Source organism: Micromonospora sp. NPDC050784, from assembly GCF_044456765.1.
In the GTDB taxonomy this organism is placed as follows: Bacteria; Actinomycetota; Actinomycetes; order Mycobacteriales; family Micromonosporaceae; genus Micromonospora; species Micromonospora foliorum.
On sequence record NZ_JBITGG010000019.1, the window covers coordinates 57672 to 146805 of the forward strand.

General features: G+C 72.6%; 85 protein-coding genes, 2 pseudogenes and 1 riboswitch (1 of these 88 running past the window's edge). Of the genes and pseudogenes, 34 read left to right on the plus strand and 53 right to left on the minus strand.

What is annotated here, in order from left to right:
- The 3 genes in view from ACIBD9_RS24215 to ACIBD9_RS24225 are tightly spaced (at most 36 nt apart) and all read right to left on the minus strand, a layout consistent with a single transcriptional unit that may run on beyond the window.
- A protein-coding gene (locus ACIBD9_RS24215; protein ID WP_396721082.1) for a 2'-5' RNA ligase family protein crosses the window boundary here: on the minus strand, positions 1-386 show its 5' portion. 133 nt of this gene lie to the left of the window's left edge; 386 of the gene's 519 nt are visible here — the first part of the coding sequence; the start codon lies at positions 384-386; its stop codon lies off the left edge, out of view.
- 36 nt (positions 387-422) lie between these two features.
- Entirely contained in the window at positions 423-1028 is a 606-nt protein-coding gene (locus tag ACIBD9_RS24220; RefSeq protein ID WP_396721083.1) for a DNA-binding response regulator, read from the minus strand.
- Positions 1025-2179 carry a sensor histidine kinase gene (locus ACIBD9_RS24225; RefSeq protein WP_396721085.1) on the minus strand — a complete coding sequence of 385 codons (1155 nt, stop codon included), beginning with the start codon at positions 2177-2179 and terminating at the stop codon, positions 1025-1027. The genes ACIBD9_RS24220 and ACIBD9_RS24225 overlap by 4 nt, the downstream gene beginning before the upstream one ends.
- A gap of 132 nt (positions 2180-2311) precedes the next feature.
- Here ACIBD9_RS24225 and ACIBD9_RS24230 point away from each other — a divergent pair, with 132 nt between their 5' ends.
- Entirely contained in the window at positions 2312-3238 is a 927-nt protein-coding gene (locus ACIBD9_RS24230; RefSeq protein ID WP_396721086.1) for a hypothetical protein, read from the plus strand.
- 105 nt (positions 3239-3343) lie between these two features.
- Positions 3344-5077 (plus strand): DEAD/DEAH box helicase, encoded by a 1734-nt coding sequence (locus ACIBD9_RS24235; RefSeq protein ID WP_396721087.1) that lies wholly within the window; start codon positions 3344-3346, stop codon positions 5075-5077.
- A gap of 45 nt (positions 5078-5122) precedes the next feature.
- Here the strand turns inward: ACIBD9_RS24235 and ACIBD9_RS24240 are convergent, their stop codons facing one another.
- The 4 genes from ACIBD9_RS24240 to ACIBD9_RS24255 all read right to left on the minus strand — a co-directional run bounded on the left by ACIBD9_RS24240 (position 5123) and on the right by ACIBD9_RS24255 (position 9803).
- Complete coding sequence (locus ACIBD9_RS24240) at positions 5123-5527, minus strand: DoxX family protein (protein WP_396721088.1); 405 nt, start codon at positions 5525-5527, stop codon at positions 5123-5125.
- Positions 5528-5658: 131 nt separating this feature from the next.
- Positions 5659-7989 carry an endopeptidase La gene (lon, locus tag ACIBD9_RS24245; protein WP_396721090.1) on the minus strand — a complete coding sequence of 777 codons (2331 nt, stop codon included), beginning with the start codon at positions 7987-7989 and terminating at the stop codon, positions 5659-5661.
- Between the two features lie 141 nt (positions 7990-8130).
- Positions 8131-9000: a manganese catalase family protein gene (locus tag ACIBD9_RS24250; protein ID WP_396721091.1), complete on the minus strand. Its 870-nt coding sequence runs from the start codon at positions 8998-9000 to the stop codon at positions 8131-8133.
- Between the two features lie 83 nt (positions 9001-9083).
- Positions 9084-9803, minus strand: coding sequence for a sensor histidine kinase (locus ACIBD9_RS24255; RefSeq protein WP_396721092.1), 720 nt, complete (start codon positions 9801-9803; stop codon positions 9084-9086).
- A 98-nt stretch (positions 9804-9901) separates the two neighbouring features.
- Here ACIBD9_RS24255 and ACIBD9_RS24260 point away from each other — a divergent pair, with 98 nt between their 5' ends.
- Together ACIBD9_RS24260 and ACIBD9_RS24265 are read left to right on the plus strand one after the other, a co-directional pair.
- Positions 9902-10510 (plus strand): response regulator, encoded by a 609-nt coding sequence (locus ACIBD9_RS24260; protein WP_396721093.1) that lies wholly within the window; start codon positions 9902-9904, stop codon positions 10508-10510.
- A 144-nt stretch (positions 10511-10654) separates the two neighbouring features.
- Complete coding sequence (locus ACIBD9_RS24265) at positions 10655-11002, plus strand: Lsr2 family protein (RefSeq protein WP_091397759.1); 348 nt, start codon at positions 10655-10657, stop codon at positions 11000-11002.
- Positions 11003-11127: 125 nt separating this feature from the next.
- Here the strand turns inward: ACIBD9_RS24265 and ACIBD9_RS24270 are convergent, their stop codons facing one another.
- Both ACIBD9_RS24270 and ACIBD9_RS24275 read right to left on the minus strand, forming a co-directional pair.
- A complete protein-coding gene (locus tag ACIBD9_RS24270) occupies positions 11128-12387 on the minus strand; it encodes a hypothetical protein (protein ID WP_396721095.1) in 1260 nt (419 codons plus the stop codon).
- 296 nt (positions 12388-12683) lie between these two features.
- Positions 12684-13559 (minus strand): hypothetical protein, encoded by an 876-nt coding sequence (locus tag ACIBD9_RS24275; protein WP_396721097.1) that lies wholly within the window; start codon positions 13557-13559, stop codon positions 12684-12686.
- 163 nt (positions 13560-13722) lie between these two features.
- On the opposite strand from ACIBD9_RS24275, the gene ACIBD9_RS24280 reads away from it, so the two are divergent.
- Genes ACIBD9_RS24280 through ACIBD9_RS24300 form a run of 5 tightly spaced genes read left to right on the plus strand, consistent with a single transcriptional unit; the run spans position 13723 to position 16143 of the window.
- Positions 13723-13911 carry a hypothetical protein gene (locus ACIBD9_RS24280; RefSeq protein ID WP_396721099.1) on the plus strand — a complete coding sequence of 63 codons (189 nt, stop codon included), beginning with the start codon at positions 13723-13725 and terminating at the stop codon, positions 13909-13911.
- Positions 13912-13925: 14 nt separating this feature from the next.
- The gene (locus ACIBD9_RS24285) at positions 13926-14288 is read left to right on the plus strand and encodes an Asp23/Gls24 family envelope stress response protein (RefSeq protein WP_396721100.1); all 363 of its coding nucleotides are present in this window, start codon (positions 13926-13928) and stop codon (positions 14286-14288) included.
- Position 14289: 1 nt separating this feature from the next.
- Positions 14290-14811, plus strand: coding sequence for a DUF6286 domain-containing protein (locus tag ACIBD9_RS24290; protein ID WP_396721102.1), 522 nt, complete (start codon positions 14290-14292; stop codon positions 14809-14811).
- Positions 14808-15368: a hypothetical protein gene (locus ACIBD9_RS24295; RefSeq protein WP_396721104.1), complete on the plus strand. Its 561-nt coding sequence runs from the start codon at positions 14808-14810 to the stop codon at positions 15366-15368. Before ACIBD9_RS24290 ends, ACIBD9_RS24295 begins: the two co-directional genes overlap by 4 nt.
- Before the next feature lie 49 nt (positions 15369-15417).
- On the plus strand, positions 15418-16143 hold the full coding sequence (locus ACIBD9_RS24300; protein WP_396721203.1) for a helical backbone metal receptor: 726 nt from the start codon (positions 15418-15420) through the stop codon (positions 16141-16143).
- Between the two features lie 114 nt (positions 16144-16257).
- Here ACIBD9_RS24300 and ACIBD9_RS24305 read toward each other — a convergent pair whose 3' ends face one another.
- The gene (locus ACIBD9_RS24305; protein ID WP_396721106.1) at positions 16258-17214 is read right to left on the minus strand and encodes a TerC/Alx family metal homeostasis membrane protein; all 957 of its coding nucleotides are present in this window, start codon (positions 17212-17214) and stop codon (positions 16258-16260) included.
- Positions 17215-17486: 272 nt separating this feature from the next.
- Here ACIBD9_RS24305 and ACIBD9_RS24310 point away from each other — a divergent pair, with 272 nt between their 5' ends.
- Positions 17487-17879 (plus strand): FKBP-type peptidyl-prolyl cis-trans isomerase, encoded by a 393-nt coding sequence (locus ACIBD9_RS24310; protein WP_387169650.1) that lies wholly within the window; start codon positions 17487-17489, stop codon positions 17877-17879.
- An 84-nt stretch (positions 17880-17963) separates the two neighbouring features.
- On the opposite strand, the gene ACIBD9_RS24315 is transcribed toward ACIBD9_RS24310, so the two are convergent.
- Entirely contained in the window at positions 17964-18350 is a 387-nt protein-coding gene (locus ACIBD9_RS24315) for an STAS domain-containing protein (protein WP_396721107.1), read from the minus strand.
- A gap of 183 nt (positions 18351-18533) precedes the next feature.
- Between ACIBD9_RS24315 and ACIBD9_RS24320 the strand changes: the two genes are divergently transcribed.
- Complete coding sequence (locus tag ACIBD9_RS24320) at positions 18534-19550, plus strand: SMP-30/gluconolactonase/LRE family protein (RefSeq protein ID WP_396721108.1); 1017 nt, start codon at positions 18534-18536, stop codon at positions 19548-19550.
- Between the two features lie 266 nt (positions 19551-19816).
- Here the strand turns inward: ACIBD9_RS24320 and ACIBD9_RS24325 are convergent, their stop codons facing one another.
- The gene (locus tag ACIBD9_RS24325) at positions 19817-21085 is read right to left on the minus strand and encodes an Ig-like domain-containing protein (RefSeq protein WP_396721109.1); all 1269 of its coding nucleotides are present in this window, start codon (positions 21083-21085) and stop codon (positions 19817-19819) included.
- An 850-nt stretch (positions 21086-21935) separates the two neighbouring features.
- On the opposite strand from ACIBD9_RS24325, the gene ACIBD9_RS24330 reads away from it, so the two are divergent.
- Both ACIBD9_RS24330 and ACIBD9_RS24335 read left to right on the plus strand, forming a co-directional pair.
- Positions 21936-22901 (plus strand): sugar phosphate isomerase/epimerase family protein, encoded by a 966-nt coding sequence (locus ACIBD9_RS24330; RefSeq protein WP_396721110.1) that lies wholly within the window; start codon positions 21936-21938, stop codon positions 22899-22901.
- 22 nt (positions 22902-22923) lie between these two features.
- Positions 22924-25011 (plus strand): PQQ-dependent sugar dehydrogenase, encoded by a 2088-nt coding sequence (locus tag ACIBD9_RS24335; protein WP_396721112.1) that lies wholly within the window; start codon positions 22924-22926, stop codon positions 25009-25011.
- Between the two features lie 213 nt (positions 25012-25224).
- Here the strand turns inward: ACIBD9_RS24335 and ACIBD9_RS24340 are convergent, their stop codons facing one another.
- From ACIBD9_RS24340 to pdhA, 4 genes are all read right to left on the minus strand, one after another.
- A complete protein-coding gene (locus tag ACIBD9_RS24340) occupies positions 25225-26904 on the minus strand; it encodes a right-handed parallel beta-helix repeat-containing protein (RefSeq protein ID WP_396721205.1) in 1680 nt (559 codons plus the stop codon).
- Positions 26905-27144: 240 nt separating this feature from the next.
- Positions 27145-28497 (minus strand): dihydrolipoamide acetyltransferase family protein, encoded by a 1353-nt coding sequence (locus ACIBD9_RS24345; protein ID WP_396721114.1) that lies wholly within the window; start codon positions 28495-28497, stop codon positions 27145-27147.
- On the minus strand, positions 28494-29498 hold the full coding sequence (locus ACIBD9_RS24350; protein WP_396721206.1) for an alpha-ketoacid dehydrogenase subunit beta: 1005 nt from the start codon (positions 29496-29498) through the stop codon (positions 28494-28496). The genes ACIBD9_RS24345 and ACIBD9_RS24350 overlap by 4 nt, the downstream gene beginning before the upstream one ends.
- Positions 29495-30661 (minus strand): pyruvate dehydrogenase (acetyl-transferring) E1 component subunit alpha, encoded by a 1167-nt coding sequence (pdhA, locus tag ACIBD9_RS24355; RefSeq protein WP_396721115.1) that lies wholly within the window; start codon positions 30659-30661, stop codon positions 29495-29497. The genes ACIBD9_RS24350 and pdhA overlap by 4 nt, the downstream gene beginning before the upstream one ends.
- A 105-nt stretch (positions 30662-30766) precedes the next feature.
- Here pdhA and ACIBD9_RS24360 point away from each other — a divergent pair, with 105 nt between their 5' ends.
- Positions 30767-31273 (plus strand): Lrp/AsnC family transcriptional regulator, encoded by a 507-nt coding sequence (locus ACIBD9_RS24360; RefSeq protein WP_387169665.1) that lies wholly within the window; start codon positions 30767-30769, stop codon positions 31271-31273.
- Between the two features lie 31 nt (positions 31274-31304).
- Here the strand turns inward: ACIBD9_RS24360 and ACIBD9_RS24365 are convergent, their stop codons facing one another.
- On the minus strand, positions 31305-32276 hold the full coding sequence (locus tag ACIBD9_RS24365; protein WP_396721118.1) for a DNA polymerase domain-containing protein: 972 nt from the start codon (positions 32274-32276) through the stop codon (positions 31305-31307).
- Positions 32277-32385: 109 nt separating this feature from the next.
- Here ACIBD9_RS24365 and ACIBD9_RS24370 point away from each other — a divergent pair, with 109 nt between their 5' ends.
- The 3 genes from ACIBD9_RS24370 to ACIBD9_RS24380 all read left to right on the plus strand — a co-directional run bounded on the left by ACIBD9_RS24370 (position 32386) and on the right by ACIBD9_RS24380 (position 34550).
- On the plus strand, positions 32386-33117 hold the full coding sequence (locus ACIBD9_RS24370; RefSeq protein WP_396721119.1) for a histidine phosphatase family protein: 732 nt from the start codon (positions 32386-32388) through the stop codon (positions 33115-33117).
- Positions 33101-33970: an NAD(P)H-hydrate dehydratase gene (locus ACIBD9_RS24375; protein ID WP_396721121.1), complete on the plus strand. Its 870-nt coding sequence runs from the start codon at positions 33101-33103 to the stop codon at positions 33968-33970. The genes ACIBD9_RS24370 and ACIBD9_RS24375 overlap by 17 nt, the downstream gene beginning before the upstream one ends.
- A 79-nt stretch (positions 33971-34049) precedes the next feature.
- Positions 34050-34550, plus strand: a complete 501-nt coding sequence (locus tag ACIBD9_RS24380) for a hemerythrin domain-containing protein (RefSeq protein WP_396721123.1) — start codon at positions 34050-34052, stop codon at positions 34548-34550.
- A gap of 58 nt (positions 34551-34608) precedes the next feature.
- On the opposite strand, the gene ACIBD9_RS24385 is transcribed toward ACIBD9_RS24380, so the two are convergent.
- Entirely contained in the window at positions 34609-35415 is an 807-nt protein-coding gene (locus tag ACIBD9_RS24385; protein ID WP_396721125.1) for an SDR family NAD(P)-dependent oxidoreductase, read from the minus strand.
- Positions 35416-35564: 149 nt separating this feature from the next.
- Positions 35565-35654, plus strand: a riboswitch (ZMP/ZTP riboswitch).
- Between the two features lie 19 nt (positions 35655-35673).
- On the opposite strand from ACIBD9_RS24385, the gene ACIBD9_RS24390 reads away from it, so the two are divergent.
- The gene (locus ACIBD9_RS24390; protein ID WP_396721126.1) at positions 35674-37110 is read left to right on the plus strand and encodes a glycine hydroxymethyltransferase; all 1437 of its coding nucleotides are present in this window, start codon (positions 35674-35676) and stop codon (positions 37108-37110) included.
- 101 nt (positions 37111-37211) lie between these two features.
- Here the strand turns inward: ACIBD9_RS24390 and ACIBD9_RS24395 are convergent, their stop codons facing one another.
- The 6 genes and pseudogenes from ACIBD9_RS24395 to ACIBD9_RS24420 all read right to left on the minus strand — a co-directional run bounded on the left by ACIBD9_RS24395 (position 37212) and on the right by ACIBD9_RS24420 (position 43554).
- Entirely contained in the window at positions 37212-37472 is a 261-nt protein-coding gene (locus tag ACIBD9_RS24395; RefSeq protein WP_091397680.1) for a hypothetical protein, read from the minus strand.
- A 67-nt stretch (positions 37473-37539) separates the two neighbouring features.
- Positions 37540-38874: a PLP-dependent aminotransferase family protein gene (locus tag ACIBD9_RS24400; protein ID WP_396721128.1), complete on the minus strand. Its 1335-nt coding sequence runs from the start codon at positions 38872-38874 to the stop codon at positions 37540-37542.
- A gap of 3 nt (positions 38875-38877) precedes the next feature.
- Positions 38878-39981 (minus strand): alpha-hydroxy acid oxidase, encoded by a 1104-nt coding sequence (locus tag ACIBD9_RS24405; RefSeq protein ID WP_396721130.1) that lies wholly within the window; start codon positions 39979-39981, stop codon positions 38878-38880.
- 94 nt (positions 39982-40075) lie between these two features.
- A pseudogene (locus ACIBD9_RS24410) lies at positions 40076-40990 on the minus strand (alpha/beta hydrolase); the annotation flags it as partial.
- A 7-nt stretch (positions 40991-40997) separates the two neighbouring features.
- Entirely contained in the window at positions 40998-42209 is a 1212-nt protein-coding gene (locus ACIBD9_RS24415; protein WP_396721208.1) for a cytochrome P450, read from the minus strand.
- A gap of 67 nt (positions 42210-42276) precedes the next feature.
- A complete protein-coding gene (locus tag ACIBD9_RS24420) occupies positions 42277-43554 on the minus strand; it encodes an SGNH/GDSL hydrolase family protein (RefSeq protein ID WP_396721210.1) in 1278 nt (425 codons plus the stop codon).
- Positions 43555-43865: 311 nt separating this feature from the next.
- On the opposite strand from ACIBD9_RS24420, the gene ACIBD9_RS24425 reads away from it, so the two are divergent.
- Positions 43866-45425 carry an AMP-binding protein gene (locus tag ACIBD9_RS24425; RefSeq protein ID WP_396721132.1) on the plus strand — a complete coding sequence of 520 codons (1560 nt, stop codon included), beginning with the start codon at positions 43866-43868 and terminating at the stop codon, positions 45423-45425.
- Positions 45422-46645, plus strand: coding sequence for an MFS transporter (locus tag ACIBD9_RS24430; protein WP_396721134.1), 1224 nt, complete (start codon positions 45422-45424; stop codon positions 46643-46645). Before ACIBD9_RS24425 ends, ACIBD9_RS24430 begins: the two co-directional genes overlap by 4 nt.
- Before the next feature lie 180 nt (positions 46646-46825).
- Here ACIBD9_RS24430 and ACIBD9_RS24435 read toward each other — a convergent pair whose 3' ends face one another.
- Positions 46826-47401, minus strand: coding sequence for a hypothetical protein (locus tag ACIBD9_RS24435; RefSeq protein ID WP_396721136.1), 576 nt, complete (start codon positions 47399-47401; stop codon positions 46826-46828).
- A gap of 219 nt (positions 47402-47620) precedes the next feature.
- Here ACIBD9_RS24435 and ACIBD9_RS24440 point away from each other — a divergent pair, with 219 nt between their 5' ends.
- Both ACIBD9_RS24440 and ACIBD9_RS24445 read left to right on the plus strand, forming a co-directional pair.
- Positions 47621-48559 carry an exo-alpha-sialidase gene (locus ACIBD9_RS24440; protein ID WP_396721137.1) on the plus strand — a complete coding sequence of 313 codons (939 nt, stop codon included), beginning with the start codon at positions 47621-47623 and terminating at the stop codon, positions 48557-48559.
- A 39-nt stretch (positions 48560-48598) separates the two neighbouring features.
- The gene (locus tag ACIBD9_RS24445) at positions 48599-49315 is read left to right on the plus strand and encodes an SGNH/GDSL hydrolase family protein (RefSeq protein ID WP_396721139.1); all 717 of its coding nucleotides are present in this window, start codon (positions 48599-48601) and stop codon (positions 49313-49315) included.
- An 81-nt stretch (positions 49316-49396) separates the two neighbouring features.
- On the opposite strand, the gene ACIBD9_RS24450 is transcribed toward ACIBD9_RS24445, so the two are convergent.
- The 12 genes from ACIBD9_RS24450 to ACIBD9_RS24505 form a co-directional block, all read right to left on the minus strand.
- Positions 49397-50755: a hypothetical protein gene (locus tag ACIBD9_RS24450; protein WP_396721141.1), complete on the minus strand. Its 1359-nt coding sequence runs from the start codon at positions 50753-50755 to the stop codon at positions 49397-49399.
- A complete protein-coding gene (locus ACIBD9_RS24455; RefSeq protein WP_396721143.1) occupies positions 50752-51720 on the minus strand; it encodes an alpha-ketoacid dehydrogenase subunit beta in 969 nt (322 codons plus the stop codon). Before ACIBD9_RS24455 ends, ACIBD9_RS24450 begins: the two co-directional genes overlap by 4 nt.
- Positions 51721-51748: 28 nt before the next feature.
- Positions 51749-52720, minus strand: a complete 972-nt coding sequence (locus ACIBD9_RS24460) for a thiamine pyrophosphate-dependent dehydrogenase E1 component subunit alpha (RefSeq protein WP_396721145.1) — start codon at positions 52718-52720, stop codon at positions 51749-51751.
- Positions 52717-53508 (minus strand): DUF3050 domain-containing protein, encoded by a 792-nt coding sequence (locus ACIBD9_RS24465; protein ID WP_396721147.1) that lies wholly within the window; start codon positions 53506-53508, stop codon positions 52717-52719. The genes ACIBD9_RS24460 and ACIBD9_RS24465 overlap by 4 nt, the downstream gene beginning before the upstream one ends.
- A gap of 1 nt (position 53509) precedes the next feature.
- Positions 53510-54439, minus strand: a complete 930-nt coding sequence (locus tag ACIBD9_RS24470) for a phytanoyl-CoA dioxygenase family protein (RefSeq protein WP_396721149.1) — start codon at positions 54437-54439, stop codon at positions 53510-53512.
- Between the two features lie 55 nt (positions 54440-54494).
- Positions 54495-55586: a 4-hydroxyphenylpyruvate dioxygenase gene (gene hppD, locus ACIBD9_RS24475; protein ID WP_396721151.1), complete on the minus strand. Its 1092-nt coding sequence runs from the start codon at positions 55584-55586 to the stop codon at positions 54495-54497.
- A gap of 75 nt (positions 55587-55661) precedes the next feature.
- Positions 55662-56900, minus strand: a complete 1239-nt coding sequence (locus tag ACIBD9_RS24480; RefSeq protein WP_396721152.1) for a beta-ketoacyl-[acyl-carrier-protein] synthase family protein — start codon at positions 56898-56900, stop codon at positions 55662-55664.
- On the minus strand, positions 56897-58513 hold the full coding sequence (locus ACIBD9_RS24485) for a class I adenylate-forming enzyme family protein (RefSeq protein ID WP_396721154.1): 1617 nt from the start codon (positions 58511-58513) through the stop codon (positions 56897-56899). Before ACIBD9_RS24485 ends, ACIBD9_RS24480 begins: the two co-directional genes overlap by 4 nt.
- Complete coding sequence (locus ACIBD9_RS24490) at positions 58510-58947, minus strand: beta-ketoacyl synthase chain length factor (protein WP_396721155.1); 438 nt, start codon at positions 58945-58947, stop codon at positions 58510-58512. The genes ACIBD9_RS24485 and ACIBD9_RS24490 overlap by 4 nt, the downstream gene beginning before the upstream one ends.
- Positions 58948-59093: 146 nt before the next feature.
- Complete coding sequence (locus ACIBD9_RS24495; RefSeq protein ID WP_396721157.1) at positions 59094-60197, minus strand: beta-ketoacyl synthase N-terminal-like domain-containing protein; 1104 nt, start codon at positions 60195-60197, stop codon at positions 59094-59096.
- A complete protein-coding gene (locus ACIBD9_RS24500) occupies positions 60190-60435 on the minus strand; it encodes an acyl carrier protein (RefSeq protein WP_396721158.1) in 246 nt (81 codons plus the stop codon). Before ACIBD9_RS24500 ends, ACIBD9_RS24495 begins: the two co-directional genes overlap by 8 nt.
- Positions 60435-60701, minus strand: coding sequence for an acyl carrier protein (locus ACIBD9_RS24505; protein ID WP_196922961.1), 267 nt, complete (start codon positions 60699-60701; stop codon positions 60435-60437). Before ACIBD9_RS24505 ends, ACIBD9_RS24500 begins: the two co-directional genes overlap by 1 nt.
- A 15-nt stretch (positions 60702-60716) precedes the next feature.
- On the opposite strand from ACIBD9_RS24505, the gene ACIBD9_RS24510 reads away from it, so the two are divergent.
- Positions 60717-61403 (plus strand): 4'-phosphopantetheinyl transferase family protein, encoded by a 687-nt coding sequence (locus tag ACIBD9_RS24510; protein ID WP_396721160.1) that lies wholly within the window; start codon positions 60717-60719, stop codon positions 61401-61403.
- Here the strand turns inward: ACIBD9_RS24510 and ACIBD9_RS24515 are convergent.
- Entirely contained in the window at positions 61331-62680 is a 1350-nt protein-coding gene (locus ACIBD9_RS24515; RefSeq protein WP_396721161.1) for a class I adenylate-forming enzyme family protein, read from the minus strand. The genes ACIBD9_RS24510 and ACIBD9_RS24515 overlap by 73 nt on opposite strands.
- 413 nt (positions 62681-63093) lie before the next feature.
- Here ACIBD9_RS24515 and ACIBD9_RS24520 point away from each other — a divergent pair, with 413 nt between their 5' ends.
- Positions 63094-64164 carry a serine hydrolase domain-containing protein gene (locus tag ACIBD9_RS24520; protein WP_396721162.1) on the plus strand — a complete coding sequence of 357 codons (1071 nt, stop codon included), beginning with the start codon at positions 63094-63096 and terminating at the stop codon, positions 64162-64164.
- A gap of 61 nt (positions 64165-64225) precedes the next feature.
- On the opposite strand, the gene ACIBD9_RS24525 is transcribed toward ACIBD9_RS24520, so the two are convergent.
- The 10 genes from ACIBD9_RS24525 to ACIBD9_RS24570 all read right to left on the minus strand — a co-directional run bounded on the left by ACIBD9_RS24525 (position 64226) and on the right by ACIBD9_RS24570 (position 73600).
- A complete protein-coding gene (locus ACIBD9_RS24525; protein ID WP_396721164.1) occupies positions 64226-65053 on the minus strand; it encodes a M55 family metallopeptidase in 828 nt (275 codons plus the stop codon).
- Positions 65054-65333: 280 nt separating this feature from the next.
- Positions 65334-65651, minus strand: a complete 318-nt coding sequence (locus ACIBD9_RS24530; protein WP_238660317.1) for an antibiotic biosynthesis monooxygenase — start codon at positions 65649-65651, stop codon at positions 65334-65336.
- Complete coding sequence (locus ACIBD9_RS24535) at positions 65648-66904, minus strand: beta-ketoacyl synthase N-terminal-like domain-containing protein (protein WP_396721166.1); 1257 nt, start codon at positions 66902-66904, stop codon at positions 65648-65650. Before ACIBD9_RS24535 ends, ACIBD9_RS24530 begins: the two co-directional genes overlap by 4 nt.
- Positions 66905-67060: 156 nt before the next feature.
- Positions 67061-68335, minus strand: a complete 1275-nt coding sequence (locus tag ACIBD9_RS24540) for a beta-ketoacyl-[acyl-carrier-protein] synthase family protein (protein WP_396721168.1) — start codon at positions 68333-68335, stop codon at positions 67061-67063.
- 55 nt (positions 68336-68390) lie between these two features.
- Entirely contained in the window at positions 68391-68795 is a 405-nt protein-coding gene (locus ACIBD9_RS24545) for a cupin domain-containing protein (protein ID WP_030332975.1), read from the minus strand.
- The gene (locus ACIBD9_RS24550) at positions 68788-69543 is read right to left on the minus strand and encodes an SRPBCC family protein (protein ID WP_396721170.1); all 756 of its coding nucleotides are present in this window, start codon (positions 69541-69543) and stop codon (positions 68788-68790) included. Before ACIBD9_RS24550 ends, ACIBD9_RS24545 begins: the two co-directional genes overlap by 8 nt.
- Positions 69540-70970, minus strand: a complete 1431-nt coding sequence (locus tag ACIBD9_RS24555) for an acetyl/propionyl/methylcrotonyl-CoA carboxylase subunit alpha (RefSeq protein WP_396721172.1) — start codon at positions 70968-70970, stop codon at positions 69540-69542. Before ACIBD9_RS24555 ends, ACIBD9_RS24550 begins: the two co-directional genes overlap by 4 nt.
- A gap of 19 nt (positions 70971-70989) precedes the next feature.
- Positions 70990-71508: an acetyl-CoA carboxylase biotin carboxyl carrier protein gene (locus tag ACIBD9_RS24560; RefSeq protein ID WP_396721174.1), complete on the minus strand. Its 519-nt coding sequence runs from the start codon at positions 71506-71508 to the stop codon at positions 70990-70992.
- Positions 71505-73265, minus strand: coding sequence for an acetyl-CoA carboxylase carboxyltransferase subunit alpha (locus ACIBD9_RS24565; protein WP_396721176.1), 1761 nt, complete (start codon positions 73263-73265; stop codon positions 71505-71507). Before ACIBD9_RS24565 ends, ACIBD9_RS24560 begins: the two co-directional genes overlap by 4 nt.
- Positions 73262-73600 (minus strand): TcmI family type II polyketide cyclase, encoded by a 339-nt coding sequence (locus tag ACIBD9_RS24570; protein WP_387169729.1) that lies wholly within the window; start codon positions 73598-73600, stop codon positions 73262-73264. Before ACIBD9_RS24570 ends, ACIBD9_RS24565 begins: the two co-directional genes overlap by 4 nt.
- Before the next feature lie 424 nt (positions 73601-74024).
- Here ACIBD9_RS24570 and ACIBD9_RS24575 point away from each other — a divergent pair, with 424 nt between their 5' ends.
- From ACIBD9_RS24575 to ACIBD9_RS24590, 4 genes and pseudogenes are all read left to right on the plus strand, one after another.
- A complete protein-coding gene (locus ACIBD9_RS24575) occupies positions 74025-74822 on the plus strand; it encodes a BTAD domain-containing putative transcriptional regulator (protein WP_396721178.1) in 798 nt (265 codons plus the stop codon).
- 131 nt (positions 74823-74953) lie between these two features.
- Positions 74954-75298 (plus strand): annotated as a pseudogene (locus ACIBD9_RS24580) (TcmI family type II polyketide cyclase); the annotation flags it as partial.
- A gap of 157 nt (positions 75299-75455) precedes the next feature.
- On the plus strand, positions 75456-76805 hold the full coding sequence (locus tag ACIBD9_RS24585) for an FAD-dependent oxidoreductase (RefSeq protein WP_396721180.1): 1350 nt from the start codon (positions 75456-75458) through the stop codon (positions 76803-76805).
- A 351-nt stretch (positions 76806-77156) separates the two neighbouring features.
- Positions 77157-78248, plus strand: a complete 1092-nt coding sequence (locus ACIBD9_RS24590) for a hypothetical protein (protein WP_396721182.1) — start codon at positions 77157-77159, stop codon at positions 78246-78248.
- A 186-nt stretch (positions 78249-78434) separates the two neighbouring features.
- On the opposite strand, the gene ACIBD9_RS24595 is transcribed toward ACIBD9_RS24590, so the two are convergent.
- Entirely contained in the window at positions 78435-80219 is a 1785-nt protein-coding gene (locus ACIBD9_RS24595; protein WP_396721184.1) for a DJ-1/PfpI family protein, read from the minus strand.
- Between the two features lie 43 nt (positions 80220-80262).
- Here ACIBD9_RS24595 and ACIBD9_RS24600 point away from each other — a divergent pair, with 43 nt between their 5' ends.
- Both ACIBD9_RS24600 and ACIBD9_RS24605 read left to right on the plus strand, forming a co-directional pair.
- A complete protein-coding gene (locus tag ACIBD9_RS24600) occupies positions 80263-81327 on the plus strand; it encodes a sensor histidine kinase (protein ID WP_396721186.1) in 1065 nt (354 codons plus the stop codon).
- On the plus strand, positions 81324-81962 hold the full coding sequence (locus ACIBD9_RS24605) for a response regulator (protein WP_396721188.1): 639 nt from the start codon (positions 81324-81326) through the stop codon (positions 81960-81962). Before ACIBD9_RS24600 ends, ACIBD9_RS24605 begins: the two co-directional genes overlap by 4 nt.
- Before the next feature lie 160 nt (positions 81963-82122).
- Here the strand turns inward: ACIBD9_RS24605 and ACIBD9_RS24610 are convergent, their stop codons facing one another.
- Complete coding sequence (locus ACIBD9_RS24610) at positions 82123-82839, minus strand: isocitrate lyase/phosphoenolpyruvate mutase family protein (protein ID WP_396721189.1); 717 nt, start codon at positions 82837-82839, stop codon at positions 82123-82125.
- A gap of 38 nt (positions 82840-82877) precedes the next feature.
- A complete protein-coding gene (locus ACIBD9_RS24615) occupies positions 82878-83192 on the minus strand; it encodes an SDR family NAD(P)-dependent oxidoreductase (protein WP_396721212.1) in 315 nt (104 codons plus the stop codon).
- Positions 83193-83306: 114 nt separating this feature from the next.
- Here ACIBD9_RS24615 and ACIBD9_RS24620 point away from each other — a divergent pair, with 114 nt between their 5' ends.
- Positions 83307-83897 (plus strand): TetR/AcrR family transcriptional regulator, encoded by a 591-nt coding sequence (locus ACIBD9_RS24620; RefSeq protein ID WP_396721191.1) that lies wholly within the window; start codon positions 83307-83309, stop codon positions 83895-83897.
- Positions 83898-83921: 24 nt separating this feature from the next.
- On the opposite strand, the gene ACIBD9_RS24625 is transcribed toward ACIBD9_RS24620, so the two are convergent.
- The gene (locus ACIBD9_RS24625; protein ID WP_396721192.1) at positions 83922-84224 is read right to left on the minus strand and encodes a GNAT family N-acetyltransferase; all 303 of its coding nucleotides are present in this window, start codon (positions 84222-84224) and stop codon (positions 83922-83924) included.
- 155 nt (positions 84225-84379) lie between these two features.
- Here ACIBD9_RS24625 and ACIBD9_RS24630 point away from each other — a divergent pair, with 155 nt between their 5' ends.
- The 3 genes from ACIBD9_RS24630 to ACIBD9_RS24640 all read left to right on the plus strand — a co-directional run bounded on the left by ACIBD9_RS24630 (position 84380) and on the right by ACIBD9_RS24640 (position 88539).
- Entirely contained in the window at positions 84380-85075 is a 696-nt protein-coding gene (locus tag ACIBD9_RS24630) for a DUF1223 domain-containing protein (RefSeq protein ID WP_396721194.1), read from the plus strand.
- A 40-nt stretch (positions 85076-85115) separates the two neighbouring features.
- Complete coding sequence (locus tag ACIBD9_RS24635) at positions 85116-85514, plus strand: MmcQ/YjbR family DNA-binding protein (protein WP_396721196.1); 399 nt, start codon at positions 85116-85118, stop codon at positions 85512-85514.
- Between the two features lie 157 nt (positions 85515-85671).
- Positions 85672-88539 (plus strand): glycosyl hydrolase, encoded by a 2868-nt coding sequence (locus ACIBD9_RS24640; protein ID WP_396721198.1) that lies wholly within the window; start codon positions 85672-85674, stop codon positions 88537-88539.
- A 91-nt stretch (positions 88540-88630) separates the two neighbouring features.
- Here ACIBD9_RS24640 and ACIBD9_RS24645 read toward each other — a convergent pair.
- A partial coding sequence (locus ACIBD9_RS24645) for a cellulose binding domain-containing protein (RefSeq protein ID WP_396721200.1) occupies positions 88631-89134 on the minus strand: 504 nt, incomplete at its 5' end.

The following is an 89134-nucleotide window of genomic DNA, read 5'->3' on the forward strand; positions in this document are numbered from 1 at the left end:
AGGGCCAGGCTCAGGTGCGGCACCCACACGTCGGGCGCGTGCCACGGGCGGTGTCCGTCGGCTTCGGCGAGGACGTCCCAGACGGCGGCGTGCAGCGCGGTCAGCTCCGGGGTGGGTCGGACGAGCCAGACCAGCGGGGCACTGCCGTCGAGGACGACGACCCGGTCGAGCGTCACCGGCACCGGCAGCGCGGCGTCGAACAACCCGGCCAGGCGGTGCTCGACCCCCGGTGGGAACTCGTCGACGGCGGCGAGGGTGAGGTGCGGCCGGTTGGTCGGATGGATGTTGCGAGCCAGGCTCGGCAGACCGGCGGCCGCCAGCCGGCCCCAGACCGCCCGGACCGCGACCTCCAGGTCGGGCGAGCAGACCAGTTCCACCGTACGCATTCAGCCACGCTACCGGGGTAGCCGCTGGTGACGACGTCAGAGCCAGCCGTTGTCCCGGGCGGTGCGGACGGCCTCGGCCCGGTCGGCGGCGCCGAGCTTCTGCACGGCGGCGGAGAGGTGGTTGCGCACGGTGCCGGTGGACAGGTGCACCCGACGGGCAATCACGGCGACCGGGGCACCGACCTCGGCCAGCCGCAGCGTCTCCAGTTCCCGAGGGGTCAGCGGGCACGGAGGCAGAGTCAACGCGTCGGCGGCCAGCGACGGGTCGACGTAGCGGCCTCCGGCGTGCACCCGACGGATCACGTCGGCGAGCGCCCAACCCGGCGAGCCCTTGGGCAGGAACCCTCGGGCGCCGGCGGTCAACGCCTGGCGCAGGTGCCCGGGTCGACCGTGCCCGGTCAGTACGACCACCGCGCAGTCGGGTCGGACCCGGGTCAGTTCTGCGGCTACCGCGATGCCGTCCAGGCCGGGCATCTCCAGGTCCACCACTGCCACGTCCGGACGGTGCGCCAGCGCAGCGGTAACGGCTGCCTTCCCATCGGCGGCGTGTGCCACCACCTCGATGTCCGGTTCCAGGCCGAGCAGCGCGGCGACGGCGACCCGGATCAGGTCCTCGTCGTCGGCGAGCAGGACGCGGATCACGATGGCGCCGGAACGGTGGCTTCGAGGGTGAAGATCGTGTCCTCCCGGCGTACCCGCAACTCGCCCCCGGCAGCGGCGAGCCGGTCGGCCAGCCCACGCAGGCCGTGGCTGTGCGCGTCCGGGCCACGGTCGTCGGCGCCGTCGTTGGCCACCGTCATCCTGGCCACGTCATCCTCCCGGTCGATGCGGATCCGGCACCAGTCGGCCCGGCTGTGCCGCAGGACGTTGGTGCTCGCCTCGCGCAGCACCGCCGCCAGCTCGATCGCGGCGGGCTGCGGAAGGTCCGCCGGCAGTGGCAGAACCTCGCACCGCACCCCGCAGGAGCGCAGCACCCCCACCACCGCGGTGAGCTGTTCGTCGAGGTCGACGGCCCGGTAGCCGTGCACGGTCTCGCGTACCTCGGTGAGCGCGGAGGCGGCCAGGCGTTGCACCTCGGCGGCTTCCCTCCCGGCCCGTTCCGGGTCGACCGGGGCGAGCCGGGCGGCGAGTTCGGCCTTCAACGCGATCACCGTGAGGCGGTGCCCCAGCACGTCGTGCACATCGCGGGCGAAGCGCAGCCGCTCCTCGGCGGCGGCCAGCCGCGCCTGGGCGGCCTGGCCCTGCCGGGCCTCCACGAGCAGGTCCCAGAACCAGACCTGGAACCCGTTGACGGCGGCCACGGCCACGCCGATCCCGCCGGTCACCGCGAGGTGGCGCGGAACGGAACCGCCGGTCCACCAGGCCACCGCGACCGCCACCGCCAGGACGCCGACCGCCACCGCCAGCGCGGCCCGCCAGCGCACCAGCAGCGGCGTCATGCCGATCAGCGCCGCACCGAGCCAGGCCCACGTCGGCCACCTGCCGGCCGCCACCGGACCCACCAGCGGAACCGTCAGCACCGCCACGCCGACCAGGCTCAGCTCGGCGCGACGCCGCCAGCGCGGGTCGAGCCACGGCGTCACGGCCGCGTACAGGACGACGGTCTGGGCGATCACGAAGGCGAGGATGCCGACCGCGCCGAGCGCCACGCGGCCCCGGTCGGGCTCGCGGGTCAGGCCGACCGCCGGAAGCAGGACGCTCGCCCAGACACCGGTGGCCAGCGACACCAGCGTCGCCCGCCGGGCGCGGCGCAACCGGCGGTCCGCCCGGGGAGTCACCGCCTCGCTCGCCACGCACTGATCCTAGGACCGCCCCGCGCACGGTCCACCCCTGCGAACCGTCACGGTCGGACCGTGCGGTCCGCACGCTTTTCCCGTGACGAACGGGTCTGCCGGCCACCCCGGGGACACCGGCAGGGTCGAGGCATGGAAAACAACCAGATGTACGCGGACAGCCTCACCGCCGTACCGTCGCCCGCGCCCCTGCCCACCGACGAGCCGGCACCCTCGACCCCGACACCGACCACCGCGGCACCGGCCGCCTCGGCAACGGCCAAGAGCAAACGGCGGCTGCTGTGGCACCTGGGCGAGATGGCCCTGGCGATGGTCGCCGGGATGCTGCTGCTGGGGCCGTTGTGGGAGCTGGCCGGCACCGCGCTGGGCGTCGGCGAGGCGCTGGCCCGGCCGGAGGTCGCCGCACTGGTGATGGCCACGAACATGACCGTCGGGATGACGGTGGGGATGCGCTACCGGGCGCACAGCTGGCCCGCGGTCGGCGAGATGGCCGCCGCGATGTACGTGCCGTTCCTGCTGCTGCTCGTGCCGTTTTGGGCCGGCCTGATCGACGCCGACGCGCTGCTGCTCGGCGGGCACCTGCTGATGATCCCCGCGATGGTGCTGGTGGCGGTTCGGCACCGACACGAGGCGCCGGCGCCGGTACGCCGACACCGGGTCGTGGTGGCGCTCGCCCACCGCTGGCCGGCCGGGTTGGCGCTGCTGATGACCGTGGACATGTGGGTCGACCCGAGCGTGCTCAGCCCGTGGACGATGCTGGTGCTGCCCGGCGGCTACCTGGTGATCGGCATGGTCCGCCGCACGCTGGGCGGGCGGGGGGTGCTCGCCACCCAACTCGCCGGTCTGGCCGTCTGGGTCGCCCTGACGCTCGTCGCGGTCGTGGCCGGCGGGCGGACCGCCGCCTGGCTGGTGGCGTTCGGGTGGTTGGCGCACGCCGGTTGGGACCTGGCGCACCACAACGGCCGGGTGGTGCCGCGCAGCTACGCCGAGTTCTGCGTGGTGCTCGACGTGGCCCTCGCCGCGGTGATGGTGCTGGCCATCCTGACCACCGACGCCTGACCGAGGCCGCCGCCGAGATGGTGGAACAGCCGCAGCACGGGCTCGGGGAGCGCTCTTGTGGCGGTCGCCGCAACGGCCCGGACGGCGTGATGAAAGGCTTGGCGCATGAGTTCCGCACCTGCACAGCACGACGCACCGATTGACGCCACCCCCGACGGCACCGACGAGGTGAGCGCCTTCACCGAGCTCGGGCTGCGCGCCGAGCTGCTGGGCGCGCTCGCCGCCCTCGGGTACGAGGAGCCGACCCCCATCCAGCGGGAGGCTATCCCACCGCTGCTGGAGGGTCGGGACCTGCTGGGTCAGGCGGCCACCGGCACCGGCAAGACGGCTGCGTTCGCGCTGCCACTGCTGAACCTCATGGCGGCCCACCGCCAGGGCGGCGACCCGGTGGCGCTGGTGCTGGTGCCGACCCGGGAGCTGGCGGTGCAGGTCTCCGAGGCGTTCCACCGCTACGGCAAGGATCTCGGCGCGCGGGTGCTGCCGATCTACGGTGGGCAGCCGATCGGGCGGCAGCTGCGGGCACTGGACAGCGGTGTCGACGTGGTGGTGGCCACCCCCGGGCGGGCCCTCGACCACATCGCCCGGGGCACCCTGCGCCTCGGTGGGTTGGCCACGGTGGTGCTCGACGAGGCCGACGAGATGCTCGACATGGGCTTCGCCGAGGACATCGAGGCGATCCTGGAGCACGCTCCGGCGCAGCGTCAGACGGTGCTCTTCTCGGCCACCATGCCGTCGCGCATCGACGGGATGGCCCGCCAGCACCTGCGGGAGCCGGTGCGGATCGAGATCGGCCGGGAGCAGACGGTCGCGGGTGAGGCGCCCCGGGTGCGGCAGAGCGCGTACATCGTGACCCGGGCGCACAAGCCGGCCGCGCTGGGACGGGTGTTGGACGTGGAGTCCCCGACCGCGGCGATCGTGTTCTGCCGCAGCCGGGAAGAGGTCGACCGGTTGACCGAGACGATGAACGGTCGGGGCTACCGCTCCGAGGCGCTGCACGGTGGCATGAGCCAGGAGCAGCGCGACCGGGTCATGGGCCGGCTGCGGGCGGGCACGGCCGACCTGCTGGTGGCCACTGACGTGGCGGCCCGTGGGCTGGACGTCGAGCAGCTGACCCACGTCGTCAACTACGACGTGCCGTCCGCCCCCGAGTCGTACGTGCACCGGATCGGTCGGGTGGGTCGGGCTGGCCGCGAGGGTGTGGCGATCACCCTCGCCGAGCCGCGCGAGCACCGGATGCTCAAGACCATCGAGCGGGTGACCGGCCAACGGATCACCATCGACAAGATCCCCACCGTGGCCGACATGCGCACCCGGCGGCTGGAGCTGACCCAGGCGGCCCTGCGCGAGAGCCTGCTGGAGGACGACCTCGACCCGTTCCGGGTGATCGTGGAGACGTTGACCGACGAGTTCGACCTGATGGAGGTCGCCCTCGCCGCCGTGAAGCTGGCCCACGAGGTGACGTCGCCCGGCTCCGACGACGAGGAGGAGATCCCGCAGGTTCCGGTCCGCGGGCCGCGCGAGGGTCGCCCGGAGACCGGTGGCCGGGGCGGCGACCGGCGGGGCGGTGGCCGGCCACGCTCCGGCGGCGGCAACACCGTCCAGGTCTTCGTCGGCCTGGGCCGACGCGCCGGGGTGCGCCCACAGGACCTGGTCGGCGCGATCACCGGGGAGACCGGCATCCGCGGCCGGGACATCGGTTCCATCGAGATCGCCGACCGGTTCTCGCTGGTGGAGGTGCCGCAGGGGGTGGCCGACGAGGTCATCTCCGGGTTGCGCTCCAGCACGATCAAGGGCCGCAAGGCCACCGTGCGCCGGGACCGCGGGGGCGACGAGCGCTGAGCACGCCGTCGGCGACCGCCGGGGTACGACGGTCGCCGACGCCGGTCAGAGGGCGTACGGGCCGAAGCGGCCCCAGGCCACCACGGCGGCGAGGACGAGCAGCACCGCGCAGGTGATCGCGCCCTGGATCTCGGTGCGACGCCCCTCCGGGGTGGCCTGCTGCTTCCGGCCGCGCAGGTGCACCAGGATGCCGCCGATCATGACGATGACCAGCCCGACGGCGGCGAGCGGGGTGAGCACGGTGGCGATGCCGGCGAGGCCGGGCAGCACGAGCCCGACGGCGGCCAGCAGCTCGACCGCGCCGAGCGACTTGACCTGCGACGGCGGGACCGGGTCCACCCACCGCATCACGTCGCGCAACTTCTCCTTGGGCTGGCTCAGCTTGGCCAGCCCGACGCCGGCGAAGACGGCGGCGAGCAGGATCTGAATGATCCAGAGCACCACGTTCACGGGGGTTCCTCCAGGGGGCCGCCTCGCGGCGGAGAGGTGGGCGAGGGTGCAGACGAGACAGTAGACCTCCGCCCGCGTACCAGAAGGGCCCCCGCCGTCGCAAGACGGCGGGGGCCCGGATGGTCGGAGCGTCAGACCGCGAAGAGCGCCGGACCGTCCAGCGTCTTCACGTCGGCCGGGCGCAGCGCCAGGGCGAGCACGTCGGCCACGTCGGCCAGGGTGTGCACGGTCAGCGCCTCGCGCACCTCGGTCGGCAGGTCGTCCAGGTCGGGCTCGTTACGCGCCGGGATGATCACCTCGGTGAGGCCGGCCCGGTGCGCGGCGAGCAGCTTCTGCTTCACCCCACCGATCGGCAGCACCCGACCGGAGAGCGTCACCTCACCGGTCATCCCGAACTCGGGGCGGACCGGACGACCGGTGACCAGCGACGCCAGGGCCGTGACCATGGTGATGCCGGCGCTCGGGCCGTCCTTGGGCACCGCGCCCGCCGGGAAGTGGACGTGGATCCGGCGTCCCGCCAGGGCGTTCGGGTCGATGCCGAACCGCCGCCCGTTGGAGCGCAGGTAGGAGAGCGCGATGTGCGCCGACTCCTTCATCACGTCACCGAGCTGGCCGGTCAGGGTCAGCCCCGGCTCGCCCTCCATGCTGGTCGCCTCGATGAAGAGCACGTCCCCACCGGCGCCCGTGACGGCCAGGCCGGTGGCCACGCCGGGCACGGCGGTCCGCTCGGCCGATTCCGGGGTGAACTTCGGCCGCCCCAGGTAGCCGGCGAGGTTGTCGGTGCCGACGCGTACCGGCGTCGAGTCCGTCGCCAGCGCCACCGCCACCTTGCGCAGGATCTTGGCCAGGGCACGCTCGAGCTGCCGGACGCCGGCCTCCCGGGTGTACTCCCCCGCGATCAGCGCGAGAGCCTCGTCGGCGACGCTGACCTCGTCCGCGGTCAGCCCGGCCCGCTCCCGCTGCCGGGGCAGCAGGTGGTCACGGGCGATGGCGACCTTCTCGTCCTCGGTGTACCCGTCCAGGGTGACCAGCTCCATCCGGTCCAGCAGGGGGCCGGGGATGGACTCCACCACGTTGGCGGTGGCCAGGAAGAGCACGTCGGACAGGTCGAGGTCGACCTCCAGGTAGTGGTCCCGGAAGGTGTGGTTCTGGGCCGGGTCGAGCACCTCCAGCAGGGCGGCGGCCGGGTCACCGGCGTAGCCGGCGGCCAGCTTGTCCACCTCGTCGAGGAGCACGACCGGGTTCATCGAACCGGCCTCGCGCAGCGCGCGGACGATCCGACCGGGCAGCGCCCCCACGTAGGTGCGCCGGTGCCCGCGGATCTCCGCCTCGTCGCGGACGCCGCCGAGCGATACCCGGACGAAGTTGCGCCCGAGCGCCCGCGCCACGGACTCGCCGAGGCTGGTCTTGCCTACACCGGGAGGACCGGCGAGGGCGAGCACCGCGCCGGAGCCGCGACCGCCGACCACACCGAGGTTGCGCTCGGCACGCCGGTTGCGCACCGCCAGGTACTCCAGGATGCGGTCCTTCACGTCGGCCAGGCCGGCGTGGTCGGCGTCGAGCACCGCCCGGGCCGCGGCCAGGTCGGTGTTGTCCTCGGTGCGCGTGCCCCACGGCATCTCGAGCACGGTGTCCAGCCAGGTACGGATCCAGCCGGCCTCCGGGGAGGCGTCACTGGCCCGCTCCAGCTTCCCGACCTCGCGCATGGCCGCCTCGCGTACCTTCTCCGGCAGCTCGGCGGACTCGACCCGGGAGCGGTAGTCGGCCGAGCCGTCCGGCTCGTCCTCGCCCAGCTCCTTGCGGATCGCGGCGAGCTGCTGACGCAGCAGGAACTCGCGCTGGGACTTCTCCAGCCCCTCGCGGACGTCACTGTTGATCTGCTCGGTGACCTCCTGCTCGGCCAGGTAGTCCTTCACCCAGCCGACCAGCAGCTCCAGCCGGGCGGTGACGTCCGGTGCGGCGAGCAGCTCGTTCTTCTGCTCCAGCGTCAGCCAGGGCGCGTAACCGGCCGAGTCGGCCAACTCGGAGAGGTCGGTCATCCGCTCCACCGCGTCGATGACCTGCCAGGCGCCACGCTGCTGGAGCACGGAGGTCACCAGGGCGCGGTACTCGCGGGCGAGTTCCCGGGCCCGTCCGGCGTAGGCGGGTTCGTCGAGTTCGGTCGCCTCGACCCAGAGGGCGGCGCCGGGGCCGGGCACGCCGGAGCCGATCCGGGCCCGGGACAGGCCGCGGATGACGGCGGCGGGCTCACCCTCGGGGAGCCGGCCGACCTTCTCGATGGTGGCGACCACGCCGACCGGCCCGTACTCGCCGTCGATGCGCGGCACGGCCAGCAGCTTGCGGTCGCCGGTCGCCCGCGCCGCGTCGATCGCGGCCTGGGTGGTGGGGTCGAGGGTCACCGGGATGACCATGCCGGGCAGCAGCACGGCGTCGGTCAGGGGAAGTACCGGAAGAGTTGCCATCGAACACCTGCTATCGCGTTGAGTTGAGCGTGTCTCACTCAAGTAACAAAGCGTTCCCCTTGTTCCGGCCTGTGACCCAGACCACTCTTCCGCCCGGTCCGTCGGGTCGCCCGGGACCGGCGGGCGACCCGACGAGACGCCTCAGGTGAGCTTGCCCTTCACCGTGTTCACCACCGAGCCGACCACCCCCGGGTTGGTGCCGTAGAGGCGAGGGTCACCCGGGGGCAGCACCGGTTCCGGCGCGTTCGCCCGGGGGTTGTCGTCGTACCGGAACTCGCCCTTGCCGTCCGGCGAGGGCCCGGAGGCCCAGCGCCCCTGGGCGGCGTCGGTGCCCGAGGAGAAACCCAGGTACGTGTAGCCGTACTCCTCGGTGAGTTCGCCCGAGTCCGGGAACGCCTCCGGCACCGGCATCTCCTCCAGCCCGTCCTCCTTGAGCTGCTCGATCGCCGCCAGCCACATGTTCTGGTGCATCGTGTCGCGGGCCAGCAGGAAGCGCAGCATCTGCTTGACGCCCGGGTCGTCGGTCATGTGGAACAACCGGGCGACCTGGAGCCGACCCTGCGCCTCGGCGGTGACGTTGAGCTGGAAGTCGGCCAACAGGTTGCCGCTGGCGGTGATGAACGAGCCGTTCCAGGGCACCCCGTTCGAGTCGGCCGGCAGGGCGCCACCACCGCCGTGGATGAAGTGCGCCGGGTTCTCACCGGCGTAGGTCGCGGCGCCTCCGGGGTCCTCCGCGATCCCCTCGGTCAGCGACAGCGGCGCGTTGTCCAACAGTCGGGTGATCATCGTGACGATCATCTCGACGTGGCCCATCTCCTCGGTGCCGACATCGAGCAGCAGATCCTTGTACTTGCCGGGCAGCCGGCAGTTCCAACCCTGGAAGAGATACTGGTTGGCGACGGTCATCTCGCCCCACTTGCCGCCCAGCACCTCCTGCAACCGCCGGGCGAACGCCGCGTCCGGGCCGTCCGGTTTGGCCTCGAACTGCAGATCCTTGACGTGGCTGAACATCCAACCTCCTCGGTACCAGAAACAGGTAGCGAGGCCGTTCCCGCCCTGCTGACCCGAGCGGGCCAACCGGTGTCCCGCCCGGGTCAGCGCAGCGGCAGCAGCACCTCCAGCGCCACTCCACGGGGCCGCAGCCGGTACGCCCGCAACGCTCCCCCGTCCGTCGCGACGAGCTGCCGCGCGATCCACAGACCCAGGCCGGACATCCCGACGGCCGGCGCCGGACGCCGCAGCGCGACCAGCAACGCGTCGTCGACCCGCCCCTCGTCGGTGACCAGGATGCTCAGCCCGGGGCCGCGCAGGGTGGCGTAGAGCCCGACCTGTCCGTCCGGTGGCCCGTGCCGCAACGCGTTCTCCACGAGGTTGACCAGCACCTGTCGGGTTCGTCCGGCCGGCACCGGGCAGGAGGCCGCCCGTCGGGTGGCCCGCGCCCGCCGGCGGCCGACCGGCACCAGCGCGGCGGCCTCCCGCAGGATGCCCGCCAGCGGGACGGCCGGCTCCGGCTGCGGGGGCGGCGTCAGCACGCCGGTGCCGGCGGTCGCGTCGCGCAGCAGGCTCTGCAGGTGGGCTGCCTGGTCGCGGGCCAGCTCAGTGATCGCCCGACGGTCGTCGCTGGTCAGCTCTCGACGCTCGTCGGCCAGCGCGCGGGTCAGTGAGGTCAGGGTGGTGATCGGCGTCCGGAACTCGTGGCACAGCACCCGCAGCAGCAGGTCCGAGTCGGCCTCCGTCGGTCGCCTCTCGCCGGGTGTCGGTTCGATGTGGTGCAACCCTCGCAACAGGTCCCGCAAACCGTGCCGTACGCGCATCCACCCGACTCCCCTCGTTCGGTGCGAACCCGCATGATCGGTACCCGCTGGGGAACGGCCCAGACATGCCGGGAGCCTCCACCTTGCGACTCGTCGTCGTGGACGATCACCCCCTGTTCGTCCGCGGCCTGGAGTTGCTGCTCCCGATCACCACCAACGGTCGCGCCGAGGTGGTCGCCTCGACCGGCGACGCCGCCGCGGCCGCGGCGCTGGTCAGCAACTGCTGCCCCGACCTGGCCCTGGTCGACCTGCACATGCCGCCGCCCGGCGGCATCCGGGCGGTGGCCGCGATCCGGCGGACCACCCCACGGGTACGGGTGGTCGCGATGTCCGGTTCCGCCGACCCCGGGCCGGCGGTGGAGGCGCTGCGCGCCGGCGCCGAGGGGTTCCTGCCCAAGACCAGCGAAGCCGAGGAACTGCTGCCGCCGCTGCTGGCCATCCTCGACGGCTGGGCGGTGCTGCCGGCCGAACTGCTGCGCGCCATGTTGCGGCCCACCCGCTCCGCGCCCGTCGACCTGGACGGCGAGGAACGGCGGCTGCTGCGGGCGATCGCCGGCGGTCGCAGCACCGTCGACATCGCCGAAGAACTGCACGTCTCGGAACGGACGGTGAAACGGATGACCGCCGCGTTGCTGCGCAAGTTGCGGGTCTCGAACCGGGCCGAGGCGGCCGCCATCGCGGGTCACAGCGGCATCCTCGGGGAATGACGCCTCGTCATCGGGCCGATTCACGGTTTTGCTCGGTAACGGAATCGCGACGCGCCGAATGAATGGAAGGCATATTGTTGCGGATTACCGGGGTGATAGGTCAGACTTTGGACACATCCCGCCGCACACAGGGAGTAATCGGCAATGGCGAGAAAAGTAATCACGGTCCTGACCGACGACCTCGACGGTGGGAAGGCCGACCGGACGGTCGAGTTCAGTCTCGACGGCGTGGCCTACACGATCGATGTCTCCGACGAGAATGCCGGCGTCCTGCGCAAGGCGCTCGATCCGTACATCAATGCGGGTCGGCGGATCGGGCGCGGCCCGGTGGAGAGCACCCGTTCAGTCCGACGGCCGGGGCGACCCGCCGGCGCGGGAATGGATCGGGAGCAGAACCGGGCCATCCGGGAATGGGCCGTCAAGAACGGCTACAAGATTTCCGAGCGCGGCCGGATCCCGGTTGAGGTCGTCGAGGCATACAAGAGCCGCTGACGCGACTCGACGGGGCCCCGCCGGAAACGGCGGGGCCCCGTCGTATGTCCGGGCACCGACGTGACGCGGCGGCCGGCCACCCCGGGCTGTCGCCCCGGGTGACCGGCCGCCGTTGGTACGTCAGCTCAGTTGACGTCGATGCGCACCGAGTCGAAGGCGGGGGTCTGGTTGGCCCGCTCCATCATCGGCAGGCGGTGCGAGCCGTCACCGGCCCAGACGGAGCACTGGGCGGTACCCGACTCCGGCAGACCCGGAATCTGGATCGTCACCTCGTCGGGCTGGGCGCCACCGCGGCCGTCCTCGGTCGCGACGAAGAACGCGGGCACCTCCTGCGGCTCCGGCGGAGCGGTCAGGCTGTCCAGCATCCGGCAGGCGGTGTGGAAGTGACCGCGGACCAGGCCCTGGTCGTTGAGCAGCGAGCTCTCCACGTAGTAGCCACCCTGGCCGGCGGCCAGGAAGCGGTCCCGGATCAGGTTGCGGGTGCTGACCCGCAGGGTGAAGGGCTGGTTCTGGCCTACCTGCTCGGGGAACTGGGTGATCAGCAGCGACGGGTTGTTGGCCGCCGCGCCGACCTCACCGAACTCGGTGCTCACGCAGCGGTTGCCGTTCTGGAAACCGTCGTGCGGCTGGAGCCGGCTCTCGTCGCAGTCGTTGGCGAGCACGCCCAGCCCGGCGCCGGGCTCGGTGCCACCACCGTTGTTGCCACCGCCGTTGTTGCCGCCACCGGGGGTGGTGGTGGGCGTGCTGCCGCCGCCGTTGTTGCCGCCACCGGGGGTGGTGGGCTGCACCTGGCACTCGGCGAGCTGCGCGAGGCCCTGCGGCCGGGGTCCGACCCGGTCGATGGCGGTCGTGATCCGGTCCAGCACGGCGCGCCGCTTGCCGGCCAGCGGCTGGAGGATCGCGCTGCGGATGAACGCCTCACCCTTGCTGCCCTCGGCGGCCAGCCGGCGGTCCGCCTCGGCGATCTGGGTCTGCAACTGGGCGAGGTTGCGGTCCACCTCGGCCCGCGCCCGGTCCGGCACCTGCGGCAGTTTGGCCGCCACATCCGGACAGGCGACGGCCGTGCCGGTGCCCACGGTGCCGTCCTTGCCGTCCTCGCACTCGGGGACCGACTGCTGTCCGTCACCCCAGTGATTACGCACCCACCGACCGTTCTGCCAGGTCCGGCTGGTCGAGCCGGCACCAGTCGGCGCGGTCGCGCCCGGGCTCGGCTCCACGCACTGCCCCGCAGCCGGACGTGGCTTATTTGTCCGCCGGTCCTGGGCCGACGAAATCTGAGTCACGGCGACAACTCCGCCGAAGACCGCGAGCGTGCCGACAACTGCCAGCAGACGCTTGCTCCGCGCGTTGCCGGAAGGCCGGCGCGCCCGAGTGGACCTGCGCATCGAATTGCTCTCCTTCTCGATCCGGTAGTGGATTTCTGCCCTCGGCGGACCGACGGATGTTTGAGGTGGCACGCCGCGGTGGGGACCCACCGTGACCTACCCGGTAATGCGTCGATGGCCGACGATGCCCTTTCCGCACCGTCTCCCGCGCCCGGGAGCGCGGTTGGGGAGATCCTGTTCATTCGCGCAGGAGTACGGGGCGGCGGCCGGGAAGGTTCAACTGACGCACAGGAAATTGCCGCGGCCCGGCACGGAGCCGGTGCGGAGCAGGGATCAGCAGGTGAAACGGGCGCCGGTCAGTCGGCGCAGAGGTGGTCGAAGGCGAACCCACCGACCAGTTCGTGGCGGCGCTGGCTCAGCGCGGCGATCTGCGCGGTCCACTCGGTGCGGGGCAGCAGGTCCGCGACAGCGTTCTCCCGCAGTCGCTCGCCCACGGCGACGGCGGCGAGATCCTCGGCCAGCCGGGCCGCGTCGACACCGCAGGAGAAGCGGTGTTCGGTCACCGAGACCCGCTCGACGAGGCAGGCGTCGGGGCGTACCTGCACCCAGCTCCACCCCTGCGCCGGCCCGTCCACCCAGCGGACGTGCAGCCCTCGCACGATCGGGTCGGCCACCTGCCCGGCCACGTACGCCTCGACCGCCGCCGCGCGGGTCAGCGCACCGAGGTCGTTGACCGGCCCGGTACGCCCGTCTGGCAGCCGGCCGAGGATGTCCCGGAAGCCCACCGGCGCCGGTTCGGTCTCGTCGCCGGTGGTCCCGCCGTCGGCGTAACTGCGCGCGTCGATCACGTACTCGACCAGGCGGCGGCCGTGCTCGGCGGCCCGCAGGGTCGGCGAACCGATCCGCAGCACGGGCAGGCCGGCGGCGGCGCTCACCGCGTCCTTGAGTCGCTCCACGCGCTGCTCCGCCGAGCCGGGTGACGGCTCCGGGCCGATCTCCACGGCGACGACCGGACGGCCGGTGTCGGCGGCGTAGACCACGAAGTCGAAGCTGGCGCGGCTCGCCGAGGTCCACTGGCTGCCGGTGACACCGGGTGGGCGACCCTGGACCAGCTCACTGAGCCGGCGTGCCGACAGGACCCGGTGGCCGGCGCGGCTGAGCAGCGCGTCGCGCCCCGCCTCGGCGGGCATCGCCCGCAGCCAACCGCGGTCGTCGCTCCCGATGCTCGTCATTTGCCTGATCCATCCGCCGGTCGGTCGAGCCGGGCCGAGTCTAGGTGGTCGATCATGGGCCACCGACTTCTGATGTGACCGGGATCACAGCAGCGCCGATGTTCCAGGGATGGTCGACGGGTGTATCCAGCGACGCCGGTACCGGACCGGCCCGGAGGTGACCATGTCGCGACAGCAGTTCGGCTTCCTCGCCGGGTTCCTCGCCGTGGCGGTCTCGGCGCTCGCCGGCGTCGGGGTGGCCGCCCTCGCCGTGCTCGCCGGCCTGCTCGGCTGGCTGGTCGTCCGGGTGCTCGACGGCGACCTGGCGGTGACCGGTCTCGGCGACCGCACCGACGCTCGGCGACGCCGATGACCACCCGCCCGTCCATGGGGACGAACCCCAGCACCGGACTGGCCGCCGGGACGACCGGTTCGGGGCGTCGCCCGGGCGACGCGGGGGACGTCGCACGGATCGCGGTGCAGGCGGCCAGCCTCGTGCCGGGCGTGTCCGTCGTCCGCCCGGCGGCGGTCCGCCTGGATGACCGGTCCGTCGGACTCGACCTGCACCTGATCACCTGGTACGGACACAGCGTGCCGACGATCGCCGAAACGGTCCGGGCGGTGGTCGCCGAGCGGGTGGCCGCCCAGACCGGGCTCAGCGTAGCGGTGGTGACCGTCACCGTGGACGACCTGCTCGTCCCCGGGGTCGATTCCTCCGCAGTCGGCACCGCCGCACCGGAGGACGGCTGAGATGCGCACCGCCAACCGGGTCGCCTCGGTGCTGCTGGCCACCGCCCTGCTTCTCGGCGGCACGGCGACGGCCGTCCAGGCGTTGCTGCTCACCCTGCACCGCCCGACGCTGCTCGACACCACCGGCTGGTTCGACGCGCTGAGCGGCACCCGGTGGCGTGACCCCACGGTCCGGGCCGTCGCCGGCGGGGCGCTCCTGCTGGGCCTGGCCCTCCTCGTCGCCCAACTGCGCCGCTGGACACCGGTCCGCCTGCGCACCGACGAACGCGACGGCTGGCACCTGCACCGACGCTGTGTGGAGCGGCGGCTCGCCGACGCCGCCAGCGCGGTGCCGGGCGTCCTTCGCGCGCGGGTGCGGGTCCGACGACGCGACGGCCAGTGGCGTCCCCGGGTCCGCGCGACCGGCGACCCGGCCGCCCGGGCGGAGATTGAGTTCGCCGTGCACCAGGAGTTGCACCGCCTCACCGCACCCCGCCCCGCCCGGATCGACGTCCGGCTGCTGCCTCGGCGGCGGCCGGCGTGACCAACGCCGGGCACCGACTGTTGTGGACCATCATCGCGCTGCTGCTGGTGGCGAGCGGCGCGACGGCGCTGGCGGCCAGCTTCGGCACGCTGCCCGGCGCTGACCCGGCGGCGATGCTGCTCAGCGCCGAGCTGGTCGACCGGTGGCGGTTGGCCGCGCCGTGGAGCACCCTCGCCGCGGCGGTCGCCGGGACGTTGTTCGCACTGGCCGGGCAGCGCCTGCTGGTCCGGGAGCTGCGGGGCCCGGACGGCACGCTGCGCGGCGTCCTGAGCCACCCCGGACGCCGGCCGGGCCGCACCCGGGTGGCCGCCGACGTCCTCGCCGACGCGCTGGTGCGCGACCTGACCGGCAACCCCGGGGTACGCCGGGCCCGGGTGGTGCTCACCGGCGCGCCACCGCACCCCGACGTGTGGATCCGCGTGGACCTCACCGCCGACGCGCCGGCCGCCGGCGTACGCGAGCACGTTCGCGCCGCCGTCCGCCGATTCGCGGCGACGACCGACTGCCAGCCCGCCCACCTCGACGTGACCGCCCGCATCGAGCCCGGCCACCCCTGACCCGGCCCGCAGGGCATGATCGGTGCCGGTGGCGAACGGAGGTACGCGGGTGCGGGTGGTGTCGCTGGTGCCGTCCCTGACCGAGGCGGTGGCGCTGACCGTGCCGGGAGTGCTGGTCGGAGCCACCGACTGGTGCAGCCACCCGGCCGGTCTCGACGTGGCCCGGGTCGGCGGCAGCAAGTACCCCGACCTGGACCGGGTGCGCGCGCTGCGACCGGACCTGGTGCTGCTGAACGTGGAGGAGAACCGCCGGGCCGACGCCGAGGCACTGCGGGCGGCCGGCGTACCGGTGCGGGTCACCTACCCGCGGACCGTTCCCGGTGCGTTGACCGAGCTGGGCGAGCTGCTGACCGAACTGGGTGCGCCGACGGAGCCGGCCTGGCTGCGGGCCGCCCGGCGTGCGTGGGCCACGCCACCTCGACTGGCGCCGACCCGCCGCGCGGTGGTGCCGGTCTGGCGTCGGCCGTGGGTGGTGCTCGGCGGTGACACGTTCGCCGGTGACGTGCTGCGCCGCCTCGGCGTGGTCAACACCTACGACGAGCATTCCGAGCGCTATCCCCGCCCGACGTTGACCGAGCTGCGCGAACGGAAGCCCGAGCTGGTGGTGCTGCCCGACGAGCCGTACCGGTTCACCGCCGACGACGGGCCGGAGGCGTTTCCCGGCGTACCGTGCGCCCTGCTCTCCGGGCGGCACCTCACCTGGTACGGCCCGTCCCTGGCCGAGGCGCCCGCACTGCTCGCCGACCAGCTGTCCCGGCCGGTGCTGGTCGGCTGACCCCGGCCGCCACCCGGCGGTCGAAACGCGGCCCGACGGCTCGTCCGGCGGCTCAGCGACTCGGCCCGACGGCTCGTCCGGCGGCTCAGCGACTCGGCCCGGCGGCTCGGCGGCTCAGCCGTCGGGTCGGCGGCGGGCGGCCAGGGTGCTGGCGCCGATGGAGACCGCCAGGGTCAGCACCACCACGGCCAGGGTCAACCAGACCGGCAGCTTGCCCACCGGCGTCTCGGCGAGAATCAGCTTCAGCCCGGCGAAGGCCAGCAGCAGCGCGAGCCCGTACCGCAGGTAGCCGAAGTGTCGCAGCAGACCGGCGAGGCAGAAGTAGAGGCTGCGCAGCCCCAGGACGGCGAACGCGGTGGCCGTCCAGACCAGGAAGGTGTTGGTGGTGATGGCGAGGATCGCCGCCACCGAGTCGATGGCGAAGACCACGTCGGTGGCCTCGATGGCGACGAGCGCCACCAGCAGCAACGTGGCCACGCGTCGGTCGGCCACCCGGGCGGTGAACCGGTCGTCGTGGTACCGGGGGTCGGTGGGCACCAGCCGACGGAACAGCCGGACCACGACGTTGCGTTCCGGGTCGACGTCCGGCTTTCCGCGTACGGCCAGTCGCCAGCCGGTCCAGATCAGGAACCCGCCCAGCACGAACCCGGCCCAGGCGAGCCGGTCCAGCAGCTCGGCACCGGCGAAGATGAACAGGAGCCGGAAGACGAGCGCGCCCACCACACCCCAGAAGAGCACCTTGTGCTGGTAGCCCGACGGCACCTGGAAGTAGCCGAAGAGGAGCGCGAAGACGAACACGTTGTCCACCGAGAGCGCCTTCTCCAGCAGGTAGCCGGAGAAGTACGCGACGGCCGGGTCGCCGCCGAGGCTCCACCAGACCACCAACCCGAACAGCAGGCCCGCGCCGATCCAGACGGCGCTCCACAGCAGTGCCTCGCGGAGCTCGATGACGTGGTTGTCCCGGTGCAGGAGCACGTCCACGGCGAGCAGCATCGCGATCACCGCGCCGACCGCCGCCCAGGCCCACAGCGGGACCGCGACCGTCGCCTCAGCCACCGAGGCCCTCCGCATCGACCACCGCACACCGCCCGTTACCAGGCCGGCCGGCCTTTTTCGAGCCTAGGTGAACGTCCGACCCGGCATCTGGCGGTCCGACGAAGTCGGCTCGGTCGCTCTCCGGGTCCGTCCCGGCCGCCCGAGCGGGCGCGGGCCCCGCTCTCCGCACCACCGGCGTGTCGCTGGGCTGCGGAGCAGGTGGCGGGTCCGCCGCACATCGGTGACGGGTGATCCGGCAGGATCGACGGTGACCGGACACATCACCCAACACGGCAGGAGATCCCCGCATGAACCAGGCAGCAGGCGCCCGTTCGGGCAAGCCCGAGGTTGGTCCGATCGAGGGTGCACCGCCGGCCGACCTCGTGATCGAGGACATCACCGTGGGCGACGGCCCGCAGGCCGAGCCGGGCCAGCTGGTCAGCGTGCACTACGTCGGCGTATCGCACTCCACCGGCGCGGAGTTCGACTCGTCGTGGAACCGGGGCGAGGCGTTCGACTTTCCGCTCGGCGGCGGTCAGGTCATCGCCGGCTGGGACCAGGGCGTCGCCGGCATGCGGGTCGGCGGTCGCCGCCGCCTGACCATCCCGCCGCACCTGGGGTACGGCGACCGGGGCGCCGGCGGCGTCATCAAGCCGGGCGAGACGCTGGTCTTCGTCGTCGACCTGCTCGGCGTGAGCTGACCGTTTGTCGGGGTCGCCGGCCCACACCGGCGGCCCCGCGCCGCGCCCGGGTATGACCGTGCGGGCCGGCCTCGTCGGCCGGGATCAGGCGGCCAGTTGCAGGTCGGTGGTCGCGACCACCGGGCGACGCGCGGCCTCGATCGGCGAGGCCAGCTCCAGAATCGGCATCACGCGGTGCAGCCCGCTGACGCGCAGCACCCGCGCCACCATCGGGCTCGGGTCGACCAGGACCAACTCGCCACCGCAGGCCCGCACGCGCAGATGCGCGGCGAGCAGCGTGCGAACGCCAGCGGCGGAGAGCAGCCGCAGCCCGGACATCTCCAGTTGGAGCACCGGGCGGGCCGGCGCTGACCACAGCGCGGACCGGAACGCGGCCACCGTGGCGATGTCGATCTCGCCGGCCACCCGCACGAGGACCATCTGGTCACCCACGCTGACCTGCACGTCGAGCCGATCGCTGTGCTCTTCCATGCCCAGAAATCTAGCCGCCACCCCCGACACTTTCGCCCCTCCGCGGAGTGATTCCGGGTACTCCCAGGGGCATACCCCGAGGCGCCCCACCTCCCTCTCGGGGTGGAGTCGGGGGCCCCGGGCGGCGCGCCGCGCGGGCGCGGAACCCGGGGTTCGACCGAGACCGGGGTGGAGAATAGGCCGATGCTGATCCCCCGGCCCCGGCCGCCCCGGCTGATCCGTCCCGTCCGCGAGCCGGCGACCAGCCCTCCGGCGCTGACCGGGGCATGGGCCCCCACCGACCACCGGCTCGACGAGGCCGAGCTGCTACCCCTCCCCGCGGGCGCCGTCGGCCCGGAGGACGTGCTGGTCGACCGCGCCGGACGGGTGATCAGTGGCGACGAGGACGGTCGGCTCTGGTGGTGGCCGGTCGACGCCTCGGCCGGCACCCCACCCCAACTACTGGCCGAGACCGGTGGCCGGCCGCTCGGCATCGAGCTGGACCCGTCCGGCGAGGCCCTGGTGGTCTGCGACGCGTACCGCGGGTTGCTGCGGGTCACCCCGGACGGCGCGGTACGCGAACTGACCGGAACGGGACCCCCGGTCCACCTGGCCAACAACGCGACGGTGGGCCGCGACGGCACCATCTACTTCACTGACAGCTCCGACCGGTTTCCGGTGTCCCACTGGAAGCGGGACCTGCTGGAGCACCGCCCCAACGGTCGGGTGCTGGCCCACCACCCGGGCAGCGGCCGTACCGAGGTGGTGACCGACGGGCTGTACTTCCCCAACGGGATCGCGCTGACCCCGGACGAGTCGGCGCTGATGCTGGTGGAGACCAGCACCCACCGCCTGCTGCGCGTCGAGCTGGGCGGAGGTGTGCGGGTCCTCGCCGACCTGCCCGCCTACCCGGACAACCTCACCTCGGTGGGCGACGGAACGTACTGGATCGCGCTGCCCAGCCCACGGGTGCCGATCGCCGAACGCCTGCTGCCCCACCCACGGCTGCGCCAGATCGCCGCCCTGCTGCCCGACGCGATGCAGCCGCAGCCACGCCGCTACGCGCTGGTCGCGCTGGTCGACGGCGCGGGCACGGTCCGCCGAACGCTGCACGGTCCGAACGGGCACTACTCGATGATCACCGGGGTACGCCAGCACGGCGACCAGCTATGGCTGGGCAGCCTGACCGGCTCCGGGGTGGCCCGCGTACCCCTGGGGTGATGGCCGGAGCCACGGACGCCGCGCCGGTCGCCGAAAGGGCGCCCGGCGGCGACCGGCGGCGTTGGGCTGACCGGTGGCGTTGGCGCTTACCGGCGCCGTTGAGTTGACCGGCGGCGTTGGGTTGACCGGCGGCATCGAGCTGACAGGTGGCGTTCCTGGGCGCGGCTCCGCCTGTGTGGTCGCGGCTGGGCCAGCGATCGTCAGACGGCGACGAGGCCGGTCCGCCGTCGTGGCGGGCCGGCCTCGTTCTTGCCGTAGGCGGTTACTCAGCGGCCGCTGACCGAGGGTGCCGGTGCGGGTGAGCCGCCGGCCACCGCGCCCGGGTGCGCCGGGGCGACCGGGGCGGGCTTGAGCCCGGGCGGCACCGGCAGGGCGCTGCCCCGGGCGAACTCGTCCCAGCTCACGTTCCAGGCGGTCCAACCGTTGCCCGGCTGTAGCTCCACCTCGGTGCCCTTGACGGTGACCAGGTCACCGACCTGCGTCACCCCCATCAACCAGTTGGCCGCCGTGGCGGAGACGTTCGCGCAACCGTGCGACACGTTGGTGTTGCCCTGGTCCCCCTCCGACCAGGGGGCGGAGTGGATGAACTCACCACCCCAGGTGTAGCGCTGGGCGTCGTCGACGTCGACCACGTACCCACCGTCCGGCTCACCCCGGGTGTCGAAGGTGACCCGCTCGTGCTTCTCCATGATCACCATCTTGCCGCTGGAACTCGGCGTGCTCGGCTTACCCAGGCTGACCGGGATCCGGCGGACCTGCTTGCCGTCGCGCAGCACGGTCATCTGCTTGGTGGCGTTGTCGATCTCCAGCGAGACCTGTCGTCCGATCTTGGAGGTCGCGGTCCGCTCGGCGTCGCCGACCCGGTCCTTTCCGATCGGCAGACCCTCCAGACCGGCCCGGACGCTGATGGTGGTACCTGGCTTCCAGAAATCGGGTGCCCGGTAATAGACCTGACTTCCATCCTCAAGCCACGACCAGGTGCCCGGCTGCGGCGGATTGGTCTTTACGAACAACCGTCGCTGGACATCCGCTCTGGCCTCTTTCGGAATTCCCGGGTCGAACGCCACCGTTACCGGCATCGCCGTGCCGTACGTCCGATTGCCGTTGAAATAGAGGGTGCTGGTGATCTGCGGCTTGGTCGATTTGGCCATCGTCGTGAACGTGGTGGTGCGGGTGGTGGTGGCACCGGAGTCACCGGTCGCGGTCACCTCGGCGGTGTAGGTCCGTCGTGGTTGCAGCGGAGCGCTCGGCACCCAGCCGGAGCCGTCCTCGCGCGGCTCGGCGTTGACCTGCTTGCCCTTGTCGTCGGTGAGGCGTACGCCGGTGACCCGCCCGCCCTTGACCACGGTGCCCAGCTCGGCGCTGACCGGGACGTCCCGGGTCTTGTCCCCCGGTGTCACGGCGAGCTCCGGCGGGGCGGCGTGCTTCTTGGCCGAGCCGGTCGCCGACCCCCGGTCGACGGTGCACGCACCCAGGGCGAGTGGTGCGGCTGCGATGGTTACCGCCAACAGCGTCAATCGCCGCCTAGACGTCATGTTTCAATCCCCCCGTTTTCGACTTCCCTCCGCCACATTCTTGCCCGCTTCACGGGGTCATTAGCGGCATTTCGGAAATAATCGTCGGCGCATTTACCGGCGCATTCTCCGACAATGTTCCAGTTGGCGGAACCGGCGTTCAACCGACCCGTGTCGTGCGCTTTGTTCCGCTTGAGCGACGCGACGTCGACTGTCCGGATGCCGGGCCGGTGGTGGCAACCGATGGTGGGCCTCTCACCGCCTACGGACATCCGCGCGACGTTTGTCCGTTCCATGTGTGCTGGTGCGGTCGATCCGGTTCGTGATCCACTCGGGTTCCAGGAAGTCGTGGCATCCGAACGTCAGGGATACCGCGACTTCCATGAACCCGAGTGGATCATGCGCCAGCCCGGCCCGCCGGGCCGGGCGGGCCGGGCGAGGCCGGGCCGGCGACGGCGGGCAGGGCCGGCGGCGACGGGCCGGGCCGGCGACGGCGGGCGAGGCCGGGCGGGGCGGATGGCGCGCGGCGCGGTTGGCGCGGGAAGTAGAAGGTCACGCCCGGTGGCGCACCTCGTGGGCGGACTTTTGTCAGTTGGAGCGAAACTTCTGCCGAACGCGACGAAGCTTTGCCTTCGTCCGGGGGCAAGGGTAAGGTCTCGATCTAGATAGAGGGTTGCCCATTCGTCGATCAACTTGCCGCCACCTCTGCCGGGTCGCCGCGTTCCGCTCCCGATGGGTCCGGGCCGCACCCGCGCGCCGTCCCACACCGTCCAGCCGGAGCCCGCCTCCGGCCAGTTCGGCGCGCCCGGCAGACGGCAGTCAGGTCGACCGCCGCCGACGGCGTACCAGCCGTCAGGAAGGGACCACCACCATGGATCAACAACTCAACCGACCGGGGCCGACACCGGCATCCGAGCCGGTCAGTCGGCGTGGAGTGCTGCGCGCCGCGACCGTTTCCGCGGCCGCCGTCGGCGCCGCCGGTCTGCTCGGCGGCACGGCCGTCGCCGCGCCCGCCGCGTCCACCGGACAGGCCCAGGGCCGGCGTCGCGTGCCGGTGGACCGGATCAGCATCCAGCTCTACACGCTGCGCGACCAGCTCGCCGCCGACCTGCCCGGCACCCTGGACGCGCTGCGCCGGATCGGCTACCGGCGGGTGGAGCACGCCGGTTTCGTCGGCCGCACCGCCGCACAGTTCCGGGCCGCGCTCGACGAGGCCGGGCTGCGTTCCACCTCCGGACACGTCGGCATCCCGCAGCCGTTCGACGAGGCCACCTGGGAGCAGGCCCTCGCCGACGCCAACGTGGTGGGCTGCAAGAAGATCGTCCACCCGTACTTCGGTCGGGACGCGAGCGGTCAGCCGATCCGGGACCCTGCCGTCTACCGGGCCCTGGCCCGGGACCTGAACCGCGCCGGTCGGCTCGCCGAACGCGCGGGGCTCGACTTCGGCTACCACAACCACCAGCTCGAGTTCGTGCCGCTGACCGGCGGCTCGACCGGGTTCGACATTCTCAGCTCGCAGACCGACTCCCGGCTGGTCCACTTCGAGCTCGACCTCTACTGGACCTGGCGGGGCGCCCACGACCCGGTCGACGTGATCCGGGCCAACCGGGGCCGGATCCGCCAGGTGCACGTCAAGGACCTCGACGTCGAGGGTGGTTTCGCCGACCTCGGCGACGGCGTCATCGATTTCGGCCGCATCTTCGCCCACGAGCGGGAGGCCGGCATCGAGGAGTACATCGTGGAGCGTGACGACGCGGGCACCGCGCCGCGCTCCCCCGCCGACGCCCTGGACACCGCTCGCGTCGGCTTCGACTATCTCGCTTCACTTCGGTACTGAAAACACCCGGGGGACACACCTGATGAGAAGGACCGCATTCGCGTCCGCCCTGCTGCTGGTGACGGCCGGTCTGGCCGTACCACCGTCGGCAGCGGCCGCAGCGCCGGCCGCGCCGCCGGACAGCAGTTTCCAGAAAGTGACACTGAACGACTTCCCGGGCGAGCCGATGAGCCTCGCCGTCCTGCCCGACCTGCGGGTGCTGCACACCTCCCGTACCGGTGAGGTCCGCATCCACGACCCGCGCACCGGGCTGAACACCCTCGCCGCCGACATCCCGGTGTACGAGCACGACGAGGAGGGGTTGCAGGGGGTCGCCATCGACCCGGACTTCGCCCAGAACAAGTGGGTGTACCTCTACTACTCGCCGCCGATGGACACGCCGGTGGACGACCCGGCGACCCCCGGCGTCAACGAGGGGGACGCGCCGGAGACCGGCACCGAGGCGGACTGGCAGCGGTTCAAGGGCGCGCTGCGGTTGTCCCGGTTCAAGCTGGACGGGACGAAGCTGAACCTCGCCAGCGAGCAGCAGATCATCGACGTGCCGACCGACCGGGGCATCTGCTGCCACGTCGGCGGCCAGATCGACTTCGACAGCAAGGGCAACCTGTACCTGTCGACGGGTGACGACACCAACCCGTTCGCCTCGGACGGCTACATCCCGATCGACGAGCGGGCCGACCGCCACCCGGCCTTCGACGCCCAGCGCACCGCGGCCAACACCAACGACCTGCGCGGCAAGCTGCTGCGCATCAAGGTGAAGAACGGTGGCGGTTACACGGTGCCGGCGGGCAACCTGTTCAAGCCGGGCACGGCGCAGACCCGCCCGGAGATCTACGCGATGGGGCTGCGCAACGCGTTCCGGTTCGCCGTCGACAGGCGTACCGACAACGTGTACGTGGGCGACTACTCGCCGGACGCCTCCAACCCGAACCCGGAGCGCGGCCCGGCCGGGCACGGCCGGTGGTTGCTCGTCGACAAGCCGGCCAACTACGGCTGGCCGTACTGCGTGACGCCGACGATCGCCTACCGCGACTACGACTTCGCCACCGGCGAGTCCGGCGCCAAGTTCAACTGCAAGCGCCCGGTCAACGACTCACCGCACAACACCGGCAAGCGCGTGCTGCCGCCGGTCGAGCAGCCGGAGGTCTGGTACGCGGCCGCCCCCTCGGCCGAGTTCCCGCAGCTGGGCACCGGCGGCATCTCGCCGATGGGTGGTCCGGCGTACGACTACGACGGGACCAGCACGTCGCGCACCCGCTGGCCGGCCTACTACGACGGGGTGCCGCTGTTCTACGAGTGGTCCCGCGACTACATCAAGGAGTTCCGCCTCGACGAGGACGGCGACGTGACGGACATCCGTCCGGTGGCGCCGTCGCTGGTGGTGGACAACCCGATGGACATGGAGTTCGGCCCGGACGGCGCGCTCTACGTCCTGGAGTACGGCGACGGTTACTTCGCCGAGAACCCGGACGCGCAGCTGTCCCGGATCGACTTCGTCCGGGGCAACCGGACGCCGATCCCGAAGATCAGTGGCACCCCCACCGTCGGGCAGGCCCCGCTGACCGTCGCGTTCTCCAGCGCCGGCACGACCGACCCGGACGGTGACAAGCTGAGCTACGCGTGGGACTTCAACGCGGACGGCTCGGTGGACAGCACCGACCCGAACGCGAGCTGGACGTTCCCGGAGAACGGCTCGTACACGCCGACGTTGAAGGTGACCGACCGCACCGGACGGTCCGCCTCGGCGTCCCTGCCGCTGGTGGTGGGGCCGACCGCGCCGATCGTCGAGTTCGTCGCTCCGGTGACCGGGCAGCCGTTCCAGTTCGGTCAGACGGTGGCGTACGAGGTGAAGGTCACCGACGACCTGCCGGTGGACTGCTCCCGGGTGAAGGTCACCTACGTGCTCGGGCACGACGAGCACGGGCACCCCCTCTCCACCTCGACGGGTTGCTCCGGAAGCATCCCCACCTTCGTGGATGGTGGGCACAGCGGCGCGGACAACCTGACCGCGGTGTTCGTCGCGGAATACACCGACGCGGGCTCACCCGCGCAGTCGGGCTCGGCCACGGTCGTGCTGGACCCGACCCCGGTGGCCGGTCTGGCCGGCTGACCACCTCACGATGACAGCGGCGGGGGGGGGGGGGGGGCGCCCCCCCCCCCCCCCCCCCCCCCCCCCCCCGCGCGCCCCCCGCGGGCGCCCCCCCCCCCCCCCGGGGCGGGGGGGGGGGGGGGCCCGCCCCCCCCCCCCGCCCGGGGGGGGGGGGGCCACCCCCCCCCCCCCCGCCGCACGTCGTCCAGCTCCAGGGTCCCGCCGGGTGGCCGCTCAGCTCCAGTCGCTGTCGACGTGGTTGTCCCGCCACCGTCCGCCCACCGGCGGGGTGTCCAGCCGGATCCCCTCGTCGGCGTTGCCGGCCAGGTCGTTGTCCTCCACCCGGCAGTCCACGCAACTGCCCCGACCGGTGATCCACAGGCCGTGCGTCTGGGTCTGGTTGTCGTGGTTGTCCCAGATCCGGTTGCCCCGGATGGTGGCCGAGTCGAAGTGCGCGTCGATGGTGATACCGGCCCGCAACTGCGGTGCGGCGGCCAGTTCGTACCCGCATCCCGGCGGTGGCACGTCCCCGCTCCACGCGGTGAACGCGTCCGGGCGCACCGGGGCGAGGGTGAGTTCGTCGCCGGTGTTGGAGGCCACCATGGCAACGGCCCTGCCGACCCGCAGGACCTTGCCCCGGTGTCCGTCGTGCGGCCAGGTGGCCGACCGGTCCACCAGGCACCGCTCGCTGTAGCGGACGGCGTCGCCGGCATTCCCGGTGCCCTCGCCGGTCTGGCGCCCGTTGTTGCGGATGCGGTTGTTGAGCAGCACCGCGTCGGTCATCTGGTGGTCGATCCGAATCGCGTCGAGGCCGTTGCCCCAGAACTCGTTGCTCTCGATCACGACGTCGCGGATCGAGCCCCGATAGCCGCGCCCGAGGTCGTGCGCGTGGTAGCCGTGCCGGCCGTTGCCGCTGATCCGGTTGCCCCGGACGGTGTACGGGCCGGGGCTGTTGCCGATGCTGACCCCGTCGTACATGTTGCCGTCGATGACGCAGTCGGTGAGCAGCCCGCCCCGGCCGGCCACGGACGAGGTGCCCTGCGCCGACACGTCGAACCCGGTCTCCAGGTTGCCGGTCATCGTGCAGGCGGACACGATCAGGCCGTCGGCGCCCCAGTCGGAGATGCCGAAGCGGTTGCCCTGACTGTGGCAGCCGATGATGCGGTAGCCGCGCGGCGGCGGCCAGTAGTCCTTCTGCAGCTCCAGGAAGATGCCGTTGGTGCCGTTGGCGAGGGCGGTGCAGTTCGCGATGGTCAGCCGCTCCACCGTGCCCCAGCCGCCGATGCCGATGCCGATGCCCGCGCCGCCCATCTGCTCGCCGTTGTCGAGGCGGCCACAGCCGACCACCACCACACCGTCGACCAGGGAGTCCTGGAGGAAGTCGCAGCCCAGCCCAGTGGCTGCGGTGTGGTGGATGTAGAGGTTGCGGAAGACGCCCCGCACCATGTACTGGATGCCGAGGCCCTTGGCCAGGTAGTTGTACTCGGCCATGGCGACGCCGGAGCCGTCGATCTGGAAGTCGGCGAAGGTGCAGTCGGCGATGTGCCGGTCCCGGTCGGCGCCGTGCTGCACGGTGGTCCAGAAGGCCAACGGGGTCGGGTCGGCCCGGTTGCCCTCGTTGCTGAGCATGAACCGGGTGGCCGCCGGGCCGGCCCCGATCAGCGACACCCCGCTGCGCCAAACCGTGCCCGCGTCCCGGATCGAGTAAATGCCCGGCGGGCAGTAGATGACCCGGGCCCGCCCGTCCGAGGCGTACCCGGCGCCGAGGCGGTCCACGAGGGCGGCCAGCGCCGGCTGGTCGTTTGTCGCGCCGTCGCCGGTCAGCCCGTACTCCAGCGCGTCGCAGTACAGCGGCGCGCCGGCCGAGGCGGGCCGTCGTACCCGGACCGAGTTCAGTAGCAGCTCGTTCGCCACGGCCACAGGCCGGCTCCCTTCGACGCGTTCGGTGCGTTCCGGCGGGGCCGACTTCCCGATCACGCCGCCGGGAAACCCCGGCCGGTCCCGCGCCGGGAAACCCAGGCCCGCTGACACCCGCCGGGAAACCTCGGCCCGCTGACACCGCCGGGCAGCCCCGGCCCGCTGACACCGCCGGGCGGCCCCGGACGTGCGCCGGCCCCGGCGCCGCACGGGCAGCGCCGGGGCCGGGGGTACGCGTCAGACGGCGGCGATCAGCAGCGCCGGGCGCTCCACGCAGTCGGCGACGTGCCGCAGGAAGCCACCGGCCACCCCGCCGTCGCAGACCCGGTGGTCGAAGGTGAGGCTGAGCTGGGTCACCTTACGGACGGCGAGTTGCCCGTCGACCACCCACGGCTTGTCCACGATCCGCCCGACCCCGAGCAGGGCCGCCTCGGGGTGGTTGATGATCGGTGTGGAGCCGTCGACGCCGAACACCCCGTAGTTGTTCAGCGTGAAGGTGCCGCCGGTCAGCCGGGCCGGGGGCAGGCTGCCGGCCCGCGCGGCGGCGGTGGTCGCCGCCAGTTCGGCGGCCAGTTCGGCGGTGGTGAGCCGCTGGGCGTCGCGCAGCACCGGCACCAGCAGACCCCGGTCGGTCTGCGCGGCGATGCCGAGGTGCACCCCGGCGGACTGGACGATGCGCTGCGCCTCGGTGTCGACCCGGGAGTTGAGCTGCGGGAACCGGCGCAGCCCGCTGAGGCAGATCCGGGCCAGCAGGGCCAGGATGCTCACCGGCGCGTCGGGCGTCGCCGCGTTGATCGCGGCGCGGGTCTCCAGCAGCCCGGTGGCATCCACGTCGACCCAGATGGTCACCTCCGGGATCTCCCGCCGGCTGCGGGAGAGCTTGTCGGCGATCACCTTGCGGACGCCGGTGAGCGGGACGATGACGTCGCCGTCGCCGACCGGGGCCGACCCGACCTGCGGGTCCGGCACGGCGGCGAGCCGGGCGGCGGGCGCGGTCAGCGCGGCCTCCACGTCGGCGCGCCGGATCACGCCCCCGGGCCCGGTGCCCCGCACCGTGTCGAGGTCGACGCCGTGCTCGCGGGCCAGCCGCCGCACGATCGGCGAGATGACCAGGGCGGCGGACGACCGCGCCGGGTCGACAGACGCGGCGGGAGCGGCCTCGGCAGCCGCGCCGGCCGGGTCCGCGTCGGCCGGTTCGGGGGCCACCGCCAGGCGGGGTCGACGCCGACGGCGGGTGGCGGTGCCGTGGCCGGTGCCGTACCCGATCAGCACGTTGCCGGACCCGGCCCGCTCCTCCTCGCGGTAGGTGGTGTGCCCGGCGGGCTCGTCGCCCCCGTCCAGCGGCGCGATGGTGATCAACGGCTGGCCGACCGGGCGTACCTCACCGGCTGCGCCGTGCAGGGTGACCACCCGGCCGGCGTACGGGCAGGGCACGTCGACGACGGCCTTGGCGGTCTCCACCTCGACCACGCTCTGGTCGACCGTGACCACGTCACCCACGGCGACCCGCCACTCGACGATCTCGGCCTCGCTCAGCCCCTCGCCCAGGTCGGGCAGGAGGAAGACCTGCGTCCGTTCGACGATGGTCATGCCGCCGCCCAACGCGCGTCCGGCTGGTCGTCCCACTGCAGGCGGGCGACCGCGTCGAGCACCCGGTCCACGCCGGGCAGGTGGGTGTGCTCCAGCATCGGCGCCGGGTACGGGATGTCCAGCCCGGCGACCCGCAGCACCGGGGCGTGCAGCGCGTGGAAGCAGCGCTCCTGCACCCGGGCGGCGATCTCCGCGCCGACGCCGGCGAAGCCGGGCGCCTCCTGGATCACCACGCACCGGCCGGTACGCCGGACCGAGGCGGTGATGGTGGCGTCGTCGAACGGCACGATCGTGCGCACGTCGACGACCTCCAGGTCCCACCCCTCCTCCCGGGCGGCCTCGGCGGCCTCCAGCGCGACAGGCACCGCCGGCCCGTACGCCACCAGGGTGGCGTCGCGTCCGGGCCGGCGCACGACGGCCCGGCCGAACGGCTCGGTGCGGGTCGGCAGAGACGCCTCGTCGCTGGCGAAGTAGAGCTTCTTGGGCTCCATGAAGACCACCGGGTCGGGGTCCTCGATCGCCTCGCGCAGCAGCGAGTACGCGTCGTCGACGGTCGCCGGGGTGACCACCTTCAGCCCGGGGGTGTGCGCGTAGTACGCCTCGGACGAGTCGCAGTGGTGCTCGACTCCGCCGATCCCGCCCGCGTACGGCACGCGGATGACGATCGGCACGCTGAGCTTGCCCCGGGTGCGGTTGCGCAGCTTCGCCACGTGCGAGGCGATCTGCTCGAACGCCGGGTAGGCGAACGCGTCGAACTGCATCTCGACCACCGGGCGCAGGCCGGACATGGCCATGCCGACGGCGAAGCCGACGATGCCGGCCTCGGCGAGGGGGGTGTCGAAGCAGCGGTTCTCGCCGAAGCGGGCCTGGAGGCCGTCGGTGATCCGGAAGACGCCGCCGAGCGCGCCGACGTCCTCACCGAAGACGACGACCCGGTCGTCGGCGGCGAGCGCGTCGGCGAGCGCGGCATTGAGCGCCTTCGCCATGGTGGTGGCCATCAGGCGTCGCCCTCCTCGGCGTGGGCGGCGGCCAGTTCGGCGCGGACCTGCTCACGCTGTTCGATCAGTTGGGGGGTGGGCTCGGCGTAGACGTGGTCGAAGAGGCTCAGCGGGTCGACCGTGGGCTGCTCGTTCATCCGGGTCCGCAGGTCCGCCGCGTACGCCTCGGCCTGCTCGGCGATCTCGGCGACCGCCGCGTCGTCGAGCACACCACGGGCGCGCAGGTAGGTCTCCAGCCGGGCGACCGGGTCCCGGTCCCGCCAGGCTTCGACCTCGGCGCCGTCGCGGTAGCGACTGGCGTCGTCGGCGTTCGTGTGCGGCTCCATCCGGTAGGTGTGCGCCTCGACCAGGAACGGCCCCTTGCCGGCCCGGGCGTGGGCGACCGCGCGGGTGAGCACGGCGAGCACCGCGACCGGGTCGTTGCCGTCGACCTGCTCGCTGGGTACGCCGTAGCCGACGCCCTTGTAGGCCAGCGACGGCGCGGCGGTCTGCCGCGACAGCGGGACGCTGATGGCGTACCGGTTGTTCTGCACGAAGTAGACCACCGGCGCCTTGAACACGGCGGCGAAGTTGATCCCCTCGTGGAAGTCGCCCTCGCTGGTGGCGCCGTCGCCGATGAAGGCCAGCGCCACGGTGTCGCGACCCTGGTACGCCTCGCCGTGCGCCAGCCCGGCGGCGTGCACGCACTGGGTGGCGAGGGGGGTGCACTGCGGTGCGGTGTGCACCTCGGTCGGGTCGTAGCCGCAGTGCCAGTCGCCGCGCAGCAGGGTGAGCACCTCGACCGGGTCGATGCCCCGGGCAACCAGCGCCATCGACTCGCGGTACGTGGGGAAGACCCAGTCGGTGTCGCGGACCGCGAGGACCGCGCCGACCTGGCACGCCTCCTGACCCCGGGAGGACGGGTAGACGGCGAGCCGGCCCTGCTTGGTCAGGGCGGTCGCCTGGGTGTCGAAGCGCCGACCGAGCACCATCCGGCGGTACAGCTCGCGCAGCACCTCGGCGGGTGGTTCGGGGTAGTCGGCGCGGGCGGGCAGCGGCGTGCCGTTCTCGGCGAGCAGGCGGACCGGCTCGGCGTCGGGCAGCAACGAGCGCGCCGGGTCGGGCGGGGTGACCGTTCGACGGGTGCGCGGGGATGCCCTGCGGACCGCCTGGGGAGTGGTCGTCACGGCGGAACCTCCTGGGACGTGTGGTGAGCCTATGCTTCCGCTTGTGGATGATTGACTCAAGATCGACACAGAAGGCGGGACGGTTGGCATGCGGAGGGCCGGTCAGTGAGCCAGGAGGCCGCCGACGAAGCAGGTCGGGGTGCGGGATCGGGACGATCGGCCCGAGCCCTGGACGAGGTCGACCGGCGGATCCTCGACGAGCTGGTCCGTGACGGTCGGACGTCGGTGCGCACCCTCGCCGAACGGATCCACATCTCCCGCACCAACGCGTACGCGCGGGTGGAGCGGTTGCTCCGCGACGGGGTGATCACCGGGTTCCGGGCCCAGGTGGCGCCCGAGGCGGCCGGGTTGGGCACGTCGGCGTACATCGCCCTGACCATCGAGCAGAACACCTGGCGGGAGGTGTCGGCCGAGCTGGCCCAGGTGCGCTACATCGAGCACGCCGCGCTGCTCGGCGGCGACCACGACGTGCTCGCGCTGGTACGCGCGCCGGACAACGCCGCCCTGCGCGACGTGGTGCTGGGCCGGGTGCAGAGCATCCCCGGGGTGCTGTCCACCCGCACCTGGCTGGTCTTCGAGGAGTTCGACGGCGCCGGCAGCCCCTGGGCGTGAGCGGCGGCCTCTGGGCCTCACCGGCGGCGGCTCAGCGCTCCGGCGGGGCCTCCAGCCCATCGCGGTCGGCCAACTCCAGCAGCGGTTCCAGCGAGTGCCTGTCACCGTCCAGGCCGGCGTGCGGGTCGCCGCGCTCGGCGAACCGGGCCGGCATGCTGAGCACGTCGAAGTCCTCCGGGCGGACCTGGTCCAGCTCCGACCAGTCCAGCGGCGCGGAGACCAGCGCGGCCGGCGTCGGCCGGATCGAGTACGCCGAGGTCACCGTGTGGTCCCGGGCCATCTGGTTGTAGTCGACGAAGACCGGCCGGTCCCGCTGCTCGCGCCACCACGTGGTGGTGACCAGGTCCGGCAGCCGGCGCTGCATTTCCCGGCCCAGCGCGAGCACCGCCCGGCGACACTCACCGAAGCTCCACCGCGGCTCGATCGACAGATAGACGTGCAGGCCCCGACCGCCGGTGGTCTTCGGGTAGGCGGTCATGCCCAGCTCGGCGAGGAAGGCTTGCACCTCGTGCGCCACCGGCACCACCTGCGCGAAGTCGACGCCGGGCATCGGGTCCAGGTCGATGCGCAGCTGGTCGGGGCGTTCCACGTCGGCGGCGGTGACCGGCCACGGGTGGAACCGCAGGGTGCCCAGGTTGGCCGCCCAGATGACCACGGCCAACTCGCTCGGCGCGACCTCGTCGGCGGTACGGCCACTGGGGAAGGTGATGTGCGCGGTTCGCACCCACTCGGGCGCGCCCGCCGGCAGCCGCTTCTGGTAGAACGCGTCGCCCCGGTTGGTCTGCCGGGTGGCGATCGTCGCGCCCTCGAAGACCCCCCGCGGCCAGCGTTCCAGCATGGTCGGCCGATCCCGCAGCGCGCGCAGGATGCCGTCGCCCACCGCCAGGAAGTAGCGGACCACGTCCAGCTTGGTCAGCCCACGCTCGGGAAAGTACGGCTTGTCGGGGCTGGAGACGCGGACCACCCGCTCCCCCACCTGGATCTCCTCCGCCGCTGTGGCCACGCCACCGAGGGTACGACCTGCGCCCACGCCGGACCTCCACCGAGCGGACATCGGCATGGCGGATCACCGGACACGGTTACCGTCGGCGGCGCCCGGGTAGGGGGGCCGCATGGCGGAACTGGCAACCCTCTGGATCGTCCGGCACGGCGAGAGCACCGCGAACGTCGCGGCGACGCAGGCCGAGGCCACGGGCGCGGAGCTGATCGACCTCACCCACCGCGACGCCGACGTGCCGCTCTCCGCGACCGGCGAGGACCAGGCTCGGGCGACCGGCCGTTGGCTGGCCGAGCTGCCGGAGGCGAAGCGCCCGGATGTGGCGGTGGTGTCGCCGTACCTGCGCGCGGTGCAGACCTCGCGGCTGGCGCTGGCCGGCACCGACATTCCGGTCCACCGCGACGAGCGGCTGCGCGACCGGGAACTGGGCATCCTCGACGGGTTGACCGGGCACGGGGTGCGGCGGCGCTACCCGGACGAGGCCGACCGCCGGGAGCGGTTGGGCAAGTTCTACTACCGGCCGCCGGGCGGGGAGTCGTGGACCGACGTGGCGTTGCGGCTGCGGACGCTGCTGGGCGACCTGCGCCGGGACCACGAGGGTTGCCGGGTGCTGCTCTTCGGCCACGACGCGCTGGTCTTCCTGCTTCGCTATCTGGTGGAGGGGTTGACCGAGGACGAGCTGATGGCGCTCACCCGGCAGGACGTGATCGCCAACTGTTCGATCACCGAGTGGTCGGCGGACGGCGAGGACCGACTGGCGCTCACCGCCTTCAACCATGTCGAGCACCTGCGTCAGCAGGGTGCCCGGCCGACCAGGGAGGACGAGATCCATGCCGAGCCGGTCTGAGGTGAAGGTGATCACCCCGGCGTTGCTGCGGGACTGGGCGCTGCCGGTGCCGGCCGGTGGAAAGGAGAGCCGGGGCACCGTCCTGGTGGTCGGTGGTTCCCGCTTCACACCGGGCGCGGTGCTGCTCGCCGGGGTGGCCGCGTTGCGCGCCGGCGCCGGGGTGCTCCAGCTCGCCGCCGCCGAGTCCACCGCCGCCGCGCTGAGCATCCAGGTGCCCGAGGCACTGGTGGTCGGACTGCCGGAGACCACCGACGGCGCGGTGGCCGCCGACCGGGACGGGCAGCTCGGCGACCTGGTCGCGCAGGCCGACGTGGTGGCGGTCGGCCCTGGCCTGAAGGCGATCGACGAGACCAACCGGCTGCTGGGCCTGGTCCTGGAGGCGGCCCGTCCGGAGACGTCGCTGGTGCTCGACGCGTACGCCCTCGGTGCGCTCAGCCACGCACCGGACCTGCTGGTCGGCTCGGGTCGGCCCGTGGTGCTCACCCCCAACGTCACCGAGGCCGGGCACCTGCTCGGGCGGGACCCGGGCGACGACCTGGACGCCGAGGCGGCCGAGTTGGCCGTCCGGTACGAGGCGGTCGTGTCGCTGTACGGGCACGTGGCCGCCCCGGACGGGCGGGGTTGGCGGGAGGAGAGCGGCGACGCCGGGCTGGGCACCTCCGGCAGCGGGGATGTGCTCGCCGGGTTGCTGGCGGGGTTGCTGTCCCGGGGTGCCGACCCGGCGCAGGCGGCCTGCTGGGGTTCGTTCGCGCACTCGGTGAGTGGTCAGCGGCTGATCCCCCGCTACGGCCGGATCGGTTTTCTGGCTCGGGAGCTGCTCGACGAGATCCCCCGCACGTTGGCCATGGTGTGAGGCGGTTTCACCTGTTTCCGCAGTCGGCGTGGGGGTACCGGAACTGCACCAGCCGAGACTTTTCAGGGAGGTCATACCGGTGTCGACCGATGCCATCGTCCTGCTCAAAGAGGACCACAAGGAAATGCGCCGCCTGTTCAAGGCCTTCCAGGACGCCGAGGAGGGGCCGGCGAGCCAGCGGCAGAAGCTGGTGGACCAGATCCTGGAGGCACTGACGGTGCACACCTACCTGGAGAACGAGGTGATGTACCCGGAGGTTCGCCGGCTGCTGCCCGACCTGGAGGACGACATCCTCGAGTCGTACGAGGAACACCACGTCGCCGACGTGCTCTGCGCCGAGCTGGCCAGCATGGACGCCGACGACGAGCGGTTCAACGCCAAGACGACGGTGCTGATCGAGAACGTCACCCACCACGTCGAGGAGGAAGAGGAGGAGTGGTTCCCCAAGGTCCGCGACGCGCTGGGCCGCAAGCAGCTCCAGGAGATCGGCGAGAAGATGATCGCGTTGCGCGCGGACGCGCCGCGCACCCCCACCGAGCCGAAGGCGATCAAGAAGGCGATGGACGCGGTGACCGCCTGAGTCAGGCGCTTACGACGAGGGGCCCGGCATGACGCCGGGCCCCTCGTCGTGCACCGCGTCAGCTGCCCGAGCCCGGCTCGGCCATCTTGCGGTGCTGCTCGGACTTGAGCTTGTCCGGAACGATCTTGCCGGCCGCGGTCTGCACCTTGTTCAGCAGCGAGCCGGCGGTGATCGTCTGATCACCCCTCATCATCGCCTCGAAGCCCTGCGCGGCGACCTTCGCCGGGTCGTCCTTCTTGCCCGAGCCCACCCGGGTGTCCTCCATGTCGGCCCGGTCGAAGAACTCCGTGTCGGTCGGCCCGGGCATCAGCGAGGTCACCGTGACGCCGGTGTCCTTCAGCTCGTTGCGCAGCGCCTCGGCGAAGGACTGCACGAACGACTTCGACGCGTTGTAGACCGCCTGGAACGGCCCGGGCATGGTGGAGGCGATCGACGAGGTGAAGAGGACCCGGCCCGTACCCCGCTCGACCATCCCGGGCAGCAGCTTCTTCGCCAGGTGCACCGTCGAGCGCACGTTGAGGTCGACGATCTCCAACTCGTCGGCGAGGTCGGTGCCGCCGACGAAGGCGCCACCGGCGCCGCGACCGGCGTTGAGCGCCAACGCGTCCAGCGGCCGTCCGGTCGCGGTGACGGCGGCGACCAGCTCGGTCACGCCCTGCTCGCGGGCCAGGTCGACACGGACCGACCAGATCTGCGGGCCGCCGTCGCGGCGCAGCTTCTGTGCCGCCAGGTCGATGCCGTCGTCCTCGGCGGCGATCACCAGGTCGAAGCCGTGCTCGACGAACTGCGCCGCCAGCTCGTACCCGATGCCGCTGGAGGCCCCGGTGACCAGGGCGAGCGGCCGGGTGGAGGTGGGTGTGGTCATGTTCTCGACTCCTTCTGTGCGAACCCTGGCCGCACCCTCGACGGTGCGGTGGTCACCTACCGTGTGCCCCGCGACGCACCGCCCAATCACGTCGGCGGGGTCGCCTCCCGGAGGGCGGCCCGAACGGCCGGTTCCGGCCCGGTAGGATCGGCCCAGGCCGTTACTGGCGCGTGGGGATGGAGAACCATCGGGGAGCGGCCTCGTCACGTGGACGTTTGCCGAGCGCCTGGGCCTTCCCGCACGTCTGTTGGAGGTCGCATGTCCCGCAACGCCGAGTCCACCGCATTCCGGAGCGCCCTTGAGGTGATCCGGGCAGTCGAGCCGCGGGTCGCCGACGCCATCGGCGCCGAGCTGACCGACCAACGGGAGTCGCTCAAGCTGATCGCCAGCGAGAACTACGCCTCCCCGGCGACCCTGCTGGCCATGGGCAACTGGTTCAGTGACAAGTACGCCGAGGGCACCGTCGGCCGCCGCTTCTACGCCGGCTGCCAGAACGTCGACACCGTCGAGGCGCTCGCCGCCGAGCACGCCCGGGAGCTGTTCGGCGCCGCGCACGCGTACGTGCAGCCCCACTCGGGCATCGACGCCAACCTGGTCGCCTTCTGGGCGGTGCTGGCCGACCGGGTGGAGTCCCCCGCCCTGAAGAAGGCCCAGGTCCGTCAGGTCAACGACCTCACCGAGGCCGACTGGTTCGCCCTGCGCCGCGAGCTGGGCAACCAGCGGATGCTCGGCATGTCGCTGGACGCCGGCGGTCACCTCACCCACGGTTTCCGGCCGAACATCTCCGGCAAGATGTTCGACCAGCGCAGCTACGGCACCGACCCGACGACCGGCCTGATCGACTACGACCGGGTGGCCGAGGCCGCCCGCGAGTTCAAGCCGCTGATCCTGGTGGGCGGCTACTCGGCGTACCCCCGGAAGGTGAACTTCCGGATCCTGCGCGAGATCGCCGACTCGGTCGGCGCCACCTTCATGGTCGACATGGCGCACTTCGCGGGCCTGGTGGCCGGCAAGGTGTTCACCGGCGACTTCGACCCGGTGCCGCACGCGCACATCGTCACGACCACCACGCACAAGTCGTTGCGGGGCCCGCGCGGCGGCATGGTGCTCTGCCAGCCGGAGCTGGCCGACCAGGTGGACCGGGGCTGCCCGATGGTGCTCGGCGGGCCACTGCCGCACGTGATGGCCGCCAAGGCGGTCGCGCTCGCCGAGGCCCGCCGGCCCGACTTCGCCGACTACGCCCAGCGGATCGTCGACAACGCGCAGGCGCTCGCCGAGGGGCTGCTGCGCCGGGGCGCGACGCTGGTCACCGGCGGCACCGACAACCACCTGGTGCTGATCGACGTGTCCGGCTACGGGCTCACCGGCCGGCAGGCCGAGCAGGCCCTCCTCGACTCGGGCATCGTCACCAACCGCAACTCGGTCCCGCAGGACCCGAACGGGGCCTGGTACACGTCCGGCATCCGGATCGGCACCCCGGCGCTGACCACCCGGGGCCTCGGCACCGCCGAGATGGACCAGACCGCCGAGCTGATCCACACCGTGCTGACCCAGACGACCGCCGGCGCCAACGCCGACGGCACCCCGTCGAAGGCGAAGTACAACCTGGACGCCGGCCTGGCCGACAAGGTCGCCCGCCAGGCCACCGACCTGCTGGCCACGTACCCCCTCTACCCCGGCATCGACCTGAGCTAGCCCCCGACCGCGTCGATCATGGAGTTGTGGTGCCCGAAACGGGCTGGTGCACGACTTTCGTCCACCACCACAACTCCATGATCGACGCGGAGGGGCGGCCGTCAGGCCATCGGGCGCTTCAGGTGGTAGCGGTGGACCTCGGTGCTGCCCTGGACGTTGTTGACGTCCTCGGCCGCGGAGACCAGCTCCCACCCTTCCCGGCCGGCGCGGTTGAGGTGCGCGATGGCGGTGTCGCCGTAGGCGGTGATGTCCTTGCGTGACCCGTCCGGCGCGTACCAGACGAACGAGACGTGAAAATTGCGGCCCTGTCCCTGATAGCGACGGACGAGCAGGGCGTACTCCCAGGCAACCATGCGGCTTATTATGACCGTCCACCCAGGACGGCGGCACGCGGGTCGTCGCGCATTGCCATCCCATGAACGCGGTGTGTCAGCCCGCCCGGCGGGTCAGCTCGTCGGTGATCAGCGCCGCGAGGCGGTCCAGCCCGACGTCGATCTGCTCCGGCGTGACCGCGCTGACCGACAACCGCAACGCGCGCACCGGCGCGGTGTCGTCGTAGAAGTGGGCCATCGGCGTCCACAGCACCCCGTAGTCGCGCGCCGAGCGGTCCAGCAACGCGTCGTCGACCGGGAACGGCACGGTCACCACCACGAAGAACCCGCCGGCCGGCACCGTCCAGCGCACCGCACGCTCGTCCGGTTGGTCGGGCTGATCGCGGAAGTGCCGGGTGAGGCCGGCCACGAGGTGGCGCAGGTTCCGGGTGTACGCGGTCCGCTCCCGGGTGTTCGCGGCCACCAGGCTGCATCCGTGCTCCAGCAGCCGGCCGCCGATCACCGCCTGCGCGATCGGTGACGTGTTCACCGTGACCATGCTCTTGATCATGGCGAGCTGGTCGGCGAGCGGGCCGACCCGCCCGCCCGGGCCGGCCACCCGCTGGTCGGCGACCACGTAGCCGACCCGCGCGCCGGGGAGCACGGTCTTGGCGAACGAGCCGAGGTAGACGACCCGCCGTCCGGTGTCCAAAGCCTTGAGGGTGGGCGGGCGCGGCCCGTCGTCGGTGTGGAACAGGCCGTACGGGTTGTCCTCCAGCAGCAGTAGATCCTCCTGCGCCGCCAGGTCCAGTAGCCGCCGACGGTGGGCGGTGTCGATGCTGACCCCGGAGGGGTTGGCGAAGTCCGGCATCAGGTAGCAGGCGCGCGGGCGTAGTCCCGCCGCCCGTGCCCGGCGTACCTGAGCGGCCAGGTCGGCCAGGTCGATCCCGCACGACCCGCCGGCGACCGGCCACACCGGCAGGTCCACCAGCCGGGCCGCCCCGGTCAGCCCGACGTAGGTCGGGGCGACCGCGAGCAGCACATCAGTCGGCCCGGCCCGCAACGCGCGCAGCACCAGGAACATCGCCTCCTGGCAACCGACGGTCACCACGACGTCCTCCGGGTCGACGGTGATCCCCTCGTCGACCGCGAGGTTACGGGCGATCAGGTGGTGCACGATGCCCTTGGTCCGGCCGTACTGCAGCAGCAGTCTCCGGGCCTGCTCGGGTCGGTGCCCCAGGTCGTCGACGAGGTGCCGGTGGAAGGTGTCCAGGTGCCGGTGCACCGCCGCGAGGTCGAAGAACTCCTCGTACGGTCGGCCGGCTGCGAGGGACACCGCCGCCGGGTAGCGCTCGGACACCTCGTTGAGGAAGTTCATCGAGGTCAGCGCCGGCTCGCCCAGCGCGGGGTGCAGGTCGGCGACGCTCAGGTCGACCGGTTCGGTGGCGGTCACCCCTCACCCCACCCCGAGGGTGCGCAGCTCGCCGGCCGCCACCACGTCGGCGCAGCCGGCCAGGGTGAGCGCGTCGGTCAGCTCGGCGACGAGCAGGCCCAGCGCGTCCCGGGCGGCCGGTTCGCCGCCAGCGGCCAGCGCCCAGAGCAGCGGCCGGCCGACCAGCACCCCGGCCGCACCCAACGCCAGCGCCCGCAGCACGTCGGTGCCGCCGCGGATGCCGCTGTCCAGCAGCACCTGGCAGCCGTCCCCGACCGCGTTGACGACCTCCGGCAGCATGGTGACGCTCGCCGGGGAGCCGTCCAGTTGCCGCCCGCCGTGGTTGGAGACGACCACCGCGCCCGCGCCGACGCGAACCGCCTCGGTCGCGTCGCGCGGGTCCAGCAGCCCCTTGACCACCAGCGGCAGGTCGACCTGCTCGCGCAGCCACGCCAGGTCCGCCCAGCGCAGCGCCGGCGCGAACGACGCGGCGGTGTGCGCGGCGATCGCGGACACCCCGGGGGCTCCGGAGTGCGCCAGCGCGTCACGACCGTCGGGGAGGTTCGCGGCGACCACCTCGGCCGGCAGCCGGAACGCGTTGCGCAGGTCCCGGGGACGTCGACCGAGCACCGGGACGTCCACGGTGACCACCAGCGCCCGGCACCCGGCCGCGACGACCCGGTCCAGCAGGTCGCGGACGAGAGCCCGGTCGCGCAGCCAGTAGAGCTGGAACCAGACGTCGGCGCCCGTGCGGGTGACCTGTTCGATGGGGGTGCTGCCCAGCGTGCTCGCCAGGTACGGGATCCCGGCCGCGCCGGCAGCCGCCGCCAGGCCCAGTTCCCCGTCCGGGTGCACCAACCGCTGGTACGCCATCGGCGCCACGCCGACCGGCATGGCGTACCGACGGCCGAGCAGTTCGGTGCCGAGGTCGACGCTGTCCACCCCGCGCAGCACCCGGGGCAGCACCGCGACCCGGTCCAGTGCGTGACGGTTCGCGGCGAGGGTCACCTCGGACGCGCTGCCGCCAGCCAGGTAGTCCCACACGTCCGGTGGCAGCACCGCCCGGGCCCGCTCGGCGTAGTCGGCGAGCGACACGGCCGGCCGGTCCGCCAACAACCGCTCACCCATCGCCCAGGCCCCTCGCGACGGCCGGCTCGGCCGGGCCATCCGCCTCGCCCGGCCGGGCGGCGTCGGCAGTCTCGCCAGGCTCGGCCGGCAGTCCGAAGCGCTCGCGGAGGAAGGCCGCCGCGCTGTCCTGCGCCCGCCGCCCATCGGTGAAGGTTCCCGGCATGGCGAAGAACCCGTGGATCATGCCCGGGTAGTGCTCCAGTCGGGTGGACACCCCAGCGTCGCGCAGCCGCTCGGCGTACCGCTGCCCCTCGGCGCACAGGGGGTCGAGTTCGGCGGTGATCACCAGCGCCGGCGGCAACCCGGACAGGTCGTCGGCGAGCAGCGGCGAGGCCAGCGGGTCCTTCGCGTGCGCCGGGTCGGCGAGGTAGTGCGTCCGGTACCAGGCGACCGATCGGCGGTTGAACAGCGTCGGGTCGTCGTCGCCGGCCGGTTCGCCGCTCTGGTCGGTGTTCGGGTAGACCAGCAGCTGCGCGGCGAGCGGGGGCCCGTGCGTACGGCTGAGCAGGGTGACCGCGGCGGCCAGGTTGCCGCCGGCGCTGTCCCCACCCACCGCCAGCCGGGTCGGGTCCACGCCCAGCTCGTCGGCGTGCCCGGCGATCCACGAGGTGGCGGCGTGGCAGTCCTGCACCGCCGCCGGAAAGGGGTGCTCCGGGGCGAGGCGGTAACCGACGGTGATCACCTGACCGGGCACGGCGTTGGCCAGCCTTCGGCAGATGCCGTCGGCGGTGTCGATGCTGCCGAGCGTCCAGCCGCCGCCGAAGAAGTACAGCAGGGTGGGCAGCGGCCCCGACCCGGCCGGCCGGTACACCCGCAGCGGCAGCTCCCCGGCGGGGCCGGGGATACGCTCGTCGCGTACCTCGGCGACCTGCTCGACGGCGCCGCTGCCGGCGCGGATCGCGGCCAGGTCCGCGGCGCGCGCCTCGGAAAGGGTCTGCGCGTACAGCGGCGGGGTGCCGGCCGTGGCACGGGCCGCCCGGTACGCCGCCACCTCCGGGTGCAGTGCCATGTCGCTCCTATCCACCGGTGCTGACCAGCAACGTGTCGATGCCGCGCAGGAACAGGCTGCCGCTGTACGTCGGCGTCTCGGTGACCGCCAGCGCGGGGAACCGGGCGAACAGCCGGGGCAGCGCGAGGCGACCCTCCAGCCGCGACACGGCCGCGCCGAGGCAGAAGTGCAGACCCACGCCGAAGGCCAGCGACGGAGGGCCGGGACGGGTCGGGTCGAAGGTGTCCGGGGCTGGGAAGCGGGCCGGGTCCCGGTTGGCCGCCGCGATCATGATCAGCACGTTGTCGTCGGTGCCGACCGGCACGCCGTTCAGCACGGTGTCGGCCGGCGCGGCGCGGGCCAGGAAGTGCACCGGGCTCGCCAACCGCAGCACCTCGTCGACGCAGCCCTGCGCCAGCGCGGCGTCGGTGGGCAGCGCCGCGACCGTCTGCGGGTGGGCCAGCAGCAACGGCAGCCCGTTGCTGAACATGTAGACGGTGGTGACGAAGCTGGCGTTGAACAGCACAATCAGGTTGCTGACCAGCTCCTCCTCGGTCAGCTCCACCTCCCCGGAGTCGAGCGCCTCGACCAACGCGCTGAGCAGGTCGTCCCCCGGCACCCGGCGGCGGTGCCCGAGCAACTCCCGGTAGAAGGCCCGCAACTCCTGCGCGGCGGTGTTGGCCGCGGCCAGCCGCTGCGGGGTCTTCCCCGCCACGTCAAGGAACTCGTCGATCCACTCCACCCGCTCGCGGTACCACGGCAACTCGGCGGCCGGGATGCCGATGAACTCGGCCATCACCAGGGCCGGAATCGGGTACGCGAAGTCGGCCACGAAGTCGATCGCGCCCTCCCCGGCGTCCGCCATCCGGTCCAACAGCTCGTCGACCACCCGCAGGATCACCGGTTCCAACGCGCCGAGCCGGCGCGGTGTGAACGTGCGGGAGAAGACGTGCCGCATCCGGGTGTGGTCGGGCGGGTTGACGAACATCATCGAGGTCTGGAAGGTACGCAGGATCTCCTGCTCCTCCCAGCCCGGCGGCGGCTGTTTCGTCCACTCCGGATCGCGCAGCAACCCGTCGACGAGGTCGTAGCCGACCGCGACCGCGACCACCGTCCGGTGCTCGGCGCGCGCCGGCACCGCGCTGATCGGGCCGAGCCGGTGCAGGTCCGCGTACCACGGGTACGGGTCCTGTCTGCCCTGTTCGCTGTACAGGCCGGTGAGTATCTCCTCCACGTCCACGGCCAACTCCTCCCCGCCGATGTCGGGGCCGGGGGCAGCGGGGGTCACCCGCCGCCCCCGGCCGGTGTCACAGGTCGAGCAGCCGCAGCGGCACGGCGTCGGCCAGTGCCTGGTTGCCGGCGTCGTTCGGGTGGATGTGGTCTCCCGAGTCGTACGCGGGCAGCAGCTGGCTGGGCCGGGCCGGGTCGCGCAGCACCCGGTCGAAGTCGAGCAGCCCGTCGAACTCCCGACTGCCGCGCAGGTAGGCGTTCACCGCCTGGCGGGTGGCCTCCTTCTGCGCCGTCCACACGCCCGGCGCGCCGTGCCCCTCGTACGGCGTCAGCGTGGCCACCAGGCTGGTCAGCCCGTGCTGCTGGAGCTGCTGGTTGATCTGCCGCAGGGTGCCGATGATCGCCTCGGGTGTGTCGTTCGACATCCAGATGTCGTTGATGCCCAGGTGGGTGACGACGGTACGCACCCCGGTCTGGGGAAAGACGTCCTCGTTGAGCCGGGCCGCCGCGTTCGGGCCGAGCTGGTGGTAGCCGGGGTAGTTGCCGTCGCCCGGCTCGGTGCCCTCGTGGTTGAGCCGGTTGCCGGCCAGGCTCAGGTTGAGCACGCCCGGGGTACGCCGGTCCGGCCGGTCGGCGAGCAGTCGGTCGGAGAGCAGGTCGGGCCAGCGCCGGTTGGCGTTGACGGTGCTGCCGTTGCCGTCACCGATGGAGTCGCTGAGCACGACCAGCGCGCCGGGGCTGCCCTTGCGCTGCACGTCGACGCCGGAGAGGAAGAACCAGCAGCAGGTGGGACGGGTGGTGAACCCGGTGCCCTCGGCCACCCCGGTCAGGTCCCCCGCGCCGATGAAGTTGGCCTGCTGGGACTGCCCGTGGAACGTGGTCGGGCCGGTCGGCGTCGGGAAGTGCACTGTGACCACGAGGTCACTGTCGTCCGCGACCGGGAAGGCCAACGGGTCGCTGAGCAGTTCCGCGCCCCGGTTCATGGTCGCCGTGGTGGCACCGGTGAAGGTCAGTGGGCGCACCGACGCCGCGTCGATGTCGGAGAGGTCGTCGGGGGTCGCGGTGTTCGGCCGGGCGACGGTGGCGCGGCCAACCTTGACCGCCTGCTCGCCGTAGAGGTTGCTGAGGCGTACCCGCAGCGCCGGGCCGCCCACCGACACGTGCACGATCATCCGGACGCTCTGGTCGTTGAGGCCGGTGTTGGTCAACCCGACCGAGTTGCCCCGGGTGACCGCGGTGGCCCAGCTGCCCGCCCACTCGGCGCGGTCGGGTCGGTCGGCGGCGGTGCCGGACGGACCGGCGCTGGCGACGACGGCGGGTGCGCCGGCGACCAACAGCGCGGCCGCGGCGGCGATGACAGGCCATCTCTTCGGGGTTGCCGTTGCCATGGAACCTCCATCGTGTGGCAGCCCAGGGCCGTCCGCTGACGGCGCCCGCCTGGACGATGGTCCAGAAACCTAGCCGCCGCCGCTGACGGGCGTCAATCAACCTGATCGACGCGATCAAATGTCCGGCGGGCCGCTCGGATCGCCCGTCGGCACGGTTCCGACCAGCCGTTTCCCGCCTAGGCTTCCAGGCGGCGGCGGTGCGGTCGCCCAAGCGCGCCACCGTCGCGTCGTCACCGGGAGCTGCCCGGGACCGCCGCTTTTGGGATGGGGGCTGCCGGATGACTGACGGACCCGGGCACACCACGACCTACGTGCACAGGGTGTTGGAGCTTTTCGCCGAATTCGGCGACCGGGAGGCGTTGGTCGGCGGCGGTCGGCGTCTCACCTACACCGATGCCGCCGCGCGGGTCCGGGCGATGGCCGCGACGGTGACCCGGCACGGCGTACGCCCCGGGTCGGCGGTGCTGGTGACCGTCGCGAACGCGGTGGAGGGCCCGCTGCTGCAACTCGCCCTGCATCTGCTCGGCTGTCGGACGATGTGGGTCGCCCCGGTGACCGCGCGCCGGGAGGTCGACGAGTTCATCCGGTTGGCCCGCCCGGACGCCCTGGTCTACGACGCCCGGGACCGCGCCAGTCTGGGCCCGGAGCTGGCCGCCGCGCTACCCGGCACACCGGTGTGCTGCCTGGGCGCGGGCGGCGCCGGACCCGACCTCACCGCCGACGCCGACGTGACCGAGCTGCCGGCGTCCGTGCCGGCGCCCGAGTCGTTCCTGCAGACCAGCGGCACCACCGGAAGCCCCAAGCTGGTGCACCACCGGGAGAGCTTCTACGCCCAGATCCTCGCCCTGGCCGCCGACTTCCGCGCCGCCGGGTTCCCGCTGCTGCGGCACCTGTCGCACTCGCCGATGTGGCTGGCCAGCGGGCAGATCACCACGCTGTTCAACCTGTTCACCGGCGGGGTGCTGTTCCTGCGCGACGACTGGGACCCGGTGGCCTTCGTGGACACCGTGCAACGGGAACGGATCAACTCGACCTTCGTCACCCCGCCGATGCTCTACGAGGTGTTGGACCACCCGGCGCTGGTCGGCGCCGACTTCTCCGCCATGTTCATGTTCAACGTGGGCGCCGGGCCCGCCGCGCCCGCCCGGCTGCGCCAGGCCATCGCGCGGTTCGGCCCGGTGCTGCGCATCGTGTACGGCCTCAGCGAGGCGGTCGTGATCACCGCGCTGCCCGGGCTGACCGACGATCCGGAGCACCCGGAGCGGCTGCGCTCCTGCGGGCGGCCCTACGGCGACGTCCGCATCGAGATCCGCGACGACGACGGTGCGGTGCTGCCGACGGGCCGCGACGGCACGGTGTGGGTGCGCACCCGACTGAGCTTCGCCGGTTACCACGGTCAGCCGGATCTGACCGCGCAGACGCTCGTCGGCGGGTGGGTGCGGACCCGCGACATCGGCCACCTCGACGACGACGGCTACCTCTATCTGGTCGACCGGGCAGACGACGCGATCCTCACGCAACGGCGGAGCTGGCCGATCTTCTGCCGTCCCATCGAGGACGTGCTGGCCGGGCACCCGCAGGTACGGGCCGCCGCCGTGATCGGCGTGCCGGACGAGACGGCCGGCGAGGTCCCGTACGCGTACGCGGTGCTCGGGCCGGGCGCGACGGTCACCGGGGCGGAGCTGATCGACCTGGTGACCGCCGAACTCAACGAGATGTGGGCACCGGCCGGTGTGGAGTTCCTCGACCGGCTGCCGGTGAACCGGTCGATGAAGGTGGACAAGCGGGCGCTGCGCGCGCGGTACGCGGCCGATCGGGCCTCGGTGGTCGGGGCGTGACCTCCCGCCGGCAACTGGTCGTCCTGGTCAGCGCCGACCTGATCTCCAACCTGGGCACCCGCATCTCGGTGGTGACCATCCCGTGGCTGGTGCTGGTCACCACCGGCAGCCCCACCAAGATGGGCCTGGTCGCGTTCGCCGAGACCCTGCCGTACCTGCTGTCCAGCGCGTTGGGCACACCCTGGGCGGACCGGATCGGCCTGCGCCGCACGTCGATCCTCTGCGACGCGGGCAGCGCGGTGGCGATGGTCGTCGTCGCGCTGACCCCGTGGTTGGGCTTCGCCCCGCTGGTGGCGCTCGTCGCGGTGGCCGGTGCGCTGCGGGGCATCGGGGACCGGGTGAAGCACGTGATGTTCCGCCCGGTCGCGGAGGCCGCCGGGGTGCCGCTGATCCGGCTGACCTCCGCGTACGACGGGCTCAGCCGGATGATGACCCTGTTCGGCGCCGCCGTGGGCGGCCTGCTGATCGCCGCGTTCGGGGTGACCGAGGCGATCCTCATCGACGCGGCCAGCTTCGGCGTCTGCGCGCTGCTCATCGGCGTCCTGGTCCGCCCGCCGGACGCCGCGACGCGACCCGCCCAACCGGAGAGCTACCTGCGCGCGCTGCGGGGCGGCTTCGGCTACCTGGGTCGGGACCGGCCGCTGCTCGGCATGCTCGCCGTCATCTCGGCGCTGAACATGGTGGCCAACGCCAGCGTGGCCGTCTACATCCCGGTCTGGGTCGCCCGGGAGCTGCACGGCCCCAGCGGACTCGGCCTGGTGTTGGCGGCGTTCTCGGCGGGCGCGCTGCTGGGCAACCTGGTGTTCACCGCGCTCGGGCCCCGGCTGCCCCGACGGCTGACATTCCTGGTCGGTGCGCTGGTCGCCGGTACGCCTCGGCTGGTGGCGCTGGCGATCAGCGACGAACTGCCGGTGGTGCTCGTGGTGACGTTCCTGTCCGGAATCGGCATCGCGGCGGTCAACCCGCTGCTCGGGGTGGCGCTCTACGAGCGGGTGCCGCCGGAGTTGCAGACCAGGGTGATCGGCATCGCCGGTTCGTTGGCGTTCGTCGGGTTGCCGGTCGGCGCGCTGCTCGGTGGCTGGTCGGTGGACGCGCTGGGGCTCACCCCGGCCCTGCTGACCATGGCGGCCGCGTGCCTGGTGGTCACCGCGTACCCGCTGGTGCACAGGGCGTCCGGCCCGGAGACGCCAGCGCGGCCCACCCCCGTCGCCACCCGGTAAACCCGTTGCGGGCCCGGCGCGGCTGCCGCAGGCACGGACCGATGAGCGCGCAGCCGCCCCCGGGCGTCACAGTTGCCGGTGGAGGTGCCGACCCCACTCGGTCACGGCCGGCCCGGGCGGGTTAGCCGTACCCGTGGTCGGTCTACCGGTGGCCCACTGAACCCGTACCGGCTGGGCAGGTCAGCATCCGGCCCGGGCCGGGGTGGTGTGTTCGGTACGGCAGCTCGGGCAGCGCAGTCGCGTCCCCGCGGCCGTCCGGGGCACCCGCAGCCGCTGACCGCAGCCGCAGGTCACCACCGGGGCCGACGCCCGCAGGTATTCGTCCCGCTCCCGGCGCGGCCAGCGGCCGTGGCAGCGGGCGCACCACTTCGGTGGGTAGCTGTGGTAGTGGGCCAGGCCGAACGCGCCCGCGACCATCAGCGCGGCGGGGACCAGCAGGCCGAGCGGCGCGAGCAGGGCGGTCGGCACTCCGCCGACGCCGTCGGAGACCAGCATGGCGACCACGGTGAGCACGACAACCGGCACACCGAGCAGTGTGAACCCGAAACCCCAGGCGAAGACCAGTAGGGACGGCAGGAACATCCACATGCCGCCGGGCGCCCACCGGCGGACCCCGTACCCGCCGCAGTGTGGGCAGTTCGGCGAGGCGCGGTGCGGCACCGACCGCAGCGCCTTCGGCGCGAGCCACTGAACCAGAAGCTTGAGGATCTCCTCGACCAGTTTCGTCGCGAGGGCCTGAAGGAACGAACCGAGCATCGTCAGCCACCTCCCTCGCCGATGGATTCTGCGGCGGTCCACCACCCATGGTGGGCGGCGGGTGCCATCACCCCATCCCAGCGCGCCGACGTCGCGTCGTCCACGACGCCAATCCGACAGCGCCCGCGTTGTTCGTCGGCCGTTCGGCTGTTGGCCGCGCGGGCGTCGGCGGGGGCGGCTAGCGTCCACCGTCGTCACCGCACCTGGAGGCTGCCGCGTATGACGTCGTCACCCACCCGCCGCCGCACCGCCGAGGTCACCGCCGTGCGCCGGATCGGCGACAGCGCGCCGCACAGCGCGTTCACCGACCTCGTCCGGTACGCCGGGAGCTGGTTCTGCGCCTTCCGGGAGGCCCGGAGCCACCTCAGCGACGACGGCGTGATCCGGGTACTGACGTCGACCGACGGCCGGGCCTGGGCCTCCGCCGCCGTCATCGCGCAGGCCGGCACCGACCTGCGCGACCCGCGCTTCGTGACGCGACCCGACGGGCGGCTCCAACTGCTGGCGGCGGCCGCCACCGGCGCAGCCGCCAAGACCTTCCAGACGGTGACCTGGCTCTCCACCGACGGGCACGCCTGGGGCGATCCGACCCCGGTGGGCGAGCCTGGCGTCTGGGTGTGGCGGGCGGCCTGGCACGACGACGCGATGTACGGCGTCGGCTACGCCACCCGAGAACCGAGGTTCGCCCGGCTCTACCGCAGCACCGACGGGGTGGACCTGCGGCCCTGGGTGCCGACGCTGTTCGAGGACGGGTACCCCAACGAGTCCGGTCTGGTCTTCGACCCGGACGGCACCGCCCGGTGCCTGCTGCGGCGGGACGCGGGCACCGCGAGCGCGCAGCTGGGCCGCGCCGCGCCGCCGTACCGGGACTGGACCTGGACCGACCTGGGTGTCCAGGTGGGCGGGCCGACGCTGCTCCGGCTGCCCGACGGGCTGCTGCTGGCCGGGGTCCGCCTGCACGACGGCCGGGTCCGCACCGCGATCTGTGCCGTCGACCCCGACCGGGGCGAGCTGACCGAGCTGGTCGCGCTGCCCTCCGGCGGCGACACCAGCTACCCCGGCCTGGTCTGGCACGACGACAGGCTGTGGGTCAGCTACTACTCCTCCCACGAGGGGCAGACCTGTGTCTACCTGGCCGAGGTCAGCCTGACCGGCTGAGCCTGGTCCGGCAGCCCGGAGGTCGGTTAGCGTGCCGACATGCCATCGACGCTCACCGAATCGACAGACCCGTACTGTCTGCGCCCCGGGGAGGCCGTCGACCTGTTGCACGGGCACCCGTGGCGGCGGTTCGTGGCGCTCGGCGACAGCGTCGTGGAGGGCATGTGTGAGCCGACACCGGGCTACCCGGACGTGCAGTGGGTCGACCGGGTCGCCGCCGAGCTGACCGCGGTACGCCCCGAGCTGGCGTACCTAAATCTGGGTCGACGCGGGCTGCGCGCGCACCAGGTGCGGGCCAGCCAGCTCGCCCCGGCGCTGGCCTTCGCACCGGACCTGGCGCTTGTCGTCTGCGGCGGCAACGACGCCTTCCACCCGGCGTACGACGCGGAGGCGGTGGACGCCGAGCTGACCGCGATGATCACCGCGCTGCGCGGCGTGGGCGCCGACGTGATCACCGTGGGCATGTTCGACGTCTCGCACAGCCCCGCGGTGCCCGAGCACCTGCGGGCCGGCCTGGGCGAACGAATGCGTCGCCTCTCGGCCCACACGGCAAGCCTGGCCCGACGCCTCGGCACCCTCCACGTGCACCTGACCGACCACCCCCTGACGGCCGACCCCACGCTCTACAGCACCGACGGCCGCCACGGCAGCGCCCGCAGTGACGCCATAGCAACAGCCCAAACCCTCCGCACCCTCTCCCGCCAACTCCCCAACCCCACCCCAACCCCCAACCCCACCCCACTCCCAGGGCGTTGATCATGAAGTTATTGCCACGACACGCCGTCGCAGAGGGCAATAACTTCATGATCAACAGGGGCGAAGGGGTCAGGGGCGGGGTCAGTCCTTGAGGAGGATTCCGGTTAGGAGGACGCCGTGGGCCAGGTTGAGGACTCCGTCGCAGCCGGGGTAGCCGACCCTCGCCAGGCCGCCGGACGCGTGCCGGCCGAACAGGTACGGGGCCAGGGAGTACGGGACATCGGCGGTGACCGTCTCGCCGGTCTCGATCTGGACGAAGTCCATCGACACCCGGTCGGTCGGCAGGTACTCCTGCAGGATGGCGCCGCCCTGCGCGACGGCGGCCCGCACACCGTCGGCCCAGTCCGCCGCGCTCAGCTCCGGGCCGAGCAGCACGCCGTGCCCGGCCGAACCGTCGGCCGGCTTCGCCACCAGCGTGGCCTGCTCGGCGATGGCCCGGTCGAGGACCGCGGCGGTCAACGGCACCGTGTACGGCACGTGCCGGCGGATCAGCGCCTGGTCGTCGGCCGGTAACCCGTCCACGTCCTCCCACAGCCAGGCGAACGTGGTCTTGTTGCCGAGCAGCCAGGCCGCCGCCGACACGAACATCGGTAGGGTGCCGGCGGCGAGGGCCAGGGCCACCGCGTCCAGGCCGGCGGTCGGGGTGACCCGGTTGGGTACGAAGAGCCGGAACAGCGCGTCGACCGGTGCGCCGTCGACGACCAGCCGGCTGCCGGCGTCCACTGTGGCGGTGGAGACCGGGGCGATGACCAGGTCGATGCCGAAGTCCCGGGCCCGTACGGCGAGGGGGTCGAGGATCCGGATGAACGTCTGCGGGTCGTCGAGGCCCGGGTAGTCGGCGTCGAAGTCCATCAGCAGCGCCACCCGGGCGCCCTCGGGCAGCCGCAACTCTTCGCGGATCGCCACGAACCGCTGGTCCAGCAGGGACGGTGCGGCCCGCACCGGCAGGTCGTCGAGGATGCCCTGCTCGCGGTAGAGGTGCGCGTACCGCTGGATGACGGTGTCGGCGTCGAAGCCGCCGCCGAGGCTGCTGTCGATGTTGTACTCGACGAACTTCGGCACCCCGGCGGAGAAGATCACGTCCGGGCGGTACGCGGCGAGCAGCGCCTCGGTCAGCGGCTCGGGCTCGTCCAGCAGCCGGGTCTCCCCCACCGGTACGCCGAGTAGCCGGCGCAGCTCACCGGCGGTGCCGGCCCGACGACGGCAGGCGTCGAGGATGAGCTGGGCGAGCCGGTCGCAGACCTCGTTGAGGTGCCGCCAGGCGTCGGCGGTGAGCACCGGGGGGCGGGCCAACCGCCACTGCTTGTTGTAGGTGGCCCGGCCGTGGAAGACCTGCTCCCAGGCCGCCGCCCCACTGGCCACCATTGCCCGACGGGCCGGCTCCGGCAGGTCGGTCCAGGCCCGGTCGGCCGCCGGCCACGGATAGTTGGGGTCGATCATGATCCGTCCTTCATGGTCAGGTGGATGGCGGTGGCGAGTTGGTCGCGGTCGGGCTGGACGGCCCGGTCCAGTGCGGGGGCGAACGGCAGCACCGCCCCGTCCGGGCGGGTGACCCGGCGCGGCGGGGCGAGCAGCCGGACCCGCTCCACCACCGAGGCGATGATCTCGGCGGCCATCCCGCAGGAACGGTTGGCGTCGTCGAGCACCACGAGCCGCCCGGTGCGGGCCACCGACTCGGTGAGACCGTCGATGTCGAAGGGGTAGAGCGTGCGCGGGTCGAACACCTCCACCGAGACCTGGTCGGCCACCTCCTCGGCGACGGCGAGCGCGTCGTGCACCAGGTGCCCGATCGCGACCACTGTCACGTCGTCGCCGAAGCGGTGGATCCGGCCCCGGCCCAGCGGCACCGGCGTCAGGTCGTCGACGTCGTCGCGGACGTCCATCGCGCCGGCCGGCGCGAACACCACCACCGGGTCGTCGTGGCGGATCGCCGTGACCAGCAGCCCGTACGCGTCGGCCGGGGTGGCCGGCACGACGGTGACCACGCCGACGTGGGCGAAGAGGCTGTACGGGTGGTCGGAGTGCTGCCCGGCCCACCCGGTACGTGAGCCGGAGCCGGGCACCAGGTAGGTGACGGGGACGCTGCACTGCCCGCCGGTCATCAGCGGGAACTTGTGCGCGTGGTTGACGATCTGCTCGAAGACCAGGAACAGCAGCGACGGGATCTGGAACTCGATCACCGGTCGCAGCCCGGCCAGCGCCGCCCCGGTGGCGAAGCTGGTGAACGCCTGCTCCGACAGCGGGGTGTCGCGGACCCGTTCGGTCCCGAACCGCTTGGCCAGCCCGGTGGTCACCAGTGACGCGCCGACCTGGACGTCCTCGCCGAGCAGGAACACCGCCTCGTCGCGGGTCAACTCGTCGGCGAGGGCCCGGGTCAGCGCCCGGCGGTACGACAGTCGGGGCACCTCAGCCACCTCCGGTGCGCACGGTCATTCAGCCACCTCCGGTGCGGGCGGTCAGACCGCTGGCGTACAGGTAGGTCAACGCGTCGGCCGGGTCGGGTTCCGGGCTGTTCAGGGCGAACCGCACCGCCGCGTCGAGGGTCGCCTCGACCTCGGCGTCCACGGCGGCGCGGTCGGCGTCGGAGAGCCGTTCGCCCTGGATGCGCACCGGGTCACGGGCCCGGCCCCGGCTCACCTCGTCGGGCGGGCGGTAGTCGAGGCGTACCGCGTGTTCGAAGGTGTGGTGGGCGTCGAAGCGGTAGGTGCGGGCCTCGATCAGCTCGGGGCCGCCGCCGGCGCGCATCCGGCCGACGGCGGCGGCCGACGCGTCGCGTACCGTCTCCGGGTCCTGGCCGTCGACCTGGACGGCCGGGATGCCGAACGCGGCGGCCCGGCCGGCGATGCTGCCGGCCACCGCGCCGGCGACCGGCATGGTGGTGGCGTAGCCGTTGTTCTCGCAGACGAACAGCACCGGCACCCGCCAGAGCGCGGCCAGGTTGAACGCTTCCAGCAGCATCCCCTCGTTGACCGCGCCGTCGCCGAAGAAGCTCACCCCGACGGTGTCGCGGCCCTGGCGGCGGTGGGCCCAGACCGCGCCGGTGATGATCGCCCCGGAGGCGCCGACGATCGCGTTGGCGCCGAGCACGCCGATGCTCAGGTCGGCGGCGTGCATCGAGCCGCCCCGGCCGGCGTTGAGGCCGGTGACCCGGCCGCACAGCTCGGCGAGCATCCGGGCCGGGTCGGCCCCGCGGGCCAGGACGTGCCCGTGGCCGCGGTGGGTGCCGGCGAGCACGTCGTCGACACCCAGCGCGGCGCAGACGCCGGCGGCGATCCCCTCCTCACCGAGGTACGGGTGGATGCCGCCGACGATCTGCCCGCCGTGGACCAGCTCCACCGCCCGTTCCTCGAACCGGCGGATCAGCCGGACCGTGCGGTAGAGCCGGACCGGGTCGGCGTCGGTCACGCGGGCCCCTTGATGGCGGCCAGGATGTCGTCCCAGAGCCGGGCCCGGGCGGCGAGGGCGGTGTTGACCGTGTCGGCGCACTCCTGCCACTTGGTGTCGTCGTCGCCGCACAGGTCGGCGAGCATCTGCATGGCCATCGGGGTGTGCTGTTCGCCGTCGACCTCGATGTGCCGCTCCAGGTAGTCGACGAACGCGTGCAGCCGGTCACTGCTCTCGTTCACCGAGACGACCTGGGTGAACATGTCCGGGATCAGGTCCTCCCGACCGAACGCGAAGGCCGCCGCCTGGCAGTGCACCGGGGTGGACTCGATGATCCGCCAGGTGGTCGCGGCGAACCTCGCCGACGCGGCCGGCACCCCGGCCTCGGCGAGCGCCTCGGTGACCGGCCGGCCGGCGCGCAGCAGGTCGATCAGGGCGTTCACCGCCGTGGTGTCCGCGCCGGCCTCGGCCATGCCCCGCACGTACAGCTCGAAGTGGCTGATGTAGCCGCCGCCCAGCTCGTCGCTCTCCTCGACCATGACGATGTCGTTGATGAGGCGGCGGCTGCCGGTCGGCCCGGTCGGGACCCACGGCACGGTGACGCAGGTCAGCTGCCGTTGCAGCGACTTCAGCACGGACATGAAGTCCCAGACCGCGAAGACATGGTGCTCCATGAAGGTGACAAGCGCCTCGTGGGTGTCCAGGTTGGCGTAGAGCGGGTGCCTGACCACGGCGTCGCGCCGGTCGGTCACCGCCCGCTCCAACCGCTCGATGCCCGGGTGCGTCTTACCCCAGTCGTACCGTGACATGTCAGCCTCCCTGCTGGGCGCGGTGGCGCCAGATGACCGGGCAGTAGTCGGGGTCCGCGTAGTCCGGCCGCCCGTCGTGGGTACGGCGGACCAGCACGTCGTGGTTGTACGCGGCGAGCGTGCCGTCGGAGAGCGGAAACTCCCGCCAGGCGTTGTCGCCGTCCTGCAGGTGCAGCGAGACCGCCTGCCGAGGGCGGCCGCTGACGTTGGGGCCGCTGCCGTGGTAAATGCGGCAGTGGTGGAAGCTCATGTGTCCCTTGGGGATCACCATCGGGACCTTGCGGATCTCCGCGCCGTTGTACGCGGCGTTCTCGGCCAGCATCTCCTCCAGCTGGCTACGGTCCCGGTCGGCGAAGTGCCGCACCACGGTGTCGTCCGAGCCGATTTCCTTCCACCGGTGGGAGCCGTCGACCATGGTGATGGTGCCCATCTCCTCCCCGCAGTCGTGGAAGGGGATGAACGCGGTGAGCATCTTCTCCGACGACGAGGACGCCCAGTAGTGCTTGTCGAAGTGCCAGGGCACGATGTTGCTCGGCTCACCGGAGATCGGCGGCTTGTAGATCAGCGTGGCCTGGAAGACCCGGATCTCGTCGGCCTGGGCCAGCCGGGCGGCGACCGCGCCGAGCAGCGGCTTGCGCAGGATCGCGCCGAGCCCGTCGTGCTCGTGGTGGACGTAGTCGTTGTGCCGTTGCACCGGGCCCTTGGACGGGTCCCAGTAGGCCAGCTTCGGTGGGCGGACCGGCAGCCGGCGGTCCCGCTCCCCGTCGTAGTAGCGCTGCGCGGCGGTGGCGAGGGCGTCCACCTCGTCGTCGGTGAACACCTTCTTCGACAGGTACCAGCCGTGCTCGGCGTAGTGCCGCACGTCGTCGTCGGACGGCAGCAGCGCCCGCTCCTCGGCGGTCAGCGTCGGTTCGTAGTCGGTCGCGGTCACTGTGCCTCCTTGGTTCGCCACTGCGGGGCTCGCAAACCCGGCTCACTCCTCGCGCTCACGCCCCCACCCCCTGTGGTGTGGCCGCCACGGCGGCCAGTTCCCGCTCCTTGGCCTCGTAGAGCGCCTTGATGTTGCCGCTGCCGAAGCCCCGCGCACCGCGCCGCTCGATCAACTCCAAAAAGAGCGTGCGACGCACGTGCATCGACTCGGCGAAGATCTGCAACAGCTGACCGTCGTGGTCGGAGTCGACAAGCACACCCAGCTCGCGAAGCCGGTGCAGCGGGGCGTCCACCCGACCGACCCGCGCCTCCAGGGCGTCGTAGTAGCTGGCCGGGGTGCCGGCGAAACGCACCCCGCGCCGGCCCAGCGCCTCCACCGCGCCGACGATGTCGTCGGTGCGCAACCCCAGGTGCTGCACTCCCCCACCGGCGTGCTGGTCGAGGAACGCGTCGATCTGCCCCGGCCGCCGCGAGCGGTCCGGTTCGAGCAGGACCACGGTGACCCGCCCGGAAGGGCTCTGCACCACCTTGGAGTTCATTGCCTGCCCGTCGACCTCGATGTGCTCCTCGAAGATCTCCGCGAAGTCGAACAACTCCTCGAAGTGCCGGACCGTCTCGTCGAGCTGGCCGGGCGGCACGCAGACCGCCAGGTGGTCGATCTCGGCGAGCACCGGCGGGTGGCCGTCCATGGTGGACGCCGCGGCGGTGATGGCGCCGGGCAGGAACTGGCCCCGGTCGCCCCGGCGCTGCACCAGCCGGTGTCGCACGTCGGCGAAGCCGTCCACCTCGGCGATCACCACCTCGGCGTCCGCGCCGGTGCGGGTGGTCGGCGGCGTCACGCCTGTCGCACCCCGACCCACCAGCTCGGCGTACGCGGCCGACACGTCGTCGACCTCGACCGCGACGACCGCGATGCCGTCACCGTGGCGCTGCACGTACCGCGCGGCCGGATGCTCGGCGCTCAGCCCGGAGGTGAGCAGCAGGCGGATGTCGCCGTGGCAGAGCAGCAGCGAGCGCTGCCCCGCCAGCCCGGTCTCCGGGCCACCCTGGCCGCAGACCTCGAAGCCGACGGCGGTGCTGAAGTAGAAGGCCGCCTGTCGGGCGTCCCCCACATAGAGTTCGATGTGGTCGATACCACGGATGTCCATGTCCCCTGAAACCCTTCCCACCCGATTCCCCCTGTGTTGCCGTCCGGGCAGACCCCGCCCGGGATGCCGCCTCGATCACCCCCTCGGCTCGGCGACGCGCGCCAGCAGCAGGCTCACGTTCTGGCCGCCGAACCCGAACGAGTTGGTGACCGCGTACTCCAGGTCGGCCTTTCGGGGCGTGCCACGGATGTGGTCCGCCGGGCAGGCCGGGTCCGGATCGTCGAGGTGGTACGTCGGCGGCAGGAGCCCCCGACCGAGCGCCAGCGCGGTGGCCGCCGCCTCCAGCACCCCGGAGGCGCCCAGCAGGTGACCGGTGAGCGCCTTGGTGGAGCTGACCGGCACGCCGCCGACACCGAAGACGTCGGCCAGGGCGGTGGTCTCCGCGATGTCACCGAGCTTCGTGCCGGTGCCGTGCGCGTTGACGTAGCCGACCGCCGCCGCCGGTACACCGGCGCTGCGCAGCGCCAGGCGGATGCACGCCGCCGCGCCCGCGCCGTCCGGGCGGGGCGCGGTCGGGTGGTACGCGTCCGTCGTCGCGCCGTGGCCGGCCACCTCCGCGTACCCGGCGACGCCGCGCGCCTCGGCGTGTTCGGCGCGTTCGAGCACCAGCAGCGCGGCACCCTCGGACAGGACGAACCCGCTGCGGGAGGTGTCGAACGGCCGGCTCGCCCGGCCCGGGTCGGTGCCGGCGCGCGCCAACGCGCGCGCGTTGCCGAAGGTGTCGGCGAAGGTCGGGAAGAGCGGTGCCTCGCTGGCCCCGCAGAGCACCACGTCGACCTCTCCGGTCGCGATGAGCCGGACCCCGTCGGCGACCGCCTGCGCACCGGAGGCGCAGGCGGTGCCGACCGACGAGCTATAGCCCCGGATGCCGTGCGCGATGGCGATCCGCGCAGCCGGCATGTTCGGCAGGATCCCGGTGAGCAGGTACGGGCTGACCGCCGCGCGACCCCGGGCCGCCCGTGCCAGCACCTGCGACTCCAGGGTGGCCATCCCCCCGACGCCACCGACGATCACACCGATTCGGTCGGCGTCGACGTCGCGGCCCACCTCGATGCCGGCGTCGGCGAGAGCGTCGGCGGCGGCGAGCAGGGCGAGGACGACGATCCGGTCCAGCACCCGGGTCTCCGGCCCGGACGCGACGGTCCGCGGGTCGATGTCGGGCAGCAGTCCGGCCACGTCCAGCGACTCCCGCACCGGGTGCCCCTGCGGCGGGCGGGTCAGCCCGGACCGGCCGTTGGTCAGCGCGTCGAAGGTCTCCTCGACGCCCCGCCCAACCGGGGTGAACAGACCCATCCCGGTGATCAGGGCGGTCACGAGCTGGCCTCGGTGAGGTAGCGCTCCCGCAGGACCACCTTGCGGACCTTGCCGGTCACGGTGACCGGGATGTCGGCGGAGTGCACCGGCACGACCCGACGCAGCGTGGCGCCGACGTCCGGACCGAGGGCGGCGCGGACCCGTTCGGTGCGGTCCTCGGCCTCGTCGGCGCCGGCGGCCAACTCCAGCAGCACGTCGGTGGCGACCGCGCCGGACTCGGCGACGATCACCACCGTGCAGTCGGTGACGTCCGGGCAGGCGGCGAGGATGCGCTCCTCGGACAGCGCCGTGTAGAAGCGCCGCCCGGCACCGGCGTCGACCGAGTCCACCGCCCGGTCCAGGTGGTAGTAGCGGCCGTCGGCGTCGGCGCGGACCAGGTCACCGGTGAGGTACCAGCCGCGCTGGCGGAAGCGGTAGGTGGTGACCGAGTCGTTCCAGTAGCCGCGGAACAGCGACGGCGAGTCGATACCCAGGAAACCCACCTCGCCGACCGGCACCGGCTCGCCGTCGGCGTCGAGCACCGCGACCTTCGCGAACCGGTACGGGCGGCCGATGCAGCGGCCGTACCGGTCGGTGTCGGCGCGGTGGGTGATGTGGAACATCGAGTGCCCCATCTCGCTGGAGCCCAGCCCGTCGATGAAGACCGACCCGGGCACCGTCGCCACCCCGTCGCGGGTGACGGTGTCGTGCCAACCGACCGCGACGAGGCGGCGGATGTGCGGCTCGTGCGAGGCGTCGCCGGTGTTGAACCACAACCGCACCGAGTCCAGGCCGTACCCGGACAGGTCGAAGCGGGCCAGCTCCGCCCAGGTGACCGAGAAGCCGAACACCCCGTCGGGGCGCCAGCGTTGGATCGCGTTCAGCACCTGCTCGCCGCCCTGCTCGGAGAGCAGGAACATCTGCGCGCGGTTGCCCAGCGCCTGGTTGACCATCAGCACCGTGGCGGTGTGCGGCGCGGGAAGCGCGTTGAGGATCCGGGTGGTGCCCTGCGCCTGCGGCATGGTGAGCAGGTGCCGGGTGGCCGCGAAGAGGCTGGCGTGCGAGTGCAGCACCGCCTTGGGCACCCCGGTCGTCCCGGAGGTGTGGGTGATCACGATCGGGTCGTCCGGGTGGTGCCGGTAGTGCGCCGGCGCCGTGGCCGGGTCGCCCGTGCCGGCCTGCGCAGGGGTGCCGAGCAGCGGTACGCCCAGGTCGTGCCCGGACAGCAACGCGGTGTGCGCGTCGTCGGCCAGCACACCGACGCCCCGCAGCCGGCGGATGTACTCGGCGGCGATCTCCGGGCGGAGTTTGCCGTTCATCAGCGCCGGGATTGCCCCGAGCCGGGCCAGCGCCAGGTAACTGAGCACCATGTCGGCGGCGGCGGTGGCCCAGACGGCGACCGGGTCGCGGGGGCGTACCCCCTGCTCGTGCAGCCAGGCGGCGCGGGCGGCGACCCGCTCGTCGAGCTGCCCCAGCGTCAGTGGCGTCTCGGCGGGGTGACCGTCGACGGCGGTGTCGAAGGTCAGGCCGGGCCCGTCCGGGTCGGCGCCGTGCGCCAGCACCCGGGTCAGGACGTTGCCCGCACCCAGCTCGGTGTCGGCGGCCAGTGCGCCGCGCAGTCCCCGTGTCCTCATGGTCGTGCTCCTCCCCCCAGCAGCACCGCGACCGCCTCGGTCGGCTTGTCGGGTGCCTGTTCGATCAGGATCAGCAACACCTCGTCGGCGTCACCGTCGTCGCGCAGCAGGTCGGCCTCGGCGACGCCGTCGGTGTACGGGTCGCCGGTCGGGCTGAGGCAGACCACCGGGCCGCGCAGGCCCCAGCGGGCCGCGAGGTGCCCGGCGACGCTGTTCGGCACGGACTGGAAGAAGAACAGCGGGCCGATCCGCCCGCCGGCCTCGAGGGTCTCCCGTACGTGCTGGGCGCTGGCAAGATCGCCGCTGGCGCTGACCAGCACGATCCCGGTCCGCACCCCGGCGGGCACTCCCGCCGACCCGTACCCCCGCCGCAGACACCGTTCCGCGACGGCCACCACCACCGGCGCGAAGTCCGAGTGCACAAACCCCGGCACCCCCGGTGCGCCGCCCTCGTCCCCGCCCTCGGGCCAGAGAGCCCACGCCCTCTCCCCCGGCGATCTTGCGGTTTCGGTCGTCGTTTCGGGTGCTTGGTCGGATTCGTCGGGGCAGAGAGTGCACGATCGCGGGGAGTTGGGGGCGGTCATCCGGCGCCGACCAGGAGGGCGGTGTTGGCGCCGCCGAAGGCGGCGTTGAGGGTCAGGGCGTGGGTCGCCTCCGTCCTTTGCGGATGGTCCGTCACCACGTTCAGGGGGCAGGACTCGTCGCGGGCCAGCCAGCCGGCGTTGACCGGCAGCTCGCCGCGGCGCAGCGCGAGGGCGGTGACCACCAGTTCGAGCAACCCGGACGCCTCCAGCGCGTGCCCGTGCACCGACTTCGTGGAGCTGACCGCGACCCGGGTGGCGTGCCCGCCGAGGGCCCGGTGCAGGGCGGCCGCCTCGGCGGCGTCGCTCTGCGCGGTACCGGTGGCGTTGGCGTTGACGTAGCCGACGGCCTGCGGTGGCAGCCCGGCCCGGCGCAACGCGCCGTCAACCGCGCGGGCCAGCCCGCTGCCACCGGGCTCCGGCTGGCAGGGATGGAACGCGTCACCGGCCCGTCCCCAACCGGCCACGGTGGCCACCGGATCTTCACCGCGTCGACGGCCGGTGCTCGACTCCAGCACCACCGCGGCCACGCCGTCGCCCAGCAGCAACCCCCGACGGCCGGCGCTGAACGGGCGGACCGCCCCGTCGACCGCGAGGGCGCGACCGGCGTCGAAGAGCGCGAACTGGTCCGACTCCACCAGGTAACCGGCCGCCACCACCACCCGTTCGACGGCACCACGGGTGACCTGGGCGGCGGCGTCGGCCACCGCGGTGCTCGCGGATACGCAGGCGCTGGTGTAGACCCGGGTGTGACCGGAGAGTCCACATCGGGCGGCGAGCTGACCGGCGAGCGCGGCGGGACCCGTACCGAGGGCCGGGCCGCCATGCACGGCGAGCAGCAGGGCACACGCCTTACGCTGCGCGCGGTCCAGACCGGCCGACCGGCAGGCCGCGTCGATCGCGGCGGCCAGCTCCTCGGCGAGCGTACCGACGTCGGGCAGGGTGGCGGCCACGGTGACCCGACGGGCGGACGTGTCGAATCGGCCCACCGGGCCGAACGCCGGCACCCCGGCCAACACACCAGCGAGCTGCGCGTCGGCGCCCCTGCCCAGGGCGCTGACGGCGTACACGCCGGTGAGCTGGGCGACGCGCGCCTCAACCATCTGCGGAGGCGGTCAGCGACGCCCGGAACACCGCCAGGGCGTCGTCGACGGTGCGGACACCGGCCAGCTCGTCGTCGGTGAGGTCGAGCCGGCGTTCGTAGCGCTGCTCCACGAGGTGCACCAGCCAGGCGAGCTCCATCGAGCCGATCCGGTCGGACACCTCGGCAGCCGGTTTCGCGCTGAGTTCGGCGAGCATGCTCATCAGGTCAGCTCGCCCCAGATCGGGCTGACCGCTCATCAGGCTTTGTCGCTCGTCGCCTCGGTGACGCGATTGGCGACCATGGTGGTGAACTCGCCGACCGTCATCAGGGCCAGCTGCTCCGACTCGTCGTCGGCGAACGTCAGGCCGTACCGGTCCTCCACCCGGACGGACAGGTCGGCCAGGGCGAGAGACTCCAGGTCGACGCCGGACGGGCCGAGCGTGGTGTCGTCGTCGAGCCCCTCGACGTCGTAGTTCATGTCGGCGAGCTGCTCGACGACGAAGGCACGGACCTCGGCTCTCATGGATATCCTCTCTGCGTGGCTCAGCTGACGGCGTCCGGTCGGGACACCGCCTACGTGTGGGTCGGCCGGGACACCGGCGGTCAGCCGGATCCGGCCGCTGTGCTGTTGCGGCGGGCGGGCGCTCTGCTGCTCGGCCGCGCGGACACCGAGCTGGTGCTGACGCACGACCGCGACGGACGGCCGGTCGTCCGGGTCGACGAGACGACCGGGTCGGTCGAGCTGGCGGTCAGCGTCAGCCGCACCGCCGGGCTGGTGGTGGTCGCCGCCCGCCGGGCCGGTGCCCTCGGGGTGGACGTGGAGCGGATCCGCCCGCTGCCGGCGCTCGCGCTGGCCCGCCGCTGGTTCCCGCCCGCCGAGCTGGCCTGGTTGGGCGATCGGCCCGAGGCTGGCCGGACGGTGGACTTCCTGCGGCTGTGGACCGCGAAGGAGGCGGTCGGTAAGACGCTCGGGCGGGGGTTGCGGGACGGCGGGCTGCGCCGGTTGATGCCGACGCCAGGGCTGCCGTTGCGGCAGGTGCCCGGCACCGAGCCCCTGTGGGTCGGTCACCCACGGTTGGGCGGAGGCTTCGTCCTGGCGGTCGCCGCGCAGGCGAGCGCGCGTGTCGACGTCGAGGTGGTGCAGCGGCCCGGTCACGGGGTTACCGCCGAGCGCAGCGCGTCGGTCGAGCGGACCAGCTTGCCGGTGGTGGTACGGGGCAACTGATCGAGCAGGTGCAGCGCCCGAGGCCGTTTGTAGCCGGCCAACCGCTCGGCGAGGAGCTTGTCCAGCGTCTCCTCCGACAGCGGGCCGTCGGGTTGGACGTACGCGGTGATCTCGTCGTCCCAGACCACCACGGCGGCGGCCACCCCGGTCAGCTCAGCGACGGTGGCCTCCACCTCGGTCAGGTCGACCTTCATCCCGCCAACGGAGACCTGCGAGTCGAGTCGACCGCGCACCGTGACCAGGCCGGTTTCCGGGTCGACGGTGCCGGCGTCGCGGGTGTGCAGCCAGCCGTCGGACCAGCGGGTCGGGTCGCTCAGTCCGACGTACGGCGACGCCGGGCAGGACACCCACAGCTCACCGCCGGACTCGCGGACCTCGATGCCGGGCGCCGGGGCGATCGACGGTCGGTGCGCCCCATACAGGTCGGTGCCGATCACCCCGACCTCGGTCATCCCGTACATGTTGCCCAGCGGCACCCCGTACCGGTCGGTGAACGCCCGCGCGACGGCGGCCGGTACCAGCTCGCCGCCGGTGGTCATCCGCCGCAGCTGGGGCAGTGGACCGGCCGGGCGGGTGGAGGTGAGCAGTCCGATGTGGAACGGGACGCCCAGCACGGTGGCCGGCGTGGTGTCGGCGCTGATCGCGGCCAGCACGGCGTCGCCGCTGAGCCGCTGCGGTGGCACCAGCTCGACGCCGGCGTGCAGCCCGTAGAGCAGGCCGCCGACCAAGCCGAGCACGTGCACCATCGAGGGCAGCAGGATGATCCGCTCGCCGGGCAGCGCCACCCCGTCGATCCGGGTGTAGCGGTGCACCTCGGCGACCAGGTCGGCGGCGGTGCGGCCGATCACCTTGGACGGGCCGGTGGAGCCGGAGCTGAGCTGGATCACGGCGTGGCCGCTGACCGCGAGACGGTCGGCGTACCGGGTGACGCCCTCGGTGACGTCCACGAAGACCTTCAGCGCGCCGCCACCGGCGCGCACCGGCGCGACCACCACCTGCGGGGTCAACCGGAGCAGCGCCCTGTCCACCTCGTGGTCGGTGAGCCGGTGGTCGAGCAGGATCGCCTGCCCCCCGGCGCGCCAGGTGGCCAACAGGTTCACCACGTACGCCAGCGACGGCGGCAACCGCAGCGCCGCGGCGCCACCGGGGCGCAGTCCGGCGGCGGTCAGCCGGTCCTGCGCGGCGGTGACCAGCCGGTGCAGGGTGGCCCGGTCGACGGGCTCGGGCAAACGGAGACAAACGTCGGTCGGGTGGCCGGCGAACAGGACTTCGTCCACCCATCCGGGGTCTGTCGCCGTAGGATCTTCTGCCGCCACTGCCGTTCACCGCCCAGCATCAAAGAGGGCGAATCCGCCCATCACGTACGGTTGTCGGGGTGCTGCGGGGAACCATACGACCCCCCGCAGTGCCATTGCTAGATGCGAATGGATGGATCAAAAGCAGCGCCCAGCCGGATTGCCGACAGCCCGTTCGGCGGACAGGATCGGGCAGCCGATTCGGCAGAGCGTCACCGAGGTATGACGCCTCGTACGAGCGTCGCGCGGCCCCAGCCGGACGGCCGATGGCGTCGCGCTCACCGGTGCACCGGCCCGTCGAAGCGGTACAGACCCGCGGCGGTGGGGTTAGCCGGAGCACCACCGGGGGGCTTTCCGGAGTGATGTCCCCTGGGCCGGCGACCATAGTGGAGCCCATGCGAACTCTTGCTGTGGCAGCGGCAGTGACGTTGCTGGTGGCGACGGGTGCCACCACGACACCGAGTGAGCTCCGGCGTGACGCCGAGGCGCTGCGGACGAGTGGTGTGACCGGTGTCCTGGCCCGCCTGGAGTCCAGGACGGGCGCGCAGGTTGTCCGCTCGGGCCGGGACGTCGCGCACGACCCGTTCTTCCGGATCGGAAGTGCCACCAAGACGTTCACCGCGGTCGTGGTGCTGCAACTCGTCGGCGAGGGGAGGCTCACGCTGGACGATCAGGTCGACAAGTGGCTGCCGGGTGCGGTGGCCGGTCGGCGGATCTTGGTGCGGCAGCTCTTGCAGCACACCAGTGGGCTGTACGACTACTCGTCCGACCTGATCTGGAACTACGCCACGCCCGAGTCCTATCGGCGGGAGCGGGACAGGCCGTACGCGCCGGAGCAGCTAGTGGCAATTGCCATGGGCCACCCGCAAGGCCCCAGCACCTGGTCGTACTCGAATACCAACTACGTCCTCGCCGGCATGCTGATCGAGGCGGTCACCGGGCGGAGCTGGGAACGCGAGGTGGAAGCCCGCATCACGGGGCCGCTGGGCCTGCGGCGCACGCGCACCGGATTCTTGCGCGACCTTCCCGCGCCGCACGCCACGAACTACATGCAGTTCACCCGAGGTGGTCCGCTGGTGGACACGACGATCGCGATCCGCGGGTTGGACAGCGGCGCGGACGGATCGATGACCAGCACGGCGTCCGACCTCAACCGGTTCCTGGCCGCCCTGGCCGGAGGCCGCCTACTGCGGCCGGCGCAGCAGGCGCAGATGCGCACGCTGGTCGCGACGGCGGATTCCCCTGCCGGTTCCGGGTACGGGTTGGGCATCTTCTGGATCCCGCTGTCCTGTGGTGGTGGCTACTGGCGACACGGCGGCACCGGTTTCGGATACCAGGTGGAGCCGGCGTTCACCGACGACGGGCGTCGGTTGACGGTGTCGATCTTCACCAACACCGGGGACCCCGAACTGGCCGCGACCCGCCAGTACCTGCTCAACGACCTGGTCGATCACGCCTTCTGCTAGGCCGGGTCCGCACACTCGTAACGACGACCCACGCGACACCAGACCTCTTCGAGGACACCAGCTAGCCGGGCTTGATGCTGGCGAGTTGGACCAGCAACTGAACCAGCCGGTACGCCTCGGCGAAGTCGACGGCGTGGAAGGCGACCGTCCGGCCGCCGCCGACTCGGGTCACACCCGGCACCAGGACTGCGAGGTCGACCATGTACGGGCCGTACAGGTCGACCTCGACGTCCAACGGCCCGACCATCTTCGCCGGCAAGATCGAGGTACGGCGAGCGATCGCGTCGGTGGCAGCGCGGCGCAGCCGCTCCCGTGCCTCCTGCGGATGGAGGGCCACCGCGGCGGCCTGGCCCAGGGTCTGCTTGACGGCGACGGTGACTGCCGAGGGCACCAGCTCACCGAACTCGGTGCAGGCGGTGTCGTCCCCGCTGAGCAGGACGACGGGCGCGTTCAGGTGTCCCGCCATGGCGACGTTGAGGCCGATCTCGCCCAGCGATCGTCCGGCCACCCGTACGTCGAGGATGGCGTCACTCATCGTGTGGGCCAGCACGGCGGGCCCGGCACCGGCCCGAGCGTGATAGCCGACGAGCAGAACGGCATCCGTCTGCTCGTCCAGCCCCGCGAGCATGCCCAGCGGACGGGGTTTGCCCCGCACGAGGTGAGCACGCCGGTCGAGGTCCTCCGGCAGGATGTTCCGAAACGTTCCGTGTGCGTCGGCCACCCACACCACCGCATCGGGTTCGGCATCGAGGACCCCGGCGATCACCGCGTTCGCCTCGGCCGTCATCAACGCCCGGCCGCGCTCGTAGTCGTACCGATCCGGATTCGTCTCGCTGGGATGCACGATCCCCGAGACGCCCTCCAGGTCCACCGAGATCAGCACCTTCATGGCTACCGGACCCTACGCGCTCCCGCCCCTGTGTCGACCCCGCTCGGCCCAGCCAAGGCATCAACCTGTCCCGCCACGCCGATCTTGCACTTTCGGTCGTCGAGATGCGCGAAATGCCCCCCATGTCGCGACAGTAAGTGCAAGATCGCGGGGAGGGTCCGTCGATCATGGAGTTGTGGTGCCTTACTTCGTCCTGGTAGGGATATTTTGTCACCCACCACAACTCCATGATCGGCGGGGCGGGGCGGGGCGGGGCGGGGGCGGGGGCGCGCGGAGGGCGTCAGGTTAGGGCTGGGGTTTGGGCGTGGATGTGGAAGCGCAACGAACGGGCGTCGGTGAAGCACTCCCGCATCGGGCGCACCAACTCCCGGTGCTCGGGGCTGCGCTCCCACTCCTCGAAGTCGGCCAGGCTCGCCCACTCACTGGTGATCAACCACTGCTCCGGGTCGGTCGACGACCGGCACACCTGGTCGACGAGGTGCCCCGGCACGCCGCCGGCGACCAGGTGCCGCACTTGTTCGTACGCGGCGAGGAACTGCTCGGTGCGCGGCACCGGCACCCGTACCAGAAAGACCACCCGGGCCCGTTTGTCGCTCATGACGCCTCTCCCCTCATCGGCGCGGCCCCGCGCAGGACCAGCGCGCTGTTGAACCCGTCGAAGCCCCGCGCGCAGACCAGGGCGAGCCGGTTGCGCGGTCGGCGGTGCTCCCGCAGGAAGTCCAGCTCGCAGCCCTCGGCCACCTCGTCCGGCCCCGCCGACGCGGGCAGCGTGTCGTGGGCGAAGGCGAGCAGCGCGGTGGCAACGTCCAACGCCGAGCCGCCCTGGTACGCCCGACCGGTAAGAGGTTTCTGCGTGGTCACCGGGGGCGGCCGGTCGGCGAAGACGGCACGCAGGGCCTCGGCCTCGCTGCGGTCGTAGCGGGGCACCCCGAGCGCGTCGGGCAGCACCACGTCGACTCCGGCCGCGGCGACGCCCGCCCGGTCAAGGGCCAGGCGCATCGCCCGCGCGTACTGGGCCGGGTCACCCGCGCTCTCCGCCGTGGTGTGCGCGGCGTCGTGGGTGGAGCCCCACCCGCTCAACTCGCCGTAGACCCGGGCGCCCCGGGCCAGGGCGTGCCCCAGCTCCTCCACCACGAACACCGCTCCCCCCTCCGCCGGCAGGTAGCCGCTGGCGGTGGCGTCGAACGGCCGGTACGCCCGCTCCGGGTCGGAGACGTCACTGAGCAGCCCCGAGCGCAGCTGACAGGCGAGCGCGTACGGGCTCAACGGGCACTCGGTGGCCCCGGCGATCACCACCGGGGTGCCTCGGCGCACCGCGCGGGCGGCGTGCGCCAGGCTGTCCAGGCCGCCGGCCGACTCCGCGACCAGCACCCCGCTCGGACCCTTGAACTGGTGGTGGATGGAGAGCTGCCCGACGCTTGCCGCGTAGAACCAGGCGATCGACTGGTACGCCCCGACCGTCCGCGACGTGCCGCCCCACAGCCGTTGCAGCTCCCGCTGACCGAACAGGTTGCCCCCGGACGAGCTGGCCAGGGTCACCGCGTAGCCGTACGGGTCGGGGGCCCGGTCGGGCAGGCCGGCGTCGGCCAACGCCAGCCGGGTGGCGGCGAAGCCGAGGTGCGTCCAGCGGTCGGTCTGCACCAGTTGCCGACTGTCAGCGTAGGAGTCGGCGGTGAAGCCGGGCACCTCCCCACCGAAACGGGTCGGATAGCCGGACGGGTCGAACAACGTGATCGGGCCGGTCCGACGGGTGCCGGCGAGGACCGTACGCCAGTGCGCGTCCGCGCCGATGCCGCTCGGTGCGACCACCCCGATGCCGGTCACCACGGCGCGAGCGACCTCGGCGCTCACGCCAGCACTCCGCTTCGCTCCGCGCCGACGCGAGACGCCGCGCTGCTGTGCCTGATGGTTCGCTCCCTACGCTCACTCACGCCAGCACTCCGCTTCGCTCCGCGCCGACGCGAGACGCCGCGCTGCTGTGCCTGATGGTTCGCTCCCTACGCTCGCTCACGCCGCCACCGCGCCCAGCATCCGACGGAAGACCATCGCCGACTGGAAGCCGCCGAACCCGCTGCCCACCGATAGGGCCACGTCCACCGGGACCTCCCGCGCCTCGTTGGGTACGTAATCCAGGTCGCACTCCGGGTCCCGGGTGCTCCAGTTCGCCGTCGGCGGCACCACGCCGAACTCGATGGCGAGGGCGCACGCGGCCATCTCGATCGACCCGATCGCGCCCAGCGAGTGCCCGACCATCGACTTGATCGAGCTGATCGGTATCCGGTACGCGGCCTGACCCAGCGCCCGCTTGAACGCGGCCGTCTCGTGCCGGTCGTTCTGCCGGGTGCCCGAGCCGTGCGCGCTGATGTAGGAGACCTGCTCGGGCAGGATCCGGCCCTGCCGCAGCGCGTCGGTGACCGCGAGGCCCATCTCCAGGCCGTCCGGTCGTAGCCCGGTCATGTGGTAGCCGTTGCTGCGGCTGGCGTAGCCGGCCACCTCGCAGTAGATGTGCGCCCCGCGCCGCCGGGCGTGCCCGGCCTCCTCCAGCACCAGCACCGCCCCGCCCTCGGCCAGCACGAAACCGTGCCGGTCGGCGTCGAACGGGCGGGAGGCGTGCGCCGGGTCGTCGTTGTCCGGGCTGGTCGCCTTGATCGCGTCGAACGAGGCGACTGTGACCGGCGAGATCGGCGAGTCGGACGCGCCAGCCAGCATCACGTCCGCCTCGCCGTCCACGATCATCTGGTGGGCGTACCCGATGGCGTCGATGCCGGAGGTGCAACCGGTGGACACCACCTGCGCCGGGCCGTGCAACCCGTGCCGGCAGGCCACGTCCGCCGCGAGGCTGCTGGGCACCAGCGCCTGATAGAGGTACGGGCCACCGCGCGACCCGTCCACCAGCCAACGCCGGCCGTGCTCGCTCACGGTGACGTACTCCTGCTCCAACGCCATCGTGCCGCCCACCGCCGTGCCCAGCACCACCCCGGCCCGGTCCCGTTCCGCGTCGGTGAGCACCAGTTGGGCGTCGGCCACCGCCTCGGCGGAGCAGGCCAGCGCGAACTGCACGTACCGGTCGGCCCGGCGTCGTTCGGCCTCGCTGAGCCCCGCCGCGACCGGGTCGAAGTCGCACTCGGCGGCGATCTGCGACCGGAACGCCGACGGGTCGAAGAAGCTGATCCGCCGGGTGGCGGTCCGCCCCTCGGTGATGGTCTTCCAGAAGCGGTCCCGGCTGGCGCCGCCCGGGGCGACCACCCCGATCCCGGTCACCACCGTGCGGCGCCCGGTCATCGCGTCACCTCTGTTCGCGACCGCGGGGCTCGGAAACCCGGCTCACTCCTCGCGCTCATGACCCGCCTCGCTGTTCGACCAACTCGGTGTCGACGTGCCCCAACTCGGGCCGGGGGGCGAGCGGGCCCAGGTGGAACACCACCTCGGCCGGTTCGACGCCGGTGTTGCGCAGTCGGTGCCGCACGTTCACCGGTACGAACAGACCCTCGCCGGCGGCCAGCAGCGTCGGCTGGTCGTCCAGGTCGACGGTGATCGCGCCCCGCACCAGGTACAGGAACTCCTCGCTGTACGGGTGGTAGTGCTCGGCGATCCGCTCCCCCGGCGCGAGCGTGGCCACCCCGAGGAAGCCCGAGGTGCTGCCGACGGTGCGCGGGCCGAGCAGCACCCGCAGTTCACCGCCGCGGCGGCGGTCGGCGGGTACGTCCCGGGCGGCGATCGGGCGGGTGCTCAGGTCACTCATCGTCGGCCTCCGTCGGCGCGTCGCCAGCGGTCGGGCCGCCCTGGTCGGCGCGCTGCCACGCGATTCGTTCCAACCGGTCCTTGATCACCGCTAGTTGGATCACGCTGTTGGTGTTGATCCGCTCGGTCATCGCGGCGTTGTCGACCGGCGCGGTCGGCTTCATCGCGAAGTCCTGCGTCCACGTCATCCGGGTGCCACCGGCCTCCTCCGTGTAGCGCCAGTGGATGCGCATGTACTCGAACGGCCCGGTCTCCACCCGGTGCGCCCGGACCTGCCCGCTCACCGGGTCGGCGGTGCGCTCGCTGACCCAGCTCCAGGACACCCCGTTCTCGTCGGGGTACATGGTGAGCCGGAACCGCACGGTGTTCCCCTCGCGGTGCAGGATCTCCACCACGGCGTACTCGGTGAACAGCTCGGTCCAGTTCGCCACGTCGTTGGTGACCTCCCAGACCAGCCCCAGCGGCGCCTCGATGACCACGCTGTTCTCGGTGTGCCCGGGCGGGTCGGCGCGGCGGGCGACCAGGTCGGCCACCGCCGGGATGCTCAGCTGCCCGGCCTGCTCGGGGATGGCCACCTGCCAGCGGTCGGCGACGACCGCTGACAGTTCCAGCAGGGCGAGCGAGTCCATGCCCAGCTCCTCCAGCGACGCGGCGGGCGCCCGGGCCGCGGCGTCGGCGTCCAGCCCGCAGTGCGCCACCAGGATGTCGGTGATCTCGGTGGTCATCGGGCGACCATGGGTGACGGTCATCGGGTCCTCCTGTGGGTTGCGTCGGGATCTGCGGCGGGCGCGGTGCGCGGTGCGGGGGTGGCCGTCGGCTCCCGCGCGGGCGCGGCGAGCAGACGGTCGACCAGGCTGGTGGTGTAGCGGCCCTTGCGGAATCCGGCGTCGTCGAGCACCCGCCGGACGAACGGGATGGTGGTGTGCACGCCCGGCCCGGCGATGTCGAACTCGTCCAGGGCACGTTCCAGCCGGTTGAGGGCCAACTCGCGGTCGGGCGCCCAGACGATCACCTTGGCCAGCAGGGAGTCGTACCAGGGGCCGACCAGGTAACCGGCGCTGGCATGGGTGTCCACGCGGGTGAACGGGCCGCCGGGTGGGGTGAACCGCTCCAACCGGCCGGGGGTGGGGGCGAAGTCGCGCTCGGGGTCCTCGGTGTTGACCCGGCACTCCACCGCGACGCCGTGCAGACGGATCTCCTCCTGCCGCCAGCGCAGCGGCACCCCGGCGGCGATGTGCAGTTGCTCGTGCACCAGGTCGATCCCGGTGACCATCTCGGTTACCGGATGCTCCACCTGGATCCGGCAGTTGATCTCCAGGAAGTGGAACTTCTCCTCCGCGTCGACCAGGAACTCCAGCGTGCCGGCACCGACGAAACCGACCTCGAGCGCGCCCCGCAGGGCGGTCTCGGCGATCGTGTCGAGTACGGCGGCGGGCAGCGACGGGGCGGGCGCCTCCTCCACCAGTTTCTGGTGCCGGCGCTGCACCGAGCAGTCCCGGGTGCCCAGGTGCACCCCGTTCCCGTGGGCGTCGCAGAGCACCTGCACCTCGACGTGCCGCGCCTCGGTGAGGTAGCGCTCGACGTACACCCGGTCGTCGCCGAAGGCGGCCTGCGCGGCGGCCCGGGTCCGCGCGTACGCCCGACGCAGCTCGCCCGGGGTGTGCACCACGGTCATCCCCCGGCCCCCGCCCCCGGCGGCGGCCTTCACGATCACCGGGTAGCCGACGGCCTCGGCCACCTCGGCCGCCGCGGCTGCGGTCGGCACCGGCGCGACACTGCCCGGCGACAGTGGCAGGCCGGCACGGCTCATCAGTGCCCGCGCCGAGGACTTGTCGGCCAGCGCGGCCATCACCGCCGGTGGCGGGCCGATGAACGTCAGCCCGTTGTCGGCGCAGATCTCGGCGAAGTCGGCGTCCTCGGAGAGGAAGCCGTAGCCGGGGTGCACGGCCTGCGCGCCCACCTGCCGGGCCGCCTCCATGATGGCGGCGGCGTTCAGGTAGCTGCGCCGACTGGATGCCGGTCCGATCCGAACGGCCTGGTCGGCGAGGCGGACCGCCGCCGAGTCGGCGTCGGCGGCGGAGTAGACCACCGCCGTTCGGACGCCGAGCTCCTTGCAGGCGCGCAGCACCCGCAGCGCGATCTCGCCCCGGTTGGCGATCAGCACGGTCTCGAACATGGTCAACCACCCCGCGCCGTCACGCCGGGTCCAGTTCGACGAGCGGCTGGTCGTACTCGACCGGCTGTCCGTCCTCGACGAGGATCGCGGCCACCCGGCCGGCCCGGTCGGCGGTCACCTCGTTCATCAGCTTCATCGCCTCGACGATGGCGACCGGCTGGCCCGGACGGACCAGGTCGCCCACCGCGACGAACGGCCGGGCGCCGGGCTCCGGCGCCCGGTAGAAGGTGCCGACGATCGGTGCCCGCACCGCGGGCCGCCCGGGCACCGGTGGGCGGAGCACCGCAGGCGGGGAGCCGGGCGCCGACGCCGCCTGGGCCGGTACCGCGGGTAGCTCCGGACGGGTGACGTCCTCGGGGTGCCACTCGACCTCCAGCACCGCGGGCCCGCTGCGCAGCCGGATCCGGCGCACCGGCCCGGCCAGCTCGGCGATCAGGTGCTGCGCCTGCCGGCGCAGCCCGGCCAGTGCCTCCTCGCCGTCCACCCCCACCTCGTCGGACGCGTCGACTGTCGACAGCGCCCCGTCGCCGGCGGTCATCGCAGGCCCGCCCGAGCGCTGGCGCGGTTCGCGCCGAACCGTCGGAAGCGTTGCCGGCGCAGGCGGACCAGCATGGCGGGCGGCACGTCCAGCAGCGGCAGGAGGTTGGTCAGCAGGGCGGCGCGCAACCGGTGGGCGGTCTCCGCCGGGTCGTCGTGCGCGGCGCTCGACGGCTCCGACACGACCTCGTCGACCACCCCCAGCCGGCACAGATCGGGCGCGGTCAGTCGCAACGCGCGGGCGGCCTGCGGCGCCGCGGACCGGTCCGGCCAGAGGATCGCCGCACACCCCTCGGGGCTGATCACCGAGTAGACGGCGTTCTCCAGCATCAGCACCCGGTCGGCCACCGCCAGCGCCAACGCGCCGCCGCTACCGCCCTCCCCGGTGATCACCGCGAGCACGGGGGTGGGCAGCACGGTGAGGGTGAGGATGTTCTCGGCGATGGCCGCGGCCTGGCCCTGCTCCTCCGCGCTCACTCCGGGGTCGGCGCCGGGGGTGTCCACGAGGGTGACCACGGGCAGGCCGAGCCGGGCCGCGAGTCGCATGAGCCGCAGCGCCTTGCGGTGCCCGGCCGGGCTGGCCATGCCGAAGTTGCGGGCGACCAACTCGGCGGTGGTGTGCCCCTTCTGGTGGCCGATGACCATCACGTGTCGGCCGGCCAGCCGCGCCACCCCGCCCACGATGGCCGGGCAGTCCGCGCCGAGCCGATCGCCGTGCAGCTCCACGAACCCGTCGAAGACCGAGTCCAGGTAGTCCAGTGTGGTTGGTCGGCCGGGGTGCCGGGCCATCCGGACGGTGTCCCACGCGTCGCGTACCGCCGGGGTGTCAGCCGCGGTGGCGGGCGCCGCGCCGGCTTCCGGGCCCGTTGGAAGGGCCAGGGCCGCGCCGTCGTCGGCGAGGCGCTCGCGGCGCGGCGCCGGCTCCTGCCGGGGTACGGGCGGACGCGCCGGACGGCCGGCGCGGGTCGCGGCGAGCAGCGCCACCAGCCGTGCGCGCAGTGACCGGCGTTGCACCACCATGTCGACCTGCCCGTGTCGGAGCAGGAAGTCGGCGGTCTGGAAGCCCTCCGGCAGGGCCCGGCCGGTGATCTGGCGGATCACCCGGGGGCCGGCAAAGCCCATCCGCGCGCCGCTCTCGGCGAGCACCAGGTCGGTGTTGGTGGCGAACGAGGCGGCCACCCCGCCGTAGGTCGGGTCGGTGAGGACGCTCACGGTGAGCAACCCCGCCTCGCGCAGCGCGGCGATGGCCTGGCTGACGGTGGCCATCTGCATCAACGACAACGCGCCCTCCTGCATCCGCGCCCCGCCGGAGGCGGTGACCAGGACGAGCGGGGTTCTGTCGTCCAGGGCCCGTTCGGCCGTCCGGGTGATCAGCTCACCCACCGCGCAGCCCAGGCTGCCGCCGAGGAAGCGGAAATCCATCACCGCCAAGGCCACCGGGTGCCCGCCGATGGTGGCCGTGGCGCAGACGACGCCCTCGGCCAGGCCGGTGCTGGCCCGCGCGCCGGTGAGCCGGTGCGGGTACGGCAGCACGTCGACGAAGTCGAGCGGGTCCGCCTCCGGCAGCTGGTCGGGCAGTAGGCGCAGCGAGCCCGGGTCGACCAGTTGGCGCAGGCGTTCCGGCGCGCCGAGTCGGGCGTGCTCCCCGCACTCGGGGCAGACGTCGAGGTTGCGGCGCAGACGTTTGCGGTAGAGCAGGCTGGCGCAGCCGGCGCAGCGGGACCAGAGCTGCTCCTCGCGCGGCGCGGTGGCCGTCACGACCGCCGCCCGGCGCCCGGGGCGTCGAACCGGTAGAAGCACCGCGCCATGGCGTCGCGCGGCGAGCGCCAGGTCGACAGGTACGGCGACACGTACGGACGCAGGCGGTCACTGACCCGGATGAACTCGGGGTGGCCACGGGCGGCCTCCACCGCGCCCTCCGCCGGCTCCGCGGTCTCGAGCAGATGCACATAGAGGTCGTGCAGTCGGTACAGCGAGCGGTGCCGGACACCGACCAAGCGCGGCAGCTCCGTCGCGTCCGACTCGGCGAAGATCTCGGCGACCCGCTCCTCGGCGGTCGGATCCACCTTCGCGACGATCAGCGATCGGTCCATACTGGGCCTCCCCCCACAGCGTCCGGCCGGCGACGGGTGGCCCCCGGACGCGCTGGACGACTGCCGACACGATGCGCCGGTCCTCGTCACGGCGGCGTCACCGCGCCGAGCCGGCCAACGACGGATGGCGGTGACGCTGCGTTGACGCAACCTGTGTATCAGCTATGCGTCCGGTGTGCGCCGCACGCAATCGTTTACGCAGTTCAGAACCGATCTCGGGTTGACTGTCGCTAATAGAACGTCCACGTGCCGTTGACTCAAAGTGACCATTATTGATAATCTTCAGCTTGGTCAGCCCGGCGGCCTCGGCGGGCGGGGCCGCGCCTGACCGCGCCACGATCGGCGGGGTCGACAGTGGCGTCGCGGGCAATCGATCCGGGACACAGCAGACAGTCGGGACGAGCGTTCCGCAGGGGGTGCCGCCGTGGCCGCTGATCCGTCCGTGCCGACCGCCGGAGACCCGCCCGAGGAGGGCGTCTCACTCCACCTGCTCGGCGGCTTCCGCCTCCTCCGCGAGGCGGTGCCGGTCGTGGTGCCGCGCGGGCTGCAACGGGTGATCGCTCTGATCGGGCTCCGCCCCGGCGCCACCCGCAGCCAACTCGCCGGGCTGCTCTGGCCCGACGTGTCGGAGGAACGGGCGCTGTCCTCCCTGCGTACCGCCCTGTGGCGGCTCCGACAGGACCCGTGCTGCCCGATGACCGTGGCCAGCGACACCGTACGCCTCGACCCGGCCGTCCGGCTCGACGTGGACGACCTGGTCGGCACCGCCGCCCGGGTCCGCGACGGCGACGACCCCCGCACCGCGGCCGGGGCGCTCGCCGCCGGGCGGCACGACCTCCTCCCTGGCTGGTACGACGACTGGGTGCTGCTGGACCGGGAGCGCCTGCGCCAGCTCCGCCTGCACATGCTGGAAGAGGTGGCGGGGCATCACCTGGCGGCGGGGCGGCACGGTGAGGCCCTCGAAGCCGCGCTGGAGGCGATGGCCGCCGAGCCGTTACGGGAGACGCCACACCGGCTGGTGGTCCGCATCCACCTGGCCGAGGGCAACGCCTTCGAGGCCGTGCACGCCTTCTACGTCTACCGGGACCTTCTCCGCCGGGAGCTGAGGCTGGAGCCGAGCCCCGCCATGAGCGCCCTGCTCGACGACACCCTCGCCCCGATCCGCCAGGCCAGCCGCGACGCCATCACCGACCGCCCGTCACCGGCCGCTCGGCGAGCGTGACGGCGCCGCCCGTCACCGGCCGTTCGGCGTACGTGACGGTGACGTGACAGGCGCTGCGGCACGGTGGGCGCTCAGAGCACGTGGCACCGATCCCCCCGAGGGTCGGGAAGGCCACCGGCGGAAGGGGTCCCATGAGTCGTCTACTGATCGTCAGCCGGATCATCCCGGGAGCGGAAGGGCGGGTCGCGCAGATCTTCGCCGAATCCGACGCCACCGAACTCCCCGGCCTGACCGGCGTCACGCACCGATCCCTGTACTGCCTGCACGACCTGTGCGTACACCTGCTGGAGACCTCGGACGACGTCGACCCGGACGCGCTCGCGGCGGCCCGCAACCACCCGCTCTTCCAACAGGTCAACGAGCGGCTCTCCGCGCACACGTCGCCGTACCTGCCGACCTGGCGCTCCCCCCGGGACGCGATCGCCGGCTGCTTCTACCGGTGGGACGCCACCGACGCGCCCGCAGCGCGCCCAGCCAACACCGACACGCCCGCCGCGCGCCCAGCCAGCACCGACGCGCCCGCCGCGCGCCCAGCCAGCACCGACGCGCCCGCCGGGCGCACCGCCAGCACCGAGGTGCCCGGAGCGCGCCCGGCCAGCACCGAGACACCCGCCGCACACCCGGCCGGCTGACATGTCCGCCGCGCCGCCGCACGTCCTGATCATCGGCGCGGGCACGGGCGGGCTGTGCCTGGCGCACGGTCTGCGCCGCGCCGGGATCAGCGTCGCCGTCTACGAACGACACCGCGACCGCGCCGAGGGGCTGCTCGGCTACCGGGTCGGCATCGGCCCCACCGGTAGCCGGGCGCTGCGGGAGTGTCTGCCCCCGGAGCTGTTCGCCACCTTCCTGGCCACCTGCGCCCGGCCGCCGCACTACTTCAACGTCGTCACCCAGGGGCTCCGGCAGACCGCGTCGTTCGCGCTGCGGCCGAGCGCCGACCCGGTGCGTACCGAACACTCGGTGGCCCGGATGGTGCTGCGCCAGGTGCTGTTGACCGGCCTGGAGGACGTGGTGCACTTCGACAAGACCTTCACCCGGTACGAGCAGCGCGACGACGGCACGGTCACCGCGCACTTCGCCGACGGCACCAGCGCCACCGGCGACCTGCTGGTGGCGGCCGACGGCACCCACTCCGCCGTACGCCGCCAGTACCTGCCGCACGCCGTCATCCGCGACGCCGGGACGATCAACATCGCCACCCGGATCCCGCTGACCCCGCACACCCGCGGTCTCATTCCGGAGCGGGTCCAGCAGGGCATCTCGCTGATCTTCGGCGTCGGCGGGATGATGGGCGTGCTGCACGTCATGGAGTTCAAGTGGGACGCCGACCGGGCGATCAAACCTGGCGTCAGCGAGGCCGACGCCGCCCGGCTCCGAGACTGGCCCGGCCTGGCCCACGACACCACCACCGACAACATCAACCTGATCATCTGGAGTGCGGCCAACCGGTTCCCGGCCGACGTCATGCAACGCCGCGGCGGGGACCTGGTGCAGGTCGCCCTGGACCTCACCTCGAACTGGCACCCGCACCTACGGGAACTGCTCGCCCACGCGGACCCGGCCAGCGCCCTACCGATCAAAGTGTCCACCTCCGAGCCGGTGCCGCCCTGGAAGAGCAGCACCGTCACCATGCTCGGTGACGCCATCCACACCATGACCCCGGGCCGCGGCGTGGGCGCGAACACCGCCCTACGCGACGCCCGCCTGCTCTGCGCACAGCTCAGCCGCGCCACCACCGGTGACAAGACCCTGCTCCAGGCGGTCGCCGACTACGAGGCCGTGATGGCACCGTACGGCTTCGCGCGCGTCGCCGAATCGTTGAATCGCAGCGGCACCAACGGCGACGACCGGATGTACCGCCCGGTGGTGGGTCGGCTCGCGCTGCTCGGCGCGCGCGGCTACTTCGGAGTGACCAGCCGGGTACCACGGCTCCGCCGCCGTTTCGTCGACGACTTCCACACCTACGAAGGCGACCGGGACTGAACCCCGCATCGCCCGACCCGGGCTCGGCGTCCCGCGCCGGGCCCGGGTCGCATCATGTGCGCGCGCTCATGCCCGGCCGGTCCCGCCGCGGCCCGTTCCATGCCCGGCCTTGCCGGGTCCCGGTCTTTCCGGTCCTCGTCTCAACGGGTCGGGTTCTGATGGGGTTGGGCAACGCTGTGTCACCCGGCAGGCACCGGCTGAGGTGGTCGACCCACCCGCAACGCTGTCGGCCGATCCTCTCTCTCGTCGGCAATACGCGTGTGCGAAGCTGCGGCGAGTTTTTCTCGTGACTTTTCCAACGAGCTGAGAGGGAGGTTCGCCGTGGCGTGGTCTTTCGGACACTCGCTGATAGTGGTACTGGCACTGTTGCTGGGCCTGGCCGCCGGGTGGCTGCTGCGCGGCCGGCGGGGCGTACAGGGCAATTCGATAGTGGATGGTGACCCCGTCGCCGGCCTGGCCGTCATCGAAACGGCCACGCCGGCTGCCACCACCGACGAGGCCCGTCCTGTGGCCGCCGTCGACCCGGCGCCCACCGCGGTCGCCGACGAGCCGGTGCCGGTCGACACGATCAGCGCGCCAGCCGCGGTGACCGGACCAGACGGTCCCACGCCGGTGCCCGTGCCGGCGGACGCCCCGAGCACCGTCGACCCGGCGGACATGGCGCTGACCGAGGATCCGCCGCCGGTACCGACGACCGAGCAGTCCGACGCTGATGAGCTGCGGCAGGAATCGGCCCCCGAGCCGGTCACGGTCGACGAGCAGCCCACCCCGGCGGCCGTGGTCGCTCCCCGCAAGCCCGCGGACGACCTCCCGCCCGCCGACACGGCACGGCTCGACACGACGCCGACGGAAAACACTCCGGTCGACGACGCGGCGGTCGCGGCCCCGGCCGACACCACGACGGCGGCCGACGATGCGTCGGTCTCCGTCGGTGCGGCCGACGATGCGCAGACCAAGGCCACGGCGGTCGACCCGACGCCCGCAGAGCCGCAGGCGATCGCCGAGCCATCTGCTGCCGAGCCGGTGCACGCCGACTCCGTGAACGCCGAGCCGGTGTCCGCCGACCCGGCGGCTGCCGCCGAGGAGACGGAACGGTCGGCGGTGGCCACGCCTCCGGTCAGGCCGAGCGCCGCCGCGACCCCTCCGGTCCGTTCGGCCGCCGACACCGCGATCAGCAGCGTCGACACCGACCCGACGGGCCCGGCCGACGACTTCCGCCGGATTCAGGGGATCGGGCCGAAGATGGCCGCAGCGTTGCAGGACGCTGGCGTGCGCACGTACGGCCAACTCGGCGAGTTGGACGAGCCGGCCCTGCGTGACCTGATCCGGGCCGCCGGCCTGCGCGCCGCACCCGGGCTGGCCAGCTGGCCGCAGCAGGCACGCGTGCTCGCGGGTGCCGGCGACGAGATGGCCGCGGTGCTGCCGAACGGCAACCAGGCCTGACCGCCTGGCATTCGAGCCCTCGGCAGCCGTTGACCACGACGGCGAGCCGGGGGCTCGGCCGTGTCCGCCGGAGATCCTCCGACGCCAACCGCCCGCCGCAGGTGGCCCCGCTGGCGCGACCAGGCTGGACGGGTTGATCACCGCCGTCCGGAAGGCGTCGCCGCGGTCCCCGGGGATAAGGCCGGACTACGACACCCCGTACGTCTTCTGAACCCGATCCGGCTCCACGGACGGCGGCGCGTCGTCGTCGGAGGACTCGGCCGCATCGCCACGCGGTGACCGGAAGGCCCAGGTCGGAGTCGCCGTGTAGTGCTCCCACCGCACGAGCATGAGCGCAACCATCGCGACCAGCATCAGCACGTGACCGATCGCCGACAGGGCCGCGCCGCCGATCCACGGCGACAGCAGCACGAACGGTGCCACCATCGCCGCCGTCATCTCGCCGATCATCCTCAGGCCGTGTCTGCGGACCGCCATCCACACCGCCATGCCGACGGCCATGTCGAGTGCCATGACCAGGGTCGCCGCCGTCGGCCGTTGGTCGGTGACCGGATCCCACACCGGGCCCAGCAGCATCATCCCGGCGAGCATGGCGACGAGCATCTCGACCAGGTGCCGCAGCCAGTTCCGCAGCCGCGGCAACCGGGCCAGAGCGGCACGGGCCAAGGCGTACAGGATGCCGCCGGCCACCATCGCCAGCGCCATCAGCAGGACGGGGGACCACGGAACCGCAGGACCGGTCACGTCGTCGGGCCGGTACTCGAGGGTCTTGGCCACCCACCGGGCCGTCGGCGCATCGGTCGTGGCGGCCAGATCGCGCAGGGTGCCGTCGAACGGGAACCCGCCGCGGCTGTGGACGTACACCGGCTTCCGCGCCGCGTCCACTGCATGGGTACGGGCGGCGTCGAGGCCGGGGACCAGCAGCCGCTCGTAGCCGTCGGTGACCGCGGTCCGCGGGATGAACGTCAGTCCGTGTCGGGACCGGATCGGTTGCCCGTCGGCGGTGACGGAGGTGAGTCGCGCGACGTACGACAGCTGGGTGTAGGTGCGGAACACCGACGCCAGTTCGATCTCGCCGACGCCCGGCGTCAGCAGTACCCCGGCCCGCACCGGGTTACGGAAGCCCACATTGAGCAGGGCGACCGCGTCTGCCGGTGCGGGATGAGCGGCGTCGATCGATGCGGGGCCTCCCGGATGGTAGGCGGGCCACCGCACTGCGACCGCGGCCTGCCGGGCGACGTCGACGCCGTGGTCGCGCTCGAGGATGCGCAGCGCACCATCCACTCCGGACAGCACGGCGGCGGTCGTAATGATGCGGCCGTCGTCCACGTACCGGACGCCGCGCGTCCACCGCACGTCCGGGTACTGCCGCTCGAGACCGTAGAGGGCGAGCCAGTTGCTCGTCGCGGGCCGGTCGGCGAGCAGGCCGGTGCGGGCCAGCAGCCCGGTGCCGGCGCAGACAGCCAGGATCCGGGCCCCGTTGGCGTAGCGTTGCCGCAGCCAGTCCACGGCCGGCTGCACCTGCGGGGAACCGGCCTCCTGGACCTCCGGCACCACGATCCAGTCGACGTCGCCGACATCGGCGAACGTATGGTCGGGCACCAGGTCGAGACCGCCGGTCAACGGGACCGGGGCACGGCTCTCGGCGACGGTCACGACCCGGTAGCGGCCGGACACCGCGAGGGTCTCGAACGGGGCGAGCACGTCGGCCGCGTTGGCTCCGGCCGGTCCGAGCAGCACCGCGACGGTCGGTCGCGGATCGGTGACCGCGGCGCCCGGCGAGGACAGCGGGAACGGGCGAGGCGCCGGGTAGACGGCGTCGACCGCGTCGACCGCGTGGATCACGCCCACAGCGGTGGCAGCGGCCAGCCCGGCGAACAGGACGGCGAGAGAACGGCGGATTCGCATGTCGCCGATGGTGTCCGCCTGCCGGGTCACGGTGCCCGTGCCGAACGTCACGGTCGAGGTCATGACCTGATTGACTTCGGCGGACGGGCACCTGCACGCTGCAGACGTGGAACGCTTCCTGTGGATGCTGGCGGTCGGCGCGTACGCCGTGTTGGTCCTGGAAGCCGTCGCCGCTCCGAACCCGTGGCCGGCGATCGCGACCGGCGCGGCGTTCACCGCTCTTGTCATCGCCGGGTCGTGGCTGCTGTCGGGGCGGCCTCGGGGCTGGTGGGCCGGGTACGTGTTGGTGGAGATTGGGCTCGGACTCGTCATGTTCGGCGCAGCCCACGCCTCGTGGGGCGGCACCCTGCTGCTCATCGTGCTGGTCGTCCAGGCCGCGCAGCTCCTGCCGCTGCGCGTTGCCGTCGTCGTGGCGCTCGTGGTCCCGTTCGGGCACGCCGGTATGGACCTCGGCAAGGGTCTGCGGGAAGGTGCCGGCATGCTGGTGGCCGCGCTCATGGCGCTGGTCGTGGCCCGGCTCCTTCGCCGCGAACGGCAGACCCGCCTCGAACTGGTCCTGGCCAACGAACAACTGGCGGAGCTGGCCACCACCCAGGAACGCAACCGTGTCGCCCGCGACATCCACGACGGACTCGGGCACTACCTGACGACGGTACAGATGCAGATCCGGGCCGGCCGGGCACTGCTCGGCCGCGACCCGCAACGCGCCGACGCGGTCCTCGCCCAGGCGGAGGACCAGGCCAAGGAGGCCCTGTCGGAGGTGCGGCGGTCGGTGTCAGCGTTGCGGGCGCCGCGGCTGCCGCTGCAGGACCGGGTGGAGCGCCTGGCCCGGGAGACGTCGCAGTCCGGGTTGCCGACCACCAGCGAGGCCCGGGGCGCATCCCGTGCGCTGCCGCCGGAGGTGGAGGAGACCCTGTACCGGGCTGCGCAGGAGGGACTGACGAACGTCCGCCGGCACGCCCAGGCTTCGCAGGCGCATGTGCTGCTGGAGTACGACCCCGCCGAGGTCCGGGTCGTCGTCGGCGACGACGGATGCGGAGACGCGCCCGGTCCGTCCGGCGGGTTCGGGCTGACCGGCCTGCGCGAACGGGTGACCGGGCTGGGCGGCACGGTGGTGCTTGACTCGGTGCCCGGTCAGGGCTCAACGCTCACCGTGACGGCTCCCGCATGATCCGGGTGCTGCTCGCCGACGACCAGCGGCTGTTCCGCGAGGCCCTCGCACTGCTGCTGTCGGTTCAGGACGACGTCCAGGTGGTCGGCGAGGCGGCCGACGGCGCGCAGGCCGTCGAACTGACCGGACGGGCGTCACCGGACGTGGTGCTGATGGACCTGCGGATGCCGGTGATGGACGGGCCGACCGCCACCCGGCATATTCGCACGAACCACCCCGAGGTCCAGGTGATCGCCCTGACCACGTTCGACGACGACGCCGACGTGTTCTCCGCGATCCGGGCCGGGGCGATCGGGTACCTGCTCAAGGACGCCTCCTCGGAACGGCTGATGGAGGCCGTCCGCGCCGCCGTGCGCGGCGAATCAGTCCTTGAACCAGGCGTGGCCGCCAAACTGGTGTTCCGGGTGGCGCAGCTGCCGGAGCCGGCCCCCGATCCGCTCATCGCACCGCTCTCCGGGCGCGAGCTTGACGTCGTGCGGTTGCTGGCAGGTGGGCGCAGCAACCGGGAGATCGCCTCGGCGCTGTTCCTGGCCGAGGGGACCGTGAAGAACCACGTGACCAATGCCCTGGCCAAACTCGGTGCACGCGACCGTACCCAGGCTGCATTGCGTGCTCGTGAACTGGGACTGCTCTGAGCGCCGTCACGCTCTGCTGCGGAGCGTCCCAAGGGATGAACGGTCCATGTCCAGACCCCGGCTGGGTGATGGAGGCGTAGTGGGTTCGGCCCGCCAGCGTTCGTGGTTCAGGTGCACGAGTCGACCCGTCGGAGCGGCAGTGCGCGGGTGACGCCCAGCCTCAGGCGCGCAGCTCGGCCGCGAGGTCGCCGATCGCCGCGATCGCGTACCGCTGCATGCCCGGGCCGAAGGTGATGCGTGTCGCGCCCTTCCGGCCCAGCTCGGCCACGGACTCCCGGTCCGGTCCGGCGGCCATGTTGATCGGCCCGGAGATGCCCTCGCGCAGCTGCGGGAGCACCTGCGGCGGCGCCAGGATCGGATAGACGCAGTCGGCGCCGGCCGCCACGTAGAGGCGGGCGCGTTCCACCGCGTCGGCCGGGTCACCCGTCCCGACCAGGAACGTGTCGACGCGGGCGTTGATGAAGAGCGCGTCGCCGGCCTCCGCGCGTACCTCGGCCAGCCAGTCGGCGTGCCGCCGCGGGTCCTTGAGGGTGGCGTGCCCCTCCGAGTCCTCCAGGTTGCAGCCGACGGCGCCGGCCTCCAACAGCCGCCCGACCAGCTCGCGGGGGGCGAGGCCGTAGCCGCCCTCGACGTCAGCGGACACGGGTACGGACACCGCGCGGACGATGCGCGCGACCGCCGCGAACATCTCGTCCGGCGGGGTCGCGCCGTCCTCGTAGCCGAGCGAGGCGGCGACACCCGCGCTCGGGGTGGCGAGCGCGGGGTAACCGGCGTCGGCCAGCACCCGGGCGCTGGCCGCGTCCCAGGGTCCCGGCAGAACGAGCGGGTCACCGGCGGCACGGTCGTGGTGCAGGGCACGGAAGGTGGCGGCTGTCATCGTTGTGGTCTCCCGACGGGGCTGCGAAAGAGCGGGGCTCAGGCGGTGTATCCGCCGTTGGAGTCAAGCACGGAGCCGGTGATGTACGAGGCCGCGGGGTTGGCCAGGAACGCGCTGGCCGCGGCGGTCTCGGCGGGGTCGCTGACCCGTTGGATCGCCAGGCTGGACACCATGCCCTTGAGCATCTCCGGGGACGGCGGTTCCATCCCGGTCGGCGTCAGCCCGGCCTGCACCATGTTGACGGTGATGCCGCGCGGCGCCAGGTCGCGGGCGGCGCCCCGGGTGTAGCCGACCAGCCCGGCCTTGGTCGCGGCGTAGTCGGCGAGACCGGGTACCCCGACGCGGGTGCCGATTCCCGACCGGCAAGAGGCTGAGTCATGAGCTGCTCCCCAGGTGACAGGTTATGGACTGGTCGGTCCACCATACGTTTGGTGGACCGCACGGTCAATAATTGCTACGCTGGTCACATGGCCAGGCCACGGCAGTTCGACGAGGAACAGGTGATCCGCGCCGTCCGGGACCAGTTCTGGGACGCCGGCTACGCGGCGACCTCGCTGGAGGACCTGGTGCGCGTCAGCGGGCTGGGCAAGGGCAGCCTCTACGGCGCCTTCGGCGACAAACACCGGCTGTTCCTGCGGGCACTGCGGGAATACACCGACACCAGCGGCGGCCACCTTCGCGAGATGCTCGCGTCCACTCCCCGCGCCCTGGACGCGCTGCGCGCGTTCGTCATGGCGCCGGTGGACGACCCGGGTGGAGCTGCCGCCCGGCGCGGTTGCCTGATGGCCAACAGCACATATGAGCTGGCTACCACCGACCCCGACGTGCTCGCCGAGGCCCGGCGCACCTACGAGGCGACGACCGCCCTGGTCGCCGAGTGCGTCGAGCGGGCCCAGGACGAGGGTGACCTGCGGCGCGACGTCGACCCGGTCGAGACGGCGCGCGGTCTGCTCGCCGCGCAGCAGGGGCTGGTGTTCATGGGGCGGACCGGGCTGGACATCGACACCCTGACCGCGACGGCCCGCAGTCTCGCCGCCACGCTGCTACCGGACGCCTGACACCGCCCGACCGGGGGCGCGGGCTTATTTGATCTTGCGGGTGGACCGGACCACAATGTTCTCGTACTCCGGGTGCTTGACCAGCCAGTCGGCGATGAACGGGCAGATCGGCACGACCGTCCGGCCCTTGCTCCGCGCGTCGTCCAGCACGGCCCGCGCCAGCGTCGACCCGACGCCTTTGCCCTCGTACGCCGGGTCGACCTCGGTATGGGTGTAGGCGATGATGGAGCCGGTCAGCTGGTAGGTGACGAACCCGACGACCGTGCCCGCCTCGTCGCGCGCCTCGAAACGCTCCCGCGCCGGCGCGTCTGTCACGGTGAACTGCACTCGACCATCCAACCACCCGGCCCGGCGGCGCTCCCCGCGAGGCCGGCAGGGGACGCCATCGCGCGCGCATTGTCTCGGCCGAAACGGGAAACGCAACGCCGCCGGGCACCGGGAAGCAGGGCCGCCGGGCATACCGTGGGAGGAGACCCGCCACCATGACGAATTCATCGACGGACGGCGGCTTCGCCGTCGTCGAGATGTTCACGTCCCAGGGCTGCAACAGTTGCCCTCCCGCGGAGGAGTTGCTGAGCGAGATCGAACGCGACGCGCGGGCTCGGGGCCAGAACGTCTTCACTCTCGGGTTCCATGTCGACTACTGGGACGATCTGGGGTGGCCCGACCAGTTCGCGGACGCGACGTACACCGCGCGGCAGGAGGCGTACGCCCGCGCGCTCGGTACCCGAGGTCTGTACACCCCGCAGATGGTCGTCAACGGCACCGTCGAGTTCGTCGGCTCCGATCGCCGCCGGGCGGCCGGCGCGATCATGTCCGCCATGGCCGCGACCGCCACCACACCACTGGCGCTCTCCATCGCCAACCTCGGCAACGACCGCGTGATGGTGGACTACCGGACCGAACAGCCGCCGGAGCGCGCGGTGTTGCACGTGGCGGTCGTGGAACGGGATCTGACCAGCGAGATCGCCCGGGGGGAGAACGCCGGACGGACGCTACGGCAGGACAACGTCGTACGCGCCTTCAGGTCGGTGGGCCTGGACGCCGAGCGGGGGCAGGTGGAGCTGGCGACACCGCCCGGCCTCGATCCGCGGAGCGCCAGCGTGGTGGGCTACGTTCAGGAGAGCGGCGAGCGGGCCATCGTCAGCGCCACGGCCGTCGAGCTGTCCACCGCGTAATCTCGGCGCATGCGGATGGCGCGCGGTGCGAGGAGGTTCGGTGGCTGACGCGGACGACGTACGCCGGGTGGCGCTGGCCCTGCCGCACACCGTGGAGATTCCCAGTGACGGCTTCGACTTCCGGGTGGCCGACAAGGGCTTCGTCTGGTCCTACCCGGAGCGGATACCGGGCAAGCCCCGGGTGATCCGGCTCGACATCGCGGTGCTGTTCGTCGGCGACGAGGCCGAGAAGCAGGCTCTCCTGCTCGGGGAGCCCGAGGTCTTCTTCACCACGTCCGGCTACCACGGCCTGCCTCTGGTGCTGGTGCGCCTGGCGGCGGTCGACCTGGACCGGCTGACCGAGCTGGTGACCGACGCGTGGCGGATGCGTGTGCCGGACGCGCTGTTGAGCGACCATGCGGGCGGACTGCCGGGCGACCGTGCGGGCGTCGGCAAATAGCGACATCAGCACGCAACGGGTTGGACACATTGACGGGGATCTCGGTACTCCATTACCGTTGCCGAGAGAGCGCTCTCTCACCTGACCTTCCCCCCAATTCAGACGCATAGCGCTGGACCCGGCAAGGGCCGCACCCGGCGCGCGCGATGGAGGCACGATGAAACCTCCCGTCCCCCACCGCCGATGGGCCCTGGCCGCCGCCACCGCGCTGGCCCTGGTCGTCGGCGGCCTCGCGATCCCCGTCACCCGTGCGGCCGAAGCCGCACCCGTCGGCGCGGGCAGTTACACCACCACCCCGGTCGGCCCGCTCCCCAGCGGCTGCGGCGCGATGTCCAGCAACCCCCGGCAGTTCGCCACCGCCAACGCGCCCGCCGGGCCGATTCCCACCAACGACTGGTGGTCCTCACTGCTGTGGAAGCGCACCGACTGCTCCTTCAGCGAGCCGCTGCACGCCCACCCGATCTCGTACGACACCTTCGGTGACGGGCTCGGCTTCTCCGCCAACTCCACCCCCGCCATCAGCGGCACCGCCACCGGGGTCGGCGAGTTCCACTACCCGTACGTGCAGGACATCCGGGTCGGGGTGGCGGGCCTCGCCGCACCCCAGGTGCGGGTCGACGGGTGGACGGACTGGACGGTCAGCCCGCACTGGAGTGACGGCACGCGCACCATGCGCGCGACCATCGGCCACGGGCTGCCCTTCGCGTACTTCCAGACCACCGGTGGGAACGCGCAGATCAGCACCGCCGGCACCCCCGACGTGTGGTCCAACAGTGGTGCCACCATCGGCTTCCGGGTCAACGGCCACGACTACGTCGGGTTCGCGCCCAGCGGTGCCAGCTGGACCGTGGCGTCCGGGCGGATCTCGTCCACCCTGGCCGGTCGGGGTTACTTCTCGGTCGCCCTGCTTCCGCCGACGTCGAGCGCGACGGAGCGCGCCGCACTGGCCGCGACCTACGGCCAGTACGCGCACGCCCACGTGACAGGCACCCAGGTCTCGTACGCCTACAACCCCGCGACCAGCGGTCTCACCACCACGTACGCGTTCACCACCACCGCCCGGGAGGGCACCGCCACGCAGACCGTGGTCAGCCTCTACCCGCACCAGTGGAAGTCGCTGAGCGGCTCCACCGCGATCACGCCGACCTACCCGTCGGCTCGCGGCCGGATGAAGGTGCTCACCGGCGTCAACCAGTTCCGCACCGCCATGAAGTTCCAGGGCATCCTGCCGGAGTTGCCGGCCGTCGGCGACGGCAGCGGTGGTGACCTGGCGACGCTCACCGGGCACCTGGCCGCCACCCGCGCCAACCCGATGGACCAACGCGGCAACGACACCTACTGGACCGGCAAGGGGCTCGGCCGGGCCGCGCGGATCGCCGAGATCGCCGACCAGGTCAACGACACCACGACGCGCGACAGCGCGCTGAACGCGATTCGCAGCACGCTCACCGACTGGTTCACCGCGTCCAGCGGCAAGACCAGCCGGGTCTTCTACTACGACAACAACTGGGGCACCCTGATCGGCTACCCGGCGTCGTACGGGTCCGACCAGGAGCTCAACGACCACCACTTCCACTACGGCTACTACATCGCCGCCGCCGCGACCCTCGCGAAGTTCGACCCGGCCTGGGCGGCCACCAGCCGCTACGGCGGGATGGTCGACCTGCTGATCCGGGACGCCAACAACTACCGTCGCGACGACACCCGCTTCCCGTACCTGCGGGACTTCGACATCTACGCCGGGCACGACTGGGCGTCCGGGCACGGTTCCTTCGGCTCGGGCAACAACCAGGAGTCCTCGTCCGAGGGGATGAACTTCGCGAGCGCCCTGATCCAGTGGGGGCAGACGACCGGCGACACCGCTGTCCGGGACGCGGGTGTCTTCCTCTACACCACGCAGGCCGCGGCGATCCAGGAGTACTGGTTCGACGTCAGCGACCAGAACTTTCCCGCCGCCTTCGGGCACTCGACGGTCGGCATGGTCTGGGGCGACGGCGGCGCGTACGCCACCTGGTTCAGTGGCGAGCCGGAGATGATCCAGGGCATCAACCTGCTGCCGGTCACCGGCGGGCACCTCTACCTGGGCAACAACCCGGCGTACGTGCGGACCAACTACGCCGAACTCGTCCGCAACAACGGCGGGCAACCGACCGTGTGGCAGGACATCCTCTGGCAGTTCCAGGCCCTCGGCGATCCCGACGCGGCGCTGGCGAACCTCCGCGCGAACCCCGGCTACACCCCGGAGGAGGGCGAGAGCCGGGCACACACCTTCCACTGGATCCGCAACCTCGCGGCCCTGGGCAATGTCGACACGACGGTGACCGGAAACCACCCACTGTCGGCGGTGTTCTCGCGCAACGGGGCGCGCACCTACGTGGCGTCGAACCCGACGGCGACGCCGATCACTGTGACGTTCTCCAACGGCACCACGCTCGCCGTGGGCGCCGGCAAGACGGCCACCACCGGGGCGTACACCTGGAGTGGCGGCAACGCGGCCGGCGGTGTCCCTCCGACGACGCCGACGGACCCCCCACCGACGACCGACCCGCCGACGAACCCGGGCAACCCGACGCGGTACCTGCTGCCCGGGGGCGGGTTGGGCGCCGCCGGTAGCGCGGCCACGACGACGGTCGCGGCGGCGAACGGAAACCACGACGGTACGCCCACCAACGCCCAGGTCTTCACGGCGACCGGCCTCAACCTCGCCTACGCCGGCGGGCAGACCGCGTTCGACCTGTTCGTGGACGCCGGGACGGCGGTCGGCAACGGCGTGCAGGTGCGGATCTCCTACGACCTGACCGGCAACGGCAGTTGGGACCGGGTGGAGACGGGGCGCTACTTCGCCACCGACCCGGTCACCGGCTACGAGCACTACACCCAGAGCGCCGGCCTGTCCTCGGCCACCGGCACGTTGGGCGCGCTGAGCAACGGCACGGTCCGGGTGGAGGTCTGGTCGGCGATCGGCAACAACCCGACCACGGTGGGCATCGGCAACCAGTCGGTGCTGCGGCTGCCGTACTCCTGATCGATCGTCCGTCGCGACACGATGTCGGCCGGTGTGGAGGACCAGGATCGGTCCCCCACACCGGCCGACGTGTGCGGTCAGTCAGTCGTTGTCAGGAAGCGGTGCAGGTGGGCGTGATGCCGGCCCCACTGCCCGTGCCCTGGAACCCGAACTCGGTGACCTGGCCCGCGCCGAGTCGGCCGTTGTAGTCCACGTTGGCGAACCGCACCGTGCCGGTGGAGCCACTGGCCGTCGCGCTCCAGGTGTTGGTGACACTGGCACCACTCGCGAGCGTCACGCCGACGTTCCACCCGTTCGTTCCGGCGGAACCGGCGGTCACCTTCACGGTGGCCACGAACCCACCGTTCCACGAGTTCAGTGACACCGACGCCGAGCAGCCATCCGGCGTTCCCGGCGGCGGGGTGGTGGGCGGCGGGTCCGTGGGCGGAGGGGTCGTCGGCGGCGGGTCCGTGGGCGGCGGCGTGGTGGGAATGGCCGGGCCGGCGTTGAGGGCGTTCAGAACGGCGGTGTACGCGGCCTTCTTGTTGCCGTTGCAGTCGAACAGCAGGGCGTTGTCGGACCCACGCCACGAGTCGCAGTCCCGCACACCCCAGGT

Coding starts and splice junctions, on each gene's coding strand:
- ACIBD9_RS24640 (WP_396721198.1), top strand. CDS start 85,672: ATGAAACCTCCCGTCCCCCACCGCCGATGGGCCCTGGCCGCCGCCACC.
- ACIBD9_RS24310 (WP_387169650.1), top strand. CDS start 17,487: ATGAACCAGGCAGCAGGCGCCCGTTCGGGCAAGCCCGAGGTTGGTCCG.
- ACIBD9_RS24330 (WP_396721110.1), top strand. CDS start 21,936: ATGGATCAACAACTCAACCGACCGGGGCCGACACCGGCATCCGAGCCG.
- hppD (WP_396721151.1), bottom strand. CDS start 55,586: ATGGACATCCGTGGTATCGACCACATCGAACTCTATGTGGGGGACGCC.
- ACIBD9_RS24465 (WP_396721147.1), bottom strand. CDS start 53,508: ATGTCACGGTACGACTGGGGTAAGACGCACCCGGGCATCGAGCGGTTG.
- ACIBD9_RS24505 (WP_196922961.1), bottom strand. CDS start 60,701: ATGAGAGCCGAGGTCCGTGCCTTCGTCGTCGAGCAGCTCGCCGACATG.
- ACIBD9_RS24585 (WP_396721180.1), top strand. CDS start 75,456: ATGTCCGCCGCGCCGCCGCACGTCCTGATCATCGGCGCGGGCACGGGC.
- ACIBD9_RS24250 (WP_396721091.1), bottom strand. CDS start 9,000: ATGTTCAGCCACGTCAAGGATCTGCAGTTCGAGGCCAAACCGGACGGC.
- ACIBD9_RS24545 (WP_030332975.1), bottom strand. CDS start 68,795: ATGAGTGACCTGAGCACCCGCCCGATCGCCGCCCGGGACGTACCCGCC.
- ACIBD9_RS24550 (WP_396721170.1), bottom strand. CDS start 69,543: ATGACCGTCACCCATGGTCGCCCGATGACCACCGAGATCACCGACATC.
- ACIBD9_RS24405 (WP_396721130.1), bottom strand. CDS start 39,981: ATGGGTGAGCGGTTGTTGGCGGACCGGCCGGCCGTGTCGCTCGCCGAC.
- ACIBD9_RS24335 (WP_396721112.1), top strand. CDS start 22,924: ATGAGAAGGACCGCATTCGCGTCCGCCCTGCTGCTGGTGACGGCCGGT.
- ACIBD9_RS24560 (WP_396721174.1), bottom strand. CDS start 71,508: ATGACCGCCGGCGACGGGGCGCTGTCGACAGTCGACGCGTCCGACGAG.
- ACIBD9_RS24630 (WP_396721194.1), top strand. CDS start 84,380: ATGACGAATTCATCGACGGACGGCGGCTTCGCCGTCGTCGAGATGTTC.
- ACIBD9_RS24255 (WP_396721092.1), bottom strand. CDS start 9,803: ATGCGCGTACGGCACGGTTTGCGGGACCTGTTGCGAGGGTTGCACCAC.
- ACIBD9_RS24270 (WP_396721095.1), bottom strand. CDS start 12,387: ATGCGCAGGTCCACTCGGGCGCGCCGGCCTTCCGGCAACGCGCGGAGC.
- ACIBD9_RS24280 (WP_396721099.1), top strand. CDS start 13,723: ATGTCGCGACAGCAGTTCGGCTTCCTCGCCGGGTTCCTCGCCGTGGCG.
- ACIBD9_RS24385 (WP_396721125.1), bottom strand. CDS start 35,415: ATGACCACACCCACCTCCACCCGGCCGCTCGCCCTGGTCACCGGGGCC.
- ACIBD9_RS24285 (WP_396721100.1), top strand. CDS start 13,926: ATGGGGACGAACCCCAGCACCGGACTGGCCGCCGGGACGACCGGTTCG.
- ACIBD9_RS24275 (WP_396721097.1), bottom strand. CDS start 13,559: ATGACGAGCATCGGGAGCGACGACCGCGGTTGGCTGCGGGCGATGCCC.
- ACIBD9_RS24530 (WP_238660317.1), bottom strand. CDS start 65,651: ATGAGCGACAAACGGGCCCGGGTGGTCTTTCTGGTACGGGTGCCGGTG.
- ACIBD9_RS24230 (WP_396721086.1), top strand. CDS start 2,312: ATGGAAAACAACCAGATGTACGCGGACAGCCTCACCGCCGTACCGTCG.
- ACIBD9_RS24500 (WP_396721158.1), bottom strand. CDS start 60,435: ATGAGCGGTCAGCCCGATCTGGGGCGAGCTGACCTGATGAGCATGCTC.
- ACIBD9_RS24435 (WP_396721136.1), bottom strand. CDS start 47,401: ATGCTCGGTTCGTTCCTTCAGGCCCTCGCGACGAAACTGGTCGAGGAG.
- ACIBD9_RS24440 (WP_396721137.1), top strand. CDS start 47,621: ATGACGTCGTCACCCACCCGCCGCCGCACCGCCGAGGTCACCGCCGTG.
- ACIBD9_RS24235 (WP_396721087.1), top strand. CDS start 3,344: ATGAGTTCCGCACCTGCACAGCACGACGCACCGATTGACGCCACCCCC.
- ACIBD9_RS24445 (WP_396721139.1), top strand. CDS start 48,599: ATGCCATCGACGCTCACCGAATCGACAGACCCGTACTGTCTGCGCCCC.
- ACIBD9_RS24555 (WP_396721172.1), bottom strand. CDS start 70,970: ATGTTCGAGACCGTGCTGATCGCCAACCGGGGCGAGATCGCGCTGCGG.
- ACIBD9_RS24325 (WP_396721109.1), bottom strand. CDS start 21,085: ATGACGTCTAGGCGGCGATTGACGCTGTTGGCGGTAACCATCGCAGCC.
- ACIBD9_RS24315 (WP_396721107.1), bottom strand. CDS start 18,350: ATGGAAGAGCACAGCGATCGGCTCGACGTGCAGGTCAGCGTGGGTGAC.
- ACIBD9_RS24265 (WP_091397759.1), top strand. CDS start 10,655: ATGGCGAGAAAAGTAATCACGGTCCTGACCGACGACCTCGACGGTGGG.
- ACIBD9_RS24320 (WP_396721108.1), top strand. CDS start 18,534: ATGCTGATCCCCCGGCCCCGGCCGCCCCGGCTGATCCGTCCCGTCCGC.
- ACIBD9_RS24370 (WP_396721119.1), top strand. CDS start 32,386: ATGGCGGAACTGGCAACCCTCTGGATCGTCCGGCACGGCGAGAGCACC.
- ACIBD9_RS24570 (WP_387169729.1), bottom strand. CDS start 73,600: ATGGACCGATCGCTGATCGTCGCGAAGGTGGATCCGACCGCCGAGGAG.
- ACIBD9_RS24305 (WP_396721106.1), bottom strand. CDS start 17,214: ATGCGGAGGGCCTCGGTGGCTGAGGCGACGGTCGCGGTCCCGCTGTGG.
- ACIBD9_RS24605 (WP_396721188.1), top strand. CDS start 81,324: ATGATCCGGGTGCTGCTCGCCGACGACCAGCGGCTGTTCCGCGAGGCC.
- ACIBD9_RS24520 (WP_396721162.1), top strand. CDS start 63,094: ATGCGAACTCTTGCTGTGGCAGCGGCAGTGACGTTGCTGGTGGCGACG.
- ACIBD9_RS24620 (WP_396721191.1), top strand. CDS start 83,307: ATGGCCAGGCCACGGCAGTTCGACGAGGAACAGGTGATCCGCGCCGTC.
- ACIBD9_RS24495 (WP_396721157.1), bottom strand. CDS start 60,197: ATGGTTGAGGCGCGCGTCGCCCAGCTCACCGGCGTGTACGCCGTCAGC.
- ACIBD9_RS24425 (WP_396721132.1), top strand. CDS start 43,866: ATGACTGACGGACCCGGGCACACCACGACCTACGTGCACAGGGTGTTG.
- ACIBD9_RS24610 (WP_396721189.1), bottom strand. CDS start 82,839: ATGACAGCCGCCACCTTCCGTGCCCTGCACCACGACCGTGCCGCCGGT.
- ACIBD9_RS24290 (WP_396721102.1), top strand. CDS start 14,290: ATGCGCACCGCCAACCGGGTCGCCTCGGTGCTGCTGGCCACCGCCCTG.
- ACIBD9_RS24485 (WP_396721154.1), bottom strand. CDS start 58,513: ATGAGGACACGGGGACTGCGCGGCGCACTGGCCGCCGACACCGAGCTG.
- ACIBD9_RS24375 (WP_396721121.1), top strand. CDS start 33,101: ATGCCGAGCCGGTCTGAGGTGAAGGTGATCACCCCGGCGTTGCTGCGG.
- ACIBD9_RS24450 (WP_396721141.1), bottom strand. CDS start 50,755: ATGATCGACCCCAACTATCCGTGGCCGGCGGCCGACCGGGCCTGGACC.
- ACIBD9_RS24390 (WP_396721126.1), top strand. CDS start 35,674: ATGTCCCGCAACGCCGAGTCCACCGCATTCCGGAGCGCCCTTGAGGTG.
- ACIBD9_RS24345 (WP_396721114.1), bottom strand. CDS start 28,497: ATGACCATCGTCGAACGGACGCAGGTCTTCCTCCTGCCCGACCTGGGC.
- ACIBD9_RS24525 (WP_396721164.1), bottom strand. CDS start 65,053: ATGAAGGTGCTGATCTCGGTGGACCTGGAGGGCGTCTCGGGGATCGTG.
- ACIBD9_RS24595 (WP_396721184.1), bottom strand. CDS start 80,219: ATGACCTCGACCGTGACGTTCGGCACGGGCACCGTGACCCGGCAGGCG.
- lon (WP_396721090.1), bottom strand. CDS start 7,989: ATGGCAACTCTTCCGGTACTTCCCCTGACCGACGCCGTGCTGCTGCCC.
- ACIBD9_RS24540 (WP_396721168.1), bottom strand. CDS start 68,335: ATGACCGGGCGCCGCACGGTGGTGACCGGGATCGGGGTGGTCGCCCCG.